102 protein-coding genes and 2 pseudogenes (2 of these 104 only partly in view) are annotated in these 113,713 nt (G+C 58.2%); 45 read left to right on the top strand and 59 right to left on the bottom strand.

Annotation, left to right across the window (positions count from 1 at the left end; all coding sequences use genetic code 11):
- From ACYZTS_RS08150 to ACYZTS_RS08135, 4 genes are all read left to right on the top strand, one after another.
- Positions 1-178: the 3' portion of an accessory factor UbiK family protein gene (locus tag ACYZTS_RS08150; protein WP_028621450.1), read on the top strand. 83 nt of this gene lie to the left of the window's left edge; only the last 178 of its 261 coding nucleotides appear in the window; the start codon falls outside the window, past its left edge; it ends in the stop codon at positions 176-178.
- Between the two features lie 681 nt (positions 179-859).
- Complete coding sequence (locus ACYZTS_RS08145; protein WP_461995234.1) at positions 860-1,015, top strand: hypothetical protein; 156 nt, start codon at positions 860-862, stop codon at positions 1,013-1,015.
- Positions 1,016-1,051: 36 nt separating this feature from the next.
- Complete coding sequence (locus tag ACYZTS_RS08140) at positions 1,052-1,219, top strand: hypothetical protein (protein ID WP_461995232.1); 168 nt, start codon at positions 1,052-1,054, stop codon at positions 1,217-1,219.
- Positions 1,220-1,396: 177 nt separating this feature from the next.
- Complete coding sequence (locus tag ACYZTS_RS08135) at positions 1,397-2,890, top strand: YifB family Mg chelatase-like AAA ATPase (protein WP_461995230.1); 1,494 nt, start codon at positions 1,397-1,399, stop codon at positions 2,888-2,890.
- 123 nt (positions 2,891-3,013) lie between these two features.
- On the opposite strand, the gene ACYZTS_RS08130 is transcribed toward ACYZTS_RS08135, so the two are convergent.
- Positions 3,014-4,990: a methyl-accepting chemotaxis protein gene (locus tag ACYZTS_RS08130; protein WP_028621462.1), complete on the bottom strand. Its 1,977-nt coding sequence runs from the start codon at positions 4,988-4,990 to the stop codon at positions 3,014-3,016.
- Between the two features lie 189 nt (positions 4,991-5,179).
- Entirely contained in the window at positions 5,180-6,100 is a 921-nt protein-coding gene (locus ACYZTS_RS08125) for a LysR substrate-binding domain-containing protein (protein WP_461995227.1), read from the bottom strand.
- A gap of 155 nt (positions 6,101-6,255) precedes the next feature.
- On the opposite strand from ACYZTS_RS08125, the gene ACYZTS_RS08120 reads away from it, so the two are divergent.
- Positions 6,256-7,650 (top strand): NorM family multidrug efflux MATE transporter, encoded by a 1,395-nt coding sequence (locus ACYZTS_RS08120; protein WP_461995225.1) that lies wholly within the window; start codon positions 6,256-6,258, stop codon positions 7,648-7,650.
- 140 nt (positions 7,651-7,790) lie between these two features.
- Here ACYZTS_RS08120 and ACYZTS_RS08115 read toward each other — a convergent pair whose 3' ends face one another.
- Entirely contained in the window at positions 7,791-9,464 is a 1,674-nt protein-coding gene (locus tag ACYZTS_RS08115; protein ID WP_028622373.1) for a putative bifunctional diguanylate cyclase/phosphodiesterase, read from the bottom strand.
- A gap of 261 nt (positions 9,465-9,725) precedes the next feature.
- On the opposite strand from ACYZTS_RS08115, the gene rep reads away from it, so the two are divergent.
- Positions 9,726-11,735, top strand: a complete 2,010-nt coding sequence (rep, locus tag ACYZTS_RS08110; protein WP_461995223.1) for a DNA helicase Rep — start codon at positions 9,726-9,728, stop codon at positions 11,733-11,735.
- A 68-nt stretch (positions 11,736-11,803) separates the two neighbouring features.
- Entirely contained in the window at positions 11,804-12,376 is a 573-nt protein-coding gene (locus ACYZTS_RS08105; protein ID WP_028622375.1) for a xanthine phosphoribosyltransferase, read from the top strand.
- A 128-nt stretch (positions 12,377-12,504) separates the two neighbouring features.
- Here ACYZTS_RS08105 and ACYZTS_RS08100 read toward each other — a convergent pair whose 3' ends face one another.
- The 6 genes from ACYZTS_RS08100 to dadA all read right to left on the bottom strand — a co-directional run bounded on the left by ACYZTS_RS08100 (position 12,505) and on the right by dadA (position 18,670).
- On the bottom strand, positions 12,505-14,427 hold the full coding sequence (locus ACYZTS_RS08100) for an acetyl-CoA hydrolase/transferase C-terminal domain-containing protein (protein WP_461995221.1): 1,923 nt from the start codon (positions 14,425-14,427) through the stop codon (positions 12,505-12,507).
- Positions 14,428-14,596: 169 nt separating this feature from the next.
- A complete protein-coding gene (locus tag ACYZTS_RS08095) occupies positions 14,597-15,010 on the bottom strand; it encodes a c-type cytochrome (protein ID WP_028622377.1) in 414 nt (137 codons plus the stop codon).
- 181 nt (positions 15,011-15,191) lie between these two features.
- Positions 15,192-15,740: a cupin domain-containing protein gene (locus ACYZTS_RS08090; protein ID WP_461995219.1), complete on the bottom strand. Its 549-nt coding sequence runs from the start codon at positions 15,738-15,740 to the stop codon at positions 15,192-15,194.
- A 128-nt stretch (positions 15,741-15,868) separates the two neighbouring features.
- The gene (gene alr, locus ACYZTS_RS08085) at positions 15,869-16,942 is read right to left on the bottom strand and encodes an alanine racemase (RefSeq protein ID WP_461995217.1); all 1,074 of its coding nucleotides are present in this window, start codon (positions 16,940-16,942) and stop codon (positions 15,869-15,871) included.
- A 98-nt stretch (positions 16,943-17,040) separates the two neighbouring features.
- Complete coding sequence (locus tag ACYZTS_RS08080; RefSeq protein ID WP_461995215.1) at positions 17,041-17,394, bottom strand: RidA family protein; 354 nt, start codon at positions 17,392-17,394, stop codon at positions 17,041-17,043.
- Positions 17,366-18,670 carry a D-amino acid dehydrogenase gene (dadA, locus tag ACYZTS_RS08075; RefSeq protein ID WP_461995213.1) on the bottom strand — a complete coding sequence of 435 codons (1,305 nt, stop codon included), beginning with the start codon at positions 18,668-18,670 and terminating at the stop codon, positions 17,366-17,368. Before dadA ends, ACYZTS_RS08080 begins: the two co-directional genes overlap by 29 nt.
- 155 nt (positions 18,671-18,825) lie before the next feature.
- Here dadA and ACYZTS_RS08070 point away from each other — a divergent pair, with 155 nt between their 5' ends.
- A complete protein-coding gene (locus tag ACYZTS_RS08070; RefSeq protein ID WP_003177284.1) occupies positions 18,826-19,314 on the top strand; it encodes an Lrp/AsnC ligand binding domain-containing protein in 489 nt (162 codons plus the stop codon).
- Positions 19,315-19,431: 117 nt separating this feature from the next.
- Here the strand turns inward: ACYZTS_RS08070 and ACYZTS_RS08065 are convergent, their stop codons facing one another.
- On the bottom strand, positions 19,432-19,785 hold the full coding sequence (locus ACYZTS_RS08065; protein WP_028622382.1) for a YkgJ family cysteine cluster protein: 354 nt from the start codon (positions 19,783-19,785) through the stop codon (positions 19,432-19,434).
- Positions 19,786-19,931: 146 nt separating this feature from the next.
- On the opposite strand from ACYZTS_RS08065, the gene ACYZTS_RS08060 reads away from it, so the two are divergent.
- Positions 19,932-21,224, top strand: a complete 1,293-nt coding sequence (locus ACYZTS_RS08060) for an NAD(P)/FAD-dependent oxidoreductase (protein ID WP_461995211.1) — start codon at positions 19,932-19,934, stop codon at positions 21,222-21,224.
- Between the two features lie 139 nt (positions 21,225-21,363).
- Here the strand turns inward: ACYZTS_RS08060 and ACYZTS_RS08055 are convergent, their stop codons facing one another.
- Positions 21,364-21,609, bottom strand: coding sequence for a DUF1127 domain-containing protein (locus tag ACYZTS_RS08055; protein WP_461995209.1), 246 nt, complete (start codon positions 21,607-21,609; stop codon positions 21,364-21,366).
- Between the two features lie 178 nt (positions 21,610-21,787).
- Between ACYZTS_RS08055 and ACYZTS_RS08050 the strand changes: the two genes are divergently transcribed.
- Together ACYZTS_RS08050 and ACYZTS_RS08045 are read left to right on the top strand one after the other, a co-directional pair.
- On the top strand, positions 21,788-23,221 hold the full coding sequence (locus ACYZTS_RS08050) for an aminotransferase-like domain-containing protein (RefSeq protein WP_461995207.1): 1,434 nt from the start codon (positions 21,788-21,790) through the stop codon (positions 23,219-23,221).
- A gap of 59 nt (positions 23,222-23,280) precedes the next feature.
- Positions 23,281-24,846: a phospholipase D family protein gene (locus ACYZTS_RS08045; protein WP_461995205.1), complete on the top strand. Its 1,566-nt coding sequence runs from the start codon at positions 23,281-23,283 to the stop codon at positions 24,844-24,846.
- An 85-nt stretch (positions 24,847-24,931) separates the two neighbouring features.
- Here ACYZTS_RS08045 and ACYZTS_RS08040 read toward each other — a convergent pair whose 3' ends face one another.
- Positions 24,932-26,074 (bottom strand): MFS transporter, encoded by a 1,143-nt coding sequence (locus ACYZTS_RS08040; protein ID WP_461995203.1) that lies wholly within the window; start codon positions 26,072-26,074, stop codon positions 24,932-24,934.
- Positions 26,075-26,234: 160 nt separating this feature from the next.
- Positions 26,235-27,728 carry an aldehyde dehydrogenase gene (locus ACYZTS_RS08035; RefSeq protein ID WP_028622388.1) on the bottom strand — a complete coding sequence of 498 codons (1,494 nt, stop codon included), beginning with the start codon at positions 27,726-27,728 and terminating at the stop codon, positions 26,235-26,237.
- 247 nt (positions 27,729-27,975) lie between these two features.
- On the opposite strand from ACYZTS_RS08035, the gene ACYZTS_RS08030 reads away from it, so the two are divergent.
- On the top strand, positions 27,976-28,338 hold the full coding sequence (locus tag ACYZTS_RS08030) for a cupin domain-containing protein (RefSeq protein WP_461995201.1): 363 nt from the start codon (positions 27,976-27,978) through the stop codon (positions 28,336-28,338).
- Between the two features lie 185 nt (positions 28,339-28,523).
- Here ACYZTS_RS08030 and rpmG read toward each other — a convergent pair whose 3' ends face one another.
- Positions 28,524-28,679 carry a 50S ribosomal protein L33 gene (gene rpmG / locus ACYZTS_RS08025; protein WP_007894709.1) on the bottom strand — a complete coding sequence of 52 codons (156 nt, stop codon included), beginning with the start codon at positions 28,677-28,679 and terminating at the stop codon, positions 28,524-28,526.
- A gap of 11 nt (positions 28,680-28,690) precedes the next feature.
- Entirely contained in the window at positions 28,691-28,924 is a 234-nt protein-coding gene (rpmB, locus tag ACYZTS_RS08020) for a 50S ribosomal protein L28 (RefSeq protein WP_007894701.1), read from the bottom strand.
- 446 nt (positions 28,925-29,370) lie between these two features.
- Here rpmB and ACYZTS_RS08015 point away from each other — a divergent pair, with 446 nt between their 5' ends.
- Positions 29,371-30,957, top strand: coding sequence for an ABC transporter substrate-binding protein (locus ACYZTS_RS08015; RefSeq protein ID WP_461995199.1), 1,587 nt, complete (start codon positions 29,371-29,373; stop codon positions 30,955-30,957).
- Positions 30,958-31,093: 136 nt separating this feature from the next.
- Here the strand turns inward: ACYZTS_RS08015 and radC are convergent, their stop codons facing one another.
- Positions 31,094-31,768 (bottom strand): RadC family protein, encoded by a 675-nt coding sequence (gene radC, locus ACYZTS_RS08010; protein ID WP_028622391.1) that lies wholly within the window; start codon positions 31,766-31,768, stop codon positions 31,094-31,096.
- Positions 31,769-31,904: 136 nt separating this feature from the next.
- Here radC and coaBC point away from each other — a divergent pair, with 136 nt between their 5' ends.
- The 7 genes and pseudogenes from coaBC (at position 31,905) to ACYZTS_RS07975 (ending at position 37,607) form a co-directional block, all read left to right on the top strand.
- Positions 31,905-33,113 carry a bifunctional phosphopantothenoylcysteine decarboxylase/phosphopantothenate--cysteine ligase CoaBC gene (coaBC, locus tag ACYZTS_RS08005; protein WP_461995197.1) on the top strand — a complete coding sequence of 403 codons (1,209 nt, stop codon included), beginning with the start codon at positions 31,905-31,907 and terminating at the stop codon, positions 33,111-33,113.
- A gap of 5 nt (positions 33,114-33,118) precedes the next feature.
- Positions 33,119-33,574: a dUTP diphosphatase gene (gene dut, locus ACYZTS_RS08000; RefSeq protein ID WP_028622393.1), complete on the top strand. Its 456-nt coding sequence runs from the start codon at positions 33,119-33,121 to the stop codon at positions 33,572-33,574.
- A 349-nt stretch (positions 33,575-33,923) separates the two neighbouring features.
- A pseudogene (locus ACYZTS_RS07995) lies at positions 33,924-35,297 on the top strand (phosphomannomutase/phosphoglucomutase); the annotation flags it as partial.
- Positions 35,298-35,336: 39 nt separating this feature from the next.
- Entirely contained in the window at positions 35,337-36,242 is a 906-nt protein-coding gene (gene argB / locus ACYZTS_RS07990) for an acetylglutamate kinase (protein ID WP_028622395.1), read from the top strand.
- Between the two features lie 192 nt (positions 36,243-36,434).
- Positions 36,435-36,647 carry a hypothetical protein gene (locus ACYZTS_RS07985; protein WP_028622396.1) on the top strand — a complete coding sequence of 71 codons (213 nt, stop codon included), beginning with the start codon at positions 36,435-36,437 and terminating at the stop codon, positions 36,645-36,647.
- Positions 36,648-36,664: 17 nt separating this feature from the next.
- Complete coding sequence (locus ACYZTS_RS07980; protein WP_461995194.1) at positions 36,665-37,237, top strand: hypothetical protein; 573 nt, start codon at positions 36,665-36,667, stop codon at positions 37,235-37,237.
- Entirely contained in the window at positions 37,224-37,607 is a 384-nt protein-coding gene (locus tag ACYZTS_RS07975; RefSeq protein ID WP_461995192.1) for a hypothetical protein, read from the top strand. Before ACYZTS_RS07980 ends, ACYZTS_RS07975 begins: the two co-directional genes overlap by 14 nt.
- 101 nt (positions 37,608-37,708) lie before the next feature.
- On the opposite strand, the gene pyrE is transcribed toward ACYZTS_RS07975, so the two are convergent.
- The gene (gene pyrE / locus ACYZTS_RS07970) at positions 37,709-38,353 is read right to left on the bottom strand and encodes an orotate phosphoribosyltransferase (RefSeq protein ID WP_461995190.1); all 645 of its coding nucleotides are present in this window, start codon (positions 38,351-38,353) and stop codon (positions 37,709-37,711) included.
- Positions 38,354-38,435: 82 nt separating this feature from the next.
- Here pyrE and ACYZTS_RS07965 point away from each other — a divergent pair, with 82 nt between their 5' ends.
- Complete coding sequence (locus ACYZTS_RS07965) at positions 38,436-39,215, top strand: exodeoxyribonuclease III (RefSeq protein WP_028622400.1); 780 nt, start codon at positions 38,436-38,438, stop codon at positions 39,213-39,215.
- Between the two features lie 85 nt (positions 39,216-39,300).
- On the opposite strand, the gene gltS is transcribed toward ACYZTS_RS07965, so the two are convergent.
- The 3 genes from gltS to rph form a co-directional block, all read right to left on the bottom strand.
- Entirely contained in the window at positions 39,301-40,506 is a 1,206-nt protein-coding gene (gltS, locus tag ACYZTS_RS07960) for a sodium/glutamate symporter (protein ID WP_461995188.1), read from the bottom strand.
- 370 nt (positions 40,507-40,876) lie between these two features.
- Positions 40,877-41,245 (bottom strand): DUF4870 domain-containing protein, encoded by a 369-nt coding sequence (locus ACYZTS_RS07955; protein ID WP_028622402.1) that lies wholly within the window; start codon positions 41,243-41,245, stop codon positions 40,877-40,879.
- Between the two features lie 28 nt (positions 41,246-41,273).
- Entirely contained in the window at positions 41,274-41,996 is a 723-nt protein-coding gene (gene rph / locus ACYZTS_RS07950; RefSeq protein WP_028622403.1) for a ribonuclease PH, read from the bottom strand.
- Between the two features lie 268 nt (positions 41,997-42,264).
- Between rph and ACYZTS_RS07945 the strand changes: the two genes are divergently transcribed.
- The 6 genes from ACYZTS_RS07945 (at position 42,265) to ACYZTS_RS07920 (ending at position 47,568) form a co-directional block, all read left to right on the top strand.
- Positions 42,265-43,128, top strand: coding sequence for a YicC/YloC family endoribonuclease (locus tag ACYZTS_RS07945; RefSeq protein WP_028622404.1), 864 nt, complete (start codon positions 42,265-42,267; stop codon positions 43,126-43,128).
- Positions 43,129-43,139: 11 nt separating this feature from the next.
- On the top strand, positions 43,140-43,760 hold the full coding sequence (gene gmk, locus ACYZTS_RS07940; protein ID WP_028622405.1) for a guanylate kinase: 621 nt from the start codon (positions 43,140-43,142) through the stop codon (positions 43,758-43,760).
- A 167-nt stretch (positions 43,761-43,927) separates the two neighbouring features.
- Complete coding sequence (rpoZ, locus tag ACYZTS_RS07935) at positions 43,928-44,191, top strand: DNA-directed RNA polymerase subunit omega (RefSeq protein ID WP_028622406.1); 264 nt, start codon at positions 43,928-43,930, stop codon at positions 44,189-44,191.
- A 57-nt stretch (positions 44,192-44,248) separates the two neighbouring features.
- On the top strand, positions 44,249-46,354 hold the full coding sequence (gene spoT, locus ACYZTS_RS07930) for a bifunctional GTP diphosphokinase/guanosine-3',5'-bis pyrophosphate 3'-pyrophosphohydrolase (protein ID WP_028622407.1): 2,106 nt from the start codon (positions 44,249-44,251) through the stop codon (positions 46,352-46,354).
- A gap of 24 nt (positions 46,355-46,378) precedes the next feature.
- Positions 46,379-46,759, top strand: coding sequence for a RidA family protein (locus ACYZTS_RS07925; RefSeq protein ID WP_028622408.1), 381 nt, complete (start codon positions 46,379-46,381; stop codon positions 46,757-46,759).
- A gap of 68 nt (positions 46,760-46,827) precedes the next feature.
- Entirely contained in the window at positions 46,828-47,568 is a 741-nt protein-coding gene (locus ACYZTS_RS07920; RefSeq protein WP_028622409.1) for a hypothetical protein, read from the top strand.
- A gap of 139 nt (positions 47,569-47,707) precedes the next feature.
- Here ACYZTS_RS07920 and ACYZTS_RS07915 read toward each other — a convergent pair whose 3' ends face one another.
- On the bottom strand, positions 47,708-48,568 hold the full coding sequence (locus ACYZTS_RS07915) for an SDR family oxidoreductase (protein WP_461995184.1): 861 nt from the start codon (positions 48,566-48,568) through the stop codon (positions 47,708-47,710).
- A 188-nt stretch (positions 48,569-48,756) separates the two neighbouring features.
- Between ACYZTS_RS07915 and exbB the strand changes: the two genes are divergently transcribed.
- From exbB to ACYZTS_RS07885, 6 genes are all read left to right on the top strand, one after another.
- Positions 48,757-49,737, top strand: coding sequence for a tonB-system energizer ExbB (gene exbB / locus ACYZTS_RS07910; protein WP_461995182.1), 981 nt, complete (start codon positions 48,757-48,759; stop codon positions 49,735-49,737).
- A 6-nt stretch (positions 49,738-49,743) separates the two neighbouring features.
- Positions 49,744-50,172, top strand: coding sequence for a TonB system transport protein ExbD (exbD, locus tag ACYZTS_RS07905; RefSeq protein WP_461995180.1), 429 nt, complete (start codon positions 49,744-49,746; stop codon positions 50,170-50,172).
- Entirely contained in the window at positions 50,169-50,921 is a 753-nt protein-coding gene (locus ACYZTS_RS07900; RefSeq protein WP_028622413.1) for an energy transducer TonB family protein, read from the top strand. The genes exbD and ACYZTS_RS07900 overlap by 4 nt, the downstream gene beginning before the upstream one ends.
- 269 nt (positions 50,922-51,190) lie before the next feature.
- The gene (locus ACYZTS_RS07895; protein WP_028622414.1) at positions 51,191-52,117 is read left to right on the top strand and encodes a hydrogen peroxide-inducible genes activator; all 927 of its coding nucleotides are present in this window, start codon (positions 51,191-51,193) and stop codon (positions 52,115-52,117) included.
- A 9-nt stretch (positions 52,118-52,126) separates the two neighbouring features.
- On the top strand, positions 52,127-54,202 hold the full coding sequence (gene recG, locus ACYZTS_RS07890; RefSeq protein WP_461995177.1) for an ATP-dependent DNA helicase RecG: 2,076 nt from the start codon (positions 52,127-52,129) through the stop codon (positions 54,200-54,202).
- 79 nt (positions 54,203-54,281) lie between these two features.
- Positions 54,282-55,682, top strand: a complete 1,401-nt coding sequence (locus tag ACYZTS_RS07885) for an aminoacyl-tRNA deacylase and HDOD domain-containing protein (protein ID WP_461995175.1) — start codon at positions 54,282-54,284, stop codon at positions 55,680-55,682.
- A gap of 244 nt (positions 55,683-55,926) precedes the next feature.
- Here ACYZTS_RS07885 and ACYZTS_RS07880 read toward each other — a convergent pair whose 3' ends face one another.
- The 3 genes from ACYZTS_RS07880 to ACYZTS_RS07870 form a co-directional block, all read right to left on the bottom strand.
- Positions 55,927-56,310: a helicase gene (locus ACYZTS_RS07880; protein WP_461995173.1), complete on the bottom strand. Its 384-nt coding sequence runs from the start codon at positions 56,308-56,310 to the stop codon at positions 55,927-55,929.
- Between the two features lie 178 nt (positions 56,311-56,488).
- Complete coding sequence (locus ACYZTS_RS07875) at positions 56,489-58,924, bottom strand: alpha/beta hydrolase (protein ID WP_461995172.1); 2,436 nt, start codon at positions 58,922-58,924, stop codon at positions 56,489-56,491.
- A 32-nt stretch (positions 58,925-58,956) separates the two neighbouring features.
- Positions 58,957-59,445, bottom strand: coding sequence for a cell division protein (locus tag ACYZTS_RS07870; RefSeq protein WP_461995170.1), 489 nt, complete (start codon positions 59,443-59,445; stop codon positions 58,957-58,959).
- Between the two features lie 452 nt (positions 59,446-59,897).
- Between ACYZTS_RS07870 and ACYZTS_RS07865 the strand changes: the two genes are divergently transcribed.
- Entirely contained in the window at positions 59,898-60,281 is a 384-nt protein-coding gene (locus ACYZTS_RS07865) for a DUF6124 family protein (RefSeq protein WP_461995168.1), read from the top strand.
- Positions 60,282-60,323: 42 nt separating this feature from the next.
- On the opposite strand, the gene ACYZTS_RS07860 is transcribed toward ACYZTS_RS07865, so the two are convergent.
- From ACYZTS_RS07860 to tssA, 27 genes and pseudogenes are all read right to left on the bottom strand, one after another.
- The gene (locus ACYZTS_RS07860) at positions 60,324-61,322 is read right to left on the bottom strand and encodes a hypothetical protein (RefSeq protein ID WP_461995166.1); all 999 of its coding nucleotides are present in this window, start codon (positions 61,320-61,322) and stop codon (positions 60,324-60,326) included.
- A 103-nt stretch (positions 61,323-61,425) separates the two neighbouring features.
- Positions 61,426-61,743 carry a lysozyme inhibitor LprI family protein gene (locus ACYZTS_RS07855; RefSeq protein WP_461995164.1) on the bottom strand — a complete coding sequence of 106 codons (318 nt, stop codon included), beginning with the start codon at positions 61,741-61,743 and terminating at the stop codon, positions 61,426-61,428.
- 258 nt (positions 61,744-62,001) lie between these two features.
- Positions 62,002-62,616 (bottom strand): hypothetical protein, encoded by a 615-nt coding sequence (locus ACYZTS_RS07850; protein WP_461995162.1) that lies wholly within the window; start codon positions 62,614-62,616, stop codon positions 62,002-62,004.
- A gap of 11 nt (positions 62,617-62,627) precedes the next feature.
- Positions 62,628-64,982 carry a hypothetical protein gene (locus tag ACYZTS_RS07845; RefSeq protein WP_461995160.1) on the bottom strand — a complete coding sequence of 785 codons (2,355 nt, stop codon included), beginning with the start codon at positions 64,980-64,982 and terminating at the stop codon, positions 62,628-62,630.
- Between the two features lie 40 nt (positions 64,983-65,022).
- A pseudogene (locus tag ACYZTS_RS07840) lies at positions 65,023-65,670 on the bottom strand (bacteriophage T4 gp5 trimerisation domain-containing protein); the annotation flags it as partial.
- Between the two features lie 534 nt (positions 65,671-66,204).
- Entirely contained in the window at positions 66,205-66,735 is a 531-nt protein-coding gene (locus ACYZTS_RS07835; protein WP_461995158.1) for a hypothetical protein, read from the bottom strand.
- A complete protein-coding gene (locus ACYZTS_RS07830; protein ID WP_461995156.1) occupies positions 66,732-69,182 on the bottom strand; it encodes a hypothetical protein in 2,451 nt (816 codons plus the stop codon). The genes ACYZTS_RS07835 and ACYZTS_RS07830 overlap by 4 nt, the downstream gene beginning before the upstream one ends.
- Before the next feature lie 40 nt (positions 69,183-69,222).
- Positions 69,223-71,259 carry a type VI secretion system Vgr family protein gene (locus ACYZTS_RS07825; RefSeq protein ID WP_461995154.1) on the bottom strand — a complete coding sequence of 679 codons (2,037 nt, stop codon included), beginning with the start codon at positions 71,257-71,259 and terminating at the stop codon, positions 69,223-69,225.
- 28 nt (positions 71,260-71,287) lie between these two features.
- The gene (locus ACYZTS_RS07820) at positions 71,288-72,289 is read right to left on the bottom strand and encodes a serine/threonine-protein kinase (RefSeq protein ID WP_461995152.1); all 1,002 of its coding nucleotides are present in this window, start codon (positions 72,287-72,289) and stop codon (positions 71,288-71,290) included.
- Entirely contained in the window at positions 72,286-73,014 is a 729-nt protein-coding gene (locus ACYZTS_RS07815) for a PP2C family protein-serine/threonine phosphatase (protein ID WP_461995150.1), read from the bottom strand. The genes ACYZTS_RS07820 and ACYZTS_RS07815 overlap by 4 nt, the downstream gene beginning before the upstream one ends.
- Positions 73,014-76,538 (bottom strand): type VI secretion system membrane subunit TssM, encoded by a 3,525-nt coding sequence (gene tssM / locus ACYZTS_RS07810; RefSeq protein ID WP_461995149.1) that lies wholly within the window; start codon positions 76,536-76,538, stop codon positions 73,014-73,016. The genes ACYZTS_RS07815 and tssM overlap by 1 nt, the downstream gene beginning before the upstream one ends.
- Positions 76,539-76,551: 13 nt before the next feature.
- Entirely contained in the window at positions 76,552-77,427 is an 876-nt protein-coding gene (gene icmH, locus ACYZTS_RS07805; RefSeq protein WP_461995147.1) for a type IVB secretion system protein IcmH/DotU, read from the bottom strand.
- Positions 77,428-77,432: 5 nt separating this feature from the next.
- Complete coding sequence (gene tssK, locus ACYZTS_RS07800; protein ID WP_461995145.1) at positions 77,433-78,764, bottom strand: type VI secretion system baseplate subunit TssK; 1,332 nt, start codon at positions 78,762-78,764, stop codon at positions 77,433-77,435.
- A 2-nt stretch (positions 78,765-78,766) separates the two neighbouring features.
- The gene (gene tssJ, locus ACYZTS_RS07795) at positions 78,767-79,267 is read right to left on the bottom strand and encodes a type VI secretion system lipoprotein TssJ (RefSeq protein WP_028620458.1); all 501 of its coding nucleotides are present in this window, start codon (positions 79,265-79,267) and stop codon (positions 78,767-78,769) included.
- Between the two features lie 5 nt (positions 79,268-79,272).
- Entirely contained in the window at positions 79,273-80,469 is a 1,197-nt protein-coding gene (tagH, locus tag ACYZTS_RS07790) for a type VI secretion system-associated FHA domain protein TagH (protein WP_028620457.1), read from the bottom strand.
- Positions 80,470-80,486: 17 nt separating this feature from the next.
- Positions 80,487-80,627 (bottom strand): hypothetical protein, encoded by a 141-nt coding sequence (locus tag ACYZTS_RS07785; protein ID WP_008030659.1) that lies wholly within the window; start codon positions 80,625-80,627, stop codon positions 80,487-80,489.
- A 93-nt stretch (positions 80,628-80,720) separates the two neighbouring features.
- On the bottom strand, positions 80,721-82,241 hold the full coding sequence (locus ACYZTS_RS07780) for a sigma-54 interaction domain-containing protein (RefSeq protein ID WP_461995142.1): 1,521 nt from the start codon (positions 82,239-82,241) through the stop codon (positions 80,721-80,723).
- A 10-nt stretch (positions 82,242-82,251) separates the two neighbouring features.
- Entirely contained in the window at positions 82,252-84,900 is a 2,649-nt protein-coding gene (tssH, locus tag ACYZTS_RS07775; RefSeq protein ID WP_461995140.1) for a type VI secretion system ATPase TssH, read from the bottom strand.
- A 14-nt stretch (positions 84,901-84,914) separates the two neighbouring features.
- Positions 84,915-85,922 carry a type VI secretion system baseplate subunit TssG gene (gene tssG / locus ACYZTS_RS07770; protein WP_028620454.1) on the bottom strand — a complete coding sequence of 336 codons (1,008 nt, stop codon included), beginning with the start codon at positions 85,920-85,922 and terminating at the stop codon, positions 84,915-84,917.
- A complete protein-coding gene (gene tssF / locus ACYZTS_RS07765) occupies positions 85,886-87,673 on the bottom strand; it encodes a type VI secretion system baseplate subunit TssF (protein WP_028620453.1) in 1,788 nt (595 codons plus the stop codon). Before tssF ends, tssG begins: the two co-directional genes overlap by 37 nt.
- 228 nt (positions 87,674-87,901) lie before the next feature.
- On the bottom strand, positions 87,902-88,315 hold the full coding sequence (locus ACYZTS_RS07760) for a hypothetical protein (protein ID WP_461995137.1): 414 nt from the start codon (positions 88,313-88,315) through the stop codon (positions 87,902-87,904).
- Positions 88,312-89,280, bottom strand: coding sequence for a DUF6402 family protein (locus ACYZTS_RS07755; protein ID WP_461995135.1), 969 nt, complete (start codon positions 89,278-89,280; stop codon positions 88,312-88,314). Before ACYZTS_RS07755 ends, ACYZTS_RS07760 begins: the two co-directional genes overlap by 4 nt.
- Before the next feature lie 62 nt (positions 89,281-89,342).
- A complete protein-coding gene (locus tag ACYZTS_RS07750) occupies positions 89,343-89,867 on the bottom strand; it encodes a PAAR domain-containing protein (RefSeq protein WP_028620450.1) in 525 nt (174 codons plus the stop codon).
- A gap of 10 nt (positions 89,868-89,877) precedes the next feature.
- Positions 89,878-90,285: a type VI secretion system baseplate subunit TssE gene (gene tssE / locus ACYZTS_RS07745; RefSeq protein WP_028620449.1), complete on the bottom strand. Its 408-nt coding sequence runs from the start codon at positions 90,283-90,285 to the stop codon at positions 89,878-89,880.
- A gap of 13 nt (positions 90,286-90,298) precedes the next feature.
- Positions 90,299-91,774: a type VI secretion system contractile sheath large subunit gene (gene tssC / locus ACYZTS_RS07740; protein ID WP_461995132.1), complete on the bottom strand. Its 1,476-nt coding sequence runs from the start codon at positions 91,772-91,774 to the stop codon at positions 90,299-90,301.
- 28 nt (positions 91,775-91,802) lie between these two features.
- Entirely contained in the window at positions 91,803-92,306 is a 504-nt protein-coding gene (gene tssB / locus ACYZTS_RS07735; protein WP_028620447.1) for a type VI secretion system contractile sheath small subunit, read from the bottom strand.
- 32 nt (positions 92,307-92,338) lie between these two features.
- On the bottom strand, positions 92,339-93,895 hold the full coding sequence (tssA, locus tag ACYZTS_RS07730) for a type VI secretion system protein TssA (RefSeq protein WP_461995129.1): 1,557 nt from the start codon (positions 93,893-93,895) through the stop codon (positions 92,339-92,341).
- 716 nt (positions 93,896-94,611) lie between these two features.
- Between tssA and tssI the strand changes: the two genes are divergently transcribed.
- The 6 genes from tssI to ACYZTS_RS07700 all read left to right on the top strand — a co-directional run bounded on the left by tssI (position 94,612) and on the right by ACYZTS_RS07700 (position 102,258).
- A complete protein-coding gene (tssI, locus tag ACYZTS_RS07725; RefSeq protein ID WP_461995127.1) occupies positions 94,612-96,639 on the top strand; it encodes a type VI secretion system tip protein TssI/VgrG in 2,028 nt (675 codons plus the stop codon).
- Positions 96,636-97,484 carry a DUF4123 domain-containing protein gene (locus ACYZTS_RS07720; RefSeq protein ID WP_461995125.1) on the top strand — a complete coding sequence of 283 codons (849 nt, stop codon included), beginning with the start codon at positions 96,636-96,638 and terminating at the stop codon, positions 97,482-97,484. The genes tssI and ACYZTS_RS07720 overlap by 4 nt, the downstream gene beginning before the upstream one ends.
- Positions 97,481-98,293, top strand: coding sequence for a hypothetical protein (locus tag ACYZTS_RS07715; RefSeq protein WP_461995123.1), 813 nt, complete (start codon positions 97,481-97,483; stop codon positions 98,291-98,293). The genes ACYZTS_RS07720 and ACYZTS_RS07715 overlap by 4 nt, the downstream gene beginning before the upstream one ends.
- A complete protein-coding gene (locus ACYZTS_RS07710) occupies positions 98,290-99,123 on the top strand; it encodes a hypothetical protein (RefSeq protein WP_461995121.1) in 834 nt (277 codons plus the stop codon). Before ACYZTS_RS07715 ends, ACYZTS_RS07710 begins: the two co-directional genes overlap by 4 nt.
- Positions 99,116-101,461 carry a lipase family protein gene (locus ACYZTS_RS07705; RefSeq protein WP_461995119.1) on the top strand — a complete coding sequence of 782 codons (2,346 nt, stop codon included), beginning with the start codon at positions 99,116-99,118 and terminating at the stop codon, positions 101,459-101,461. The genes ACYZTS_RS07710 and ACYZTS_RS07705 overlap by 8 nt, the downstream gene beginning before the upstream one ends.
- A gap of 401 nt (positions 101,462-101,862) precedes the next feature.
- Positions 101,863-102,258, top strand: coding sequence for a DUF6124 family protein (locus ACYZTS_RS07700; RefSeq protein ID WP_461995117.1), 396 nt, complete (start codon positions 101,863-101,865; stop codon positions 102,256-102,258).
- Positions 102,259-102,464: 206 nt separating this feature from the next.
- Here the strand turns inward: ACYZTS_RS07700 and ACYZTS_RS07695 are convergent, their stop codons facing one another.
- The 3 genes from ACYZTS_RS07695 to ACYZTS_RS07685 all read right to left on the bottom strand — a co-directional run bounded on the left by ACYZTS_RS07695 (position 102,465) and on the right by ACYZTS_RS07685 (position 104,270).
- Positions 102,465-102,740, bottom strand: coding sequence for an HU family DNA-binding protein (locus ACYZTS_RS07695; protein WP_003213368.1), 276 nt, complete (start codon positions 102,738-102,740; stop codon positions 102,465-102,467).
- A gap of 192 nt (positions 102,741-102,932) precedes the next feature.
- Positions 102,933-104,081 carry an NAD(P)/FAD-dependent oxidoreductase gene (locus ACYZTS_RS07690; RefSeq protein ID WP_028620439.1) on the bottom strand — a complete coding sequence of 383 codons (1,149 nt, stop codon included), beginning with the start codon at positions 104,079-104,081 and terminating at the stop codon, positions 102,933-102,935.
- Positions 104,082-104,102: 21 nt separating this feature from the next.
- Positions 104,103-104,270 (bottom strand): rubredoxin, encoded by a 168-nt coding sequence (locus ACYZTS_RS07685; protein ID WP_007954349.1) that lies wholly within the window; start codon positions 104,268-104,270, stop codon positions 104,103-104,105.
- Positions 104,271-104,470: 200 nt separating this feature from the next.
- Here ACYZTS_RS07685 and ACYZTS_RS07680 point away from each other — a divergent pair, with 200 nt between their 5' ends.
- Entirely contained in the window at positions 104,471-105,022 is a 552-nt protein-coding gene (locus tag ACYZTS_RS07680; protein ID WP_461995115.1) for a chorismate--pyruvate lyase family protein, read from the top strand.
- Positions 105,022-105,912, top strand: coding sequence for a 4-hydroxybenzoate octaprenyltransferase (ubiA, locus tag ACYZTS_RS07675; protein ID WP_028620437.1), 891 nt, complete (start codon positions 105,022-105,024; stop codon positions 105,910-105,912). The genes ACYZTS_RS07680 and ubiA overlap by 1 nt, the downstream gene beginning before the upstream one ends.
- A gap of 126 nt (positions 105,913-106,038) precedes the next feature.
- On the opposite strand, the gene ACYZTS_RS07670 is transcribed toward ubiA, so the two are convergent.
- Positions 106,039-106,431 (bottom strand): COG4315 family predicted lipoprotein, encoded by a 393-nt coding sequence (locus ACYZTS_RS07670; protein ID WP_461995113.1) that lies wholly within the window; start codon positions 106,429-106,431, stop codon positions 106,039-106,041.
- Between the two features lie 152 nt (positions 106,432-106,583).
- Here ACYZTS_RS07670 and phoB point away from each other — a divergent pair, with 152 nt between their 5' ends.
- The 3 genes from phoB (at position 106,584) to ACYZTS_RS07655 (ending at position 110,171) form a co-directional block, all read left to right on the top strand.
- Entirely contained in the window at positions 106,584-107,273 is a 690-nt protein-coding gene (phoB, locus tag ACYZTS_RS07665; RefSeq protein ID WP_007896474.1) for a phosphate regulon transcriptional regulator PhoB, read from the top strand.
- Between the two features lie 147 nt (positions 107,274-107,420).
- Positions 107,421-108,707, top strand: a complete 1,287-nt coding sequence (gene phoR, locus ACYZTS_RS07660; RefSeq protein ID WP_236645568.1) for a phosphate regulon sensor histidine kinase PhoR — start codon at positions 107,421-107,423, stop codon at positions 108,705-108,707.
- Between the two features lie 123 nt (positions 108,708-108,830).
- The gene (locus tag ACYZTS_RS07655) at positions 108,831-110,171 is read left to right on the top strand and encodes a hemolysin family protein (RefSeq protein WP_028620434.1); all 1,341 of its coding nucleotides are present in this window, start codon (positions 108,831-108,833) and stop codon (positions 110,169-110,171) included.
- Between the two features lie 169 nt (positions 110,172-110,340).
- Here the strand turns inward: ACYZTS_RS07655 and ACYZTS_RS07650 are convergent, their stop codons facing one another.
- The 4 genes from ACYZTS_RS07650 to pstB all read right to left on the bottom strand — a co-directional run.
- Positions 110,341-111,237 carry a peptidoglycan DD-metalloendopeptidase family protein gene (locus ACYZTS_RS07650; protein ID WP_461995111.1) on the bottom strand — a complete coding sequence of 299 codons (897 nt, stop codon included), beginning with the start codon at positions 111,235-111,237 and terminating at the stop codon, positions 110,341-110,343.
- Positions 111,238-111,457: 220 nt separating this feature from the next.
- The gene (locus ACYZTS_RS07645; RefSeq protein WP_028620432.1) at positions 111,458-112,414 is read right to left on the bottom strand and encodes a response regulator; all 957 of its coding nucleotides are present in this window, start codon (positions 112,412-112,414) and stop codon (positions 111,458-111,460) included.
- A 168-nt stretch (positions 112,415-112,582) separates the two neighbouring features.
- Positions 112,583-113,344, bottom strand: a complete 762-nt coding sequence (gene phoU, locus ACYZTS_RS07640) for a phosphate signaling complex protein PhoU (RefSeq protein ID WP_028620431.1) — start codon at positions 113,342-113,344, stop codon at positions 112,583-112,585.
- Positions 113,345-113,465: 121 nt separating this feature from the next.
- Positions 113,466-113,713 carry the final stretch of a phosphate ABC transporter ATP-binding protein PstB gene (gene pstB / locus ACYZTS_RS07635; protein ID WP_028620430.1) on the bottom strand. The gene runs 586 nt beyond the window's last position, so the window shows 248 of its 834 coding nt (coding positions 587-834); the start codon falls outside the window, past its right edge; its stop codon occupies positions 113,466-113,468.

Genomic DNA, 113,713 nt, shown 5'->3' with positions numbered 1-113,713 from the left:
CGAAATCGAAAGCCAGTTCAAGGCACTGCTGCAGAGCGGATTCAGCAAACTGGATCTGGTGAGCCGCGAAGAATTTGATAGTCAGATGGTTGTACTGGCGCGGACCCGGGCGCGGTTGGAGAGCCTGGAAGCGAAGGTGGCTGAACTGGAAGCGCGTTTGATTCCGCCGAGCGAGTAAGGCCGACATCCGGGGGGTGCAGGATCCGTTCAGTCCACTGGCCATTTCAGAAATTTCCGGTAGGAGCTGCCGCAGGCTGCGATCTTTTGATCTTCCGGCTCCACGCAAATTATTGGGCGAACATACGCTGGCAACGTTAGCGCACGCCTACAACTACGCCATTCCTACAGCCTGTTTCCTGCCTTCTGATGCCCTACAGTTTTCTAAGTACTGTCCTACAGACCGTGGTTCCAGTACCTGATTACGTAACAATGTCGCCATCTTTTATCGTCCACCGCCTGATCCCACCAGATAACAGCGATGAGACGAAAAGGAAAAGGTACGGAGCTTCGAGACCAAACTTACAAATCGAACGCGCGAAAGCTAGCGCATAAAACCTTCGCCAAAACTTGCGCAAATATTGGCCTCAACATTGATGCTTCGGTGGTCAGGTTCGATCCGATCACTTGCGCTGCCATCGAGGCCTGTCACAGGTGGACAGGAACAGTCTTCTACCCATGGGACAAAATCCCGGACTGGAAGTGCAAGGACTCCAAGGGTTTTGACCTGTCCGTCTGGCATGGAGATGTCTTATGCGGTTTGTGCTACGCAACGCCGAGAAGAAGCACAATTTGCATAAAGGTCATTCTCCTCCAAGGTCATCCGAACAGAGCGCATCCTTTGCGAGGGTGGATAGCCCCCATGGCACTATTAGCAACCGAATTTTATGCGCGGATGGTTGGCTGCAGTGAGATCGAGATACAGGATCCAGACCCTGACGTTGTCTCCTATTATCTGGAACTCGGGTTCGCCTTCGACGAAACCCAGCGTCTTGTCATTTATCTGGATGGCCAATAACATCAATTCACAGGTGGGCCCAACATGAGGCGTTCGATGAACCAAAAAAGAAAAGCGAAGCTGTTGTCTGCCTTCGAATTCCATACCGAGGCGCTACGTTTAGCTGGAACCGTGTCGGCAAATCAGCGACGCTTCCTAGAAGTTGCGGCAATCCGCGGCAAAGAACTGGAGCCTTCCGGCGTACTGGCTGGTGGAAGACTTTAAACTCTTGTCGCCGAAAACCGCCTGAATGGCGGTTTTTTTCTGCCCGCTGAATTGCGTCGACTGTATTTGCAACATCCTGCGAAAGTTTGGGCCTTACACTGACACGCCAAACCCTCAACCCCCGACTACCCTTGAAAAAACCGCAGGAAGCGGTGCTCTTCAGCTCAAGGAACGACCATGTCCCTCTCCATCGTCCACAGCCGCGCCCAGATTGGCGTGGATGCGCCTGCCGTTACTGTCGAGGTCCATCTGGCCAACGGCTTGCCTTCGCTGACGATGGTCGGTTTGCCGGAAGCGGCCGTGAAGGAAAGCAAGGACCGGGTGCGCAGTGCGATTATCAATTCCGGCCTGCAATTTCCGGCGCGACGGATCACGTTGAACCTGGCCCCTGCGGATTTACCCAAGGATGGCGGACGATTTGATCTGGCGATTGCCCTGGGCATCCTTTCCGCCAGCGTGCAGGTGCCGACGGTCACGCTTGATGACATCGAATGTCTCGGAGAACTGGCATTGTCCGGCGCGGTGCGTGCCGTGCGGGGAGTGCTGCCGGCTGCCTTGGCGGCGCGCAAAGCCGGGCGTTCGCTGATGGTGCCTCGGGCGAATGCCGAGGAGGCCTGCCTCGCGTCAGGCTTGAAGGTATTTGCAGTGGATCATTTGCTGGAAGCGGTCGCGCATTTCAATGGCCACAAGCCAGTCGAGCCCTACGTCTCCAACGGCCTGCTGTATGCCAGCAAACCCTACCCCGACCTGAATGAAGTGCAGGGACAAATCTCCGCCAAACGCGCATTGCTGATCGCAGCGGCAGGTGCTCACAACCTTTTGTTCAGTGGACCGCCAGGCACCGGGAAAACACTGTTGGCGAGTCGATTGCCAGGTTTGCTGCCGCCACTGGCTGAACATGAAGCGCTGGAAGTCGCTGCCATTCAATCGGTCACCAGTTGCGTGCCGCTGAGCCATTGGCCGCAGCGCCCTTTTCGACAACCTCATCACTCCGCCTCCGGCCCGGCGCTGGTGGGTGGCGGGTCAAGGCCACAGCCTGGCGAAATCACCCTCGCCCATCACGGCGTGCTGTTTCTCGACGAACTGCCAGAGTTTGATCGCAAGGTGCTGGAGGTGTTGAGAGAGCCGCTGGAATCCGGGCATATCGTGATTTCCCGCGCCAAGGACCGCGTGCGTTTTCCGGCACGTTTTCAGTTAGTCGCAGCGATGAATCCGTGCCCCTGTGGATATCTTGGCGAGCCCAGTGGCAAATGCAGTTGCACGCCGGACATGGTCCAGCGTTATCGCAACAAATTGTCGGGGCCGCTGCTGGACCGTATCGATCTGCACCTCACCGTCGCCCGGGAAGCCACGGCATTGAACCCCGCACTCAAACCGGGCGATGACACCGCAACGGCTGCGCTGCTAGTCGCCGACGCCAGGGAGCGGCAGCATAAACGCCAGGGCTGCGCGAATGCTTTCCTCGACCTGCCGGGACTGCGCCGACACTGCACGTTATCCACCGTCGATGAAACCTGGCTGGAAACGGCGTGTGAACGACTGACACTGTCGCTGCGCTCGGCGCATCGCCTGCTGAAGGTAGCGCGGACGCTGGCTGACCTTGAGCAGGTCGATGACATCACTCGGGAGCATTTGGCGGAGGCGTTGCAGTATAGGCCATCGACTCAGTAAGAGCGGATATCGAGTCGCCGCTTTCGCGAGCAAGCCCGCTCCCACAGGTTCAGCGTCGATCATGCAATTGCGGATCGACACCGTGGGAGCGAGCCTGCTCGCGAAAGCTAGTTCCAGGGCGCCTCAACGAAACCGGTCAACCTCAGCACGCAGCCCGGCCGCCAGGCTTTCCAGCTCTTTGGCAGTGATAGCCAGATTCGACACCACCTCACGCTGTTCGCTGTTGGCCAGCGCAATGCTCTGCAGATTGCTGCTGAGCAACGTCGCGGTGCTGCTTTGCTCTTGGGTCGCCGTCGTAATGGCGGCGAATTGTTGGCCGGCCGAGCGGCTCTGCTCATCAATCCGTGCCAGCGCCGAAGCCACGTTGGCGTTACGCGACAGGCCTTCCTGCATCAGCACATTGCCCTGCTCCATGGTGCTGATGGCATTGCCGGTTTCCTGTTGGATGCTTTGAATCATCCCGGAGATTTCGTCCGTCGCCTGACGCGTACGCGACGCCAGGTTGCGCACTTCGTCGGCAACAACCGCGAAACCGCGACCTTGCTCACCGGCACGGGCTGCTTCGATCGCGGCGTTCAGGGCTAGCAGGTTGGTTTGTTCGGCGATCGAAGTGATCACGCCAACGATGCCGCCGATTTCCTGAGAGCGCTGACCCAAGGTGTTGATCACAGTCGCGGTGCTGTTCAGTGCGCCGGCAATTTGCTCCAGCGACGAAGACGCCTCGTCCATCGATGTACGACCGATCTGGGTTTGTTGGGCGTTTTCCTGCGCCAGGCGCTGAGTGCTGCCCATGTTGTCGGCAATGTTCAGCGAGGTCGCGCTGAATTCTTCCACTGCGCCAGCCATGCTGGTGATTTCGCCGGACTGCTGCTCCATGCCTTCATAAGCACCGCCGGACAAACCGGACAACGCCTGGGCGCGGCTGTTGACCTCGTGCGATGCCTTGCGAATATGCTCGACCATGGTCGACAGCGCCTGGCTCATCTGGTTGAAGGCTCGCGCCAACTGCCCGATTTCATCGTTGCTCGACACGTTCAGGCGCACGCTCAGATCACCGGCGCCCAAGGCCTCGGCCTGACGCACCAGATCCCCCAGCGGCGCCAGTTTGCTGCGCAGCAACCACACGGCCGAGCCGACGGCGATCAACATCGCCAACAGGCTGCCAATCGCCAACTGAATGCCAACGCTCCAGGTCACCGCGCTGATCTCAGCCTTCGGCATGCTGGCCACGACCGACCAAGGACCGCCTTCGAACGGCATAGCGACGCTGTAGAAATCTTCGGACTTATCGCTCCAGAACTCGCCCTTGCCAGGCGTTTTGGACAACCCGACGATGGCCGGGACTGCTTGATCCAGCGCCTGCACACCCGCAATCGGCACCAGCCATTTGTTTTGCTCATCCAGCAACGCCAGGGAACCGGTCTGGCCGATACGGAAGCGCTTCAGGTTGGCAAATTGCGCGTTCTGCGCGTCGGTGTAATCGAATCCTACGTACAACACGGCAATTACCTTACCGGCGCTGTCGCGTACCGGGGTGTATTGCGACATGTACAGGCGTTCGAAAAGCAGCGATCGACCGACAAAGCTCTGGCCCGACATCAGGCGTGCGTAAGCCGGGTTCGCGTGATCAAGCACAGTGCCGATCGCGCGGGTGCCGTCCTGCTTGGTGACGTTTGTGCTGACCCGAATGAACTCTTCACCGCTGCGCACAAACACCGTGGCAACACCGGCAGTCATCTTCTTGAACTCGTCAACTTCCTTGAAGTTGTTATTAAGCACTTCGCTGCCCAGGTGCAGGCCCGGCGTCTGCGCGCCTGCCACAGTCACCGGCTGATCCGGGTGCACGGTCAAACCTTCGGTGAATCGTGTCTCGAACAGCCCGGCCAGGCGCTGGGTGCTTTCGCGCAACGTGCCGTGGAAGGTGCTCAGCTGATCGGCAAGCAAACGGGCCTCACTGGCCAGATGCTCTTCGCGGGTGGTGAGGTTGGCAGTATCCAGCGAACGCAGGGCGAATACGGTACTGCCGGTGATGACAATCGCCAATATTACGGCGAGCGCAAGACCAAGCTGGGAGGCGATCCGGGCACGAGGTTGAGACATGACAGCTCCTGGCTGAGCGAGCGGATCGTCCTGATCGCAGCACACACTCAGCAAAAATTTTTTCCAGTTATGGGAATTGCATCGAACCTGCACGAAGGTTCCACCTGCAGATTTTCGGCGGCATTGCTGAATACTTGAGTAAATAACCGGGATATGGCGCAAAGCCTCTATCCAGGCACCTCTACCGATTCAGCTCAAATGCTCGACGTCGGGCAATTCCATGGCGTCCACCTCGGCTTGCAGGAAGACACTGAGACGACGCATTCGCTCACCACCGGGGCGGGTTTTCGGCCATACGAGGTAATATTTCTCACCACTGGCGACGGCGGTCGGCCACGGCAAACTCAGACGCCCTTGCGCCACATCCTCGGCGACCATCAGCAAATCCCCCATGGACACGCCATAGCCACGGGCGGCAGCGATCATGCCCAGCTCCAGGGTGTCGAACACTTGCCCGCCCTTGAGCGAGACCTGATCGGCCAGGCCCATGCGCTCCAGCCAATTGCGCCAGTCACGTCGGTCCGGTGCCGGATGCAGCAATTCAGTGCTGGCCAGCCGTGCCACGTCCCAAGGCTGATCATCCAGCAGATTGGCCGCACCGACCGGGATCAACTCTTCGGGGAACAGCAGCGTTGCCTCCCAGTCCAGCGGGAAATTTCCGTTGCTGAGAATCACCGCGCAGTCGAACGGCTCGTGATTGAAGTCCACCCTGTCGATGTCCATCCAGGCGCTGGTCAATTGCACTTCATTGCCGGGCTGCAGATGCCGAAAGCGACTGAGCCGCGCCAGCAGCCAGCGCATGGTCAGGGTGGAAGGGGCTTTCATGCGCAGGATGTCATCTTCGGCGCGCAACGTATTGCAGGCGCGCTCGAGGGCCGTGAACCCTTCCCGAACACCCGGCAGAATCAATCGCGCCGACTCGGTCAACTGCAGATGGCGCCCGCTGCGGTGAAACAGCCGACAGGCGAAATGCTCTTCGAGGGTACGAATGTGCCGACTCACCGCGCTTTGCGTAATCGACAATTCTTCGGCTGCACGGGTAAACGAGCTGTGGCGCGCCGCCGCTTCAAATGCGCGCAGGGCATACAAGGGAGGAAGACGACGAGACATTGGGAAAGCTCCTACAGCGGACCCGGTGACGTTAGCAGAAACTCTCGCATGAGTCTGACTCATGCAACCCATCCTTTTTATCCCTTTGTGCTAACCCCGCAGAGCGCCGAGAATCAGCGCTTGCCTGTCCCTCCCATTTATCGAGCGTGATGACCATGCAGCATCCAGCGCGTACTGAACTCTGGGCCATTTTGCGGCTTTCGGGGCCGTTGATTGCCTCGCAGTTGGCGCACATGTTGATGGTTCTCACCGACACGTTGATGATGGCACGCCTGAGCCCCGAAGCATTGGCCGGTGGCGGACTGGGCGCAGCCACCTACTCCTTCGTTTCCATTTTCTGCATCGGGGTGATTGCGGCGGTCGGCACGTTGGTGGCGATCCGTCAGGGCGCCGGCGACATCGTCGGCGCCGCGCGGCTGACCCAGGCCGGTCTGTGGCTGGCGTGGTTGATGGCACTGGTCGCGGGATTGCTGCTGTGGAATCTCAAACCGGTGCTGTTGCTGTTTGGCCAGACTGAAACCAACGTTCAAGCCGCGGGCCAGTTTTTGCTGATCCTGCCATTCGCCCTGCCCGGCTACCTGAGCTTCATGGCCCTGCGCGGGTTTACCAGCGCCATCGGCCGGGCAACCCCGGTGATGGTTATTAGCCTCGCCGGCACGGTGGCGAATTTCCTGCTCAACTATGCGTTGATCACCGGCATGTTCGGCCTGCCGAAAATGGGCCTGGTGGGCATCGGTCTGGTCACCGCGATTGTCGCCAATCTCATGGCCGTTGCGCTGGCTTTGCACATTCGCCGGCACCCGGCGTACGACGCTTATCCGCTGCTCCCAGGGCTGTCGCGGCCCAATCGGCGATACCTGAAAGAGCTTTGGCGCCTGGGTCTGCCGATTGGTGGTACCTATGCGGTTGAGGTCGGGCTGTTTGCGTTCGCAGCGCTGTGCATGGGCACCATGGGCAGTACGCAACTGGCGGCGCATCAGATCGCCCTGCAGATCGTTTCGGTCGCGTTCATGGTTCCGGCAGGCATGTCCTACGCGATCACCATGCGCATCGGCCAGCATTATGGCGCGGGGCAACTGCTGAAGGCGCGCCTGGCTGGGCGGGTGGGGATTGCGTTCGGTGCTGCGGCGATGCTCGGGTTTGCGCTGGTGTTCTGGTTCTTGCCGAACCAGTTGATCGGCTTGTTTCTCGACCACAACGACCCGGCATTCCGTGAAGTCATCAACCTGGCGGTGAGCCTGCTGGCGGTAGCGGCGTGGTTCGAGCTGTTCGACGGCACGCAAACCATCGCGATGGGCTGCATACGCGGGCTCAAGGACGCAAAGACTACCTTCCTGGTTGGCCTCGGTTGCTATTGGCTGATCGGTGCACCCGCCGCGTGGTGGATGGCCTTCAACATGGACGGAGGCCCGACGGGCGTGTGGTGGGGGTTGGCATTGGGACTGGCATGCGCGGCGGTGAGTTTGACGCTGGCGTTTGAGTGGAAGATGAAGCGGATGATTCGGCGGGAGCCGTCATCACAGGGTTTCCAGATCGCCCAGCCGGACTGAGATTCCCTGATGGGACCCCCTGTGGCGAGGGAGCTTGCTCCCGCTGGGCTGCGGAGCGGCCCTAGAATGCTTGGGGTTGCTTCGCAACCCAGCGGGAGCAAGCTCCCTCGCCACAAAAAACTGCTACATCGGAGCGGTAGTTAAACCACCCCGTCCAGGGTGGCCTGCTGACTGCTGCCAAAGCTCAAATACTCGACCAATTCCGCCAACGGCAAAGGCTTGCTGATCAGAAACCCCTGCACCTGATCGCAACCAAACCCACGCAGCAGATCCAGTTGCTCCGGCGTTTCCACGCCCTCTGCGACCACTTCCAGGTTGAGGTTGTGCGCCAGATTGATCATCGCGTGAACCAGTTTTCGATTTTCTTCACGCCCTTCCATGCCGCCGACAAAGCTCTTGTCGACCTTCAACAAGGCGATCGGCAGGCTGTTGAGGTGCACGAACGATGAAAACCCGGTGCCAAAATCGTCCAGGGAAAAACGCACGCCCAGACGTCCGAGGGCGTCCATCGTCTGTTTCACCAGATCACTGCGGCGCATGACCGCTGTTTCGGTCAGTTCAAACTCCAGCCACTGCGCTTCGACACCACGTTCGGCAATCAACCGGCTCAACGTCGACAGCAACTGACTGTCCTGAAATTGCCGGAACGATAGATTGATCGCCATGTGCAACGCCGGCAGCCCGTGCTCGCGCAAGGCCTGCATGTCGCGCAGGGCACGGGATATAACCCAGTAACCGAGGGGCACAATCAGGCCGCTCTGCTCGGCCAGCGGCACGAACTCACTGGGCGGCAACAAACCGCGCTCGGCATGCCGCCAACGCACCAGCGCTTCAAGGCCGACGATCTGGCCGGTCTTCAGATTCAGGCGGGGCTGGTAATGCAGCTCCAGTTCGTCGCGACGCAAAGCCCGGCGCAGTTCGCTCTCGAGATCGGCCATGCTGCGAGCGTTGCGATTGATCCGTTCATTGAAGATATGGAAGGTGCAGCCCTGAGTGCTTTTTGCCTGCTGCATGGCGATGTGCGCATGCCACATCAGCGGGTCGGCGCCAGCCTGCGCGCGCGCATGAGCGATGCCCAGACTGGAACCGATCAACAGACTTTCGCCATCGACCCAATAGGGTTCGGCCAAGGCTTCGGTGATTCTTTCGGCCATCCACTCGGCGCGTTGCGGCGCGCGGCGGGTGTCGATCAGCAAAGCAAATTCATCACTGCCCAGCCGTGCCAGTTGGTCACCCACCTCAAGCTGGCTTTTCAGGCGCGCAACCACTTGCAGAATCAACCGGTCGCCGGCCTGGTGACCGAGGGCGTCGTTGGCGTGGCGGAAGTTGTCGAGGTCGAGGTGACCAAGCGCCAGACCGCGGCCGTCGTTTTCCGCCAGCCGCGCGGCAAGCAAGGTCTGAAAACCCTGACGATTGGCAATGCCGGTCAAGGGATCCTGCTCGGCCAGACGTTGCAGGGTGTGTTCCAGCAATCCGCGTTCACGCACATGGCGCAGGCAACGGCGCAACATGCCCGGATCCAGGTGATCGCGCACCAGCCAGTCACTGACGCCAACGGGCGGCGCTGGCGGCTCGTGTTCCAGCAGCAATACCGTCGGCAGACTGCAGCGGCCGGGAGCCGGCTGAAGTTCGGGTAACGTCAACAACACCGCGTTGCGGTTGTCATCGAACAGAGTGCTGACCGACTCCCAGCTCGGCGCGCTGATAAGCACGGCCGAGCTCCCCATCGGAGCCAGACACTCGCGCAACAACGCTGCCCACGCTGGCTCTTCGGCCAGTAGCAGCAAACGCAAGGGTTCGACAGGCGTAGACAAGCTAGCTCCCTAGACTCTGCAGTGAGGTGGGTAGCGGAATATGCCGCTACACCTACCTACGACCAAACGACATCAGTGATCAAACAAGGCCTTTGTATCTCGAATCGCGAACATTAGCCGCAAATTCGTGCGTATCCTGCGTGAAAGTAGCAAAACCGGCAAATATAGATCGCAAGTTGCGTCACAAGTCGGAGAGAGGAGCACAATTCGCTGAGCCTGTTAAAATGCCCGCCCATTTCGCAAACGACTCCCTGATTCCGTATGTCCCGACTCAATCCCCGGCAGCAAGAAGCCGTGAGCTACGTCGGCGGCCCTCTTTTGGTGCTCGCCGGTGCGGGCTCCGGCAAGACCAGCGTGATCACGCGTAAAATCGCGCACCTGATCCAGAACTGCGGCATCCGCGCCCAGTACATCGTCGCCATGACCTTCACCAACAAGGCCGCGCGCGAGATGAAGGAACGGGTCGGCACGCTGCTCAAGGGCGGTGAAGGCCGCGGCCTGACGGTGTGCACGTTCCACAATCTGGGCCTGAACATCATCCGCAAGGAACACGTGCGGCTGGGCTACAAACCCGGTTTCTCGATCTTCGACGAAGCCGACGTCAAAGCCCTGATGACCGACATCATGCAGAAGGAATACTCGGGCGACGACGGCGTCGACGAGATCAAGAACATGATCGGCTCCTGGAAAAACGATCTGATCCTGCCGCCCGAAGCTCTGGAAAACGCGCGCAACCCCAAGGAACAGACTGCTGCCATCGTTTACACCCACTACCAGCGCACGCTCAAGGCGTTCAACGCAGTGGATTTCGATGACCTGATCCTGCTGCCGGTAAAGCTGTTCCAGGAACACGCCGACATCCTCGAAAAATGGCAGAACAAAGTCCGCTACCTGCTGGTGGACGAATACCAGGACACCAACGCCAGTCAGTATCTGCTGGTGAAGCTGCTGATCGGCAAACGCAACCAGTTCACCGTGGTCGGCGACGACGACCAGTCGATTTATGCCTGGCGTGGTGCGCGCCCGGAAAACCTGATGCTGCTCAAGGACGATTACCCGTCACTGAAAGTTGTCATGCTCGAGCAGAACTACCGCTCCACCAGCCGCATTCTGCGCTGCGCCAACGTGCTGATCTCAAACAACCCGCACGAATTCGAAAAGCAGTTGTGGAGTGAAATGGGCCACGGCGATGAAATTCGCGTCATCCGCTGCCGTAACGAAGACGCCGAAGCCGAGCGCGTGGCCGTTGAGCTGTTGACCCTGCACCTTCGCACGGACCGTCCCTACAGTGATTTCGCGATTCTTTATCGCGGTAACTACCAGGCCAAGCTGATCGAGCTGAAGCTGCAGCACCACCAGATTCCGTATCGCCTGTCGGGTGGCAACAGCTTCTTCGGACGTCAGGAAGTAAAAGACCTGATGGCCTACTTCCGCCTGATCGTGAACCCGGACGACGACAACGCCTTCCTGCGTGTGATCAACGTTCCGCGCCGCGAGATCGGTTCGACCACGCTGGAGAAACTCGGCAACTACGCCACCGAACGCAAGATCTCGATGTACGCCGCCACCGACGAAATCGGTCTGGGCGAGCATCTGGACACGCGTTTCACCGATCGCCTGTCGCGCTTCAAGCGCTTCATGGACAAGGTCCGCGAGCAATGCTCCGGCGAAGACCCGATCTCGGCACTGCGCAGCATGGTGATGGACATCGACTACGAGAACTGGCTGCGCACCAACAGCTCCAGCGACAAGGCCGCCGACTACCGCATGGGCAATGTCTGGTTTCTGATCGAGGCGTTGAAAAACACCCTGGAGAAAGACGAAGACGGCGAGATGACGGTTGAAGACGCCATCGGCAAACTGGTCCTGCGTGACATGCTGGAACGTCAGCAGGAAGAGGAAGACGGCGCCGAAGGCGTGCAGATGATGACGCTGCATGCCTCCAAGGGTCTGGAATTTCCCTACGTGTTCATCATGGGCATGGAAGAGGAAATTCTCCCACACCGTTCCAGCATCGAAGCCGACACCATCGAAGAAGAACGGCGCCTGGCCTACGTCGGAATTACCCGCGCACGTCAAACCCTGGCGTTCACCTTCGCTGCCAAGCGCAAGCAATACGGCGAAATCATCGACTGCGCGCCAAGCCGCTTCCTGGATGAGTTGCCACCGGACGACCTGGCGTGGGAAGGCACCGACGACATTCCGGTTGAAGTCAAAGCCGTTCGCGGCAATACCGCATTGGCCGATATACGGGCGATGTTAAAGCGCTAGAATTGCGCTTTTTTAACCACGCATTTTTACGATCTCAGGCGCACACGGCGTCATTAGAGGAACGCTTCATGGAAGCACTGCACAAGAAAATTCGCGAAGAAGGCATCGTGCTTTCCGATCAGGTCCTGAAGGTCGACGCCTTTCTGAACCACCAGATCGACCCTGCCCTGATGAAGCTGATTGGCGACGAATTCGCCACGCTGTTCAAGGATTCGGGCATTACCAAGATCGTCACCATCGAAGCCTCGGGCATCGCGCCGGCGATCATGACCGGCCTGAACCTCGGCGTACCGGTGATTTTCGCGCGCAAGCACCAGTCGCTGACGCTGACCGAAAACCTGCTGTCGGCGACCGTTTATTCGTTCACCAAGCAGACCGAGAGCACCGTGGCGATCTCCCCGCGCCACCTGACCAGCAGCGACCGCGTGCTGATCATTGATGACTTTCTGGCCAACGGTAAGGCATCACAGGCGCTGATCTCGATCATTAAGCAGGCTGGCGCGACTGTCGCGGGGCTGGGGATCGTGATCGAAAAATCGTTCCAGGGTGGTCGTGCCGAGCTGGATTCGCAGGGTTATCGTGTTGAGTCGCTGGCTCGCGTTCAGTCGCTGGCGGGCGGTGTCGTGACCTTCATCGAATAAAGCCACACCGCATAACCCTTGTAGGAGTGAGCCTGCTCGCGATTGCGGTGTATTAGTCACCGAAGATGTCGACTGATACACCGCAATCGCGAGCAGGCTCACTCCTACATTTGCTTTTGGGTGGCCAATTATTGCGCGGTGGCTTTGAGGCCGGTCAGCAACAATCGCTGAAACAGGTCTTCCTTCAGGCCATCGGGGCTGGAGAGCTGCATCCGCTCAAGGTGCGCAGGAAACTCCGAGGGCTCCGGTGCATCCAGCGCCGCTTTGCCCAATTCCAGAATCTCCGTGAGCTTGAATTTGCTCTTCAGCCAGTTCAGCGCGCGCAGCAGATCCCGTTCTTCCACTGTGAAATCACAACCAAGCGGGTACTCAGGAAACAGGTTCGGATGTTGCGCCTGAATGCTCTGCAACCGCTCCGGATGGTTATCCGCGAAGCGCGGATCGAGGCGGAAGTTTTTCGGCAATTTGCCGACGGCTTGCGCCTGCTCGATCAAACCCGACTGGAACCGTGAATCGCTGATGTTCAGCAACGCTTCGATCACGGCTGCATCGGTTTTGCCGCGCAGATCGGCGATGCCGTATTCGGTGACCACGACGTCGCGCAAGTGCCGTGGAATCGTGCAGTGGCCGTATTCCCAAACGATATTGGAACTGACTTCGCCGCCCGCCTCGCGCCAGCTGCGCAACAGCAGGATCGAGCGTGCACCTTCCAGCGCGTGGCCTTGGGCGACGAAGTTGTATTGCCCGCCGACACCGCTGAGCACCCGCCCGTCTTCCAACTGATCGGCGACCCCGGCGCCCAGCAGTGTCATGGTGAACACTGTGTTGATGAACCGCGCATCCAGACGCTGCAGACGCTTGAGCTCTTCCTGCCCGTATAGCTCATTGATGTAGCTGATGCGGGTCATGTTGAATTCGAGGCGTTTGCTTTGTGGCAATTCGCGCAGGCGTTCGTAGAAAGTCCGCGGCCCGAGGAAGAATCCACCGTGCACCGAGATGCCATCGGTTTGCGCCGCCTCGTCGAGGGTACCGGCGTTCGCCTGTTGCTGGGTCGGCACGTCCGGGTAGACCTTGCGCCGGATGATCCCGGCATCGGCCAGCACCAGCAAACCGTTGACAAACATTTCGCTGCAGCCATACAGGCCTTTGGCGAACGGTTCGACGCCACCTTCGCGATCGATCAATTGCGCCCATTGGCTGAGATTGATGTCCGCCAGCAACGCTTTGTACCCGGCGTTATCGGCCTGCCGCGCGAGCAATGCTGCGGTCAGCGCGTCGCCCATGGAGCCAATGCCGATCTGCAGTGTGCCACCGTCGCGCACCAGCGTACTGGCGTGCAGCCCGATGAAATGATCCTGAAAACCCACCGGCATGTTCGGCGTGGAAAACAGCGTGCTGCTGTCCTTTTCATCGATCAGCAGGTCGAAGCCGTCGATGCCGATTTCGGCGTCGCCCGGCATGTAGGGCAAGTCGTTATGGACTTGGCCGACCACCAGAATCTTCTCCCCTGCCGCCCGACGTTTTTCGATCATCGGCAACAGATCAAGGGTGATGTCCGGGTTGCAACTCAGGCTGAAGCGATCAGGGTGTTCGCTGTGGCTGGCGACCAATTGCGCTACCAGGTTCAACCCTGCCGCGTTGATGTCTCGGGCGGCGTGGCTGTAATTGCTGCTTACGTAATCCTGTTGAGCGGATGCGCTGTTGAGCAGGCTGCCAGGCAACATGAAAAACTGCTGAACCTGAATGTTCGGCGGCAAGTTGTCTTTGTGCAGTCCGGAAAGAAACTCCAGCTCCGGGTAGTCGCCATAGACACGTTCGATAAACGGCTCGATGAAGCGCTTCTGCAGACCGTCGCCTAAAGAAGGACGTCCGAGGCACAGCGCTGTGTAGATCGTCAGCTGCCGCTCGGGCAGTTGCGCAATGCGACGATAAAGCGCGTTGACGAAGTGATTGGGTTTGCCCAACCCGAGAGGCAGGCCCATGTGGATATGCGCCGGCAGCCGCTCCAGCACATCATCGACCGCCTGTTCGATAGAACACAGCTGCACCATCTGATCCTCCCTTGCATTCCGTGAATTGGGGTTGGACCGAGCTTGCCGCGTCTTTGCTGCATTGAACAGTCTCGGGCACTCAATTGCACAAAAACATTGCAGGAGCGGCGTGTCGATACAGCTGGCGCAAAAAAGCCGCTCGAGAGCGGCCTTTGTTGAGCATGAAGGCTTATTTCAAGCCGGACATTTTCTCGATGGCCGCTTTCAGATCGGCGTCGGTGCAATCGGCACAGGTACCTTTTGGCGGCATGGCATTGATACCGGAGATCGCTTTGGCGAGCAGACCGTCAATACCACCTTCCTTTTTGGAGCGCTCGCCCCAGGCGGCGGCATCACCCACTTTCGGCGCGCCCAACAGGCCGGTGCCGTGGCAAGCGTTGCAGTGTTTTGCAATCACGGAATCAGGAGTTTTGGCATCACCGCCGCCTACCGACGCAACGACTTCCATGCCTTTGCACTCTTGACCCGTCACGCAAACCTGGCCGACGGGCGCAAGGCGTTTGGCAATATCGTCATTAGTCGCAGCTTGAGCGCTGACAGCCCAAAGGGCCAGTACGGTTGCTGGTGCAGCCAGCATTTTCATAATTAGGTTCACGCGTTCACCCTCAATGGTGGCTAGTCACGCCTACGGCCACGGTTCGCAGGCGGGCGCAAGTATAGCGGTAAGCCCGCCGCACTGAAACAACCCCAAAGTCGAAGGGGTCTTGTTGCCCGGCGGTAAATCGGTTCGGGCGCCTTGATGATGCTGCAGGACGCCTCTTCTGTCAGAAATTCGCCGGTGTGGCTGCGCTGATTAGCCGCGCGGGTACGTCGAACGGATTGCGGAAACGGTGCGGCTTGGTACTTTCAAAGTAGTAGCTGTCACCGGCTTCGAGCACAAAAGTTTCCAGCCCGACCACCAGTTCAAGACGTCCTTCGACCAGAATCCCGGTTTCCTCGCCCTCATGCGTGAGCATCTCGTCACCGGTGTCTGCGCCCGGCGGGTAGATTTCATTGAGGAACGCGATGGCCCGGCTCGGATGCGCCCGGCCGACCAGTTTCATGGTCACGGCACCATCGGAAATGTCGATCAGCTCGTTGGCTTTATAGACGATCTGAGTTGGCGTTTCCTGCAGGATTTCTTCGGAAAAGAACTCGACCATGGACATGGGAATCCCGCCCAACACTTTGCGCAGCGAGCTGATCGAGGGGCTGACGCTGTTTTTCTCGATCATCGAAATGGTGCTGTTGGTGACGCCCGCACGCTTGGCGAGTTCACGCTGCGAAAGGCCTTTGAGCTTACGGATGGATTGCAGTCGTTCACCGACGTCCAATGCTTGCGCCTCCAGGGATTCAGGTTGTTGGAATATTGAGCGTTATCATGGCGACAGCGTTCAGTATTTACAACACTTGGGCCTGAATCCTGTTCAGTAAGGCGACTGTCAGTCGGCGCGGCCTGCCGTCAGCCCTCGGAATAGAGCATTGGCACCCGGCGCAGGTTACAGAAAATCTGATAAGGAATAGTGTCGGCCGCAGCGGCTACGTCACTGGCGAGGATGTTTTTGCCCCACAACTCGACGGTCGAACCCAGACCCGCTTGCGGCACATCGGTTAAATCGATACAGAGCATGTCCATCGACACGCGACCGATCAGTTGGCTGCGCTGGCCGGCGACCAGCACCGGCGTACCGGTCGGCGCCTGACGCGGGTAGCCATCGGCATACCCCATCGCCACTACACCTACGCGCATTGGCTTGGGCGTGATGAACTTGGCGCCGTAACCAATCGGCTCTCCGGCCGGCAGTTCACGGACGCAAATCACTTTCGATTCCAGCGTCATCACCGGCTGCAGCCGGGAAGCCACATCGTTGGTCTCTTCAAACGGCGTGGCACCGTAAAGCATGATGCCGGGGCGCACCCAATCGCTGTGAATCTGCGGCCAACCGAGCACGGCGGGCGAGTTGCGCAAACTGACCTCGGCCGTCAAACCCTGACGTGCTGCTTCAAACACGGCGACTTGCTCGGCACTCGACTGGCAATGCAGCTCATCGGCACGGGCAAAGTGGCTCATCAGCACCACCTTCGCAACCTTGCCGCTGGTCAGCAGCCGTTGATAGGCGGCCTGATAGTCCTTGGGGTGCAGACCCACGCGATGCATGCCCGAATCGAGCTTGAGCCAGACGGTGATCGGCGCCCTCAGCGCCGACTTCTCGATGGCTTCGAGTTGCCACAGCGAATGCACAACGCACCACAAATCATGCTCGACGATCAGCGCCAGCTCATCGGCTTCGAAGAACCCTTCAAGCAACAGCAGCGGTGCGCGAATACCGGCAGCGCGCAGTTCAAGGGCCTCTTCGATACAGGCGACAGCGAAACCATCTGCCTCGGGCTCCAGCGCTTGGGCACAACGCACCGCACCATGGCCGTAAGCGTCTGCCTTGATCACCGCGAGCGCTTTGGCCCCGGTGATTTCACGGGCGATTCGGTAGTTGTGACGCAGGGCTTGGAGGTCGATCAGGGCACGGGCTGGACGCATGGCGGCAGGCTTCTAGACGGTCGATGAAATAGAAAACCGGCGCTGGCTGACGGCATCAACCACCAACAGCGCCGGGAGAGGGATCTTTGCGACAGGTTTTATGGCAGAGCGGCTACAACCGACAGCTCGACCAGAATCTGCGGTTCGCACAGCTTTGACTCCACCGTTGCACGGGCCGGGGCTACGCCTTTAGGCAGCCATTTGTCCCAGACCGCGTTCATGCCGGCGAAGTGCGCGTCGATGTCTTTCAGATAAATCGTCACCGACAACAAACGGCTCTTGTCAGTACCGGCCAGGTCGAGCAAACGCTCGATATTGGCAAGGGTTTCACGGGTCTGCTGTTCAATCCCGGCGCTCATGTCATCGCCGACTTGACCCGCCAGGTACACGGTGCCGCTGTGGATAACGATCTGGCTCATGCGCTCATTGGTGAGCTGGCGCTGGATTGACATGTTTTGCGGACTCCTGAATTTTGCTGCCGTAACGGGAAATATCGAGACCTTCTGCGCTGATCTGCGGCGATTTTTTCGCCATCAGATCGGCCAGCAAACGGCCGGAACCGCAAGCCATGGTCCAGCCGAGCGTGCCATGACCGGTGTTCAGGAACAGGTTGCTGAATGGCGTCGCGCCAACGATGGGCGTGCCGTCTGGCGTAGTCGGCCGCAGACCGGTCCAGAAACTCGCCTGAGCCAGATCGCCGCCCTGAGGATAGAGATCGTTGACGATCATCTCCAGGGTTTCACGTCGACGCGGGTTCAGCGACAGGTCAAACCCGGCGATCTCAGCCATGCCGCCGACGCGGATACGGTTGTCGAAACGGGTGATCGCGACCTTGTAGGTTTCGTCGAGAATGGTCGAGGTCGGCGCCATCGCCGGGTTGGTGATCGGCACGGTTAGCGAGTAACCCTTGAGCGGATACACCGGCGCCTTGATGCCCAGCGGCTTGAGCAACTGCGGCGAGTAGCTGCCGAGCGCCAGCACGTAGCGGTCGGCGGTTTCCAGTTTGCCGTCGATCCAGACGCCGTTGATGCGATCACCAGCGAAGTCGAGGCGCTGAATGTCCTGGCCATATCGGAACTGCACGCCGAGTTTGACGGCCATTTCGGCCAGGCGCGTGGTGAACATCTGGCAGTCGCCGGTCTGATCGTTCGGCAGACGCAAAGCTCCTGCGAGGATATCGGTAACGCTGGCCAGCGCCGGTTCAACGCGGGCAATACCGGCGCGGTCGAGCAGTTCGAAGGGCACACCGGACTCTTTCAATACGGCGATGTCTTTCGCGGCGCCATCGAGCTGCGCCTGGGTGCGGAACAGTTGCGTAGTGCCGAGACTGCGGCCTTCGTAGGCAATGCCGGTTTCAGCACGCAGTTCGTCGAGGCAGTCGCGGCTGTACTCGGACAGGCGGACCATGCGCTCCTTGTTTACCGCATAACGGCTGGCAGTACAGTTGCGCAGCATCTGCGCCATCCACAGGTACTGGTCAATGTCGGCCGTGGCCTTGATCGCCAGCGGTGCATGACGCTGCAGCAGCCACTTGATGGCCTTGAGCGGCACGCCCGGCGCGGCCCACGGTGAGGCATACCCCGGCGACACCTGCCCGGCGTTGGCGAAACTGGTCTCCATGCCGGCGGCGGGCTGCCGGTCCACTACCACGACTTCAAACCCGGCACGCGCCAGATAATAAGCACTGGTGGTGCCGATGACGCCGCTACCCAAGACCATAACGCGCATTTTGTATCCCTCATCGCGGCTCGCCGCTGACGTTTGTTGTTCAGACCGTAGATGTGGGCAGTGTAAAAAAGATTAGCCAGTGCTTTTCACTATATAAGCACCTATATTTGGCGACAATTCTCGGCAAAAACGCTTTTCACGGAGGCGCATCCCCTATGCGGACCAACACTCAGACCAAACGTGAGCTGGACAAGATCGACCGCAATATCCTGCGCATTCTGCAAGCGGACGGACGCATTTCCTTCACCGAGCTGGGAGAAAAGGTCGGTCTCTCGACCACGCCTTGCACCGAGCGGGTACGCCGCCTCGAGCGTGAAGGGATCATCATGGGCTATAACGCCCGGCTGAACCCGCAGCACCTCAAGGGTAGTCTGCTGGTGTTCGTCGAGATCAGCCTCGACTACAAATCCGGTGATACCTTTGAAGAATTTCGACGCGCGGTGCTGAAACTGCCGCATGTTCTGGAATGCCACTTGGTATCAGGGGATTTCGATTATCTGGTGAAAGCGCGTATTTCCGAGATGGCTTCGTACCGCAAGCTCTTGGGCGATATCTTGCTCAAGCTGCCCCATGTGCGCGAATCCAAGAGCTATATCGTGATGGAAGAAGTGAAAGAGAGCTTGAGTCTGCCGATTCCGGATTGAGACAGTTGTCGACTCTGAGGGCCTATTAGCGAGCAAGCCCGCTCCCACAGTTGCAATGCATTTCAATGTGGGAGCGGGCTTGCTCGCGAAGGCAGCCGACCCGGTCTAACTGAAGAATCAAACGAGGACCTGGCGAGTCGCCGCCATGTACTCATGAATCTGCTTCTCGACCCGCGGATGAATAAGCTCCACCGGCCCGCGGCCATTGGGGCATGGCAAGGTTTTGGTGGTGCCGAACAGTCGACAGATCAGCGGGCGCTCGTCATACACCGTGCAGCCATTCGGCCCCAGATGCACGCAGTTGAGTTCATCCATTGCCGCATCCTGCTCGGCGCGGGTCTTGCGCGGCAGGCGCGACATCTCCTCGGGCGAGGTGGTCACCGGCCCACAACAGTCATGACAGCCGGGCACGCACTCGAACGAGGGAATCTGCTGCCGCAGTGTGTGGATTTTCTGACGGTTGCAACTCATCGAAGCGGTGACCCAAAGCGAAATAGAGCGTGATTCTGCAGCAAATGGCCCGAGCCATACAGCCACAACCGACCGGTGTTGCCCGGGCCGGAAGGTACGGCTTATCCTCCGTCAATTTTTCAGACCGCCCAATCAGGATGACGTGCATGAACGCCCGTGCCCAGCACATCGCTTCTTACTACGCTGCCAGCAGCATGCCGCAACCCGATCTGCCAATGCTCGAAGGCGAAGTGGTGGCCGATGTCTGCGTGGTCGGCGGCGGTTTCTCGGGGCTGAACACAGCACTGGAAATGAGTGAGCGCGGGCTCAGCGTGGTGCTGCTTGAGGCGCACAAGATCGGCTGGGGCGCCAGCGGGCGTAACGGCGGGCAGTTGATTCGCGGGGTCGGCCATGGTCTTGATCAGTTCGCCAACGTGATCGGTGCGGACGGCGTGCGTCAGATGAAACTGATGGGACTGGAAGCGGTGGAAATCGTCCGGCAACGGGTCGAGCGTTTCCAGATCGCCTGCGACCTGACGTGGGGTTATTGCGATCTCGCCAACAAGCCTCGCGATCTGGAGGGTTTTGCCGAAGACGCCGATGAATTGCGCGACCTCGGTTACCGGTACGAAACCCGATTGCTGCAAGCGCATGAGGTGCGCACGGTGGTGGGCTCCGACCGCTACGTTGGCGGCCTGATCGATATGGGCTCGGGGCATTTGCATCCGCTGAACCTGGCCTTGGGCGAAGCCGCTGCCGCGCAGCAACTCGGTGCAAAGCTGTTCGAGGGATCCGCCGTGACCCGCATCGACTACGGCCCGCAGGTCAAGGTGCACACCGCTCGCGGCTCGGTTCGCGCCAAAACGCTGGTGCTGGGCTGTAATGCCTACCTCAACCAGCTCAACCCGGAACTCAGCGGCAAAGTATTACCCGCCGGCAGCTACATCATCGCCACCGAGCCTTTGAGTGAAGAACGGGCTCACTCATTGCTGCCGCAGAACATGGCGGTCTGCGATCAACGAGTAGCGCTGGACTATTACCGGCTTTCGGCGGACCGGCGCTTGCTGTTCGGCGGTGCCTGTCATTACTCAGGGCGTGATCCGAAAGACATCGCCGCGTACATGCGACCGAAGATGCTGGAAGTCTTCCCGCAACTCGCCGACGTGAAGATTGATTATCAGTGGGGCGGGATGATCGGGATCGGTGCCAACCGTCTCCCGCAGATCGGCCGGCTCAAGGACCAGCCGAATGTGTATTACGCGCAGGCTTATTCCGGCCACGGCGTGAATGCCACGCATCTGGCCGGCAAGCTGTTGGCCGAAGCCATCAGCGGGCAGCACAATGGCGGGTTTGATCTGTTTGCAAAGGTGCCGCACATGACCTTCCCGGGCGGCAAGCATTTGCGCTCTCCGCTATTGGCGTTGGGAATGTTGTGGCATCGGATGAAGGAATTGGTCTGACAGATCTCAGCGCCTGGTCATACGTATTCGCGGAGCAGGCTCGCTCCCACAAGGGTTGCTGTAATTCACAAACATTGTGTTCGACCCAATGCCTGTGGGAGCGAGCCTGCTCGCGATTCGCTAAACGACACAGCGCTCATCAGATCCGCCAGAAAGGCTTCAACCCCTCCTCCCGCGCTTGTTGCGGGCTCAATCCGACATCATTCAACTGCTCCGCCGTCAGGTGCAGCAACGCCTTGCGTGTGTGCAGACGATGCCAGAACAGGCCCCAGCGACTCAGGCCCGCCGGCGCGTTGCGCATGATTGCCTCGCACGCGGCGTTTTTCTGCCCTGTCGCCAGTTCCTGACTGTGTAATGTCAGCCGCACATCGCTCAAGCCGTTCATTTTGATTGCTCCTGTTTACATGGGTAGCCAGAGCTTTCATGATGCGTTCACGGCGAAAAGCATTACAGATTCAAACAGAATGTATTAATTCCATACAGATTCGCCGATTAAGCCTCTGAATCGAGATTATTCAGCTCATCTGTATTGGTTTTGCCACTCAACCAACCGAGGCTGCACCATGACCCTCTACGTCAACCTTGCCGAATTGCTCGGCACCCGGATCGAACAAGGCTTCTACCGCCCGGGCGACCGGTTGCCCTCGGTGCGGGCGTTGAGCGTGGAACACGGCGTTAGCCTGAGCACGGTGCAGCAAGCCTATCGCGTGCTGGAAGACAGCGGACTGGCGATGCCGAAACCGAAGTCCGGTTACTTCGTCCCGGTCAGCCGGGACTTGCCCGAGCTGCCCGCGATCGGCCGCCCGGCGCAACGGCCGGTGGACATTTCCCAGTGGGACCAGGTGCTGGAGTTGATCCGCGCGGTACCGCGCAAAGATGTGGTGCAACTGGGCCGCGGCATGCCGGACATAACGACGCCAACCATGAAGCCACTGCTGCGCAACCTGGCGCGCATCAGCCGTCGACAGGACATGCCCGGTCTGTATTACGACAACATTCACGGCACCCTCGAACTGCGCGAGCAGATTGCCCGGCTGATGCTCGATTCCGGTTGCCAATTGACGTCAAACGACCTGGTGATCACCACCGGCTGCCACGAAGCGTTATCCACCAGCGTGCGCGCGATTTGCGAACCGGGCGACATCGTCGCCGTCGATTCACCGAGCTTTCACGGCGCCATGCAAACACTCAAGGGCCTCAACATGAAGGCCCTGGAAATCCCCACCGACCCGCTCACCGGCATCAGCCTGGATGCGCTGGAACTGGCCCTCGAACAGTGGCCGATCAAAGTCATACAGTTGACGCCCAACTGCAACAACCCATTGGGCTACATCATGCCGGAGTTGCGCAAACGCGCGCTGTTGACGCTCGCCCAGCGTTTCGACGTGGCAATTATCGAGGACGATGTGTATGGCGAACTGGCCTACACCTACCCACGCCCGCGCACGATCAAATCCTTCGACGAAGACGGCCGTGTCCTGCTGTGCAGTTCATTTTCCAAGACCCTGGCGCCGGGTTTGCGGATCGGCTGGGTCGCACCGGGCCGGTACCTGGAGCGGGTGCTGCACATGAAATACATCAGCACCGGCTCCACCGCGCCCCAACCACAGATCGCGATTGCCGAATTCCTCAAGTCGGGGCATTTCGAGCCGCATCTGCGACGGATGCGTACGCAGTACCAGCGCAGTCGCGACGTGATGATCGACTGGGTGACTCGTTATTTCCCGGTCGGCACCCGGGCCAGTCGCCCGCAGGGAAGTTTCATGCTGTGGGTGGAGTTACCGGAGGGTTTCGACACCCTGAAACTCAATCGCGCCTTGCACGATCAGGGTGTGCAGATCGCCGTCGGCAGCATCTTTTCTGCCTCGGGCAAATACCGCAATTGCCTGCGGATGAACTACGCTGCCAAACCAACGCCACAGATCGAAGAAGCAGTACGCAAGGTTGGCGCAGCAGCTATCAGATTGCTCGCAGAAACTGACAGCTTCACGGACTGACCTTTATCGGGAAATCAGCGTCCTATGTCGACACCTGCCGCCAATCGGAACGATCCTACGTGAGATTCAGACAGCCCCTGCTTGCTCTCCTCCTTCTCGCATCGGTCCTTGGCGGTTGCGCCAGTTTCGACGTTCAACGTGAACCCAGTCAGGCCCTGCCTGCCAGCGATTCTGCATTCGGGCGATCGATTCAGGCTCAGGCCGCGCCGCACGAGGGCAAATCGGGATTCCGCCTGCTGTCCAACAGCAGTGAAGCCTTCACTGCCCGCGCCGAGCTGATTCGCAACGCGCAAAGCAGCCTCGACTTGCAGTACTACATCGTGCACGACGGCATCAGCACGCGAATGCTGGTGGAGGAGCTGCTCAAGGCGGCGGACCGTGGCGTGCGCGTGCGCATCCTCCTCGACGACACCACCAGCGATGGCCTGGACTGGATCATCGGCACGCTGGCGGCGCATCCGCAAATCCAGATTCGCCTGTTCAATCCGCTGCATCTCGGTCGCGCCACGGGTGTCACACGGGCGATGGGCCGCCTGTTAAACCTGTCGCTGCAACACCGGCGCATGCACAACAAGCTGTGGCTGGCGGACAACAGCGCGGCCATCGTTGGCGGGCGTAACCTGGGCGACGAATATTTTGATGCCGAGCCCAATCTGAATTTCACTGACATCGACATGCTCGGTATCGGCCCGGTCGCCGAGCAACTCGGCCACAGTTTCGACCAGTACTGGAACAGCGCGCTGAGCAAACCGATCGATGAATTCCTGTCGAGCAAGCCCACTCAAAAGGATCTGCAGAACAGCCGCGCTCGCCTGGAAGAATCGCTGGAAGAAACGCGCAAACAGAATCACGCGCTGTACCAGCAGTTGATGACCTTCACCACCAATCCGCGCATGGACATCTGGCGCCGCGAGCTGATCTGGGCCTGGAACCAGGCATTGTGGGATGCACCGAGCAAGGTCTTGTCGAAGGGTGAACCCGACCCGCACCTGCTGCTCACCACTCAACTGGCGCCGGAGCTGAAAGGCGTCAGCAAGGATCTGGTTCTGATCTCGGCCTACTTCGTGCCCGGCGAGCCAGGGCTGGTGTACCTCACCGGCCGCGCAGATGCCGGGGTTGCGGTAAGCCTGTTGACCAATTCGCTGGAGGCCACCGACGTTCCGGCCGTGCACGGCGGTTACGCCCCCTATCGCAAGGCATTGCTGGAACATGGTGTGAAACTGTACGAGCTGCGTCGTCAGCCAGGTGAAGGCGGCGGCAGCGGACCGATCTTCTACGGTAAATCCTTCAAGGGCTCCGATTCCAGCCTGCACAGCAAAGCGATCATTTTCGACCAGCAGAAATCCTTCATCGGCTCGTTCAACTTCGATCCGCGCTCAGTGCTGTGGAACACCGAAGTCGGCGTCCTGGTGGACAGCCCGGAACTGGCCGCACATGTGCACAGAGCCGCGATGGAAGGTATGGCGCCGGCGCTGAGTTATCACGTCAAACTGGAGAACGACAAGGTTGTGTGGGTAACTGAAGACGACGGCAAAATGCACACATTGACCAGGGAGCCGGGAAGCATGTGGCGCCGGTTCAATGCCTGGTTCAGCACGGCGGTCGGGCTGGAGCGGATGCTGTAACGCCCGAACGCGCCCCTTTGTAGCAGCTGGCGAAGCCTGCGTCTGGCTGCGCTACAAAACGCAGGCTTCGCCAGTTGCTACAAGGTTATGCGGGTTGTACGGCACCAAACGCGCCCTGACGCGTGAGCAGAATGACCAGCCCCAACGCGCCGGCCGCCATCAACAACGGCAGCGCATGCCCGCTGATCCACTGGCTGCCGGCACCGGCGGCCAGCGGACCGATCAGACAACCGATCCCCCACAACTGCGCAATGTGCGCATTGGCGCGCACCAGGGCGTCATCGCGATAGCGTTCGCCGATCAGAATCAGCGACAGGGTGAACAGTCCACCGGCACTCGCGCCGAACAACACCCACAGCGGCCAGATCATCAGCGTGTCGATCAGCAACGGGATGGCCAGGCTCGACACCAGCAGGATCACCGCACAACCGGTGAACAGCGTGCGCCGCGAAAGTCGATCCGCCAGCGCCCCTATCGGTAATTGCAGCAAGGCATCGCCGACCACCACCGTGCTGACCATCGCCAAGGCGATGTCGGTGCTAAAGCCCTGGCGCAGGCAGTACACCGGCAGCAGAGTCAGGATCATCGCCTCGAACGCGGCAAACAACGACACCGCCCATGCAATCGCCGGCAGGCCCCGGCAGAATCCCAACAGATCGCTGAACGTCACGCTGCAGGCTTCACTGCTCGGCGCACCGCTGCGACCCAGCAATAGCAGTGGCGCTGTCAGCAACAACACGACGCCCACCCAGAATCCGTAATCGTGGTCGGTGCCCACCACGCCCAACAGCAGAGGCCCGGCCAACTGACTCAGCGCATAACTGCTGCCATACAACGCCACCAGTCGGCCGCGCCATTGCTCGACCACCAGTTGGTTGATCCAGCTTTCGCCGAGAATGAACACGAGCGTCAGGATCACCCCGATCATCAGGCGCAGCAGCAGCCATACCGGATAACTGGGCAGCAACGCGAGCAACCCGATAGACAACGCGCCGGCCCACAAACACAGACGCATCAGGTTGGCAGTGCCGAACTTCGCAGCAAGATGACTGGAGATCTTTGCGCCCACCAGCACGCCAATTGCCGGCATTGCGGCCATTACGCCGATCGCGAACGAACCGTAACCCCAGCCTTCCAGACGAAACGACACCAGCGGCATGCTGACGCCCAATGCCAGGCCCACGCTCAAGACAGCTGCCAACACGGCGAAATAGGTCGCCCAACGCATGTTCCACGCTCCTGTGGATTGTTATTTTTCAGTCACGCCACAAAACAAATGTGGGAGCGGGCTTGCTCGCGAAAAGGCCGTCACATCCAACACCATCGTTGACTGTTACAGCGCCTTCGCGAGCAAGCCCGCTCCCACAGGGGATCTCTGGCTGTATGACTTACAGCTTGATCCAGGTCGCCTTCAGCTCGGTGTACTTGTCGAACGCGTGCAGCGATTTGTCGCGACCGTTGCCGGACTGTTTGAAACCACCAAACGGCGCCGTCATGTCGCCGCCGTCGTATTGATTAACCCACACGCTACCGGCGCGCAGAGCCCGAGCGGTCAGGTGAGCCTTGGAAATGTCCTTGGTCCACACCGCTGCTGCCAGGCCGTAAGGCGTGTCATTGGCGATCTGGATGGCTTCCTCGGCAGTATCGAAGGCAATCACTGACAGTACAGGGCCAAAGATTTCTTCCTGAGCGATCTTCATTGCGTTGTTCACGCCGTCGAAAATGGTTGGCTCCACGTAGGTGCCGCCGGTGTCCTGCAGTGTGCGCTTGCCACCGGCGACCAGTTTGGCGCCGTCGGCGTGACCGGACTCGATGTAGGACAGCACGGTGTTCATCTGCTGAGTGTCCACCAGCGCGCCAACATTGGTTTGCGGATCCAGCGGATTGCCCGGCTTCCAGGTTTTCAACGCTTCGATCACCAGCGGCAGGAACGTGTCTTTGATCGAACGCTCGACCAGCAGACGCGAACCGGCGGTGCAGACTTCGCCCTGGTTGAAAGCGATGGCGCCGGCAGCCGCTTCGGCAGCCGCTTGCAGGTCCGGAGCGTCGGCGAAAACGATGTTCGGGCTCTTGCCGCCGGCTTCAAGCCAGACGCGTTTCATGTTCGATTCGCCAGAGTAGATCAGCAGTTGCTTGGCGATCTTGGTCGAGCCGGTAAACACCAGCGTATCGACATCGTTGTGCAGCGCCAGCGCCTTGCCGACCGTGTGACCGTAGCCCGGCAACACGTTCAATACGCCTTTCGGGATCCCGGCTTCGACGGCCAGCGCAGCGATGCGGATGGCGGTCAACGGGGATTTTTCCGACGGCTTGAGGATCACCGAGTTACCGGTGGACAGCGCCGGCCCAAGTTTCCAGCAGGCCATCATCAGCGGGAAGTTCCACGGCACAATCGCGCCCACGACGCCTACCGGCTCACGAGTGACCAGACCCAATTGATCGTGCGGAGTGGCGGCCACTTCGTCATAAATCTTGTCGATCGCTTCACCGCTCCAGCTCAGGGCTTGCGCCGCACCGGGAATGTCGATGTGCAAGGAATCGCTGATCGGCTTGCCCATGTCGAGTGTTTCAAGCAGCGCGAGCTCTTCGGCGTGCTGCTTCAGCAGGCCGGCAAAACGAATCATGGTAGCTTTGCGTTTGCTCGGCGCCAGGCGCGACCAGGCACCGGAATTGAACGTAGCACGAGCGTTTTCAACAGCACGCTGAGCGTCGGCGGCGTCACAGCTGGCAATCTTGCCGAGCAGACGGCCATCGACCGGGCTGATGCACTCGAAGGTCTCGCTGGAGACGGCATCGGTGTATTCGCCATTGATATAGGCGCGGCCTTCGATCTTCAGATCGCGAGCCCGTTGCTCCCAATCGGCACGAGTCAGGGTGGTCATACGAGTGTCCTCCTCTTGTTGAATACGAGCGCTACGCGTCATTCGCGAACGTCCCCGGCAATTCTGCCCGGCCAGCCTAATATCGGCGCAAGGCAACCGCCACCCTAAACCACAGGCTGGGGTTGTATCAATATATTTGACATAAGGTCGGTAAACGGCCTTGCGGTGTTCATTTTAATAAACATAGACTTCGGACAATTCAAGACCATTTCAGCCACTCGCGCCGCAATCACGGGGGATTACAACAATGAGCATCCACAACATCGTCGACTTCAGCCAAGCCACTACCGAGCCCGAGCGCTACAGACCGGATCAGGCGAAAATCCTGAAGGGCGACCCAGAGCAGGTGGTTTACAACCACTACAACAGCCCATGCGGCCAGTTGAATGCCGGCGTATGGGAAGGCGCCGTCGGCCAGTGGCACGTGAATTTCACCGAGCATGAATACTGCGAGATCGTTCAGGGCGTTTCAGTGCTGCGCGATAACGACGGCAACAGCCAAACCGTGCGCGCGGGCGATCGCTTTGTGATCCCGGCGGGATTCCGGGGGACGTGGGAAGTGCTGGAGCCGTGCCGCAAGATTTACGTGGCGTTTGAACAGAAGGCTTGAGGATTTGTGTTGTTGCGTCTGACGCCATCGCGAGCAGGCTCGCTCCCACAGGGTTTGTGAGCGACCCATACCTGTGGGAGCGAACCTGCTCGCGATGAGGTCCAGGAAAACGCCTCAAAAACCAGGGCACAAAAAAGGCCCGTATCTCGCGATACGGGCCTTTTTCGTAAGAAGAGAAAAATCAATTACTTGATTTTGCCTTCCTTGTAGATCACGTGCTTGCGAACAACCGGATCAAATTTCTTGATCTCGATTTTGTCCGGGGTAGTACGCTTGTTCTTGTCGGTAGTGTAGAAGTGACCAGTACCGGCGCTCGAAATCAAACGAATCAATTCACGCATGATTAGCTCCCTTAGATCTTGCCAGCTTTGCGGATTTCGGCCAGCACGACAGTGATGCCACGCTTGTCGATGATACGCATGCCTTTGGCAGATACGCGCAGACGCACGAAACGTTTCTCTTCTTCAACCCAGAAGCGGTGATGCTGCAGGTTCGGCAGGAAACGACGACGGGTTTTGTTGTTTGCGTGGGAAATGTTATTCCCAGTCACCGGACCCTTACCGGTAACTTGACATACTCTCGACATGCCTCAGCCCTCTAAAACCACATGCCCAACCCGGCATGGGTTGGCCGCTTAATCTCTCAGTCATTTGGCGCCAGGCGCCGCGTTTCTTTAGAGGTCTTACCGGCTACACCTACAGTGAAGGAACCGGGCCCCTAGAAAAGAGCGCTGCTTTATACCAGAAAGACTTGAGTGCAACAACAATCGATGTGAACAGAATCGATGAAAACCCTGATTTACAGGCTCCAGGCGCCTTGAACAAAGGCTGTCGTGGATGCCGACCGCTCGTCGCAGAGTATCGGCCAGCAGCCCGAATTGTAGTTTCCATCGGCATGCACACACCGAAAACAATCGCACATACTCCCCTTTAAATGAAAAAGGGGATAGTCATTTGCAAAAGAGCCCACTAGGGTAAGCCTTTTCCAGACTGCACTTGCAGATGGGCCTTCGATCTGTAAAGGAACCCGACCATGCGCCTCGCTGCCCTACCGCTGTTGCTCGCCCCTCTTCTGCTGAGCCCGTTGGCGCAGGCCGCCGCACTGAGTGTTTGTACCGAGGCCAGCCCTGAAGGGTTCGACGTGGTGCAGTACAACTCGCTGACCACCACCAATGCCTCGGCCGACGTGCTGATGAATCGCCTGGTGGACTTCGACACCGCCAGTGGCAAAGTCGTCGCCGGGCTTGCGGACAGCTGGGAAGTGTCCGCTGATGGCCTGACCTATGTCTTCAAATTGCATCCGCAGGTGAAATTCCACCGCACGGACTATTTCAGCCCGTCCCGCGAGCTGACGGCAGAGGACGTGAAGTTCAGTTTCGACCGCATGCTCGACCCGGCGAACCCGTGGCACAAAATAGCCCAGAGCGGTTTCCCCCACGCGCAATCGATGCAATTACCCGCGCTTATCAAGAAAATCGACGCGCTGGACCCGTTGACCGTGCGCTTCACCCTCAATCACCCGGACTCAACGTTCCTGCCAACACTCAGCATGGGCTTCGCCTCGATCTACTCCGCCGAGTACGCTGACAAACTGTTGAAGGCCGGCACACCGCAAAAGCTAAACAGCCACCCAATCGGCAGTGGTCCTTTCATCTTCACGCGCTTTCAGAAAGATGCCTCCATTCGTTACAAAGCCAACCCGGACTACTTCCGCGGCAAACCTGCAGTGGACCCGCTGATCTTCGCGATCACGCCGGACGCCAACGTGCGCTTGCAGAAACTGCGCCGCAACGAGTGCCAGATCGCGCTGTCGCCCAAGCCTCTGGATGTCCAGGCCGCGCAGAAGGAACCGAGCCTGAAAGTGGAAAAGACTGACGCCTTCATGACCGCGTTCGTCGCCATCAACAGCCAGCATCCGCCGCTGGACAAGCTGGAAGTGCGCCAGGCCATCAACCTGGCGTTCGACAAAGCCAACTACGTCAAAGCCGTGTTCGAAGATACCGCAGAGCCCGCAAGCGGCCCTTACCCGCCCAATACCTGGAGCTACGCCAAAGGCTTGCCGGGTTACGCCCATGACGTGGAAAAAGCCAAGGCGCTGATGGCGAAAGCCGGTTTGAAGGATGGTTTCCAGACCACCATCTGGACCCGACCGTCGGGCAGCCTGTTGAATCCCAACCCAAGCCTCGGCGCGCAGATGCTGCAATCCGACCTGGCGAAAATCGGCATTCAGGCCGAGATTCGCGTGATCGAATGGGGCGAGGTGATCCGGCGCGCCAAGGCCGGTGAGCACGACTTGCTGTTCATGGGCTGGGCGGGCGACAACGGCGACCCGGACAACTTCCTCACACCGCAGTTTTCCTGCGCTGCGGTCAAGTCCGGCACCAACTTCGCCCGGTACTGCAACCAGGACCTGGACAAGCTGATCAGTGCCGGCAAGACCACTTCCGAGCAAGGTGTGCGCACCAAGCTATACGAACAGGCTCAGGCGCAGATCCAGCAGCAAGCACTGTGGTTGCCGCTGGCCCACCCGACCGCCTTCGCGCTGATGCGCAAGGGTGTCGAGGGTTATTCCGTCAGCCCGTTTGGGCGGCAGGATTATTCGAAGGTCAGCCTCAAATAATATCCACTACAACCCCCTGTAGGAGCGAGCCTGCTCGCGAAAAAAGCACAGACAACGCGAGCTACCAGACACGCTGCGTCATCGTTAACGTGCTTCGCGAGCGGGCTCGCTCCTACAGTAGATTTGCAGCCCGCGCTCACATCCATCCATGCTCGGCCATGGACAACGGCTCACCATCACCGATGATGAAATGGTCGAGCACCCGCACATCGATCAGGTCCAGCGCGTCTTGCAGGCGCTTGGTCAGCGTGCGATCGGCTTCACTGGGATTGGAGTTGCCCGAAGGGTGGTTGTGACAGAGGATCACGGCGGCGGCGTTGTGCGCCAGAGCGCGCTTGACCACCTGACGGGGATGCACGCTCGTACAGTCAATCGAGCCACGAAATAATGCCTCGAAGGTCAGTACCTGGTGCTTGGAGTCCAGAAAAAGGCAGCCGAAAACCTCATGCGGCTCGTGGCGCAGCATTGCCTTGAGGTAGTCACGCACGGCCTGTGGATTTTCCAGCGCAGATTTATGCCGCGCACGCTCAGCCAGATGGCGCCGGCCCATTTCCAGAACGGCCTGCAACTGGGCAAATTTCGCAGGGCCGAGCCCTAGCTGCTCGCTGAACGCCTGTTGATCGGCCTCCATCAGCGAGCGCAGACCGCCAAACTGACTCAACAAATGGCGTGCCAGATCGACGGCGCTTTTGCCGGACACACCCGTTCTCAAAAAGATCGCCAGCAGTTCAGCGTCCGAAAGGCTCGCCGAGCCCAACTCCAATAACCTTTCCCGCGGCCGCTCGGCTAACGGCCAGTCACGAATACTCATAGCACCTCCCTGTCTGTGGGCGCCGCTGTTCCGTAGCGGTCGCTGTGATATCTTAGCCCATCTTTTTTGCGAGCGATTTTCACTCCTGGGGAGGGGGTATCGCCACGCAGTCATCAACGAATTGAAAGGCAGACCTATGCAGCGGCTGTATCGGAAACGCATCGTTCTGGGCGTCGGCGGCGGCATTGCTGCCTACAAGAGCGCCGACCTGGTTCGCCGTTTGATCGATCAAGGCGCCGAAGTGCGGGTGGTCATGACCCGAGGCGGCAGCGAGTTCATCACCCCGCTGACCATGCAGGCATTGTCCGGCCACCCGGTGCATCTGGACCTGCTGGACCCGGCCGCCGAAGCCGCCATGGGACACATCGAACTGGCCAAGTGGGCGGACATGGTGTTGATCGCCCCGGCAACGGCGGACCTGATCGCGCGTCTGGCCCAAGGCATTGCCGACGATCTGCTGACCACGCTGGTGCTGGCCACCGACGCCATCGTCGCCATAGCTCCGGCGATGAATCAGGCGATGTGGCGCGACCCGGCGACCCAGGCCAACCTGCAAACCCTCGAAAGCCGCGCCCTCAAGGTGTTCGGCCCGGCCTCCGGTAGCCAGGCCTGTGGCGATGTCGGCTTCGGTCGCATGCTCGAAGCCGTCGAACTCGCCCAGTGCGCGGCAGACAGCTTCCAGCGCCAGGCACTGACCGGCAGACACGTGCTGATCACCGCCGGCCCGACCCAGGAAAACATCGACCCGGTGCGCTACATCACCAACCACAGCTCCGGCAAAATGGGCTTTGCCTTGGCCGAGGCCGCAGTGGAAGCCGGCGCCCGCGTCACGCTGATCACCGGCCCGGTGCACCTGCCAACACCGGATCGCGTCACCCGTATCGACGTGGTCAGCGCCCGCGACATGCTCGCGGCTTGCGAGGCGGCGATCCCTTGCGACGTATTCATTGCCTCGGCTGCGGTCGCGGACTATCGCCCCGAAGTCGTCGCCCCGCAAAAACTCAAGAAAGATCCTACGAGCGGCGACGGCTTGTTGCTACAAATGGTCCGCAACCCGGACATCCTGGCCACCATCGCCACTCGTGCCGACCGTCCGTTCAGCGTCGGCTTCGCTGCCGAAACCGAACACTTGCTCGATTACGCCGCCCGAAAGTTGAAGGACAAGAATCTCGATCTGATCGTCGCCAACGACGTCGCCAATCCGAGTATTGGCTTCAACAGCGAAGAGAACGCTTTCAGCGTGATCGACCGCCAGCTGCACGCCACACTTTTCGCCCAGACCAGCAAGAGCAAAATTGCTCGCCAGCTGATCACTTTTATCGCCGACCGTCTGAACCAGGTTTAATTTACATGCACGCTTTGCAAGCCAAGATCCTCGATCCACGCATCGGCAGCGAATTTCCGCTGCCGCAGTACGCCACTCCTGGCTCCGCAGGCCTCGATCTGCGCGCCATGCTGGAAAAAGACACCGTCATCAAGCCAGGTGAAACCTTGCTGATTCCCACCGGCCTGTCCGTCTACATTGGTGATCCGGGCCTGGCCGCGCTGATCCTGCCGCGTTCCGGCCTTGGCCATAAACACGGCATTGTGCTGGGTAACCTGGTTGGCCTGATCGACTCTGATTATCAGGGCCCGCTGATGGTGTCGTGCTGGAACCGCGGCCAGACCGATTTCAATATGGTCGTCGGCGAACGCCTGGCCCAACTTGTTCTGGTGCCAGTGGTTCAGGCGCATTTCGAAATGGTTGAAGAGTTCGTTGAAACCGAACGCGGCGCGGGCGGTTTCGGGCATTCCGGCAGTCACTGAGCCGACTGGATGCACCCTGGTGCGAGCGAGCTTGCTCGCGCTGGGCCGGGCAGGGGTCTCGTAATTGCGTGAGTGCCACGCCTTGGAGCGCTGCCCAATCAAGCGGGCGCACGCTCCCTCGCCACACATTGCACAGATGTCATCTGGAAGGTTTAACACTGATCTCAAGGCATTGGCCCGCCATATGCTTGCTGAAACCGATGTCATGGCCTTTCCGCACCGCGAACTCTCTGTGGAAAATGCCGTCATACCCTTCAGTTTAAGACCGCTCACGAGCTTTTTCGCGCGCACGCCCAGCCACATCCGAGATGGAGCATTCCCACAGATGAACACCCCCGCCCAAGCCGTACCCTCATTCCCGGACAGCATTTTCCGCGCTTACGACATTCGCGGCACGGTGCCGGAATTCCTGAATGCCGAAACCGCCTACTGGCTCGGACGCGCAATCGGTGCACAGAGCTTGTCCCAAGGTGAACCGAACGTTTGCGTAGGCCGCGATGGCCGTCTGTCCGGTCCTGAGCTGGTCGAGCAATTGATCAAAGGCCTGGCCGAAGCCGGTTGCCACGTCAGCGATGTCGGCCTGGTGCCAACACCTGCGCTGTACTACGCCGCCAACGTACTGGCCGGTAAATCCGGGGTGATGCTCACCGGCAGCCACAACCCGTCGAACTACAACGGTTTCAAAATCGTCATTGCCGGCGACACTTTGGCCAACGAACAGATTCAAGCCCTGCACGACCGCCTCAAGACCAACAACCTGAGCAGCGGCGAAGGTAGCATCACCCAGGTCGACATCCTTGATCGCTACAACACTGAAATCGTTCAGGACATTAAACTGGCCCGTCGCCTCAAAGTCGTTGTCGACTGCGGTAACGGTGCGGCCGGTGTCATCGCCCCGCAGCTGATCGAAGCGCTGAACTGCGAAGTTATCCCGCTGTTCTGCGACGTCGACGGTAATTTCCCGAACCATCACCCGGATCCGGGCAAACCTGAAAACCTTGTCGACCTGATCGCCAAGGTCAAGGAAACCAACGCCGACATCGGCCTGGCTTTCGACGGCGATGGCGACCGCGTCGGCGTGGTGACCAACACCGGCAGCATTGTTTACCCGGATCGTTTGTTGATGCTGTTCGCCCGTGACGTGGTAGCACGCAACCCGGACGCGGAAATTATCTTCGACGTCAAATGCACCCGTCGCCTGACGCCGCTGATCAAGGAATATGGCGGTCGTCCGTTAATGTGGAAGACCGGTCACTCGTTGATCAAAAAGAAAATGAAGCAAACGGGCGCTCTGTTGGCCGGTGAAATGAGCGGGCACATCTTCTTCAAGGAACGCTGGTTCGGTTTCGACGACGGCATTTACAGCGCTGCGCGTCTGCTGGAGATCCTCAGCAAAGAGAAATCCACCGCCGAAGAGCTGTTCGCCACATTCCCGAACGATATTTCGACGCCTGAAATCAATATCAATGTGACCGAAGAGAGCAAATTCAGCATCATTGATGCATTGCACGACGCGAAGTGGGGCGAAGGCGCCGACCTGACCACCATCGACGGCGTGCGAGTCGACTACGCCAAAGGCTGGGGCCTGGTGCGCGCATCCAACACCACGCCGGTGCTGGTGCTGCGTTTCGAGGCCGATGACGAAGCGGAACTGCAGCGCATCAAGGACGTATTCACGGTCCAGCTGAAGCGTGTTGCACCTGATCTCCAATTACCGTTTTGATTTATTGAAGCGCCTTTTATCGAAGTGCCGGAGCCCTGAATGACCCTCGAACGCGAAGCCGCCGCCAACACCGCCAAGGTCCTGTCCGAAGCGTTGCCTTACATCCGACGCTACGTCGGCAAGACGCTGGTGATCAAATACGGCGGCAACGCGATGGAAAGCGAGGAGCTGAAAACCGGTTTCGCCCGCGACATCGTGCTGATGAAGGCCGTGGGCATCAACCCGGTAGTCGTTCACGGTGGCGGCCCGCAAATCGGCGACCTGCTCAAGCGTCTGTCGATCGAAAGCCATTTCATCGATGGCATGCGCGTGACTGACGCGCAGACCATGGACGTGGTGGAGATGGTTCTCGGCGGTCAGGTCAACAAAGACATCGTTAACCTGATCAACCGTCATGGCGGTAGCGCCATCGGCCTGACCGGCAAGGACGCCGAGCTGATTCGTGCGAAAAAACTCACCGTGACTCGCCAGACGCCGGAGATGACCCAACCGGAAATCATCGATATCGGGCAAGTGGGTGAAGTGGTCGGGATCAATACCGATCTGCTGAACCTGCTGGTCAAAGGCGATTTCATCCCGGTGATCGCACCGATTGGCGTCGGCGCCAACGGCGAGTCGTACAACATCAACGCCGACCTGGTGGCCGGTAAAGTGGCCGAAGCGCTGAAAGCTGAGAAGCTGATGCTGCTGACCAACATTGCCGGCCTGATGGACAAGCAAGGCACGGTCCTGACTGGACTGACCACCCAGCAGGTTGATGAGCTGATCGCCGACGGCACGATCTACGGTGGCATGCTGCCGAAGATCCGTTGCGCGCTGGAAGCGGTTCAGGGCGGCGTGGGGAGCTCGCTGATCATTGATGGTCGGGTGCCGAATGCGATTCTGCTGGAGATCTTCACTGATACCGGTGTGGGTACCTTGATCAGCAACCGCAAGCGTCACTGATTCAAGCGCTTCAAAATAGATCGCAGCTTCGGCAGCACCTTACGGACGTACGAATATTCCGTAAGACCTGATGAAGTCTGCGATCTTTTTTATGCGCGTCGGAAACGTCCGACTTGATTCAGGGAAGCGTCCGACATCAAGGCAGCATCAGTCCGCATAGGATCTTCCGTGAATCCACAGGAGATCTACCTCATGAAAAAAGATTACGTTCCGAATGGCAGCGACGTTGCAGCAGGCACTTACCAGTGCGCCGACTGCGGTCATGAATACTCCAACCAATCCAAAAAATCCTTGCCCCCCTGCCCTAAACGCCTGGAATCCATGCACCTGCTAAACGGTTGGAAGATTCTCTCGGGGCAGGGAGATGCACAGGAAGATCCTTACCCGCAACAATCCGACAAATGATCGTGGGGGACTGATCCATGCAGATCTCGTTCACGATCGACGCCCAGGCTTTCGAGCAAGAGCAGAAAGAGCCGGTTAAAAAGACCCTGAAGATTTCTGACGACGAGATCGCTCATGCTTTGCAACGCATTGCCAAGGCCAGCCTTTCCGAGTATCTGAAGATGCTGGTCGAAGGCGGCATGCCGAGCCGGGCCGATGAAGCGAAGCAGGATCGCTTGTTGTATCTGATTCAAAGCTACTTCGGGCAGACCTTGCCGACTGAATCGCAGATCTCGACGATTTTCCAGCTGACCCAAAGCCAAAGCAAAACCTTGCTGAAAAACACGGTTTCACGTTTTCGCAATCAGCTGGACGAGATCTTGCAACACAGTATGCGCACGGTGATCGAATCTGCGGACCATGCCCAAACGGTGTACCTGGTGGTGATCAGTTCGGATGTCATCCGTGACGAGCTGAACATGTTGATCACGCAAAACCAACCCACCTTCAAACCCATCACCAAGCGCAAAGGCAGCGCCGGGCAGTTTGAGATCAGCGAGGACTCTCACGACTTGCTCTGCGCAACGCTGGGGATCAATGTCATTCAGTGACATCGTGGCGGTCAGCGGTTTGCTGCTGACCCTCACCACGTTCATGTTCAACCTTGCGTGGCCAAAACTGAATACGGCGCTGGCGCTGGATGAACGCCAGCCAGGCGTACAGGCCAGAAAACGCAGCCGGGCCCAGTTGATCAGTGTCTTGCTGAGCTGCGCATTACCCATGACCTGCGGTTTTGGGGCGTTGTTTTACGTCAATCTTCCAGCAGCTGTTCGCGTGATGCGCACCAGCACACTGGACCTGTGGGATTTCGACGTTGATCGCACGTTGTATGTCCTGGTTGTCGTGGCACTGCTGGTGTTCGCCGTGTTCAATCTGGTTTTGACCATCAGGCTGATCGGAAAATGGCGGCGATTGAACTGAAAACCTAAACAAAAGACCCCGATCAGCCTGACTGAACGGGGTCTTTTTATTTGGCGCGGCCACCGCGCGACTCAATCGCCGGCAAGCCGGCTACCACGGGGTCAGACGCCGAACTGGGCGCGGTAGGCTTCCACGGCCGGCAGATGCTGCTTGAGCTGCGGATCGTTCGCGAGGAATTCCAGCACCTGGTTCAGCGAAACAATGCTGATCACCGGAATGCCGAAGTCGCGCTCCACTTCCTGGATAGCCGACAACTCACCGTTGCCCCGCTCCTGACGGTTCAGGGCAATCAGCACGCCCGCCGCTTTCGCGCCATCCTGAGAGGCGATGATCTGCATGACTTCGCGAATCGCGGTGCCGGCGGTGATCACGTCGTCGATGATCAGTACATCGCCGGTCAACGGTGCGCCTACGAGGCTGCCACCTTCACCATGGGCCTTGGCTTCCTTGCGGTTGAAGCACCATGGCAAGTCACGGTCGTGATGTTCAGCCAGCGCCACCGCAGTGGTCGCCGCCAAAGGGATGCCTTTGTATGCCGGGCCGAACAACACGTCGAACGAGATACCGCTCTCGACGATCGCCGCTGCATAGAAACGACCCAGCTGCGCCAGTGCAGAACCGCTGTTGAACAGGCCGGCGTTGAAGAAGTATGGACTGGTGCGCCCGGACTTCAGGGTGAACTCACCGAAGCGCAAAACGCCGCGATCGATGGCAAAACGAATGAAATCGCGCTGATACGCTTGCATGAAAAAAACCCCAAATACCACGGATTTAGCTAATTAGCTTGACGCCGTGTATCATACACGCACGCGATTTTTGGGGCCATTTATGCGGATCATCAGTGTGAACGTCAATGGTATTCAGGCTGCAGTGGAGCGAGGGTTGCTCAGTTGGCTGCAAGCACAGAATGCCGACGTCATCTGCCTGCAGGACACTCGCGCCTCCGCCTTTGAACTGGACGATCCAGCTTTTCAGCTGGATGGCTACTTCCTTTATGCCTGCGAAGCCGAAGTTCCCGCCCAAGGTGGCGTGGCTTTGTATTCGCGGTTGCAACCGAAGGCAGTCATCAGCGGTCTCGGTTTCGAGACGGCCGACCGTTACGGGCGCTACCTGCAAGCCGATTTCGACAAGGTCAGCATCGCGACCTTGCTGCTTCCTTCCGGGCAGAACGGCGATGAAGACTTGAACCAGAAGTTCAAGCTAATGGACGATTTCGGCCGTTATCTGGATAAACAGCGGCGCAAGCGGCGCGAGTACATTTATTGTGGCTCGCTGTACGTGGCGCAACAGAAGCTGGATATCAAGAACTGGCGTGACAGCCAGCAATCTCCGGGCTTCCTGGCACCTGAGCGTGCCTGGCTGGACGAGATTGTCGGCAATATGGGTTATGTCGATGCCCTGCGTGAAGTCAGCCGCGAAGGCGACCAGTACAGCTGGTGGCCGGACAATGAGCAGGCGGAAATGCTCAACCTCGGCTGGCGTTTCGATTACCAGTTGCTGACCCCGGGCCTGCGCCGTTTTGTACGCAGCGCGCGCCTGCCACGTCAGCCAAGGTTCTCGCAACATGCACCGCTGATCGTTGACTACGACTGGACGCTGACCATTTAAGCGTTTTGCCATTTGCAAAAAAAATGCCCGTATCGCGAGATACGGGCATTTTTTCTTGTGCGCTATTGCGGCCTCGCCACCGATTTCAAACAACAGCAAAAAATGGCAGCGCCAAGTACAACTTGATCACGATCACGTTGACGATATCAATGAAAAAAGCGCCCACCATTGGCACTACTAAAAATGCAGTCTGCGAAGGTCCGTAGCGTTGAGTCACTGCTTGCATGTTTGCAATCGCAGTGGGCGTTGCTCCCAGTCCGAAACCGCAGTGCCCTGCAGCCAATACTGCCGCATCGTAATTACTGCCCATGACTCTGAATGTAACGAAAATCGCGAACAACGCCATGACCAACGCCTGAACAGCCAGAATGGTGAAAATTGGCAAAGCCAGCGCAGCCAGATCCCACAACTTTAGGGACATGAGAGCGATTGCCAGGAACAGCGACAGACTGACATTCCCCAGCACCGATACTTCACGCTCGAAGACTTGATACAAACCAAACGCCGAGAGGCCGTTCCTTAAAAGCACGCCTACAAACAAGACGCAAACAAACGTCGGCAATTCAAAAGCGGTTCCGCGAAGCAGGTCATTCAAGAGGGTGCCAGCCAGTAAGCTGACGGAGATCAGCGCGAGCGTCTCGATAAACGAAAAAGGGGTAATCGAGCGCTCTTTGTTGGGCTGCTCGAAGCCTTTGGGCAACCGCGGTTTTTTGTGCTCGATGCCCGGTGTCTGGACACGCTTGATGAGCAGACGCGCCACCGGGCCGCCGATCAAGCCGCCCAGTACCAGACCGAACGTCGCGGAGGCCAACGCAAGTTCGGATGCAGAGGCCAGGCCGTATTTCTCGCTGAACGTTGCTCCCCACGCAGCGCCGGTGCCATGACCGCCTGACAACGTGATCGAGCCGGTCAGCAAACCCATGAGCGGGTCGAGGCCCAAGACCGTTGCAAGGCCGATGCCCATGGCGTTCTGGACAAGCAGAAGCCCGATGACCGCCAGCAGGAAAACGCCGACTGTTCGCCCGCCTTTCTTCAGGCTGGCGAAGTCTGCACTCAAGCCAATCGTGGCGAAGAATGCCAGCATCAATGGCGCCTGCAATGAGGTATCAAATCGAACTTCGACCTCAAAGGCCCGCAGAGCCAAGAGAATAACGGCAACCACCAAGCCGCCCGCTACGGGCTCGGGAATATTGTAAGCCCGCAGAAAACCGATTCGAGCGACCAGACCACGTCCCAGTAGCAGAACCAAAGAAGCCGCTACCAACGTTCCATAGAAATCGAGCTGCAACATTGAATACTCTTGGAGTTATATGTTCGGAGACGAACTTTTTATCCGGGCACGCCTCGCAAACAGGTCGAGATTTCTCAACTCTGGTTAGAAATTTATTCAAGGACCTTCAATGGTCTGAATGTATCGCGATATTTCGCTAAAAATAAGACCCGGCGCAACTCTATCAATCACCAAATCTGATTGCCAAGTATTCAAGCGGTATATTTAGATATAGTTGTGACCAGAGATGTATTTAAAAATTAGTGCGATCAGTTTGATACTAAAGATGACACAAAGAATGTGGAACAATTGATAACTTAAGCAGAATAAATTTGGCAAAAAAATGCCCCGACACGTCGGGGCATTTGTTCATCAAGAATCGCGTTGACCGTTATCTGATCAACCTCCAGGTGAATGGATACCGATACGGCACCCCTTCATTTGCCTTGAGCCCGGCAATAATGGACAACACCATTGCCCCGATCAGGACAAGCGGGAGCAGCGCAAACCCTATGAGCACCAGCATGAGCAGGTAACAAATGCCCGACACCAGTGCCACAGTGATCTGGAAGTTCAACGCTTCCTTGCCCTGGGCATCGATAAACGGATCGCTATCACGCTTCCACTGCCAGAGTATCAGCGGCCCGATGAGGTGCCCGAACGGCAGCCAGACTCCGAGAAACGCCGACAGGTGACAAAACATTGCCCATTGCCGAACCTCTTTGGTCGGGACGGGAAGCAGCTCTTGTTCTTCACTCATGGCGTTCTCCTTGCCAGAAACGGTCAGATCAGTCAGCAAGTGCGGCTTTCTGCAGTTCGAAGATTTCAGTCATGCCTTTCTTCGCCAGTTCCAGCATGGCATTGAGGTCTTCCGGCTGGAACGGAGCGCCTTCGGCAGTGCCCTGAACCTCGATGAAGCCACCTGCACTGGTCATCACCACGTTCAGGTCGGTTTCGGCAGCCGAGTCTTCCAGATAATCGAGGTCGAGCACCGGCTCCCCCTGATACATGCCGACAGAAACGGCAGCGATCATCTGCTTGAGCGGGTCGCCCCCTTTGAGGCCGCCACGCTTCTTGATCACCTTCAAGGCATCAACCAGGGCAACCATGGCACCGGTGATGGAAGCGGTGCGCGTGCCGCCATCGGCTTGAATCACGTCGCAATCAACGTACAGGGTCACGTCGCCGAGCTTGGACATGTCCAGCGCAGCACGCAGGGACCGACCGATCAGACGCTGGATTTCCAGGGTGCGCCCGCCTTGCTTGCCACGGCTGGCCTCACGCTGGTTACGCTCACCGGTCGCGCGCGGCAACATGCCGTATTCAGCGGTCAACCAGCCCTGGCCCTGGCCTTTGAGGAAACGCGGCACGCCGTTCTCGACACTGACCGTGCAGATGACTTTGGTATCACCGAACTCGACCAGTACAGACCCCTCGGCGTGTTTGGTGTAGTTGCGGGTAATGCGGATCGAGCGGAGCTGATCGGCAGCGCGACCACTTGGACGTTTCATAGGGAACACCTGTACGGAGGACGGAAAACTGCCGAGCATTATAGAGCCGTGCGCCACAACTGGGCACTTCTAAAAAATCCGCCCGACGACTGAAAGCCCTGAATAGAGCATAGCCGACGGCTTGCATGCGTTTGTCACAGCGTGTGTTTGGGGGCATCCGCCCCACTGCGCTACAATCCTGCGCCTTTGCTGCCTGTCGGCTTTCATTCACAGAAAGCAGGTCCGCGATCCCTTGGGTCAGCGTCGACCTGCATTGCGAGGTACCTCCATGGTGCACAGCATGACCGCCTTCGCCCGCGTCGAAAAAGCGGGCACTCAAGGCACGCTGAGCTGGGAACTGCGCTCGGTCAATAGCCGTTACCTGGAGCCGCACCTGCGCCTGCCGGAGTCGTTCCGCGACCTCGAAGGCGCAGTTCGCGAAGCGCTGCGCCAAGGCATTTCCCGGGGCAAGCTCGAATGCACCCTGCGCTTCACTGAAGAAAACACCGACAAACCATTGCAAGTGGACCAGGCGCGCGCCGCGCAATTGGTGGCGGCGGCAGAAACCATCGCCGGTTTGATCAAAAACCCGGCCGCGCTGAACCCGCTGGAAGTCCTGGCCTGGCCCGGCGTACTGGTCGGTGACGCCACCGATCCGCAAGCGTTGAATGCCCAGGCGCTGGGCTTGTTCAACGAAGGCCTGAAAGAACTCAAGGCCGGCCGAGAACGTGAAGGCGCGGAGCTGGCGCGATTGATCAACGATCGCCTGACCTCGATCGAAGAAGACGTGGTGACGTTGCGTACGCTCGTCCCGCAGATGCTTGCCACCCAACGCCAGAAAGTCCTCGACCGCTTTGCCGATATGAAAGCCGAGATGGACCCGCAGCGTCTGGAACAGGAAATGGTCATGCTCGCTCAAAAGAGCGACGTCGCCGAAGAACTGGACCGCCTGAGCACCCACATCATCGAAGTCCGCCGAGTACTCAAATCCGGCGGCGCGGCCGGTCGGCGCCTCGACTTCCTGATGCAGGAGCTCAACCGCGAAGCCAACACACTGGGCTCCAAAGCCTTCGACCCGCGCAGCACCCAAGCGGCGGTCAACCTCAAAGTGTTGATCGAGCAGATGCGCGAACAAGTACAGAATATTGAGTAAGGCAACCCGACATGACCCACAGCACCGGCACCCTGTACATCATTTCCGCCCCTTCAGGCGCGGGCAAGAGCAGCCTGGTCAAGGCCCTGACCGACGCTGATCAGGAGATCCGCGTCTCGGTCTCCCACACCACCCGCGCCATGCGTCCGGGTGAAGTGAACGGCGTGAACTATCACTTCGTCGAACGCGGCGAGTTCGTGAAGATGATGGAACACGGGGATTTCCTCGAGCGCGCCGAAGTCTTCGGCAATCTCTATGGCACCTCGCAAAGTCACCTGCAGCAAACACTGGATGAAGGTCACGACCTGATTCTGGAGATCGACTGGCAAGGCGCCGAGCAAGTGCGCAAGCTGATGCCGCAAGCCCGTTCGATCTTCATTCTGCCGCCGTCCCTGCAGGCCTTGCACCAGCGCCTGACCAACCGCGGTCAGGACAGCGACGAAATCATTGACGGACGGATGCGTGAAGCCGTCAGCGAAATGAGCCATTACGTCGACTATGACTACCTGATCATCAACGATGATTTCGCACACGCATTGCGTGATTTGCAGGCGATTTTCCGTGCCAATCAATTGCATCAGAAGCGCCAGCAACAGCGTAACGGCAAACTTTTGGCTGAATTGCTCGGCTGACCGGGGCTTCCCAAAACCGCTGCAAGGGCTTTACATTGGCGCTTGCAGCGCGTTGAAGGGTCTGGTCAAAAAATCAGCGCTTCCCTAATCGCTGGTGATTTTTTAAACTGTTCAGTCCGCTCGCCCAACCGGGCAGCGCGCATATTGCATTCGCTCCGAGGAATACCATGGCCCGCGTAACCGTTGAAGACTGCCTAGAACACGTGGAAAACCGCTTTGAGCTGGTCATGCTCTCTACCAAGCGTGCCCGTCAACTGGCCACCGGCGGCAAAGAGCCATTGGTCCCAGTAGAAAACGACAAGCCTACCGTTGTCGCCCTGCGCGAAATCGCCGAAGGCCTGATGAGCTACGAGTTCATCGCCAATGCTGAAATCGTCGAAGACGAACCGCTGTTCGCAGCGTTCGAGGACGAGTCCAACGAGGCCGTCTAAGCCTATGCCTGGTCGACGTAGCACGGCGCGGGGTCACAATGAACGGCAGGAGTCATCATGCCGAGCATAGACGCCCTCGCCGATCGCTTATCGACCTACCTCGGCAACGACCAGGTCAACCTGGTCCGCCGAGCGTACTTTTACGCCGAACAAGCCCACGACGGCCAACGCCGCCGTAGCGGTGAGGCGTACGTCACGCATCCTCTTGCCGTGGCGAATATTCTTGCCGACATGCACATGGACCATCAGAGCCTGATGGCTGCGATGCTGCATGACGTGATCGAAGACACCGGTATCGCCAAGGAAGCGCTGCAAGCGCAGTTCGGCGAAACCGTGGCCGAACTGGTCGACGGGGTCAGCAAACTGACCCAGATGAACTTCGAGACCAAAGCCGAAGCCCAAGCGGAAAACTTCCAGAAAATGGCCATGGCCATGGCGCGCGACATTCGCGTGATCCTGGTCAAGCTTGCCGACCGCCTGCACAACATGCGCACGCTGGAAGTCCTGTCCGGCGAAAAGCGCCGGCGAATCGCCAAGGAAACCCTGGAAATCTATGCGCCCATCGCCAATCGGCTGGGCATGCACGCCATTCGCATAGAATTCGAAGACCTCGGCTTCAAGGCCATGCACCCGATGCGTTCCGCGCGCATCAACCAGGCGGTCAAACGCGCCCGGGGCAATCGCAAGGAAATCGTCAACAAGATCGAAGAATCCCTCAGCCACTGCCTCGCCATCGACGGCATCCAGGGCGAGGTCAGCGGTCGTCAGAAACACCTCTACGGCATCTACAAGAAAATGCGCGGCAAGCGTCGGGCCTTCAACGAGATCATGGACGTCTACGCGTTCCGGATCATCGTCGACAAGGTCGATACCTGCTACCGCGTGCTGGGTGCTGTGCATAATTTGTACAAACCGTTGCCGGGGCGCTTCAAGGATTACATCGCCATTCCCAAGGCCAACGGCTACCAGTCGCTGCACACCACGTTGTTCGGCATGCACGGTGTTCCGATCGAAATTCAGATCCGTACCCGTGAAATGGAAGAGATGGCCAATAACGGCATCGCCGCCCATTGGCTGTACAAATCCAGCGGTGACGAACAGCCTAAAGGCACGCATGCCCGCGCCCGTCAGTGGGTCAAAGGCGTACTGGAAATGCAGCAGCGCGCCGGCAACTCGCTGGAATTCATCGAAAGCGTGAAGATCGACCTGTTCCCGGACGAGGTCTACGTGTTCACGCCCAAAGGCCGGATCATGGAGCTGCCCAAAGGCTCAACAGCAGTCGACTTCGCTTACGCGGTGCACACCGATGTCGGCAATAGCTGCATTGCCTGCCGGATCAATCGACGTCTCGCGCCGCTGTCCGAACCGCTGCAAAGCGGCTCCACGGTCGAGATCGTCAGCGCACCCGGCGCGCGACCTAATCCGGCGTGGCTCAATTTTGTGGTCACCGGCAAGGCGCGAACGCACATCCGCCATGCCTTGAAGCTGCAGCGCCGCTCTGAATCCATCAGCCTCGGCGAACGCCTGCTGAACAAGGTGCTCAACGGCTTCGACAGCGCCCTGGACAAAATCCCGGCCGAGCGCGTCAAGGCGATGCTCGCCGAGTACCGTCTGGAGCTCATTGAAGACCTGCTCGAAGACATCGGCCTGGGCAATCGCATGGCTTATGTCGTTGCCCGCCGCCTGCTCGGCGAAGGCGAACAGTTGCCCGGCGCCGAAGGCCCGCTGGCCATTCGCGGCACCGAGGGCCTGGTGCTCAGCTACGCCAAATGTTGTACGCCGATCCCGGGCGATCCGATTGTCGGTCACTTGTCGGCGGGCAAAGGCATGGTTGTGCACCTGGACAATTGCCGCAACATCAGTGAAATCCGTCATAACCCGGAGAAATGCATCCAGCTTTCGTGGGCCAAGGACGTCACTGGCGAATTCAATGTCGAGCTGCGTGTCGAGCTGGAGCACCAGCGCGGCCTGATCGCCTTGCTGGCCAGCAGTGTCAACGCCGCCGACGGCAACATCGAGAAGATCAGCATGGACGAACGCGATGGCCGCATCAGCGTGGTCCAACTGGTCGTCAGCGTGCATGATCGCGTGCACCTGGCCCGCGTGATCAAGAAACTGCGCGCACTGACCGGGGTGATTCGCATCACCCGCATGCGCGCCTAAGCCACCATTTTTAAGGAGTCATTCATGACCAAGACCGTTATCACCAGCGACAAGGCCCCGGCCGCCATCGGCACTTATTCCCAGGCGATCAAGGCTGGCAACACCGTGTACATGTCGGGCCAGATCCCGCTGGACCCGAAAACCATGGAACTGGTTGAGGGCTTCGAAGCCCAGGTCGTCCAGGTGTTCGAGAACCTCAAGTCCGTGGCTGAAGCTGCTGGCGGTTCGTTCAAGGACATCGTCAAACTGAACATCTTCCTGATCGATCTGAGCCACTTCGCCAAGGTCAACGAGATCATGGGCAAGTACTTCGAGCAGCCATACCCTGCCCGCGCCGCCATCGGTGTCGCTGCCCTGCCAAAGGGTTCGCAGGTTGAAATGGATGCCATTCTGGTCATCGAGTAATGCGTCCGGCGCAGTCCCAGGGCTGCGCCGTCGATGTAGGCAAAGAAGCGTTCTGAAAGGATTCCACCATGCGCCAAGCGCTAGTTCTCTCACTGGTCGCCCTGTTTCTGGGCGGTTGTGCCAGCGATCCTGCCGATCGTGATATCAGCGGCACCTGGATCAATCAGGTGGCGATCGATGCAGCATCCAAAGGCGCCCCCTTGCGCGAAGCGCTTCAGGCTTATGGCCCGAACTTGGAATGGGACGTCAACACCAAGGCCGCCCAGGCCCGCTACACCAATGGTTTTGAAAACGTCGACGGCAAGCTGCTGGGCGAAGAGTCCGGCGCCTGGAAAGTCGATTTTTATGGCAGCTCTGGCAGTGAGCTCAAGCGTGACGGCAAGCAACTGACCCAGGCCGCCAGCGAGAATGAGCCCGAGCAGGTTTTCGACCGCGCGCAAATTCCGGCACCCGACGGTGCGCCTCTGGGGGCGACCTTCGAACGAGCGCTGTATACCGCGTACATGGGCGGCAGCTGGAAAGTCATCAGCGGCCCGGGCATCGGCAATACCGTGCAGTTTCAACCCGACGGCCAGGTCGCCGGTTTGCCAGGGGCAGATCGCTACGCACTTTGCCTGGCCGGCGATTGCGCATCGATGAGCAGCGGCAATGACAACCTGTGGCTGCAATTGAACGGTCAGGGCAATGCCTGGATCTTCAATCGCAAGGGCAAAGAGCTGGAGATTCTGCAAGCGGTGAACACTGCGCAGGCGGACGAGATGCCATCGTTCACGCCGGGCGAGCGCAAGTGGTTGCTGGAGAAGCAGTAACCCGGGCTAAAGGTTGACGCAAGACCAATGTAGGAGCCGGCTTGCTGGCGATAGCGGCGCATCCGGCAACAATCATGTTGGATGTCACGCCGTAATCGCCAGCAAGCCGGCTCCTACAGTTGTATAGCGTGTTCGGGAGTCAGCAGCGCCCTTCAAGTATCGCGGCATACCCTTCGCGATAACTTGGATACGTCGGTTTCCAGCCCAAGGCCTTTGCCCGCGCGTTACTGCAGCGCTTGCTCCCGGCCCGACGTACGCTCGCATCGTCAGCCCAGTCAGTCACACCCAGATATTCGCGCAACCAGCCCACCACTTCCGCCAGCGGTGCAGGCGCATCGTCGACACCGATATAAACGTCGTCGAGCACCTCGCCACGGCGATCCGCTTCAAGCAGATACGCCATCAAACCCGCCGCGTCGTCGGCGTGAATGCGATTGCCATACAGCGGCGGATCGGTCGCCACGCGATAACCGTGACGAACTTGCGTCAGTAGCCATTCGCGGCCCGGACCATAGATACCGGTCAAACGCACGATACTTGCGGGAATACCGCTGTCGAGCGCTACTTGCTCCGCCTCAAGCATCAGTCGGCCTGAATAACCGCTGCCCGGCAGCGCCGGCGAGGTTTCGTCGACCCAATCGCCGTCTTGCTGACCGTACACACTGCTGCTGGAAACGAACAGCAGGCGAGTGGGCACCTGGCCGTAGTCGTCCAGCCAACTCAGCACATGCTGCAAACCTTGCACATAAGCAGCGCGATAGCCTGCTTCGTCGTGATCGGTGGCGGCTGCGCAATACACCAGGTAATCCACTGCGCCCACCGGCCAGGTGGCGGGGCAGTCTTCGTTGAACAAGTCGCCGGCGACACCGATGACGCCTGCCGGCAAACGTGAAACGTCCCGGCGCAAGCCATGAACTTCCCATCCCAAAGCCAGCAATTGCGTGGCCAGACGGCTGCCGACATCACCGCAGCCGGCGATCAAAACAGAAGGCGCAGACATCCAGAAACTCCTATCGGAAAGCGACAGACTAGCGCCGGCAATGGACGAGCGGCTAGCAAAGAAGTAAAAAAAGTTACTGTATTACTTTTGTTAACAAGAATTACTTGCAATAATGCCCGCCACTTTTGTTCTCGGCCTTCGAGGCCTGGAAGAACATTTACCCTCTTTTTCTCTCAGGTCCGGCCAGCATGACACGCAATCAATTCCTCGCTTCGCCAACCAAACGACCTCGCGCATGGCGCGCTGTGGCCGCCCTGCTACTCGGCCTGATGCTGGCGCCCACCGCCGCATTCGCCGATGCCCAGGCGCCAGCCACTCCCGCGACCCAAGCCGCTCCATCGCCTGCACCCGCTGATCAAGCCGCTCCGGTCGTGACTCCGGTGGCCGCCGACCCGGCACAAGCCGTGGACGCCCCTGCTGAAGACGCACCCGAAGTACTCGAAGCCGACAACACCCTGGGCATGGCCCACGACCTGTCACCTTGGGGCATGTACCAGAACGCCGACATCATCGTGAAGATCGTGATGATCGGTCTGGCCATCGCCTCGATCATCACCTGGACGATCTGGATCGCCAAAGGCTTCGAGCTGATGGGCGCCAAGCGTCGTCTGCGCAATGAAATCGTCCACCTGAAAAAAGCCACCACGCTCAAGGAAGCCAGCGCTTCGGCAACCAAGCCGGGGACTCTGGCCAACCTGTTGGTACACGACGCGCTCGAAGAAATGCGCCTGTCGGCCAACAGCCGCGAAAAAGAAGGCATCAAGGAACGCGTCAGCTTCCGCCTGGAGCGACTGGTTGCTGCCTGCGGCCGCAACATGAGCAGCGGCACCGGCGTGCTGGCAACCATCGGATCCACTGCGCCGTTTGTGGGCCTGTTCGGTACCGTGTGGGGCATCATGAACAGCTTTATCGGCATCGCCAAAACCCAGACCACCAACCTCGCCGTCGTAGCACCGGGCATCGCCGAAGCCTTGCTGGCCACTGCGTTGGGTCTGGTCGCTGCGATTCCAGCGGTGGTGATCTACAACGTGTTTGCCCGCTCCATTGCCGGTTACAAGGCTCAGGTGTCGGATGCGTCGGCGGAAGTCCTGCTGCTGGTCAGCCGTGATCTCGATCACCTGCCGACTGCCGAGCGTTCCTCGCAACCGCATGTGGCCAAAGTAGGGTAATCAGCCATGGGCTTGCATCTCAAAGAAGGCGCAGACGACGATCTGGCCGAGAACCACGAAATCAACGTCACGCCGTTCATTGACGTGATGCTGGTGCTGTTGATCATTTTCATGGTCGCCGCGCCATTGGCCACTGTGGACATCAAGGTCGACCTGCCCGCCTCCACCGCCAAACCGGCGCCACGGCCAGAGAATCCGGTGTTCCTCAGCGTCAAGGCCGATCAACGCCTGTTCCTCGGCGAAGACGAAGTGAAGGCCGAAACACTCGGCGCCACGCTGGACGCCCGCACCAAAGGCAAGAAAGACACGACGATCTTCTTCCAGGCCGATAAGGGCGTGGACTACGGCGACCTGATGAGCGTGATGGATGCCTTGCGCGCCGCCGGCTACCTGAAAGTCGGCCTGGTCGGACTCGAGACGGCAGCCAAGAAATGATCACGACGCGCCAAAAGCTGACGCGTTACAGCGGGAGCCTGGCCGTGGTGCTGGGCGTCCATGCGCTGGCCATTGCGTTGGCGTTGAACTGGTCGTCGCAGCCGCCCATCGAACTGCCTCCGCAGGCGATGATGGTTGAGCTGGCGCCGGTTCCTGCCCCGCCACCGCCTGCACCGCCCAAGGTGATCACGCCGCCACAGCCGCCGACGCCGGTGGAAGAGCTGCCGATGCCCAAGCTTGCTGAAGCGCCGAAGGCCGAGATTGCCGTGCCCAAGCCTAAACCCAAGCCGAAGCCAAAGCCGCAACCGCCCAAGCCCGTGGAGAAAAAACCCGAGCCGCCGAAGGAAAAGCCCACCGAGGAAAAACCGAGCGACGCGCAACCGACCCAGGCACCGACAGATAAATCCGCACAACCGGCACCCGGCCCGTCGCCAGCGCAGCAAGCAGCCAAGGCCAGTTGGCAAGGCACCCTGCTCGCTCACTTGGCCAAGTACAAAAAGTACCCGGCGAGTGCTCAGTCGCGCGGCAAGGAAGGGCTGAACCGTCTGCGCTTTGTGGTGGACGCTGAGGGCAACGTGTTGTCGTTCGAACTGGTGGGCCGCTCCGGCAACGCCGATCTGGACCGGGCGACCCTGGAAATGATCAAGCGTGCACAACCGCTGCCCAAGCCTCCGGCCGACATGCTGAACAATGGCTCGATCGAAATCGTGGCACCGTTTGTGTATTCCCTGGAAAAACGCCGACGCTAATCCATCGCCGAGCAAATGTGGGAGCGGGCTTGCTCGCGAAAACGGTGTATCAGTCGACAAGGATGCTGGATGTAACGCCCCCTTCGCGAGCAAGCCGCTCTCACAGGAATACCAAGCGCAATACCCTAAAAGGCACCGAAAGGTGCCTTTTGCATTTCCACCCCTGGCAAACACGCATTGCCCGGTGTCACTCACCTCTCTCAGTCTGATAACGTGCGTCTATCGATTGCAGCCGTTATGCTTGGCTCGCATCTTCACGGACGTTCGCCATGACCCTTACAGAATTACGCTACATCGTTACCCTCGCCCAAGAGCAGCATTTCGGCCATGCGGCCGAGCGTTGCCACGTCAGTCAGCCGACCCTGTCGGTGGGCGTGAAAAAGCTTGAAGACGAACTCGGTGTGCTGATTTTCGAGCGCAGCAAGAGCGCCGTACGCCTGACGCCGGTTGGCGAAGGCATCGTGGCTCAGGCGCAAAAAGTCCTGGAGCAAGCCCAAGGGATCCGCGAACTGGCGCAGGCTGGCAAAAACCAGCTGACGGCCCCGCTGAAAGTCGGCGCGATCTACACGGTCGGCCCGTATTTGTTTCCGCATCTGATCCCGCAGCTGCACCGCGTGGCTCCGCAGATGCCGCTGTACATCGAAGAAAACTTCACCCACGTGCTGCGCGACAAGCTGCGCAACGGCGAGCTGGACGCGATCATCATCGCCCTGCCGTTCAACGAAGCCGACGTGTTGACCCTGCAGCTCTACGACGAGCCGTTCTACGTGCTGATGCCGGCTCAACACCCGTGGACGCAAAAAAAATCAATCGACGCCAGCCTGCTCAACGACAAAAGCCTGTTGCTGCTGGGCGAAGGCCACTGCTTCCGCGATCAGGTGTTGGAAGCCTGCCCGACGCTGACCAAAGGCAACGACGGCGCCAAACACACCACGGTGGAATCCAGCTCGCTGGAAACCATTCGCCACATGGTCGCCTCCGGCCTGGGCATCTCGATCCTGCCGCTCTCGGCCGTCGACAGCCACCATTACGCCCCCGGCGTGATCGAAGTGCGTCCGCTGACGCCGCCGGTGCCGTTTCGCACAGTGGCCATCGCCTGGCGCGCGAGCTTCCCGCGCCCCAAAGCCATTGAAATCCTCGCTGACTCGATACGCCTGTGCTCGGTGGCCAAGCCGCCAGCGCCGGTGGCCGGTTAAGCAACAGCCATGACCGAGTTGTCGCAAGTGTCGGTGACGGCGCTCAAGGGTGTCGGTGAAGCCATGGCCGAGAAACTGGCCAAGGTCGGCCTGGAGAATCTTCAGGACGTACTGTTCCATCTGCCCTTGCGTTATCAGGACCGCACGCGTGTGGTCCCGATCGGTCATCTGCGCCCAGGTCAGGATGCCGTGATCGAAGGCACCGTCAGCGGCGCCGATGTAGTCATGGGCCGCCGCCGCAGCCTGGTCGTGCGATTGCAGGACGGCACCGGCGGGCTCAGCCTGCGCTTCTACCATTTCAGCAACGCGCAGAAGGAAGGCCTCAAGCGCGGCACGCGGATTCGCTGTTACGGCGAAGCGCGGCCCGGTGCGTCGGGGCTGGAAATCTATCACCCGGAATACCGCGCCATCACCGGTGACGAACCACCGCCGGTGGACGAAACGCTGACGCCGGTCTATCCGCTGACAGAGGGCCTGACCCAGCAACGCTTGCGCCAGCTGTGCACGCAGACGCTGACGATGCTCGGCCCGACCAGCCTTCCCGACTGGCTGCCGATCGAGCTGGCACGGGACTATCAACTGGCGCCGCTGGCCGACGCGATCCGCTATTTGCATCATCCGCCAGCGGATGCCGATGTCGACGAACTCGCGCTCGGTCATCATTGGGCGCAGCACCGGTTGGCTTTCGAAGAGCTGCTGACGCATCAGCTGTCCCAGCAACGCTTGCGCGAAAGCATGCGCTCGCTGCGCGCGCCGGCGATGCCCCACGCCACCCGGCTGCCGCCCAAATACCTGGCTAACCTGGGCTTCGCACCGACCGGCGCTCAACAGCGCGTCGGCAACGAAATCGCCTATGACCTGAGCCAGCACGAGCCGATGCTGCGGTTGATTCAGGGCGACGTTGGCGCCGGTAAAACCGTGGTCGCCGCCCTTGCCGCGTTGCAGGCGCTGGAAGCGGGTTATCAGGTAGCCTTGATGGCGCCTACCGAGATTCTTGCCGAACAGCACTTCATCACCTTCAAGCGCTGGCTCGAACCGCTGGGTATCGAAGTCGCATGGCTGGCCGGCAAGCTCAAGGGCAAGAACCGCGTCGCCGCTCTGGAGCAGATTGCCAGCGGCACACCGATGGTGGTCGGCACGCATGCGTTGTTTCAGGACGAAGTGAAATTCAAGAACCTCGCGCTGGTGATCATCGACGAGCAGCACCGCTTTGGCGTGCAACAGCGCCTGGCGCTGCGGCAGAAAGGCGTCGGCGGACGGATGTGTCCGCATCAATTGATCATGACCGCCACGCCGATTCCGCGCACGCTGGCCATGAGCGCCTATGCCGATCTCGACACCTCGATTCTCGATGAGCTGCCCCCTGGGCGTACGCCCGTCAACACCGTGCTGGTCACCGATACACGTCGCGTTGAAGTCATCGAACGTGTGCGTGGCGCCTGTGCCGAGGGGCGTCAGGCCTACTGGGTCTGCACGCTGATCGAAGAGTCGGAAGAGCTGACCTGCCAAGCCGCCGAAACCACTTATGAAGACCTTACCGCTGCACTCGGCGAGTTGAAGGTTGGCTTGATCCACGGTCGCATGAAGCCGGTGGAAAAAGCCGCCGTCATGGCCGAATTCAAGGCCGGCAACCTGCAGTTGCTGGTGGCTACCACGGTGATTGAAGTCGGTGTCGACGTGCCTAACGCCAGCTTGATGATCATCGAAAACCCCGAACGTCTCGGTTTGGCGCAACTGCACCAGTTGCGTGGACGGGTCGGTCGAGGCAGCGCTGCCAGCCATTGCGTGCTGCTTTATCATCCGCCGCTGTCGCAGATCGGTCGTCAGCGTTTGGGCATCATGCGCGAAACCAACGACGGCTTTGTCATCGCCGAGAAAGACCTCGAGCTGCGCGGCCCCGGCGAAATGCTCGGCACGCGTCAGACCGGTCTGCTTCAATTCAAGGTCGCCGACCTGATGCGTGACGCCGATCTGCTTCCCGCGGTGCGCGACGCTGCCCAGGCGTTACTCGAGCGCTGGCCTGACCACGTCAGCCCATTGCTCGACCGCTGGCTGCGTCATGGGCAGCAATACGGACAAGTGTGAGCACGGTCGCAGTTTCTGGACCATGCCGTTAAACAAGCTGGTTATACTCCGACAACTGTTTGAATACGGACACAGACTAATGACTGACGCTGCCCTCGCCCCCGAAACCCCGCATGCTCCGTCTGTTATTCGGATGCTGCTCGACAAGCTGGGCATCGTTTATGAAGAAGTCCTCGACCACCACGGTCTGAACGCCTCGCGCAAAGTGCAGGCAGTCTTGCTCGACGACGCCGTGGGATCACTGATGATCCTGTTCCCGCAAAGCCAGTTGCTCGACCTCAATCGCCTCACTGAACTGACTGGTCGGCGCCTCACGGCAGTGTCCACCGAGCGACTGGAAAAAATGCTCGGCAAACACAACCTGAGCTTGCTGCCGGGCCTGCCAGCACTGACCAGTTCGCCGTGTCTCTATGAAGAAAGCCTGCTGCGCGAGCCGAAGTTGCTGATCAACTCGGGCGAGCCGGGCGTGTTGCTGGAAATCTCCAGCGAAGCGTTCAAGTCGATGCTGACCAAAGCCAGCGCCGCCAACTTCGGCGAGAATCTGACCAGCATCCGCCCGAACCTCGATCGCCCCGACGATGATGGCAAGGAAATTACCCAGGCCGTTCAAGCGTTCACCGCGCGACGCATTCAGCAACGCCTCGAAGCGACGATCGAAATTCCGCCACTGGCCGAGACGGCGCAGAAGATCATCAAGCTGCGCGTCGACCCTAACGCGACCATCGACGACATCACCGGCGTGGTGGAAACCGACCCGGCCTTGGCCGCACAAGTGGTCAGTTGGGCCGCGTCACCGTATTACGCTTCGCCAGGCAAGATTCGTTCGGTAGAAGATGCGATCGTGCGGGTGCTGGGCTTCGACCTGGTGATCAACCTTGCGTTGGGCCTGGCCCTGGGTAAAACCATGAGCCTGCCCAAAGATCACCCGCAACACGCCACACCGTACTGGCATCAGTCGATCTACACCGCCGCCGTCATCGAAGGGCTGACCCGCGCCATGCCCCGCGCGCAACGTCCGGAAGCCGGTCTGACTTACCTCGCCGGCCTGCTGCATAACTTCGGTTACTTGCTGCTGGCCCACGTGTTCCCGCCGCACTTCTCGCTGATCTGCCGTCACCTGGAGGTCAACCCGCATCTGTGCCACAGCTACGTCGAGCAACACTTGCTGGGCATTAGCCGCGAACAGATCGGCTCATGGTTGATGCGCTACTGGGACATGCCCGAAGAACTGGCCACCGCGCTGCGCTTCCAGCACGACCCAAGCTACGATGGAGCATTCGCCGAATATCCGAATCTGGTGTGCCTGGCAGTACGCCTGCTGCGCAGCCGCAACGTCGGCTCCGGCCCGGATGAAGACATTCCCGACGCCCTACTGGAGCGCCTGGGCCTGACGCGGGACAAGGCCAATGACGTCGTCAACAAGGTGCTTGAGGCTGAAGTCTTGCTGCGCGAATTGGCTTCGCAGTTCACCCAGCCCTGAAGCATTCGCGGGCAAGCCTCTCCGGTGGGAGCAAGGCTTGCCCGCGAAAAACCCACTTCGGTCTGCCTGATTACTACGAACCCTGTGGCGAGGGTACTTGTCGGACGCCGCATCGCACCGCTGGGCTGCGAAGCGGCCCTGAAGTCGAAGACGGTGTTGGTTTTGGCGTACAGTGTTTGCTGGTTGCGTCTGCTCCGCAGTCGAACGGGAACAAGTCCCCTCGCCACAGGGTTAACCATTGACCTCAGGCCTTAGGTTTGGCCTTGCGCGGCTTCAAATACTTGGTCAACCCCTGAAACCAGATCACCAGCGCCGGGTTGCCCTTGATCTGAATCGACGTGTCCTGAATCCCCGTCATGAACGCCAGCTGCTTGTTCTTCGCCTGCATCGTGGCGAAGCCATACGCCGCATCCTTGAATGCGATCGCGAACGCTGGCTCGGGGAACACGCCCGATTTGCTGGTGATGCGCTGACTCTTCACAAAGAAATGCCGCGCGACTTTCCCGTCCAGGGTTTGAAGCTGGAAGACTAATTCCTTATCACCCAACTGCTGCTGAAATGCAGGATTAGTCCGACTGGCCTTACCCATCAGCAAACCCAGCATCCACAGAAGAAAACGAAATTTCATGCGTGCAGCCTCAAGAAGAAATGAACGGCGGGCGGCAGTGTAGCGGCTTAAATGAGTGGCGGCACTATCGACTCGTATTTGAAGAAGATCGAATGGTTTTTGCTGTCAATGACTGCCAAGTCAGTTTGCAACTGATGATTGCCAGTCTCTGTCGGCGATCATTAAGTAGCTCCAGAAACTATCGCACCAACGTCAACTCACCATCGCGATACAGCACCTCACATCCCAGCCACGCGACATCGACGTGAGGCAGTACCGCCGAAGGTTTGCGCAACTCGCGCAGCAATGTCGAACCGTGGGACAAGCGCCCGCCCATGCGCGCAATCACCGCCCGCGCATTTTGGTAATGCGCGTGGCGTCCTGGGTCGAGCGTGTCTTCGAGCAAAATGTCGTCGCCGAGAATGCCTTGCACCTGGCCCGGATAAATCATGAAACCGGTGGCCTGCTCGGTGCCCTCACGGCCGTCCTGCCAGAAGCTACCGGCGCGGGTTCGAATGTCTGGATGCGGCGCAAACCAATGCGCCCGGTCGGCCATCGGCATCGCGTGGTGTAGACGGAAGAACACCCGCATCAGGTTGTCGCGGTACCACTCGCGCACTTGCAGGTAATAACCGCGCAGGCCCGGCAGCCCGGTCGAATGGGCCAAACGGACAAGGCCCGACCACTGGGGAAATGCCTGTAATGTCAGATCCGTCAGGGCCGGGCGCGGCGTGGCGGGATCGGTTTCCCAAGGCAGTCGATGCGGGCTGTTTTCGAGGTCGTCGTAAGCCGTAGGTGGTCGGCCGAGAAAGTCGCCGCCACTGCTAGCCAACGCGGTGGCGATGCACAGGTTGCCTTGCACGACGAAGACATAGAACCGCGTGAACCAATCCGCCAGCTTTTGGCCATTGGCACCTTGAGCGATCAGCCCGGCCAGTTCTTCGTCAAAGCGGCGCAACTGCTTTTCCAGCGTGAGCAAATGCCCTCGCGCGATGCGTTGCATGCGTAGGAACAGTGGCAAAGAACGCATCAGACGTAGCGGTCGCCAAGGCAGCGGCGGCGTCGCTCCGCCCACCTCACCGGCGTAACTGCTAGCGGAGACACCCCAGTCGGCCAGCCGCGCAAGAAACAGATCATTGTTGATGTACGACGCGCCGCCGAACACTGCGGTGAACGGCTCGTTATCCTGCAATACACGCGAATCCCAACGCGCCATGATCGCCGGAATACTGGCCGCCGCACGCCGTTGTGCGTATTCGACAAAAGCGCTTGGCTGCGGCGGCAGGATCTCGGCGATGTTGGCGGCCGTCAGGTGACGACGCCAGCCGTAGTCGCTGATCGGCCGGTATTGCAACAGCCACAATTGTTTACCGTCCCAGGCCCATTCAACGTCGCCGGCCACGTAGTGAAAAACCCGCAGAACGTTTTGCAGAAAGCGCCACAGTACGTCAGCGGTCAAACCGTTAGAAGGCTTGAAAGTGTCGCTGCTCCACGCGCCGCCAAGTCGGGAAATAACCGCCCGCTCAGGACTCACCTGACCATCGGCCAGAGACTCGAGATGCCCTTCCACCCATTCCAGTTCCACCGACAGGTGACGCACAAAAGCGATGCCGGACAGCTGAGGCGTGATGAAGCGCTGCACGACCACCTCTTCAACGCCCGCCGCGCACAATTGGGCAATGCGCGCCGGCACGTTGTGAGTGGGTTCACGCAGGAACGTCGTGCTCAGACCGGCATTCGCCGCATCGGCCTGATCCTCGCCGTAACTCGAGGAACGCACCGCCCATGTAGCGTTCGGTTGGCTCACAAGGAACGCCGGCAAACGTGAATCATCACACTCATTGAGTGACAGCGCTGGCGGCACCGCGACCCCAGCCAAGGTAGCCAGACGCAACCGACCACCTTTGGTATGAGCGACGAACCCGCGCTCGCCCGACTCCAGCCACTCGGCAAATTCCGCTGGCGAGTCGATCCACGGGTAATGCCCCCAACCGGTTTTCAGGCTGACGCTCAGATCAGCGCGGGCCAGAATGGCCGACCATGCCGCGGCCTGTTCGATGCCCAGCACATTGTCCTGATCACCCCATACCAGCTCTATGGGATCGGTGATCCACTCCAGCAATGGCAACGCGGTTTCAGCGCGCACCAAGTCCCAGTACGGCACAAACGCGCGACAACGTGCGTACCCGGCGCCCATGCGCTGATACTGCGCAGGCGTCCAGGTCTGGTTGGAAAACTTGTGCGCAAACAGCGCGGGTTTGTTCGACAGCAGCCAGTGAATGGTCTTGCGAATCGGCAGCGGCGACATCAACGCCGGCAGACGCCTCTGCCACAGGAAAGCCCCCACCGGCGCCAACAGAACACTGCGGCAAAAGTGTCCGGGCTGGCGTTGCAGTGCATGCAACACCAGCAACGCGTTGACCCCGACCGCAATAATCGCGCTGCCTTTGACCGTCGCCGTCAGCAACGCCTGGGCGTAAGCGCTGAGGTCTTCGCACGGGGCTTGCGGATTGTTGCCGAAACCTGGCAGCTCGAGTGGCACCACCTGACAGCGCTGAAAATGCGGCAACGCATCATCCCACCACTCGGCGGTGCCACCGTTGCCGGCCAGCAGGTACATCAGAGGCTTGCTCATGGGTGGTCCTCAGGCAGGATCGCGAAGGTGCTTCAAGGCGTTGCCGACTCGCTCGGCGTGTTGTTAGGCAAGAGTGCGCGACGGTCATGGCAGTAGAGCCAGATCAGCGGCGGCAGCAGGGTGAGCAGCGCCAGGCTGTCGACCCACAGGTGCGACCAGACGCGAGCCTGAGCGGAGATCCACATGTCTTGCGGAGCCCACAGCACGATGCCGGCAATCAACCAGCCCCACGCCATGGGACTTCTCAGTCGATGGCCGATGCGCACGAGGGCGAGCATGTAGAGGGAGAAGCTCTGCAGCGTGGCGCCAAAAATCGCGACCCACCAGACCTGTTGGGCACGGGCGGTGACGGGTGCGGCGTCGGTTGCCCAGAAGGCTTGTTCGATGGTCAGCAAGTAGCCATCGAGCAATCCCGAATGGCCCGCCCAGGTCAACACAAGGCCGACGAGCAGATGCACCATGGCGGCGGCATACAGCCAAACCACGAGCGCGGAGCGAAGGGTGTTCGAGGGGACTGGCATTCCGTGTCCTGAGGTCTTCCTGGGAGGGGGCAAGTCTAAAGGAAAATGGGGGGTTGGGTGATTAATCGCGGGGGTGGGTTTGCTGATGATCTTTCGACCGGCAGCTGTCGCGTTTAAAACGCTGGCTCATCTGCTGAAAGTGGCTGCGATGGCCTCGGACGTTTCCTTCAAGACGCGGCGCTGTTCGTGAACTAGGCAACGCCTGGCTTCACCGATAGTCTTTGTTCGTCATCGCAAAATCGGTGACACGGACGTGCAAGTCCGTCTCGGGATTCAAACGGTTATGGCTATTCATCGAGCGTTTTCTTATGCTCGCGGATCGTTATGGCAGCTGTGTGTGGGAGACCTCCGGGTCTGCCGGTTACCGAGTCGGTCTTGCACACCTATGCACAGCTGCCACCTCTTTCGAAGCAAGCGAAAGGTGTTAGCTCCTTAATCTCGGTATTACATCCATGATCAAGCCAACACCCAACCCTCCAGAAAACGAAGCCACCTCCCCCTACGAATCCTTCGATTCAAACAAACTCCACGAAGCCGCCGAACGCGCCCTCGATCTTCACCTCGGCACAGCCCTGGACAAAACGCCTAAACGCCATAACGGCGCGCTCTTCATAGTCGCCCCCGACCTCCACACCGAAACTCTCCTGGCCAACGCCTCGGAAGACCTGTTGTCCATCAGCGCCATCGCTGCGGGCTTGGCTGATGATATCGACGGCACCCGTCGCTCAGTCGCCCTGGCACTCAGCAGAATGGCGGACGGTGTGCATTTGTTAGTAGAGCGAGCACTGGACCACATCGATTCGCCGAATCCGGCAGAGCATCGGGCGAAAGTGTAGCGGAACCGCGAATAGAAAAAGGGGACGTTAAGACCCCTTTTTCTAGAGCGAATAATCCATCACTTCTTCAAGCCGCCAGCATTGCCCACGCACAAACCGATACTCGAAGACATAATCGGTATCTGGTTTCTGCAGGATGGCGACGGCGTGATCGCCCTGCTCTTCCTTGACGGTCAACGTCAGGCCTTGGGCATCTCGCTTCGCCAGATCCGGGATGATTGGAAACTTGAGTTCATCACCGCTGAGGCTGCGCTTTTCCCTCTCAGGCTCGGGATCACCCGCCACGGTCGTGACCATTTTCAGCGGCTGTTGGACGAAGGTTTTTTGCACGTCTGCGTGTTCGGAGAAAGCTGAGAGGAACGTTGAAAAGTCGGTCGAGGCGCAAAAATCACTGGCCGCATCACCATCGGCTTGTAGCGTCTTCTGACGGTAGCCCTGACCCAGTTTTGAATCCGCAATCATCTTTGCATCCAAGTCTGCCAAGCGCTTCTTAATGCTCGTCGCATCCTTGTAAGCACACTCGACTTCTACGTCATCTTCAAGATTCAGGCCGTCGCGGCAGTTCTGCAACTCGGGGTCTGGCGGGTCACCGCGAAAAAACTGCAAGGACAAGTGATCGCCGTCCTTGAAGAGCGGCAGTTCCAGCACCGAATAGGAATCACCTACGAAATGGCTGTGCGAGACGTTGTGTTTTGTTAGAACAAACATGGACCTCCCCGCTCGCTCAGGGAATTTGCGCTCAAAGAAAAACACTGAGGTAATTTGTTCGCCTTCGACCCTCCCCACATAATTCAGCGAAGGCTTCACCGCATTCATGGGTGCGTAGAAAATTTCAGCATCAGGCACATGCACGCCCCCAACCTGACCTTTAAGGTTGTTCTTCAAAAAGAACACCGTGATCTTTTGATCACCCAACGAAGCAACCACCGGCGGATGCCGCTCGCCGATGGTTTGTAGGTCACTTGCCGATGCCGGTTGAGCCGACAAACCGACCATGAATCCGAGCCCAGCAATAAAACTTAAGAGCCTGGCCAATTCCACCCCCTTCCCTATTGCTCAATCTTCAAATGTTTACGCTGATGGTTTCACGCTGCCTCAGGTGCGTCGCGTCCCAGCTCTTTGATTTGTTCGTTCTGAATTGGAATCACGGCTCATCAGCGACGATAGTGTCCAGATAAGCCGCACGTTCCAGGCTCATTCTGGCCATGCAGCTGTTGATAGCCGCGACATGCGCTGCCACACCGGGCTCAATTTCCGTGGCTTCAAGTGGGCACGTGATGTCGCGCAACTTGATCCAGGCGCGCTGGGCTTTTCTGACCATCGCGATCAGCGCTTTGCCCTCCTCAGGGTCGCGCCGTTGCTGAGACTCGAAGCGCGCCAGCAGTTTATTGTAGCTAGCATTGAGCTGTGCGTCGGCCTCCTTTCGGGCCGCCTCCGCGCACAGATCGACCTGCCAGCTCACGGTGATTTTTTTTGCAGTCGTCCTCGGCCATCGCGATGGAGGAGAAAAGGCATCCAAAGGACAACGCGATGAAGCGCACATATATGTTCAATTTTTCATTCCCTGAATTACAGATCGCTCAACTACACGTTGCGGAATTTTCTGCGCCTTGCCGTCGGCGCTGGAAGAGTTGATGGCGACAAGGCAGGAAGCGAAAACGTAAGAGATGTGAGGGGGACAATTAAGCTAAAAGCAAATTCGCCCCCTTTTCCCAACGCTTTAAAGGTTCTCGCTCATATCCGCACATTCATTCGCGTCGGCAAGAACTTTACGTTCACCGTAGTTAAAAACACACACAGGGTGTTTAAAGCTACCCCGCATTTTCTGACAAGCACTACTGCTTCTTTCTTTATAGACACATTGCTCATCGGAAATGATCAATTCCTTGCTTGGCGTCAAAGTCAAGACTTTAGCACCATCAATACGATAAATACTTTCGTATATTGAGCCACCAGATTGCTGAATATCTTTGTAGCTCCCGTCCTGCAACTCAGAGGCGCTAGCAGGAATAGATCCAATATAGTTAGCTTCACCGCCTTTAGCTGAAGCAGAAAAAATCATGACTTGAGCATTAAGCCCCATATCATCACTGGTTGGATAAGAAAATATGACGGAATCGCTAGGTTCATCTGACGCCTCTCTATAGACATAATCAGACCGACACCCGCGATCAGGATTTTCAAGGGAAAAAGTCCCCCCTTCAAAAGAGAGAACCAAACCAACTGCTGAGTCGGAATCTTGGTTAGCATCTTTGCACAATAGCTTATGTTCTACTGGGTTAGACCAAGCCGCACCGCTGTAGATAAAAAACGATAGTATGATCAGTCGAATCATTCGGGCACACCTCAAAAAAAATTTAATAATTTATTTGTCATTGCTTCTCGATCCGTGAAATGAGCTCCAGGCGGCCAGGGATGTGCCGAATCCGTTCCAACTAAATTACCATCCCCTCTAATACGCCTGGTCATTTTCGGTATGTCGTTAGAGTCGGCGACCCCCAGCAGTTTATTTTTCGCCCAGAACCAACCAGCAGTGTCAATACAAGTGAAGGGTTCATCTTTTACGCGATCTGGATTTATTATGACAGGTGGCCTAATTTGCGCATCCAACTGTGCGATTGTCGCAGCATTTTGAATTGGCAAAGTAGCCTTCTGCGCCCCTGTAACAGTAGGCCCAGAAATGGTAATGCCCCACCATGATGTATGCTTCCACCAGTTATCTGAAAATGAACTAGCTTGCAACCACCCTCGGTAGACCCAATAGTTAGCATAGTTAGCCCTACCTGTAAGCTGTTTTAAACCCCGCCCCCTAAAATCTCCACCGTCGTTGTACTTTATGTTACCTAGCCAACCATTGTAATTCGAGGCATTGGCATATCGCCTAAAATAATCATGCGGGGTACCGTTGTACAATTCAGACATAGAAACAAGTTGATTCGATTCGACGCCTGCCTGCCCAAAAAAATGCGAGCGTCTCAACCCGCCAACTATTAAATACTTTGCAAGGGTTTTATTTATATGAACGATGTATTTATTTATATTCGTATCTGATGCGGCCGGGTAAACCCCCCTCATGTCACTCTTACTCAGCCAACCACACTGACTGAAGGTGCGAATGAACTCTTTCGGCGGAAAATGCCAATGCATATGATCGATTCCTGCCAATGCTGCCTCTTCCCAAAATCCCAAGGCTTGCTGGTGATATTTCAACTTAGAATATTGATCTTCCGGCAGGGGACCACCCTCCGCAACTTTCTTCAACCAATCATAGCGAGTGTCAAAGTCATTTTTACACCATTCACTTGGGAACTTGCATACAAATCTTTTTACGCGATCTTGAACTTCCGTCTTTTCAAGCAATGATTGAGTCAACTGTCGTTCAGTGACGTACCTACTTGAGAGATTCCGTTGTTCATCTTCCGAAAGCATTGAGTATGCCGGGGACTTAGCGATACTAACTGCATCGGTGTTATCAGATACGACCTTACCGGCATCCAAGTTTAATAACGCTCGAATGAAAGAAGATTGACAATGACTATCAGAATCCGAATCGTCGTCCACTAATTGCCATCCTTGCCAATGTGGAAAGTCCGCATCACTAAACTTAGTTACAGAAAAAGAGTTTAGATCGACCCAACCTGCTTTACTTTCCTCTCCGACTTTTCTGGGGATTTTTATTTTGCGCCAGTGGGCTGCGTCAGCAGGTATAAGCTGATCCCCGCTCAATACTCTTCCGAACCTAAGTAGTTCGAATCCTGCACTAGGTGACTTAGGAAATGTATCTGTTGCAGTCATGTATAGATTATATTCATAGTCGCCTCTCTCAGCTTGTGAGCCAAGCTCAAAGCCAGAATGGGTATATGTAGTAAGCTTGCACTGTCCTTTAGCAAAACTCATCCTAACAAACATGCCGTTTTGCAGCTCTGAAGCTAACGACCAATCATATCCCTGAACTGAATCGGTAGCATTTGATGGGGTCGCCCCGACCTCTTGAATTGGGGCTGGCCCTGAAGGCATGGCTGGGCATCTATATGCCACGGGCGATTCATTCTGCGCTGAAAGAATATTCTGAGGTGCTCTCTCGTAGACAAGCACTTCTGGAGGAATAAAGAAGTACGTGTCACCCCAAACGCAATCTGATCTTCCATGACCTGTCTGAAACTTCAGATCCCTTTCTTTACGGCCAACTAAATTCTCAATTTGGCTTTGATCGGCGACTACCTCGAAATGAATTCGCCCACTTTCTCCGTATATATTACCAGCCTCGCCAATTTTATCTTTACGGGAAATCACCTTACCCTTCTGCGGTGCTGTAATTAATATTTTCGAAAGGTGCATGTAAATAGAAAAAAATACGACCTTCGCCTTTTCACCTTCACCTATCTCCGTCTCATGTCGAATAACCACACATCCGTCATCAGTCCACTTGTTCCGATAGCGTAATGCATGATCCGGAGGCGCAGCGCTTTCCAGGGTAGGCTGTCGGAAATAAGCCAGAGTGCCATCTGAGATAGCTCTTACAGGCAATGAACTTCCCCCCTCTTGGGGAGCAGTCAAATGAATGCCGCCATGCCAGTTGAGGTCAAAGCTCAACGGAAATCCACCATCACCAGGAATGCCACCAACCATGGCACGTGCCAGATAAGCATCGTCGGTTTCTCCCGCTACCGGAGCAGGAACAAAAGGAGGGCTAATGATCATTCAAAAAATTCCTTGTTCATATTGAAGCTTGTCAGTCCGTTCATAGCGAAAAAGGGTAATCGACAGTTGGCTTAACCTTCTCAGGCACCGCATTCCCCAACGCCTGCTCCATCAAACTCGCCGCCTTATCCTTATCCGCAGCCCCCGGCAGCACCGGAGGCTTAATCCCAATCCCCGTCCCATTCCCCGCCGACCCACCCGCATTGATCTTCACCACCGGCCCAACCACGGTAACCCCACCCGCATCCAGCTTGATGAAGCTCCCGCCCGCTTTTACCTTCGGTTCCATCCCCGCTTCGATGACGATTTTGTCCCCAGCCTTGAGGTGAATCTCCTTCCCGGCACTGGTCAGCTGCGCAGTCCCAAGTTTGATGTGCTGGTTCTGCCCAATCGTCAGGTGATCATCCATCCGCGCTTCAGTCTTGCGATCAGCAATCGTGGTGCGGTGTTCTTCGGCCTTCAGCTCGGTGTAGGTGTTCTTCACCACCGTGTCGTGGCGTTCATTCCCCACACGAATCTTCTGGTCGTGCTCGATGCTTTCATCCCAGTCACGCTGGGCATGGATGTAGATCTGTTCCGCGCCTTTCTTGTCTTCGATGCGCAGTTCGTTGTACCCGCCGCCGCCCGGTGAGCTGAGGGTTTTGAAGACGCTGCGGGTTTTGTTTGCCGGTAAATCGTAGGGGACGGGGTAGTCGTAATCTTCGAGGTCTGGCTCTTCGCTCTGCACATCAGACTAGTGAGAGAAAAGAAGAGACAAGGGGACGGATTTATTTATTGGCGACCGCATCATCATAATTAAATCCGTCCCCTTTTCACTTCCTGACCAGTCAATCATAAACACCCTATTTTCTACTCTGACTCCCCTTCGTACTTCTGGGATTCGACATTAAACTTCCAAATGTGCGGAGTGGTTAAAGGCTTGCCACCTATGTGCTGAATACTGCCCACGCGATGATCCGCTAACGACGTGAGCGGGGCGATAAACGTGCCAGCGAAGCAATATGGCGACTGCTTTTCTGAAGAGAACACAGCGCCTAGCGTGCTGACGACCTCATGCCCAGCAGCTCTAAACTTTTGAGAGATAAAGTGCCTCGCCCCCCTGACGCATCACAAACATCTACAGTGACGGCGCTAACCATAGGGCAAACGCTAGAAAAGCAAAATGTATTTTATAGTTAAACTCCCAATAACAAATACCTAGAATACAGCCGCCCCCCTTTTTTCACGAACCTTCGGCAGAGCACTTACCATCCGTTAAATCGGGCTTGATAGTTTTATTGCCAGTTTGATACCAACTGGACAGCGATTGACTCTCACAATAAGAATTTTTTTCAACGTCAAAATAAAATACAATCACCTCATCTGCCATTGCCCCTTGATTTGGAGAAAATAGCTTAACTCTATACAAAACGTCCGGCCGTTCTGTGCTCCTTAAAAATTTTAACTCCGGAGCACCTCTAAACTCACAAGGCGCACCATTGAATAGAGCAGACAGAGTGTCCTGAGCGCTGACATAAATCGTACAATTATTTATAGAATCTTCGAAAATTATCGCAGTTATATAACTATCATCGATTTTCAATGTTCCTTCTGGGAAAACATAAACATCCTGCACCTTAAGTTCATTCTCAGTAGCTATTCGCTCTAAAAGAGTCTCTGGAAGTACTGACTCGGAATCTACCCAACTAGTGCTTGCGCAGGAACTACACATATAAGCAGCCAACGCCAACAATGCTAACGATATTTTTTTCATGTAGGCTTACTCATAGAAAAGTTTACTACAATAGGTAGTTTAGGAGTAGTTATCGTTTGATTAATAAAAATATCTACAGAATCGCTTAAATACCTAAAGACATACTGAGCATATGCTTGCCTCTCGTGATACCCATTACCACCGCCATTCACCAACACTGACACGCTGCCTACGGAAGTAGCACTAAATGGCATATCGCACTTACGATTAATATTTACGCTGTTTTGTCTATCGATAACTTTCGACACCCAATAGAAGCCGCCGCTATCACATGCGTTATAAGAGCTCGATTTTATAAGAGTCGGATCATACCGAGGCGCCCATCGTTTAGGAATCCCTGTAACACCGATGATTTGCCCACTCGAATTTCTCTGCGTCGGATCAGCCCAATAATGCGTCGATGTTTCCGTTATTCTAGCCTCAACGTACTGCCCATTTGCTGCCGACAGTCCTGCAGCCCTGTAATTTCCATAATTTTCATAGTTACTCGCCCATGTCAGCTGCATTATGCCTCGCCCATAGAAAGCCGCATAATATTGCGCCATCGGGATATTCGGATTGGTATTTCCCGAACCATATTCGGAGAGCGTACGCCAACGATCAGTTTCCAGAATTGTCTGAGCTAGGAAGTGGGTTCTACGCTCAGGACTTACAAGTCCATACTTGAGCATAATTTTATTCATATTCACGTAATGTTTGTCAAAGCGCGCCTTAGCTACAGAGTGAGATATCTGATAAGTTAATGAGGCGCCTGAGGTATGAGCGACCCAGCTAGCTCCAACCTTTTCATAAAAGTGGTATTTAGGCAGGGTACAAGCAAACTCATCCAAGCTAAGCCATGTACACTTCCTAAATATCTGAACAAAAGCTCTTGGTGGAAAATGCCAATGCTTGCTTTCGATACCTTCAATAGCAGCCTCTTCCCAAAAACCTAGTGCTTGCTGATGAGCTTTCAGTTTGTCATATTTATCTTTCGGTAATGGTCCGCCATCGCTCACTTTAAGCAGCCACCCATATCGAATATCGAAGTCGTCTTTACACCACTCACTTGGAAATTTACAAATCAATCTCTTGATTCTATTTTGCACATTTGGATTTTCAAGCTTTACCTTATTTAAATTCCTCTCTCTAACATAACGCTCCGACAAACTCTGTCGTTCATCTGGAGAAAGACTCGCATAAGAAAGCGATGATGCGAGAGTTACTGCGTCAACGTTATCGGACACCACTTTACTAGCATCAAGATTTAAAATTTCCCGAATAAAAGGTGACTGACAGTGACTATCAGCATCTGCATCGTCACAAACAAGCTGCCATCCCTTCCATTGAGGGAAATCTGCTTCGCTAAATTGAGTGACAGTCGGGGAATTCAAGTTAACCCAGCCGACTTGGCTTTCTCCTCCTGCTTTGCCAGGGAACTTAATCTGGCGCCAATGCGCGGCCTCCGCGGGCTGAATTTGATCGGTATTAAGAATTCTTCCGAAACGCAATAGTTCATAACCTGCACTAGGAGATCCCGGATAAATAGTTTTAGCCGTCCTAAATAAATTATATTCATAGTCAACTTCCTCATCCTGCGCCCCGATCTCAACCCCTGAAATAGTATATGATGTTAATTTGCATTGACCTTGAGAATAGGCCATTTGTACAAATATCCCCTTCTGAAGCTCTGTGGCCATTGCCCAATCGTAACCGTCAACTAAACCCTGGACTGGTGAAGAAGCGCCGGCAGAACCGCCCTCTTGAATCGGTACAGTATCCGATATTGCAGGACACCTATACGCGACCGCCGAGTTGTTTTGTGCTTGGCGCCGGTCGGCTGGTGCGTTCTCATATATTTGAACTTCTGGCGGGACAAAGAAACACATATCGCCCCAACAACTATCAGTTCTGCCATTCCGAGCCTGATAGCTAAGGTCTCTTTCGCTTCTGCCAACTAAACGGGCAATCTGGCGCTGATCGGCAATTATCTCGAAATGAATTCTATCTTTATCGCCGTAAATACTCCCCGCCACTCCAAGTACATCCTTACGATACAGCCGCATACCTTTATGTGGTTGAGCCAATGAAATCGCTGATAGATGCATATAGATCGAATAAAACACTACCTTTGCGTTTTCGCCCTCACCAATCTCAGTTTCATGCTGAATAACAACACACCCATCATCAGTCCATTTATCACGGTAGCGCAGCGGATGATTCGCATCCGTGCTCTCAGGGGTAGGATTGCGAAAATACGCCAATGTCCCGTCAGAAATGGCGCGCACCGGCAAAGCGGTCTGACCGTCCTTCGGTGCGGTAAGGTGCATGCCACCATGCCAATTCAGATCAAAGCTCAACGGATAACCACCATCACCAGGAACACCACCAACCATGGCACGAGCCAGAAATGCCTCGTCGGTCTCTCCCGCAACTGGAGCTGGGATAAAAGGAGGGCTAATGATCATTTTGAAAAATCCTTGTTCATATTGATGCTTATACGTCCATTCATAACGAGAACGGGTAATCGACAGTTGGTTTAACCTTCTCAGGCACCGCATTCCCCAACGCCTGCTCCATCAAACTCCCCGCCTTATCCGTATCCGCCGCCCCCGGCAGCACCGGCGGCTTAATCCCAATCCCCGTCCCATTCCCCGCCGACCCACCGGCATTAATCTTCACCACCGGCCCAACAACCGTAATCCCACCCGCATCCAACTTGATAAAACTGCCACCGCCCTTGATCGTCAGCTCGGCCCCAGCCTCAATCACGATCTTCGCCCCAGCCTTCAGGTGAATCTCTCGCCCGACGCTGGTCAGCTGTGCGGTGCCCAGCTTCACATGCTGGTTCTGCCCAATCGTCAGGTGGTCATCCAGGCGCACTTCAACTTTTCGATCTGCAATCGTGGTGCGGTGTTCTTCGGCTTTCAGCTCGGTATAGGTATTTTTTTCCACGGTGTCGTGGCGTTCATTCCCCACACGAATCTTCTGATCGTGCTCAATGTTTTCATCCCAATCCCGCTGGGCATGAATAAAGATCTGTTCCGCCCCTTTCTTGTCTTCAATCCGCAGTTCGTTGTACCCGCCGCCACCCGGTGAGCTGAGGGTTTTGAAGACGCTGCGGGTTTTGTTTGCCGGTAAATCGTAGGGGACGGGGTTTTCCTTGTGGTACAGGCAACCGGTCACCAACGGCTGGTCGGGATCGCCTTCGAGGAAGGTGACGAGGACTTCCATGCCGATGCGCGGGATGACGATGGCGCCATAGCGATCCCCCGCCCAACTTGACGAAACACGCATCCAGCAGCTGGTTTTGTCGTCGGCCTGGCCTTCGCGGTCCCAGTGGAACTGCACCTTGATGCGGCCGTACTGGTCGCAGTGGATTTCTTCGCCTTTGGGGCCGGTGACCAGGGCGGTCTGGCTGCCGAGCACACGCGGTTTCGGGTGCTCCAGCGCCGGGCGATAGAACACCGCCCACGGGGTGGCGAGGAAACGGTTGCGGTAGCCCTGGTGGAAGTCGTCTTTGTTAGCGGTGGTGTCGCTGGTCACTGACTCTTCGAGGACTTGCGGTTGCTTGCCTTCATGGACGATTTCGGTGAGCAACCAGAGGTCGTTCCACTCGGTGCGGGGGTGGTCGGACATCTCCAGAAAATGGCCGCTGATCAGACGCGTCTGGTCGCCGTTGCCCTCGGCTTGCTGGTAGTCGGCGCGATGGCGTTCGAGGGCGCGCTGGCTGAGGAATTTACCGCGCGCACGGTCGAGGAAGCGGCCGGGGTAGTCGTAATCTTCGAGGTCTGGCTCTTCGCTCTGCACATCAGGTTTGTAAGCGGCTTCGAGTTGCAGTCGTGGTTTTTCGAAATCGTAGTCGCGGCGCGTAGTACGACTGGTGCGGGTTTCCAGGCGCAGCTTGAAACCTTTGATCACCGGTTCGTCGGCCACCATGCCGCTGCCCTGTACGTAGGCGGTGGGTTGGCCGAGTTTGCGAAACACGGTCTGGTCATCGCCGAACACCAGCAAATGACCGTCGGTGCTGTGCTGGAAGTGGTAGTGAATGCCCTCCTCTTCGCACAGGCGCTGGACGAAGTGCAGGTCGGTTTCGTCGTACTGCACGCAGTAGTCGCGGTCCGGACACGGTTGGCTGAGCTGGAAGCTGTACGCGTTGCCTTTGATGCCGTGTTCTTCAAGAATCAGCGCGATGATTTTCGGCGCTGACATCTGCTGGTAAATGCGCTGGTTGGTGCGGTGATGCAGGTATTGCAGTTGCGGTACCAGGGAGATTTTGTAGCGGGTCAGGCGCTTGCCGGCATCGCCTTGGGCGACGCGGTAGATCTGGCCGTGGATACCGGAGCCTTGCGGATCGAGTGCCAGAAATGCCTGTTTGTGCAGGAGCTTTTCCAGGTCCAGGTCGGGGTTTTCGCTGACCAGTTCAATGTCGAAGCGATACGGCTGGCTGATGCCTTCGGTGCCGGTGAACGACAGCACCTGCAGGTCACCGTCGTAATCTTTCACGGTCAGGCTGAAATGCGTTTCGTTAGCTGAGTTGAACATTGTGTGCTCCCTGTTCGGTAGTCATCCGTTACGCCCGAAGTCGCAGACGTTGCAGCAAAGACGAAGTGGCGCCCATGGCGTCACGCAGTTGTGCGGCAGTGATCGTGCGATCAGCCTTATCGAAGGCCAACGCCGTGCGCAGCGCTGGCCAGCAGCGTTTGGGCAGATTGCGCGGGGCGTGCAGTTCGCGCTCGAGTTGGCCATCACGGGCCTCGGTCGACGACATGCGCCGAAACGGGTGTTTGCCGCCGGCCAATTCGTAGATCACGCAGGCCACGCCGTAGACGTCGGCGCTGGCCGCTAACGGTTGCCCTTCGAGCAGTTCCGGAGCGGCGTAGCCCGGGGTCCAGGCGTTGAAGCGGTTGCGGCTCAGGTGAGGCAGGCCGGGCAAGATGCCCTCCTCGGCCTGGCCCAGACCGAAATCGAACAGGCGCACGCCTTCTTCGCTGAGCATCACGTTGCTCGGTTTCATGTCGCCGTGCAGCACGCCGCGAGCGTGGGCATGGGCCAGCGCGTCGAGCAGCGGCAGCGCGATGTCACGCAGTTCTTTCCACGGCAGGCCCAGCGGCCGTTCGCAGAGCAGTTTGTCCAGGGTCAGCCCACGCATGAGTTCCATGGTGATGAAGGCGCGCTGGCAATCGGTGTCCACTTCAAAGCTGTGCAAACGCAGCACGTTGTCGTGGCGCAAGCGCCGGATCAGGGCGAACTCGCTGTAAAGCAAGGCGCTCGCATCCGGCGATTCTGCAAATTCTTCGCTGAGGATTTTCAGCGCAATGTAAGGGTCGGGATCGCCGAACTGTTCGCTCAGCAAGTCCCGTGCGCGGTAGACCGCGCCCATGCCACCGGCGCCGAGCAGACGCTCGATGCGGTAACGGCCTGCCAGCACGTCAGGCAGTTCACCGACGCTGGCCTTGGTCGGCGCCAGCGCAGGTTCTGCGTTATGGGCTTTGGCAAACGCAAAGTAAGTCAGGTTACTGGCTTGCTCTTCGCTCACCAGCAGGTCGTCGAGCGGGGGCATGAGTTGAGTCATTTGCGGATCACCACAGCGGTCAGGTTGTCCCGTGCCGAGCCACGCAAGGCGCCGTCGAACAGACGCTCCAGCGCGATGTGCGGCGCGGTCAGGCTCAGGGCATTGCCCAAAGCGTCGCTGCTCAGCCCGTTGTATAAACCGTCGCTGCACAATAGAAACGCATCGCCGGGATACACCTCGAGTTCGAGCACATCCAGGGTCAGTTGCTCGGCGGCCCCGACCGCGCGGGTCAGGGCATGGGCCGAAGGATGCGCACGCGCGTCCTCCAGGCTCATCTGCTGCTCGTCGATGAGTTGCTGCTGCAGCGAATGATCTTTGGACAGCTGATACAAACTCTGCCCGCGCCACAGGTAGCAGCGGCTATCGCCGGCCCAGATGCAGGCCGCGCGATTGCCTTCCACCAGCAGCGCCACGACGGTACTGCCCATGATGCTGTCGTGACGTCCGGCGGTGACGGTCAACTCCTGACCCAAACGACGATTCAGCCAGTGCAGACACTGGCGAATGCCTTTGAGTCGTTCGTCGAAATCGTCCTGCTCCGGCAACTCCGCCAGGCTGGCGACGATCAGCTGGCTGGCGATATCGCCGCCCTGATGACCGCCCATGCCATCCGCGACCACCCACAGCCCCTGCTGCGGAGCGTCGAGAAAAGCATCCTCGTTGCGCGCCCGAACCTTGCCGGCGTCGGTACGCGCAGCGCTGCGCCAGGGACTGGCAACCCGCATCAGAGCTGCACCGGCATACGGAAAGTACGCAGCACGCCCATGTCGAACGGGTTCGGCGTGCGCTGGCTGCTGAGCAGGTAATTGGCGCGCAGGCCACCCACGTCAGCTTTCAGCACCAGCACGTCGCGACCGCTCAGGTACTCGGTTTGCATCAGGTCGAACAAACGGAACAGCGACCAGGGACCGGTGTTTTTCTCGATGCCGATCGGGCGCCCCGCCATGCGATCCATGACCAGACTGGTGCGCCCGTCTTCCGCATCGGTCGGCCATTTGAACGACACCGGCACGATCGGGCCATGACGGTATTCGATGGTCTTGTCGCCAAACTTGAACTCGGACCGGCTGACCGCCGGATCGAGGGTGTACGGCTCCAGTTTGAACTGCACCTGCGGCTCGGCCGGGTTGATCGAGAAGAAGCTCTGGCGGATGACTTGTGCCGCGGCCATCTGGTCGAGGTAGACCTTGGAAATCGGCATGCTGTGGCCGTCGATGCTGCGCAGACGGTAGTTGCCTGGATCGCCGCTGACGAAAGGGCGCATGTAGTTATCGAAGAACCGGTCGGCGATGCCTTGAGCCTTGAAGAACTCACGGAAGTCGCTGATCGCTACGTCACTGGTGCTGTGGGCGCTGAACGGGTAGCGCTTGTTGATCGCTTTGCCATAGAAGCTGTACAGCTCGCTCTGATAACGCTGGTTCAGGTACTGGTAGGAATCGTTCAGCACCAGGCGCCAGGTATCTTCGGCCAGCACGTTGAACCACACGCTGACCGGACGCGGCAGACGGTTCGAGGCGTTGCGCAGATTGCTCAGCGCATCGCGTTGGCCGCTCATGCGGGTCTTGGCCATTTCAAACGCGGCCTGCTCCGGCGCACTGGCACGCGCGAGGCTCGCCAGTTGCAGTTGCAGGTCATTGAGCGCAGTCAGGGCCGGGGTCAAATCAGCGGCCGGGCCGTTGTTGTCGTCCAGCAAACGGTGCAGTGGCTCGAAGCGACGTTGCAGGGATTTCTTCGCGGTGTCGGGCAGGTTCATGGCCACGTCAGACGCTTTATCAGCGGCCGCCGCAGCCAGTTTGCCCAGCTTGCCGCCCTTCTCGCCCAGCTTTTCAGCCGCGCCCGCAGCCTCATCCATGCTGTCCGCGATCACCGGGAAACGGGTGTTTTCACGCACTTCCACCAGCAATTGCAGAACTGGCGAATTAGCCGACGTCAGGCCCGCCAGTTGCTCGGCGCCCTCGCCCGCATCATTGATTGGTGGTAGCGCCACCTGACCGACTGCTTCGCTCCAGAAGTTGGCGTAGTCGCGGAAATACAACTGCTCCAGCTCGACCATCAGGCGACGCAAGTCCATACCGCTGATGCCCGAACCTTCACCCAGCACCCAGTTGTCACGCAGGATATCGGTGACCAGCGCAGAGCCCTGGATCGAGAAATACTGCTCATAACCCTGCTGCGTATAGAAGCCCGGGATCACGTAATCGGTGCCGACAAACAACGCGCCTTGCGGGCCCAGGTGTTGGCTGAAACGGTACTCCGGCAGATTGCGGGCCTGCTCGCGCAGCATCCGGTAAACCACGTTCGCCAGCGACTCGCTGCGCAACACCTGACGCGCCTGAGCCACCAGTTCATCGTTCAGCGGGTAGATAAACGGCTGCTTCAGCAAACGCTCGAAGTGCGTGTTCAAACCGTTCTGCACTGCCGTGTTGCCGGCGTAACGCAAGGACCAGTCGGTGGCGACCCAGTCCTTGAGCCACGCGGCATCGCGGCGGTCTTTCATGTTCAGCATCAGGTACGCGCGCAAGCTGTTGAGCAGGCGTTCGCGGTCCTTCATGTTGGCGCGAATCTGCCCTTCGAGCAGCGATGCGACTTTGGGCAGCAGCTGGGTTTCCAGCTCTCGCTCGTACGCCGATTTGACCACAGGATCGACGTCTTCACCCTGATACAGGCCACCGCGTTCGTGGTACGACACGTCAGCCTTGTTCGGGAAAACCTGGGTCGCTGCGTAGCTGCTGTCGAGGGGCTTGAGCACCGCCATTGAGTCATCACGCGCGGTCAGCGCCGAGCGCTGTTGCGTCCAGTTTTGCGCCAGGTCGCGCAGGTGCTCCAGTCGCTCGTAGTTGGCCGAGAAACCACTTGCCCACAGCAAACCGAACAGACCCAGCGCCGCCAATGCGCCCACATACAACGCACGCTGGCCCCAATGGATGCGGCTGCGTTCACGCTGATCCAGACCCGCCAGGTCGGCCTCGGGGAAAATCACCCGGCTGAGCAAGTGGTGAATGAACCGCGAACGGCCACTGCGCAAGGTCGGCAACACACCGGAATCGATCCCCAGATTCGCGCCGATGCCGGCGGTGGTCTGGTCCATTTCCTCGGTCAGGTGCGGTGCGCTGGTCAGGTAGAACCCGCGCAACTGGCTGACACGCTGGTAGCGGTTGCCGGTGAACGCCATGTCGACAAACAGGCACAGGCGCTCGCCGATCTGCCCCAATTGATGCGGGAAGTCGAGGATGCGGCCACGGCGCTGTGTATCGCGCTCCTGGTGCATGCGCATGATCACTTGGCTGTTCAGGCGACGCAGCAACTCTTCGAACTCGGCGCGCAATACCGTAACGTCGGTGCCGCTCTGATCTTTGCGAAAACTGGTGCCCAGCACCTGATCGCTTTCCTCGCGGGTCAACTGATCGAAAAATTCATCAAACCCGAGCAGCTTGTCGGCCTTGCTCAGGACCAGGTAAACCGGCACGTCGACGTGCAGCTTCTGATGTACCTCTTGCAGACGCGAACGCACCTGCCGCGCCAATATGTCCAGCTCACGTTCGCTGCTGCCCAGCAGGGTTTCCACGGGGATGGTCACCAGCACACCGTTCAACGGACGATTGCGACGACGCTTGCGCAGCAGGTCGAGCAAGGTGTTCCAGGCGCTGCCATCGACTTCGCCATCCGGCTGCGTCAGGTAGCGCCCGGCGGTGTCGATCAGCACGCCGTGATCGGCGAAATACCAATCGCAATGGCGGGTGCCGAGGGTGTCGCGAGTGAGCTTGCGGTCGATCTTGTTGATCGGGAATTCCAGGCCTGAAAAATCCAGCAGACTGGTCTTGCCACTGCCGTGCGGGCCAATCAGCAAGTACCACGGCAAATCACTGCGCCAGCGTTCGCTGCGACCGCGATAGAGGCTGGAAGACTTCAGGGTTTTCAACGCATCCTTGAAGCGCACGCGGAGCTCTTTCTGCTCATCGTCCATCCGCTCTTCACGGCGAATTCGTTCCTGGCCGTCTTCGGTGCCTTCGACGGCTTTCTTGCGCACACCGGCACGCCAGCTGACGAAGACCATGGTCAGGCCCCAGATCAGGAACAGCACACTGATGGTCAACAGCCGGGAGGTGGAGCCTTCCCAGAACTTGTAGTCATCCACTGCCAGCAGCGGCCCGACGAACCACACCAGCAGCGCAAGGAACAGCACGACCAGCAAGGTCCAGACCCAGGTCTTGCGCAAGAATGCGCCGACTTTCTTGAAAAACTTTTTCATCACACGTCCCTGTTTACGGCTGCGACTGCGGCTGGACCGCGGCCGGATCTAGCGGCTGATAAGGTTGCAGAACGGTTTCGCGTTGTTCGCCCAAGACCCAGGCAAAACCCGAGTACATCACCACCAGGCAGACCACGGTGAACAGCACTACCATCCACGCCGGCACGATACGCACCAGGCTGCGGCGCTGATCATTCAAGCCTTCCCAGTGCGGCGACAGCTCACGCGGCACGTCGCCACGCAGTTGACGGATCTGCCGATACAACGCGTCGCGGATGCCTTCGAGCTCAAGCATGCCGCGCGCCTGCACGCGGTACTTGCCCTCGAAACCGAGGGACAGGCACAGGTACATCAGCTCCAGCATTGGCAGGTGCTTGACCGGGTTTTTCGACAGGCGATCGAGCAGCTGGAAAAACTTCTCGCCACCGAAAGTCTCGTTGTGAAAGCTGCTGAGCAGGCTCATCTGCGACCACTCGCTTTCATTGCCCCACGGCGTGGTGACAACGGCTTCATCGACCACGGTGCAGAGCACGTAACGCGCGGCCATCACCTGGCTGCTTTCGGCACCGTCGTGCAGCGCGCGCACCTCAAACAGTTTCAGCCCGGCGGTGAGACGCTGATTGAGCGCGTGCATGTCTTCTCGAGAATCGCTGTGCTTGAGTCGCACCACTTCCGAGAGCAAGTCGGAGCCGGCGGCCACCAGCGAATTGAGGCTGATGTTGAACGATTCCGCCGGGCGCAAACGCGCGGCGTAGATCATCCGCTCTTCGAGCTGTTCAAAGCGTGGCGGCGCAGCGAAATCGGTCAGCGGACTTTGCGCCGGGCCGTGCCCCTGACGGTCGAGCAAGACGGTTTTATCGTCCTGATGGTGTTCCATGTCCTTGATCATGTCGGTCAGTTCCTGATGGCCCAGAATTTCAGTTCAAGCTCGGCAAATTCGCCGGACACGTGGAACGCGAAGCCGCCGGAGCGCTCCAGTTGTGCCAGGTCTTCGGAACTGAGTTCGAGAATGAAATAGGTTTTGTTGGAGTGAAACGCGATCTGCCGCGGGGCCACCGGCAACGGTTTGACCTTGATGCCCGGCAGGTGCAGGTTGACCAGTTGGCGAATGCGCTCCACCGGGCCGACCTTGAGGTGCGCCGGCAAGCGGTGACGCAGTTCTTCGGAATCGCAGTTGGCACTGGCGGCGAGCACGAACGAGGCCGAGCCCAGCAGTTTGTGGTCGTGCAGCGGCGAGACGATGATCCCGTACTGACGCGCTTGCAGGACCAGTTCGATGGCGTGCTGTTCCAGCACCATCGACAGCACCTGACGAATCGCTTCCATCAGTTTGCGGAAGCTTGCACCCTGATCGCTGTGTTGATAACGGCTGTCCAGACGCGGCCGTTTGCTGTCGCTGGAGAAGGTCGCCAGATCGCCGAGCATGGTCAGCAGCGCGCGGTATAGCTCTTCCGGATGAACCTGCTCCAGGCCGAGGTAATGACGCAGCAGCAGTTCGGTGCGATTGATCAGTTGCAGCATCATGAAGTCGCCGACTTCCGCGCCACCGACTTTGCCGTTGGAACGGATACGCTCGGCAATGGTGTCGCCACGATGGCCGAGCATGCTGATGACTTCTTTCAGGCACGACAGCAGGTAGCTGGAGGCATGCGCCTGAATGTAGGTCGGCACGAAGTCCGGATCGAGGCTGATCACGCCATCGGGCGTGGTGTCGAGCACGTCGCAGATTTTCAGTTTTACGTAGGCCTGATCACTCTGCTGCTCGCCCAGCAACAGTTTGAAGTCCGGGCGACCGCAGCTGACCTGGCTGGCGGAATCGTCGCCGGCGTTGGAGTCCGCCACTTCGGCTTCGTACGCGGTGTAGCGCGCCAGCACGTCGGATTGCTCCGGGCGACGCGCTTCGATGTGATTACCGGTGACCAGCGGCAACGCCAGATAAATCGGCGTGTTGCCGGTGTTCGGCGGCACGTCCAGCGCCAGCGGCTCGGTGTTGCCGCCGAGTTCGAACAGGCTGCCGTCCGGCAGAATCCCCGAGGCCTGGCTGATCACCAGTTTGCCCATGTTGAGGAACTGCAGATCGATGTCCAGATTGAGAAAACCCCAGGTGTAGCTGCCCAGTAACTGCGTGCGGGTTTTCATCTGGTGATCGTAATAGCGATCGTTGTGCTGGAAGTGCTGCGGACGCAGCAGCATGCCTTCCTGCCAGATGACTTTATGGGAATTCATGTTTAGTCATCCGCCTTGGCGAGCGTTTCATGGGTGTTGCGAATACCGGCCTGATCAAGCGTCAAGTCTGCCTCGGTGAGTTCCACCGGGGTGATTTGCACGGTATAGCGCCACTTGGTTTCCGGCAGGTCGCGGTAGGCCGCGAGGATGCCGACGTAGCGGCTACCCTCTTCCACGCTAAGCTTGAGCTCGACGGTTTCACCCGGACGCAGTTCGAGTTCTTCGCTGGCCACCAGGTCCGGGGCGAGGGATTCCTTGGCACGCTCGTAGAGGCTGAAAAAGTCGGCGTTCTCGAAAGTCACCGGGTGCTTGAGCTCGAACAGGCGAACGACAATCGGCGACGGCCGCCCGTTGAGGTCCGGGTTCAGCTGATCGCTGGCCGTGAGCTTGAGGTTGACTTTGGTCACGTGAGAATACGGCGACAGCGACGAGCAAGCGCTCAGCAGCACCAGCGCCGCACATGCCGTCAGCATCTTGAAAAAAGCGGTCGAGCAGCGAGACATGCGCATCATCCTTGGTGGTCGGTGTGAAGGGTGGAAATCAGGCGGATCTGTTCTTCGTAGGCCTGAGCGAAGTCGCGGGCCAGCAGTCGTTCGCTCCAGTCATCGTCCTGACGCAACGCCTGGTGATAACGGCCATAGGCGCGCCAGCGGCTGCCGGAAGTGGCCAGCAACGGCTTGGTGTCGCGCTCGAAACGCAGGGTCAGTTGCTCGGGCGAAAAATGCTCCAGCGTGCCGCGAACGGCGGCGCGGCTGGCGGTCAGCAGGGCCACCTGATGCGCCTGTAAATCGCGGAACGCACGGGAAATCGATTGCTCCGCCGGCATTTGCCCGGGCTTGTTCGACTGCAACAAAATGCCCAGCGCTTCACTGGCATCGACGGCGAACTTCAACGGGTTTTTCTGCGAGCCCTGGACGGTGGTCTGCGCCAGGCGCAGTTCGTTTTTCAGCTCGCTGCGCGTACGCAGGCTCTGCTGCAAACCGCCAACGCTCTGCTTGAGCAGGCGCGCCGCGTTCAGCGCCAGAGCTTCGCGGCCATCGTGGTCGAGACCTTTGAGGTCGACGCCCAACGCCGCACCGAAGTGCTCCCAAAAACCTTCGCTTTGCCGCTCGACAGCCTTCGGGGCCGGAGCCGGCGCAGGCTCAGCCGGCGCGTCGATCAGCTCGGGGACCATCAGGCTTTCCATGTCGATGCGCGCATAGTCGGCGCGCTGACGGGTGTCTTCGATGTGGGTGCTCGGGGAAATCAGTTCGTCGATTTCCGAGTACACACGCTCTTGCTGGTCGAGCGCGTTCAGCGGATCGAGGTCCAGAAACGCATCGTCTGGAATGATGCTGCCAGCGGCTTGCGGACGGCCGACTTCAACGTCAAAAGTCGCCGGGTCGCGCACCAGTCGCGCACGGATCTCGAAGTCTCCCAGCACGTACACGTTGCCGTGTTCGATGCGCATGGCTTCGCCCTTGCGCAGGCGCGCGCCGCTTTCGCTGTCGGAGATACCGTTGCTGCTGGTATCGGTCAGGAAAAACGAGCCGTCGCGGTAGCTGATCATCGCGTGGTGATTGGACAGGTGACGCTTGCGGTCGGGGATGATCCAGTCGCAATCCTCGCCCCGACCGATCACGCCGCCGGCCTGCTTGAACGTCTTCTGGCACAACTCCGTAGGCACGAACTGCTTGGTGTTGAGCATTTCGAAAACCAGTTCCATGGTGATACTCCTTGCGGTCACTTGCCGCGATTGACCGCCTGCGGATCACCCAATGGGCGATAGGTGTTGTCGTTGAATTTGTAGTTGCCGCTACAGCCGCCGAGGCCGCATAGAACGACGAGGGTCAGCAGAACGGCTTGCCAGTGACGAACAGACATCAGAGGGTCTCCAGGAATGAACAATGCACAAAGCGCCGGCCCGTTTGGGCGGCGCTATAAAAAGCGGATCGGGCAAAATCAAGGGAATGCGGCCTAGCCATCGAAGTCACCGAGATTGATATTCAGGCGGCCGAGGCGGTACAGCAGCGTGCGGCGTGGCAGGCCGAGTTCGCGGGCGGCGAGGGTCTGGTTGCCGTCATTTTTGCGCAGGCAATCGAGCAGCAGGCTGCGTTCGACTTGCTCCAGGCGCTCGCGCAAATTCAGGCTGCTGTCTTCCGGCATGGCTTCCACGCGCAGGGAGAAGTGCTCGGCCAGCAACTCGCCGCCCTCGCACAGCAGCACGGCGCGCTCGACCAGGCCTTTGAGCTCTCGCACGTTGCCGGGGAAGGTATATCCGCTCAAGTGATCGAGGGCCGCGTCGGACCAGCGCACCGCGTCGCGTTGCAGGAACGAGCAAGCCTTGTCGGCGAAATGGCGGGCCAGATCGAGGATGTCGCCTTCACGTTGACGCAGCGCCGGCAACTCGATCGGAAACTGCGCGAGGCGGTAGTACAAGTCCTCGCGAAACTTGCCCTCGCTCACCAGCACCGACAAATCGCGGTGAGTCGCGGCAATGATGCGCACATCGATCTTGTGAGTGTCGTTGGAGCCCAGCGGTCGAATCTCGCCTTCCTGCAGCACGCGCAGCAGTTTGGCTTGCAGCGATAACGGCATGTCACCGATTTCATCCAGCAACAAGGTGCCGCCATTGGCTGCGTCGAACAGCCCGGCGCGGTCGCGATCAGCGCCGGTGAAGGCTCCTTTGCGATAGCCAAACAGCTCGCTTTCGAGCAGGTTCTCAGGGAAGGCCGCGCAGTTCTGCACGATGAACGCCTGGGAGCGGCGTGGCCCGCAATCATGGATTGCCCGGGCGACCACTTCCTTGCCGGTGCCGGTTTCACCGCGCAACAACACGGTATAGGGACTATGCAGAACTCTGCTGATCAGCGAATAGGTCGCACGCATGGCTTTACTTTTACCGATCAAGCCATAGCCACTGGCACTGGGCGTGCTGCTCACCGGCGCGGTTTTCAGATTATCCACCGGACGGCGCAAACGGTGCAGCAAACGCAGCTGACCGAGCACGAACGAGCCGAGCTGGGAGAGTGATTCGGCAAACCCTTGAAGGTCGATGTGCCGCTGCGTGGCGCACACCAGCAAGCCCTCAACCTGCTTTTGCTGATTGACCAGAGGCACGCACAGCAACGACTGCCACGGCATGGCCTGAGACGGCAGGAAACTGGTTTCGTGCAAGCTGCCACTGAGCTCACCCAGGCTCACCACGCGGTTCTGGCACAGCGCAAATTGCAGCAGTTGTTCACCGTTGTAGTCCGCCGGCAGGCTCGTGGCTTCTCGGGGTTGCACAAGGCCGTTGAGGCACTCGGCGTTCAGCCCCAGGCACGTGTGAGTTGCGTCCAGCAGGTACAACTGCGTCAACTCACAACCACTGAGCTCGGCGACCCCACGCACAAAGTCACCCAGCAGCGCAGCGCCGTCCGCCGCGCGCGACAGACCGGCGAATTGCGCCAGCAGCGCTTCGGCATACACCAGCGGCTGCGGCACTTGAGTGAACATCACTCCCACCTCAGGCGAACTCGCAGGTCACGCTGGCACTGCCGTCGAGCGTCGCATGGACACGCTTGAGGCTTTCACCGCAGGCCATTGCGTCGAGCAAACGGTCAGCCACCAACGGCAGCACATGCAAGTCGAGCAAGTGATCGATCAACCGCGCGCCGCTGTCGCTTTGCGTGCAGCGCTCGGCCAGATGATCGACGAGGTCTTGCGAGTAGGTGAAATCCAGTTGGCGACGGTTGAGGCGCTCGCCCAAACGACCCAGTTTGATTTCGATCAGCTCGCGCAACACCGGCCCCCCAACCGGGTAATACGGCACCACACGCATGCGCGCCAGCAGCGCCGGTTTGAAGTGTTTGCTGAGCACCGGGCGGATGGTTTCTTCGAGCACTTCGGCGCTTGGCCGCGCGCCGTTTTCGCACAATTCGCTGATGCGGTCGCTGCCCAGGTTCGAGGTCATCAGGATCAGCGTGTTGCGGAAATCGATCTCGCGCCCTTCGCCATCGTTGGCCACGCCCTTGTCGAAGATTTGGTAGAACAGATTCAGCACGTCCGGATCGGCTTTTTCGACCTCATCGAGCAGTACGACGGAATACGGTTTCTGCCGCACGGCTTCGGTGAGCATGCCGCCCTCGCCGTAACCGACGTAGCCTGGCGGCGCACCGATCAGTCGCGAGACGGTGTGCTTCTCCTGGAATTCGGACATGTTGATGGTGGTGATGAAACGATCACCGCCGTACAGCAGATCCGCGAGCGCCAGGGCGGTTTCGGTCTTGCCCACACCGCTCGGGCCGACCAGCAGAAACACGCCCACAGGCGCATCCGGCTTGTTCAAACCGGCAGCGGTGGCACGCATCGAACGGTCGAGGGCGTGCACGGCTTGCTCCTGTCCGCGAATACGCGTGCGCAGGTCGGTGGCGAAACTCGCGACCTTGGCGTTGTGCTCGCGGGCCAGTTGCGCCAGCGGCACGCCGGTCCAGGCGCTGATTACTTCGGCCACCAGACGCGGGCACACTTCGAAGCTCACCAGGCGCTCTTTGACTTGAAGCGCGGTCAAAGCGGTGTGCGTTTCGTGGAGTGCGGCTTCAAGTGTTTCGACGCTTTGCGCTTCATCCACGTCGAAGGTTTCGATCACGCTGCCTTCGGCGTCTTCTTCAACCGTGACGATAGGTTCAACGGCAGCCGCTTCGCGGGCCTTGGCCAATTGCTGACGCAAATCCAGCAGGCGCTCAGCGAGTTCCTTCTGCTCGTTCCACAAGGTTTCAAGCGTGAGCATTTCCTCTTCAGCAGCGGCCAGTCGATCTTCCAGCGTCTGTAGCGCTTCGTGATCGATCAGCAAACCGGCATCGGCATCGCGGCGCAGTGCCTGGCGTTGACGGCCACCTTCAGCCAGCTCACCGCGCAGGCGCTCAAGGCTTTCCGGGGCAGCAGCAAGGCTGATGCGCACGCGGGCGCAGGCGGTGTCGAGCACGTCGACGGCTTTGTCCGGCAGCTGGCGACCCGCGAGGTAGCGTGCAGACAACTCGGCCGCTGCGACCACGGCGTCATCGCGCAGATAAATGCCGTGGCTCTTCTCGTAAACCTGGGCCAGCCCACGAAGGATGGTCACCGCTTCGCTAACGGTCGGTTCGTGCAGTTGCACCGGCTGGAATCGACGGGCCAGCGCCGGGTCTTTCTCGAAATATTTTTTGTACTCCGCCCACGTAGTTGCAGCGATGGTGCGCAGCTCGCCACGGGCCAGCGCCGGCTTGAGCAGATTGGCTGCATCGGAACCACCGGCATTGCCGCCCGCGCCGATAAGCGTATGCGCTTCGTCGATGAAGATGATGATCGGTTTCGGCGAGGCTTTGACTTCGTCGATCACGCCTTTAAGGCGCCGCTCGAATTCACCTTTGACGCTGGCACCGGCCTGCAACAGGCCCATGTCCAGGGACAGCAACTCGACGCCTTTGAGCACTTGTGGCACTTCACCGGCCGCGATGCGCGAGGCCAGCCCTTCGACGATTGCGGTTTTACCGACACCGGCTTCACCGACCACGATGGGGTTGTTCTTGCGACGACGGGCGAGGATGTCGACCATCTGCCGGATCGCACCATCGCGGCACAACACCGGGTCGAGTTTGCCGTCACGGGCCTGTTGGGTCAGGTTGTGGGTAAAGCGCTCCAGCAGGGATTCTCCGGGCACGGCAGGTTTGCCGGTGGCCGGTTGTTCCTTCTGCGACAGGGCGAATTCTTTCAGGCGCTCGATGTTCAGTTTGGCCAGCAACGACTGATAGCGGCTGCCGGCATAGCGCATCGGGTTGCGCAGCAGTGCGAGGATCAGCGCTGCCTGCTCGACCTGGCTCTGGCCCAGTTCGAGGTTGGCCACCAGCAAAGCATCTTGCAGCCATTGCACCAGTTCCGGGGCAAATACCGGATTGCGCGAAGCGCTGTGCTCGACCCGCGATTGCAACGCGGCGCTCAGTTCGCCGGCATCCACTTCGGCGTCTTGCAGCGCGCGTGCGAGCAAGCCTTGCGGGCGCTCCAGCAGGCCAAGCAGCAAGTCTTCGACGAGGATCTTGCTGCCGCCACGGGCGACGCAGCGCTCGGCCGAACTCTCCAGATCGCGACGGGTTTCGGCGTCCAGCGCCTGAATCAGTTGTTGCAGGTCTACGTTGATCATTTTTTCATCTGTCCTTAATGAGTTTTGCTGCCCAGGGTCACCACGCCGTCCGCTTTTTCGCGGCCCAGCCAACTGGTCCATCCCAGGCGACAAGCGTTCTGCTCACCGATGCGCAGTTCGCGGATTTCTTCCTGGCGCAACACCAGGCGAATGTCGTAATCGAGCGGGTCACGCAGGGTGAACCGCACCAGCGCGCACAGCGGCTGGTAACCGAAGCCGATCGGCAGGAATTCGTGAAAGCGCTGCCAGTCGAGTTCGCGGATGTGAATGCGGAATTTGCCGCTGCGGTCACGCACGTGTTCGCCCAGCACCAGGTCTTCGCCGAGCAGGCTGTTGGCGCGGCCCAAACGATTGCGCTGTTCGTCGAGAATTTCCACGCGGCGCTCGATGCACTGCTCGATGGTCAATTCGGCGTGCTTGAAGTAGTAACGCAGCACCGCTTCGATCAGCGCCGCCGAGTGCGCCCGCAGGCTGAGCAGGCCGAGGTACGGCAGCAAGCGTTTCCAGTTCAGTTCCTGGGCCTTGCGAATCTCTTCACCACCGAGGCCAATAAGTGCAAACAGCTGCGCCGAGAACGGATCGAGTGCACCGCTCTGGAAACTTGCGCGGTAGCGGTATTTGCGCCAGATCGGCAGCATCAGCCGTTGCAGGCGATGGTGGAACAGGTCGAGAAAATTGCGCGTCGGGTTGCCGTCTTCGCTGTCGCCCAAGGCCTGCTCGCCGTAAAACGCCGGCAGTGGCGAACCGGACCCAACCAGGCCGATCAGGTTGAAACGCAGACGCGCGCGCATCTGCCCGTGCTCGTGGAAAAACTCCACGCGATCGACGTCGCTGCCGGGAAATCCCAGGCTCGGGTTGGCCTGGAATTCCAGCTGGTCGTACAGATCGTCTTCGCTCAGGTGCGGGTGTGCATCGCGCAGCCGGTCAACCACCAGCAGCACGGCCTGAAACAGCGAGTACTCGCGTATTACCCGGGTCAGCCCGCTTAAAGCAGGGGCTGCAGGCCCATACGTGGTGTCCATTGGTACACCTCTCCCTGTGTGCTTTTTACGCGCAGCTCGTGGTACGAATTGAGGCTGGCGTAAAGCGCGAAAAACTCGTTAAGAACCGAAGCGAAAACGAACAGATCGCCCTCGCCGATATAGCCTTCCGGGTCGATGGTCAGCTCGGTGCGCAACCCGCGCACCGGCAACCCTCGGTGCAGCCGGTCGACGTGTTGATGTTTGATCGACTTGAGCCCGCCCAGCAGGCGTTTGCTGACTTTCTCTGCGTGCTGGTCGTAGTAGCGCGGCAGGTCGTAGGTTTCCAGAATCACCTTCAACGCATTGACGTCGGCCAGCGACAAATAGTTAAGCGACATGTTGCTGATCAGCTTCCAGAGGAAGTCTCGGTTCAGCGGCGGCGCATAACTGGGGGTGGCCGGGGTGATGTTGCGGAAGGTGAGAAATTCAGGCGTGTCTTCGCAGGCGACGCAAATGTCGCCGAGCTTGAGCTTGCGCGGCAGGTTCTGGTTGGTGCACATCAGCTCGATCGACAGCGTTTCGTGAGCTTCGGTGTGGCGGATGCCGAAGCTCAGGTGCGTGTCGAGGCCGTCATGCAGTGAAGAAGAACGCTGGCGGATGCTGTAATGCGGACGGCTGTTGGGCACGTCGAAACTCGGGTCGTGCTCGAAGGATTCGAACGGCACGTATTCCTGATAACCGAGGCCGCCGGGCTTCCACCCAGTCACGGTTTCGACCGAAAACACGCCACAGTTTTCCAGGTCGTATTCGGCGGGCAGCAACAGGTATTCATCCTGCTTGCCGTCGAGGCGAATCGGCAGCGCGTCGTGCTTGAACAGGTTGACGATGGGCGTGCAGTAGAGCTTCACGTTTTCCAGCGTCGGGCGCAGGCGCTGGATGCCGCTCTTGCGGATATCGAAACGCAACTCGAGACCGCGCACTTGCTTGAGCGTGTCTTCCGGCAAGGCCTGGAGCAAGTCCAGACCGTTGATGTCGACGAACAGGAACTTGTCCTGAAAGGCGAAATATTCCTGCAGATAGCGATAGCCGCGGAAGGTGTTCAGCGGGTACGGGATCAACGCTTCTTCTTCGGCAAAACCCACCGGCTGCACACGGTCGCCGGGCATCTTGAACGCCATGGGTGTGCCGTTGACGCCGTTGATGGGTTTGCCGGCGCCATCGAGCGGGATCAGCTCGATGCCGCCGAGATTGCGCAACAGGCTCAGGTACAGCATCTGACTGATGTAGCGCTCGCCGGCAAAGTGCAGGCGCAGGCGACTCAGTTCCAGTTCGCCGAGGTGACCGTCAGCCGTCATTGCCAGGCGCAGACTCAGCAGCGATCCATCGCCCTTCACCGAGTAGTTCAGCGCAGCCAGATCCAGCGGCAACACTTCGGTGGGGTAGCAAGTGCGGAAACGGCAATGCACCTCGTTGAGCGGCAGGCTCTCGACCGGCGTATCGCGCTCGACCATCAACGCCGGGCCTGAGCGCTTCAACGGATCAAACTGCAGAATGCTGAACGCCGGCAGCGGCCGCATGTAGTTGGGCCACAGCAGGTGCATCAGCGAATGGCTGAGTTCTGGCAGTTCGTCATCGAGCTTCTGACGCAGACGACCGGTCAGGAATGCAAAACCTTCCAGCAACCGCTCCACGTCCGGATCCCGCCCGGCCTGGCCAAGAAAAGGCGCCAACGCCGGGCTACGCTCGGCGAATCGACGACCTAACTGGCGAAGTGCGGTGAGTTCGCTTTGGTAGTAATGGTTAAAGGACACGGGGTACCTGCCTGGTAGTGGAACTCATGAAAAAACCGTTCTGCAGAGCGCGACTGTCAGGCCGGCACACACGTAACCGCCGATCAGGAGATAAGGCACAAGCATGATCAAGCCGAACGCCAGGTAAGCGTCCTGAGACTGCCCGGCGATCAAACAACACACGCCATAAATTACCCATGGCACGATGATCGTCAGTACAGCAAGCAATGGCCACCACAAACCCCAGCATCAATTTTCCAGAATCCTGTAAGGCGTATTGCTGATAAAAAAATTCAACCAGTGCTTTTTCGGGCTGGAAAGCCCCAACGTAAAAGCCTTGCTCGACTTATCAAATTCTATAAATACAACCCCCACTGTTTTTTCATCTTCATCGGCGCGCATATCCAACTCCAACTCGGAAAAAAGAGGTGTACGGTAAACCTGACCGGGGTTGTTTAAATCGGTGAATCGCAGATAGACAAAGTCTCGCGGGGTCAAAAGCGAACTTGCAGGAACAGACTCGATAAGATACTGCCCAGACGGACTTTTTTTCGAAACGTCTGGCGCACGATCTAAAACTTCAACCACAATGATTGCAACAGCGATCAACAAGCCACACAACAAGACAGCCAAACTTATGGAGTACTTATGTCCGATCTTCATTTAGCCGATATCTCAATAGGTGCAGCCGTTACGGGCTTGTACATAATGTCCGAATACACGCGAAAATCGCCGCCCTTCTTCTTCAGATCACGATAGTCTCGAAAGTCACTGTTTTGAACGAGCATGTAGTGTTTACCTTCGAGCTCTCGATATCGACGTACGGCCACATCTTTTTGCTGTGTGCTTTGCTGTCCTCTCATACCCTCATATTGTGACTCCGCCATAACGGCAGTCATTTGGGCAGCCAGTTTCGCGTTAGCTTTTGCTCCCTCAACGGGGTCCGTAACTAACTTATCGAAATTCCAGTAGCCAAGAATTTGACTGAAAAGAGCGACTCCATCGTTGAAATCGTAGGAATCCTCGATATAAAAGCCCAGTTGCGAAGGGGTGAACACGATACTCTTATCCGTTACAACGACTACACCTTCAGCAATAGCTCGCATGTTGAAGTTAGCCAGTGCCGCTCGAAGCTCATTCACCTCATCAGAGCCTGCCTGCTCAAACTCGACTACTTTGTTATTGGAATAACCAAATTCCTCAGCAACACTGGCAACACCATTAAACGCAACCGGATAACACCCAGAAGCTTTACCGGAAAACGATCGACGGAGCCTGCTTTTGATCAGAGTGACACCAGCTGGACTATTCCACCCTCCCCTCAAATGCTTTATCGCAGAATTTGCACGTTCAAAACCGGAAACCCAGCTCATTTTAACAATGGATTCTTCTATGTATTCCTTGGGCGCAAAAACATCATGCTTCTTAACTTTATCATCCATGCCGCCGTCATCAGTTGGCCATGGCTTACCACTGAACCAATGGTTCATAAGGTCTGCGGCAACTGGCCATTTCATTTTTTTCATCGTATCTGGAATATCAGTGATCTTGAACTGACGCGCAGTCGCAGACTGTCCGACTTTATTACTTGCCGGAGTCATGGTCGTTGCCACTGTTGTTGCTGCCATTTCCATATCCCTCTAACAGTTACTCCAGGATCCGATTGTCACTGGCGGTGAAAAGCAAATAACTAAGCGAGTACAACTCTGGTTTGGGGCTCAATGACCAACTCAACCGCCTCCGCAGTAGCCGAGAACACTCTTTGTGTTTTGCCGTCCGCTCCCGTCACACCGTTAATGATCTTCCCCGAGGCCGTTTTAAGCGTGTACTCCACCCCGGCGAGCGGCTTTCCGCTCTCTTGGCAATTGATCACAAAGTGCTCGTTAAACGGCCACTGAATCTCCACCGGTAGCGGCGGAACAAACGGCGCCGGCGAATGCGAGTTACCAATAATCACCGTCGATGACCCAGCCGTAACCTTGTTGCCATGCGTACCTTCAGAATCGACGGTAACAGCAGACTTGCCGTTGATTTTTACGGTCGAGGCCAGGCCGCCGACCATCGCACCACCACACGCGGAGGCATCGCCTTCGCGGGCGGCCGCGAGGCCGTCGAAGAACACGTCGCCGGAACCGGCGGCGATCGGGTTGGTGCCGTGGCCGGGGAGCGGGCAAGCGGTGGGGTCGGTGACGCGGGCTGCGGGTTTGCCGGACATGCGAATCTCCTTAGTTGACCTTGACCTGACCGCTGCCATCCAGGCGCGCGGCGAAACTGACCTGACGCCTGAAACCATCAACTTCCAGCAAGCCTTCGATGCTGAAGGACAGACGAAGCTGATCGTGTTCACGCGGCAGGGAAATGACACGCACATTGCTCAGGCGTGGCTCGTAGGCTTCGATGAATGTTTCGATAGCCAGACGGGCCTGACTCAGGGAGTCGTGCAGGCTCAGACGCATGTCATTGAGATCGGGTAGCCCGTAATCGGACAGCGTTTGCACGCTGCCCGCACGGGTGCTGAGCATCTTGGCCAGATGGGCAGCCACGGACGCCATGGCAGAAACCTCGCGGCTCCAGCCGACGCGTTTTTGCGCGTCGCCACCCAGGCGTTCGAAAAGGCTGCCGTATCCAGTCATGAGTTGGCTCCGCTTACTCTTTGTCCAGCTTGCCAACCAGCGACAGGGTGAAATCGGCACCCATGTACTTGAAGTGCGGGCGCACGTTCAGGCTGACGCGGTACCAGCCAGGCTCGCCTTCAACATCGCTGACGATGATCTGGGCAGCGCGCAGCGGGCGACGGCCACGCACTTCGGCGCTCGGGTTTTCCTGGTCAGCCACGTACTGACGGATCCACTTGTTGAGTTCCAGCTCGAGGTCGGTGCGTTCTTTCCACGACCCGAGTTGCTCGCGCTGCAGCACTTTTAAGTAGTGAGCCAAGCGGTTGACGATCATCATGTATGGCAGTTGGGTGCCGAGCTTGTAGTTCAGCTCTGCAGCCTTGCCTTCTGCGCTGATGCCGAAGAACTTCGGCTTCTGCACCGAGCTTGCGGAGAAGAACGCCGCGTTGTCGGAGCCTTTGCGCATGGTCAGGGAGATGAAGCCTTCCTCGGCCAGTTCGTATTCACGACGGTCGCTCACCAGGACTTCTGTAGGAATCTTGGTTTCGATTTCGCCCATGCTTTCGAAGTGGTGCAACGGCAGGTCTTCAACTGCGCCACCGCTTTGCGGGCCGATGATGTTCGGGCACCAGCGGAATTTGGCGAAGCTGTCGGTCAGCTTGGTGCCGAACGCGTAAGCCGTGTTGCCCCACAGGTAATGCTCGTGGCTGTTGGCAACGGTCTCTTTGTACACGAACGATTTGACCGGGTTTTCTTCCGGGTCGTACGGGTTGCGCAGCAGGAAACGCGGAACGGTCAGGCCAACGTAACGGGAGTCTTCCGACTCACGGAAGCTCTGCCATTTGGCGAACTGCGGGCCATCGAAGTGATCTTTCAGATCCTTCAGGTCCGGCAAACCGGTGAAGCTTTCCAGACCGAAGAATCTCGGGCCGGCCGCAGCAATGAACGGCGCGTGTGACATGCAGGCAACGCTGGACACGTACTGCATCAGTTTCACGTCCGGCGAGCTTGGGGACATGTAGTAGTTGGCGATGATTGCGCCGACTGGCTGACCACCGAACTGACCGTATTCAGCGGTGTAGATGTGCTTGTACAGGCCAGCCTGCATCACTTCCGGCGAATCTTCGAAATCGTCCAGCAGGTCTTCTTTGGAGACGTTGAGGATTTCAATCTTGATGTTTTCGCGGAAATTGGTGCGATCGACCAGCAACTGCAGGCCACGCCACGACGACTCCAGGGACTGGAAATCCGGGTGGTGGAGGATCTCATCCATCTGACGGCTGAGCTTGGCATCGATCTCGGCGATCATGCGGTCAACCATGGCTTTCTTGACCGGCTCACCGCTGTTCTGCGGCTTGAGCAGCTCTTCGATGAAGGCCGACACACCGCGCTTGGCGATGTCGTAGGCTTCGTCATCCGGCGTCAGGCGGGTCTCGGCGATGATGCTGTCGAGAATGCTGTATTCGCCGTTCTCGGTACTTTTTTGCTGCGCTGCACTCTTGCTCATAGCGTTGGCTTCCTTGGCTGATGGGGACTCAGGCGTCTTTGGCTGCGGCGTTCAGGCCCAGCTCACCCAGTACGCGACCGCGGGATTCGTCGTCGGCGAGCACGCCTTCGATGGCTTTGCGGAACGCAGGGGCATTACCGAGCGGGCCTTTGAGGGCCACCAGCGCATCGCGCAGTTCCATCAGTTTTTTCAGCTCGGGCACTTGATCGACCAGCGAAGCCGGGTTGAAGTCTTTCATCGAGTTGACGCGCAACTGAACGCCCAGCTCTTCAGTGCTGCCCTCTTCCTGCAGACGGTTCGGTACGCTCAGGGTCAGGCTCAGCTCTTGCTTTGCCAGCACTTCGTCGAAGGTGGTCTTGTCGATGCTGATCGGCTTGCGATCTTCGACTTTGCGCTCGTCCTTGCGATGGGTGTAGTCACCGATTGCCAGTAGTTTCAACGGCAGTTCGATCTCTTCCTGGGCACCACCGGTGGCAGGTTTGAACGTGACGTTGATGCGTTCCTTGGGGGCTACCGAGCCTTCTTTGGCCATGGCTTTTCTCCTTGCGGTTGTGGCCCGGGGGCCTATTCGAGTACCACTTCGAGGTCGAGGTGGCACAGCCTGCGATAAATCTCTTCCTTGCGTTCACGGACGGCATGGTTCTGCGGCAACAACTCGCAGCAGCTATGCAGTAAATGCAGCACTTCCAGCGCAAGATCGGGCTCCCAGGCGCTCAGGCCTGAGTCCTGTAATGTTTGGTCAAGAGTTTCCAGTTGAGTCCTGGCCAGTTCGTATTTCTTGGCCATGAAGCACAGCCGCGCGAGGGCGAACTGCCAGAAGAAGCGCACGCGCCCGCCTTGAGCACTTTGCAGGCCTTGCTTGAGAATCTGCACGGCGGCCTTAAGGCCCTCCTTGCGCAGAATCGGCAAGACCTCTTCGAGGGCGAGTTCCCAGGCCGGCTGGGTATCGGCGACTTCGGTTTTGCGCGGTGCGCTGGCCGTCTGCAGATGCGGCATGACGCTGCCACTGATCCAGGCGCGGGTGGCCGGATCAGCAAACGGCGCACCGTCGTGAAAGCGCAATTCGATGATGCCAGGCAGGCGCTGAATCAAAAGCGCGAAGTGGATTTCCACTTCGCGCATTGCCAGCTCGGCGTTGAGCCCCTGCAGGCACTCCCAGACCATTCGTTGGCCATCGAACCAGAACGGCGCCTTCGCCAGGCTCGCCTCCAGTTCCACCAACAGGTCTGCATATTTGCCCTGATCGTATCGTTCCTGATAGGCCTTGAGCTTGTCGATGGGCAAGCCGCGCAGCACGGTGATGTGCTCCGCGTTGCGCTCGGGGACGGCGTCGATGGGCAACCATAGCAGCGTGCGATTGAGGCGCAGGGCGCGCAGGTCAGTGGCTTTCTGCTTGAGCCACCAGGCGCACAATGGGCGCGCGTTTTCCTGCTGAGCGCGCAGTGCCTTGTGAGCTTCTTTTTCGTTGTCGATCGGTGCGCCGGGGGTGAACAGTTGCGTGGCGGCTTGCTTGACCTGAGCCACCGCTGCGCCAACCACACCAGGCTCCGGCTGGTTGTCGGCAGCGCGCTGAACCATACTTTTGAGACGGCGGGAAAGCGGCAGCAGCAAGGGCGCATCGTCGCCCAAATGCTCGGTACACGCCGCGTCCAGACCTTCCAGATGTTCCACCAGGCGGCGGAACAACGGCAGTTGCTCTTTGATCGCGATATTTTCGGTCAGCACCTGCTCGAGACGCGGCACCAGCCAACTGACCGAGGCGGCGCGGGTTCTGGCTTTGGCTGGATGAAGCTCGGGCCAATGGTGTTCGCACAGGTAGTGCAGCAACCCGAGGCCAGCGAGTAAACCCTGGAAGGATTCACGCTGATACAACGCCCAGGTCAGCCAGGCGCCAACCCGCAAATCCTTGGACTGGGTGCGCAACAGGTTTTCGCTGTTTTCACGGATTTTCAGCCAGTCGATCTGGCCGCTCTCGTGCATCGACGAGGCCTTGCTCAGTTCGCTTTCCAACCCCTCGTATTCGCTCGAAAAGCGAACGTCTTCGCCCGCGAAATTCTCTTTGGAAACAGAGGCTTTAGCGAGTTCGAGGTAATGAGCGGAAAGTTTGCTTGAGTAGGACATCCCTGGCCTTTGGTTTGGATTACAGTCTTACGCCAATTGGAATACAGCGGGCGTGGAAACCGTATCAAGAGCTGCGATGAGTCTCATCCAATTGAGATCGTGCTCTTACAAGTGCGCGCATCGTACTCACGATGATGGCCACTAGCAAGCATCCGATTACATAACAAGACGAAACGCACTTATGTTTGTAAGGGATTCCCTTATATGCCGCAGGGGAATCCCTGAGTGCTACTCCCGATCCGTCAGCCTGACCGAATCCCCCTCTGAAACCCTTGCTCCAGAGCGGTGTAGTGCGCCAACACAGATGATTTGGATTTTCAGGCACCTGAAAACGTGGGAGAGCATGACAAACTCGAAACAAAAAAGAAGTAGGACCGTTCCGAAAATGGCGTATCCCGGGAATAAATTTTAAGTGACACCTGGCAGACGCCAAATGCCATTAGTTCGATATCACTCAGCCAATCATCACGCTTGATCCCAAAGTCCGTTGCAGACGTCGTTAGTTGCCATCCGGAAAGTTTCTGGATCAACTCCTACAGCACTTTCCTACTTCCAGTTAGAAACTTCCAGTATCAGAAGACTCCGACATAAGTAGGTGATTTTTCTCACATCAATATATTTCAGACATTGATAACTTCCGTCGAAATTCAGCACGCGTGGCTGATCAGGGACGGTCGACATCACGCTTAAATCCACGCTGCTTAAGGACAAGCGTAATGTTCAACCCTGTAGCCCCCGCGCTTTTCACTCTGCACATTCCTGGTATTCGACACGACTTCAAAGTGCTGGCTTTCGAAGGCTGCGAAGCCATCAGCACGCTCTATTCCATTCGCGTAGAAGTGGTGAGCGAACACCCGGATTTCGATCTGGAATGCCTGCTCGGTCAGCCGGCATTTCTGCAGTTCGGTCCTGATCAGACAGGTATTCACGGTCGCATCGAAGACGTGTTGGCGGGAGAGCCGGGCAAGCGTCTGACCCGGTACTACCTCTCCCTTGTTCCAGCGCTGCACTACTTGCAGTTCAGTCACGATCAACGGATTTTTCAGAATCTGAGCGTGCCGCAGATCGTGACCCAGGTGCTGCACAAACATGGCATTCATTCGGATGTATTCACTTTCCATGTCAGCACCAGCGCCAAGCGCGAATATTGCACTCAATATGGGGAAAGCGATTTCGAGTTCATTCAGCGTCTGTGCGCTGAAGACGGGATCGCGTGGCACCATCAGCATTCTCCTGAAATGCATTTGCTGGTGTTCACCGACGACCAGGTATTTTTCCCCACGCTGGCGCCGACGCCTTATCTGCAAGAGGCTGGCATGGTCCCGGACCATCCTGTCATCAACCGCTTCGCCGTGGCGTTCAGCACTCGCACCAGTACAACCACACGCCGCCACTATGACTTCAAACGACCGAGTGCGTTGCTGGAGAGCAGCTTCACCGCCGAGTTCACCCCTGCGCTGGAAGACTATCGTTATCCGCTCTGGATGGAGACCGAAAAGCACGGCAAGCACCTCGCGCGGCTCGCGCTGGAACGCCACCGACGCGACTATCAATTGGTCCACGGTGAAGGCGATCAGCCGACACTGCGCAGCGGTTACCTGTTCGACCTGATCGAACACCCGCGCGCTGCCTGCAATGACCAGTGGTTGCTGATCAGCGTTCAGCATGAAGGCAAGCAGCCGCAATCGCTGGAAGAAGCCCTGATCAGCGACGAATCCTCCGCCAATAGCTTCACCCAAGGCTACCGCAACAGCTTCAGCGCAATAGGGGCGTACGTGCCCTATCGCCCACCGTTTCCTGAGAGCAAACCCAAACTGGTCTGCCAGACCGCGCGCGTCACCGGACCACCCGGCGAAGAAATTTTTTGCGATGAATTCGGCAGGGTCCGCGTTGAATTCCCATGGGATCGCGCAGAACTCAACAGTGAAAAAAGCAGTTGCTGGTTAAGGGTCGGGACCAGTTTGGCAGGCGAAGGGTTTGGTTCGGTGAGCACCCCGCGCGTCGGCATGGAAGTGATCGTTACATTTGATGAAGGCGACCCGGACAAACCGCTGATTACTGGCTGTGTGCCCAACAAGGTCAACTCCGTCGCGCATCCGCTACCGGAAAACAAAACCAGGACGGTGTTCCGCAGCCAGAGCTCGCCGCGCAACGGCGGCTACAACGAGCTCTCGATCGAGGACCGCGCCGGGCAGGAAAAAATCTATCTGCGCGCGCAACGTGACATCGAGCAACTGATCCTCAACGACAGCCACAGCCTGATCAACAACGACCGCTTCGAGCAGGTCGATCGCAACAGCTCGAGCCTGATCAAGGGCGACGAATTCCACACCACTCAAGGTGCGCGCAGCACGGTAATCGGCGCTGATGAGCTGCTCACTGTCAGCGGCAACAGCAGCATGACGTCTGCCGGTACGCTGGTGATTCAGGCTGGGCAGCAAGTTCATGTCAGCGCCAGCAACGTGGTGATCAATGCGGGCACAAGCCTGACGCTCTCTGCAGGTGGGCATCACATCGTGATCAATGCGGCAGGGATTTTCAGCAGCGTAGCTTTGGTCGAGGGGGGCTCGCCGATGATCGGCGTGCCGCCACTGCAAGCGCGGCAGGCAGAGGCCAGCGAGCCTGCGCCTGTCATCGCCAGCCCTATGTCCATCCTAAACAGCGCCCGACAGCGGGCGGCAGATTATTGCCCGCTGTGCGAGGCGTGTCTGACGGGTCAATGCAGCATTGGAGAAGTCGCATGAACACACTCGAACAGTGGCTGCATGAACAATCCCGCAGCGCGCGGGATCTCTATCTGATGCTCGACAGTGACGGCCAGCTTGACGAGCGCGTGGCATTGGCGAGGGCGTTGGGAGCTGATCAGTACCGCAGTGTTTACTCCGGAACCGTGGCTGGTGCCCTGGCGCCATCCGGACCTTTTCTGTTTCGAGTGGGCAGCGTCAAACATCCCGTCATTCAGGCCCTGCTCGCCACGCCCGAGCGTCACTGGGGCTGGCTGGCCAGTGCCAGCCACGTAGACCTGGACATCCTGACCGGTCATTGGCGCAATCGATTGATAACCGGCGCGCGGCCGAGCCTGGCGGTGTATCGCGTGCACGATAACCGCGTGTTGGGCCGCGCCCTCGCCCACCTGCAACCGGAACAGCGCCCGGGCTTTCTCGGCCCTCTCGCCAGCGTCTGTTACTGGCACGCTGAACAATGGACGGTAGCGGACAACCCTGACCCCGGGGAGCATCCGCTGCCGGACGAGCCGGCGTGGTTACACACGCCAACCCCGGACATGGTTTACGCCAATGTGCAGTTTGATAACACCCGCCGCTACCTGGTTGGCCAACATACCGAAGCCCTGGCAGCCGTTGCCGCCGTCCTGAATGTGGATGACTGGCTATGGGGTTTGCTTGAACTGGGCCATTTATGGGGTTGGCAGCAGCCGGAGCAGGTCCATTTTATGTTGACCGGATGCCTGCATACACCGGGCTTTCTACCGCCCAAATTCTGGGAGCCGAAACCGGAAGAGGATCCGGCGGCACATTTTGAAAGGGTGAGTCAGCAGGTGCTGTATATGCAAAGGGATGCACCGGTATGAAGCGCATCGTTATGAGCCTTATCGCTGGCAGTTGTTTGAGCCTCACTGTGGGCTGCTCCTCTACCGGTAATTCAGCGTCTGGTAATTCAGCCTCCTTCACTTTGACTGCTGATTTACCTCCAGACTTTTTCTACAAAGCAACGGCGGTATACGTTCCCGCTTCAGGAGAGACATGCAGGGTGCCTGGCGGAAAGGGTACATACGTCGTGTTCAATCGGAAGTGGCGTAAGAACTACCAACAAAACTCTGAAGTTGAGCTGTACAGGACGGTTAGTGGATGTCCGTTGATGCTGTACAGCGTGAACCTGGATGTTTATGCGATCTATGGAGAAAGCGTTGCTGATTTCGGGACGGACGTCGGCAAAATAGCGGTGCGGCCCACGTTGTCTGAGCATCTTAAGGACACTTTTAACGCGATGGGTGAAAGCGAACTGTACGGCCAGTGTCAGTGGTTGTTTCGCACTTCGGGCAGTTTACGCCGCATCGTAAAAATCCTCGACTGCAAGGACACCGATGCTCAGGGCCAGTTGACTCGAGGTCATCCGTTTGCCGCGTATACCTTGGATCAGCTGCCGGGTAAGACTGTGCGCTTGAGGATCAAACATGTTTCTGAGGAACGACCGGCCGTTGGAGATACTTGGGTAAAGGTGCCGGGAGGCTGGAAGCGCTGCATGGGCAAAGGCTTTGAAGACCAGCGCGCTTTTTGTTACGGCAACGATAAGGACTTCAGTACCTTCCGCATGCCAGATGGACGGGACACTTGCACCATTTACCCCGGCTGCACCGAAGAGAAGGATGAAGCCCTATGAGACATCAGAAAACGCATTGGCGCGGAGCCGGGTTGCACGTTATACGAATTATTCAAAGCCTAACTCTCACGGCTATTCTCGTCCTAACTTTGGGTTGCGCTGCTGGCAAGCGAGAGACATTTACTTTCATCCCGGATTTTCCGCCAGACTTCAAGTACGAATTAACCGCCTATTACGTACCCTCTGAAGGGCAGACTTGCACCGTGCCGGGGGAAAAGGGTACTCAGCTCGGCTTCAATAAAATTTTTATGGAATACAAAACTACTTCCGAGATCCCGATTTACAGAACAGTGAGCAATTGCCCGCTGGCGTTGAATCTCGTTGAGGTCAAGGTCACGGGCATATTCGGTCCTGGCCGCAGTGACAAAAGCTCTGCTTACGCCGCAATCGTTGTCCGCCCAGTGCTGTTGGAGCGAGAGATGGGCACGTTCAACGACGCCGACATAGGCGAGTTCTTTGGCGAATGCCAGTGGGCATTTCGCACAGTCGGCCCTGAGCGCTATCTGATAAAACTGCTCAGTTGTAGAAAAATGGATTCGGAGGGAATTGTTGCCCGAAGCCGTCCATCTACGGCTTATACGCTGACTCAACTACATGGAAAGACCGTGAAGTTGAAAATCCAGCTGGCGCCTGAAGAAAAACCAGCGTGGGGTGACACATGGGTCCAAGTCTCTGGTGGCTGGAAACGCTGTTTAGGCGAAGGCTTGGCAGATCAGCGCGGGTACTGCAACGGTAACTATAAAGATTTCAGCACTTTCAAAATGGTGGATGAACGGGTCTGCACGATTTATCCCGGTTGCACTGAAAATAAGGATGTAAACCATGAGTAATGAAATTTTAGCCGCAAGTGACGCTAAGTTCATGGTTGGTAATATCCACGCATGCCCGTTACGTGGACATTGGACCAGTTTTCAGTTGGTAGACGAATTCGGCAGCGGCAAGCCGTATGCCGGTCTGACTTATGAGATCACCGATTACGAAGACGTTGTCTATACCGGTAAATTGGATGCCAGTGGTGTTGCACGGGTAGATCACCATTACTTCGGCCCCGTAGTACTAAAACTCACTGAGCTTTTTCAGGGCGCGGAAGCACCTTACAAGGATCTACGGAGCAGGGCTAACTACCCCATCCCTGTCACTGAACTCCAAGTACGGGCCGAAAAAACCCGATTTTTTTCCCAAGAGTCTGGCGCCCGCACTCTGGTAAATCCCGCCAAAGAACTCGCTGATCCAGAAGCCTATTATCAAGTCGAAGTAAGTGAACTGGTCAAGCATGTGGCACACCTGCCGCCATTGGCATTACGCAACTTCCCGCCCAACATGGCAGTGCATGCACTTTTTTGCCAGCCCCCCATAACCAGAACGCTTTCTGCCAGGAACACCATTTCACCGGATGGTGACACAAGTTCGGTTCTTGGCCAGAAGGCGATGGCCGAGGTAGAACTGGGGTTTTCCCCGCCCCAACCTCCACACACTTTAAAAGGCATTGCTCTGATGCCGAACAAACATCACGTGCTTGAAGTGCGCCCCATGAGAGCGCTGCGACCGGTATTGTCGACCAACGACGACTTTTGCGCACTCAACCTCTATCAACTAGCGTTGATGTCAACGCTGAGTTACACCGACTTTGGTCAGGAGCCAAATACGCAACCAGTCAAAACGGGCAGTGTGAGCTTCCCCTTGCGTCCATCCAGCGGTTACTGGTTTGGCCATGCGTTGCCGCAGTCTGAAGAGTTGTGGAAGGTTAAGGCCGACCAGACGAAGCAATATTACCCGCTGTATGAAGAGGTGCCTTACTCGAAACGGCTCGAAATCGTACCTTTTGACCCACTGCTCTACCCCGAGGTAAACGATCCAGCGCTGGGAGATGAGCAGGAGCACCCCGCCAAACTCCACTTTCTCGATGACCGCAAACAAGTCGAAAGCACGGACACCCAAGCATTCATCACCCATCACGAAGAAGTGATATTGGTTTGCGTACGGGGAACCAGCGAATTGTTAGCCGACGCCTCACTGGATGGAGATGCTTACCAGGTTCCCTTTGAGGAAGGCGAAGGGAAAGTGCACAGAGGGTTTTACGAAGCCGCCAAGATGGCATATTCGTTTGTTACGGACTATATGGAAAAATTCTACAGCGGGCAGAAACTGTTGATTACTGGGCACAGCCTGGGCGGAGCGGTGGCGCTGCTCCTGTCAGAAATGTTGCGACGCAACACAAGATTTGCGCCGGATATCGTGCTTTACACATACGGGGCTCCCCGTGCCAGCGACACAACGTTTATCGAAAGTGCTGAGCTCCTGATCCATCACCGCATCGTCAACCACAACGACCCCGTGCCCAGTGTTCCCGCAACCTGGATGAACACACTGTCCCATCCCAAGCCAATGCTGCTCGCACACGGAACTGTTATTGCTATGAACCCGGCCGCTGGTTTGGGGCTTCTGATCGTGGGGATTACTAACTTCTGGGGCGACGCTTACGGGCACCACGGCAAATTGCGCCACTTCATGCCAGTGGACTTTGGCGAAGGACACCGGTCGTCCATTCTATGGGAGCCGGGTTGCAGTACTGTCAATGATCATGGGTGCGCGAAGGCGCTGAAACAGGTTAATGGCTTGCCCAATCGAGGTTCATGGGTGCGTCAGCTATTTGAAGTCAGCGATCACTTTATGGTCAGCAGCTACATCCCCGGTTGTTGGGCAAGCCTGCGACGCTGGAAAGAAGCGCACGAACAGAAGCGCTCACTGGTGACCCCGCATGAATTGAAGCGAGTCAGCGATGCTTTGGCAAAAATCGAAAAACAATTGAATGAAATCTTGCGGGATATCGAGCGGATCCCCAGCGCTTATGAAAGACACAAGGAAAGGAGTCACAGAACGGCGGTAGTAAGAAATGAAATCAAAAAAATAGAAGAAACCCAAACTCGGCTGATGTCGCTGCAAGCTCACATCGTTACCGAGGCGGACGTTTATGGAAGCTACGCCGAACGACACGAGTTGGTACTAGAAAGTCTGATTCGCTGGAACGCTCATGCGGAAAACACTACTTCAGAACAACTGGCGATCAGTCCGCCGGTCCCCATAGACCATGAAACTGCTATCGCAGCCATCACGGGCGGGCATGCAGTAGGAGCGCCCTTTCATTTGGATATTGATTCGATTGTGTAGCTCGCACCGGCACATAAAAATGTCAGGACACCGCTGCTTAAACACCGCCCCATCATGCTTGTTTAAAAAGCCTCCCGGGTTACTTCCGGAGAGCTACAACACCTTGCGTCGTTGCCTACAGCTACGCCAGAATCCGCCGGCTTGTGCGCTTTGGGGCTGGTCGGTAACTTGGTTCCTGTCACTGATCCTCAGTGATCGGGTTTAGTCGCCCGCTGGAATTGAAGTTGTACGAGCGACCGTCAAGCAGGCAGTTTCACTCCTGCATTTGATGGTGGCTGTGCACAGGGCACCTTCGGGTGCGCCGGCTTCTTCAATTCCCCGGTCCGACTAACCTGCGCACAGCCGCCACCCTTCGTTTAGTCGGCGAAGTGTTGGCAGCATCACTTCAGGAATTGAAGAGCATGTTCAAAGTAACCCCAAACCCACCAGAGCCCGACCCAGTCTCCCCCTACGAAAGCACCGACCCCACCAAACTCAACGCCGCCGCCGAGCGCGCCCTCGACCATCACTTCCCGCCCGCCGAAGCAAAATCGCCAAAAACTGACGGCCAGCTCTTCAGCGTGTGCCCGAACATCAACACCGAAACCCTGCTCGCCAATGCCTCGGAAGACCTGTTATCCATCAGCGCCATCGCCGCCGGCCTTGCCGACGATGTGGACGGCTCTCGCCGCTCCGTAGCCCTGGCGCTCAGCCGCATGGCCGACGGCGTTCGGTTGTTGGTAGAGCGAGCGCTGGATCATTTGAATGAGCCGGAGATGGCGGCCATTTTCGCCAGGCAACAAAGCCGGGACGGGTGACGGGCGGGACCCAGCTTGCTGACGATGCGGCGTAAGCATCCAGGTTCATGTGCCCGACAGACCGCATCGCCGGCAAGCCGGCTCCTACAGATTCGTGCGTTACACCGATCAGCATCATTTTCGCCAGCCACAAAAAATGGGCACCCAACCCGGTTGGCGTGCCCATTTTTTATTCCGCTCCCGCGCAAGGCGGGCCGGAGTCTCGATTACGGATTAACACTGTCCTTCAACGACTTGCCTGGCTTGAACGCGACGGTGTTGCTGGCCTTGATTTTAACTGGCTCACCGGTCTGTGGGTTTTTGCCGGTACGGGCGCCGCGGTGGCGTTGCAGGAAGGTGCCGAAGCCGACCAGTGTCACGCTGTCCTTGCGGTGCAGGGCGCCGGTGATTTCTTCGAGGACGGCGTTGAGAACGCGGTTGGCTTGTTCTTTGGTGAGATCTGCTTTTTCAGCAATGGCGGCGGCGAGTTCTGGTTTACGCATATATGAAGCCCCTTTGACGGTTTTTTGTTGTTATGTCCGTGCTGTCCTCGTTGGGACAGCGACCAAAGCGCCGCAGGTGCTCTACTCTGCGGCAGACGGGAATGAGGATGGCATGCAGCGAGGTGCCGCGCCAGTCTCGGCGCGACCTTTGTGAGGGCAAAAGAGGGGTGATTCCGACAGAACGACCTGTATTTACGCCAGCAAGGCTGGAAGCTGTTTATTCAGGGCCAATTTTTCCATTACAGCCGTGCCAGTCAGGGCATAACCCAGTAATTGGCCCGTGGCATCGCGGCATAAAACCTTGATGTCAACGCCCTGCCCTTCAACGCTCCAGACACCTTCCACGCCCCGTGGCGGCGGAGACACCACCAGTGGGCAGACCGGGGTTTTCACTGTGATCGGCATCGGGCCGTAGCTGACCGCCGTTGGATTGCCGGCGAGGGTTTGCGCCAGTGCTCTCGCACAACTCATCAGGGGCATTACGTACAAAAGATTCAGCCCATCGACCTCGGCACAATCGCCCAAGGCATAGATATTGGCGTGCGAGGTTTGCAAGTGACGGTCGACCATTACGCCGCGATTGATCTGCAAACCGGCGGCCGCCGCCAGATCGATGCGCGGACGCAGGCCGATCGCGGAAACCACCACGTCGCAGGGGATCACCTGCCCATCGGACAGATGCGCTTCCAGGCCATCAGCAACACGTTGCAATCGATTGAGTACCGGGCCGAGATGGAACCGCGCACCCAGGCTTTCCAGCCCGGCCTGAACAGCAGCGGCCGCCGCCGGGTGCAGCAAGGTCGGCATCACCTGTTCACACGGCGCAACCAGTTGCACCTCGTAGCCACCGAGGATCAGGTCGTTGGCAAACTCACAGCCAATCAGCCCCGCGCCCAGCACCAGCACCCGACGCTTGCCCGCCGCTGCCGCACGGAAGCGTGCGTAATCTTCGAGGTCATTGATCGGGAACACTGCGTCGGCCGCATCGCCTTCGATCGGCACGCGCACGGTTTCGGCACCCCACGCCAGGATCAGGTCGCGATAAATCACCGACTCTTCGCCGATCCACAAGCGCTTATGGCCCGGGTCGATGCCGCTGATGCGCGTGTGGGTGCGCACTTCGGCTTTCAATTGCTCGGCCATCGCGCCGGGTTCGGCCATGCTCAAGCCGTCGGCGTCCTTGTTTTTGCCGAACCCGGTGGAGAGCATCGGTTTGGAGTAAGAACGCCCGTCATCGGCGGTAATCAGCAGCAGCGGGGTTTCGCCATCAAGTTTGCGAAACTCCCGGGCCAGGTTGTAACCCGCCAGGCCAGTGCCGATGATCACGACAGGTGCGTTCATGCCTTACTCCCTTTTAAAGTCTTAGTTGATTTCGATCATTTCGAAATCCATCTTGCCGACGCCGCAGTCCGGGCACAGCCAGTCTTCCGGTACGTCCTGCCACAGGGTGCCCGGCGCAATGCCGTCATCCGGCCAGCCGTCAGCTTCGTTATAGATGAGGCCGCAGACTACACATTGCCACTTTTTCATTCAGGTACATCCTCAGGATTCAGACTATTACCGGCGCGAACGGTCGATGGGTGCAGCGTTGCCGTCCGGCTCAGGGCGTTTTGTACTGATCGGACCCGGCAGATGCAAGCCTGTTCAACGCAATGGCCCGCCGGATCAATCAAAATCGCCGACTGACATGGTAAGCTCGCCGCCTCATTTGCTGCCAATAATGACTCATTGTGCAACACTCAAACGCCCCACTCTGGCTGCCTCAAAGCCAACTGACACCCCTCCCCGATGCCCCGACGCTGGACTGGCTGTTCGACGAAGGTTCGCTGACGCGTCGGCTGACCCGCCTGTCCAATGACGCGTTCAGCGTCACGCCCCTGTTCGAAGGCTGGCAACCGCTGCGCACCGACGAATGCGCGGCGCTGGGCCTGGCCGAAGGCAGTGAAGGCTGGGTGCGCGAGGTGTATTTGCGCGGCCACGATGAGCCTTGGGTCTTCGCCCGCAGCGTGGCGTCGCGCAGCGCATTGCAGGGCGATGGTTTGCACATGGATGAACTGGGCAGCCGTTCGCTGGGTGAGTTGCTGTTTTGCGACCGGGCGTTTCAGCGTCGGGCCATCGAGGTGTGTCACTACCCTGAGCAATGGCTGCCGAGCGAATGCCGAGCCGCTGATCTGTGGGGCCGACGCTCGCGCTTCGACCGCGGCGCGTTGAGCGTTCTGGTAGCCGAGATTTTCCTGCCGGCCCTGTGGCTCGCCGCTCGCGCGCATCCGGAGAATTGCTGATGTACCAAAGCCTGCTCAAGTCCCTCAATCGCCTGAATCCACGCGCCTGGGATTTTATTCAGTTGACGCGCATGGACAAGCCGATCGGCATTTACCTACTGCTGTGGCCGACCTTATGGGCGTTGTGGATTGCCGGTGAAGGCTCGCCGTCGATGGCCAACATCGTGATTTTCGTGCTCGGCGTTGTGCTGACCCGTGCCGGTGGGTGCGTGATCAATGACTGGGCGGATCGCAAGGTCGATGGCCATGTGAAGCGTACGGAACAGCGGCCATTGGTGAGCGGCCGGATCAGTTCCAAAGAAGCCTTGGTGTTTTTCGCGCTGCTGATGGGCGTGAGTTTCGTGCTAGTGCTGTGCACCAACGCCACGACGATCTGGCTGTCGCTGGGCGGCTTGGCGCTGGCCTTCAGTTACCCGTTCATGAAGCGCTACACCTATTACCCGCAAGTGGTATTGGGTGCAGCGTTTTCCTGGGGGATGCCGATGGCGTTCACCGCCGAAACCGGGGAACTGCCGGCGGCAGCGTGGTTGCTGTACATCGCCAACCTGTTGTGGACGGTGGGCTACGACACCTATTACGCAATGACCGACCGCGATGACGACTTGAAGATCGGCGTGAAATCCACGGCGATTCTGTTTGGCGAGGCGGACCGGGTGATCATTCTGACCTTGCAAGGGCTGGCGCTGGGTTGTCTGCTGCTGGCGGGGTCGCAGTTCGAACTGGGCGGCTGGTTCCACCTGGGTTTGCTGGCAGCGGCAGGCTGCTTTGCCTGGGAGTTCTGGTACACCCGCGGCAAAGACCGGATGCGTTGCTTCAAGGCGTTTTTGCACAACCACTGGGCGGGGCTGGCGATTTTCGTCGGGATTGTGCTGGATTACGCGTTGCGCTGAGGCCGCCGTAACACCTTGTAGGAGCCGGCTTGCTGGCGATCGGTTTAGAAGGCAACGCGTTTTCCAGACAGATGCGCGTCATCGTTCACGTCCATCGCCAGCAAGCCGGCTCCTACAAATTGGCACTTACATTTTTGGTCCGGTGTTGGTGATGATGTGCCACTTGTCCATTTTCTTGTCGCCTGTCTTGTCGCCCGGCTTCTTGTCTTGAACGAAGTAGTACAGCGGCTTGCCGTCGTATGCCCACTGCATCTTGCCGTCGTCACGCGTGATAGTCGTCCACTTGCCTTCGGGCTTGTCTGATTCAGTCGCCATCAGGGGCGGCCAGTTTTCTGCACATTTGCCGGTACACGCCGATTTGCCGCCCGTGTCGTTGTCGAAGGTGTACAGCGCCATGCCCTTATGGTCCACCAACATGCCGTCTTTAACCATGCCCGGTTCTTCAGCAAAGGCCATCGTCGGCAGCGTTAGCGCAGCCGCCAGCATTAAAGCCTTGCAGGATTGAGCGATGTGCTTCATGGAAACCTTCCTTTTGTGGTTGTCAGGATTCGGACTTAGAGCTTAGTTCAGGATCCCTGCAAACGCTGGGCGACTAAAATACTGTCACACGACTGCAATAATTCCGTTATCTAATGCGGCGCAAGACAGTTAAATGACAAGAGGATTAACGCATGGTTGGCAGGAGCATTCTGATCGTCGACGACGAGGCGCCCATTCGCGAAATGATCGCCGTTGCGTTGGAAATGGCTGGCTATGACTGCCTGGAAGCCGAGAACTCGCAACAGGCACACGCGATCATCGTCGACCGCAAGCCAGACCTGATTCTGCTCGACTGGATGCTGCCTGGCACGTCCGGCATCGAACTGGCGCGCCGCCTCAAACGTGATGAGCTGACCGGGGACATCCCGATCATCATGCTCACGGCCAAGGGCGAAGAGGACAACAAGATTCAGGGCCTTGAAGTCGGCGCCGACGATTACATCACCAAACCGTTTTCCCCTCGCGAACTGGTCGCGCGCCTCAAAGCCGTGCTGCGCCGTGCTGGCCCGACCGATGGCGAAGCGCCGATTGAAGTGGGCGGCCTGCTGCTGGACCCGATCAGCCACCGCGTGACCATCGACGGCAAACCTGCCGAGATGGGCCCGACCGAATATCGCCTGCTGCAGTTTTTCATGACCCACCAGGAGCGCGCCTACACCCGCGGGCAGTTGCTGGACCAGGTCTGGGGCGGCAATGTATATGTCGAGGAGCGCACCGTCGACGTGCACATCCGTCGTCTGCGCAAAGCCCTCGGCGATGCTTACGAAAATCTGGTACAAACCGTTCGCGGCACCGGTTATCGGTTTTCCACCAAAGCATGACGGCAGCTACAAGTTGCAAGCTTCAAGCGGCAAGCTAAAGCCAGACCGCTTCAAACTTGCCGCTTGAGGCTTGAAGCTGGAAGCTGTTTTTCTTCAAGGACGCGCGTACACGTGAACCAAAACTGGCATGGCATCCTGATTCGCCACATGCTGTTGCTGGTCACCGTCTGCCTGGTGATCGGCCTGTTGACGGGCTATTACGGCTGGAGTCTCGCTGCGGGGCTGGGCCTTTATCTGGCCTGGACCCTCAAGCAATTGTTGCGGCTGCACGAATGGCTGCGCCTGCACAAACCCGATGAAGCACCGCCAGATGGCTACGGCCTGTGGGGCGAGGTGTTCGACAGCATCTATCATCTGCAACGCCGCGACCAACGCGTGCGCGGGCGTCTGCAAGCGGTGATCGATCGGGTCCAGGAATCGACCGCTGCGCTCAAAGACGCAGTGATCATGCTCGACAGCGATGGCAACCTGGAATGGTGGAACCGCGCGGCAGAAACCTTGCTCGGGCTCAAAACCCCACAGGACAGCGGCCAACCGGTGACCAATCTGGTACGCCACCCGCGCTTCAAGGAATATTTCGAGCAGGACAACTACGCCGAGCCGCTGGAAATCCCCTCGCCGACCAACGATCGCGTGCGCATTCAGCTGTACATCACCCGCTACGGCAACAACGAGCATTTGATGCTGGTGCGCGACGTGACGCGCATCCATCAGCTGGAGCAGATGCGCAAGGACTTCATTGCCAACGTCTCCCACGAATTGCGAACGCCGCTGACGGTGATCTGCGGCTATCTGGAAACCCTGCTCGACAACGTCGAGGAAGTGAACCCGCGCTGGACCCGCGCCCTGCAGCAGATGCAGCAGCAAGGCGGGCGCATGCAGACGCTGCTCAACGACCTGTTGCTGCTGGCCAAACTGGAAGCCACCGATTACCCGTCGGACAACCAGCCGATCGCCATCGACGGCTTGCTGCAGTCGATCAAAAGCGACGCTCAGCAGTTGTCCGGTCAGAAGAACCAGCACATCACACTGGAAGCCAATCCGACGATTCTGCTCAAGGGCAGCGAAGCGGAATTGCGCAGCGCATTTTCCAACCTGGTGTTCAACGCTGTGAAGTACACGCCGGCTGAAGGCAATATCCGCATCCGCTGGTGGGGCGACGAGCAAGGGGCGCACTTGAGCGTGCAGGACTCGGGCATCGGCATCGACAGCAAACACCTGCCGCGCCTGACCGAGCGTTTCTACCGCGTTGACTCCAGCCGCAATTCCAACACTGGCGGCACGGGCCTTGGCCTGGCGATCGTCAAACACGTGCTGTTACGCCACCGAGCACGCATGGAAATCAGCAGCGTGCCGGGCCACGGCAGTACGTTCACCTGCCATTTCGCGCCGGCCCAAGTGAGTAAATCCCTGGTGATCAGCCCGATCGATTGATACCGGCGAGCACTCGCCACTAGGCAATCGCCGAGTCAGCCGCTACATTGGCTGACTTGTGCCTGCCTTTCAGGCACCGCATCAATCCCCTTTTCGAATACACGGAACCCGCAAAACTCCATCATGGACCCTTCCCCTGGCTTGACCCTCGCGACACTTTTCGCCGATTTCGGCATGATTCTTTTTGCTCTGATCCTGGTTTTGCTCAACGGCTTTTTCGTTGCGGCGGAATTCGCCATGGTCAAATTGCGCTCGACCCGGGTCGAGGCCATCGCTGAGAAAAACGGCTGGCGCGGGCACATCCTGCGCACCGTGCACAGTCAGCTCGATGCCTACCTGTCGGCGTGCCAATTGGGCATCACCCTCGCCTCGCTGGGCCTGGGCTGGGTCGGTGAGCCGGCGTTCGCGCACATTCTCGAGCCGGTCCTGAGCGCGGCGGGCGTGGAGTCTGCCGAAGTGGTCAAGGGCGTTTCGTTCTTCACCGCATTTTTCATCATTTCGTACCTGCACATCGTCATCGGCGAGCTCGCGCCAAAGTCCTGGGCCATCCGCAAACCCGAGCTGCTGTCGCTCTGGACCGCCGTACCGCTGTACCTGTTCTACTGGGCGATGTACCCGGCCATTTATCTGCTCAACGCCAGCGCCAACGCGATTCTGCGGATCGCCGGCCAGGGTGAACCCGGCCCGCATCACGAGCACCATTACAGCCGTGAAGAACTGAAACTGATCCTGCACTCCAGCCGTGGCCAGGACCCCAGCGACCAAGGCATGCGTGTGCTGGCGTCAGCGGTGGAGATGGGCGAACTGGAGGTGGTCGACTGGGCCAATTCCCGCGAAGACTTGGTGATGCTCGAATTCAACGCACCGCTCAAGGAAATCCTGGCGATGTTCCGTCGCCACAAGTTCAGCCGCTATCCGGTCTACGACAGCGACACGCAAGAGTTCGTCGGCCTGTTGCACATCAAGGATCTGCTGCTGGAACTGGCTGCGCTGGATCACATTCCCGAGTCCTTCAACCTTGCCGAATTGACCCGGCCGCTGGAGCGGGTATCGCGACACATGCCTTTGTCCCAACTGCTCGAGCAGTTCCGCAAGGGCGGCTCGCACTTCGCGCTGGTTGAAGAGGCCGATGGCAATATCATCGGCTACCTGACCATGGAAGATGTGCTGGAAGTGCTGGTTGGCGACATTCAGGACGAACACCGCAAGGCCGAGCGCGGGATCCTCGCTTATCAGCCGGGCAAATTGCTGGTTCGCGGTGATACGCCGCTGTTCAAGGTCGAGCGCCTGCTGGGCATTGACCTGGACCATGTGGAAGCCGAAACCCTGGCGGGGCTTGTCTACGACAGCCTCAAGCGCGTACCGGAAGAAGAGGAAGTGCTGGAAGTCGAAGGTTTGCGCATCATCATCAAGAAGATGAAAGGGCCGAAGATTGTATTGGCCAAGGTGTTGATGCTGGATTGATCAAAGGCTGAGGGGCTTTTGTGGTGAGGGAGCTTGCTCCCGCCGGGTCGCGAAGCGGCCCCAAATCCTGCAACCGCACGCAGTCAGGCACCCCGCGTTCAACGGTTTTACGACTGCTGCGCAGCCGAGCGGGAGCAAGCTCCCTCGCCACACTGAATCCGCTTAGCCTTTATTGTTTGCCCAACGCAAAGTTGGGCAGGCTGCCCATCGGTTGAGCGAACTGATACGGGATCGATACCAGCCCCAGCCCGGTATTGCGCTGCACCACGAAATGCAGGTGCGGCCCGCTACTGTTGCCGGTGTTGCCTGACAGCGCCAAGGCACTGCCCACCGACACCCGCTGGCCCTCCCGAACGCTGACCGAACCCCGTTGCAGGTGCAGATAGACGCCCATCGTGCCGTCATCGTGCAGCACTCGCACGAAATTGCCCGACGGATCAGTGCCGCGACCGGTCTGTTTATTCTCGGTTTTCACGACGATGCCGCCGCGCGCCGCGATAATCGGCGTGCCCTCGGGCATGGCGATGTCCATGGCGTAGCGGTTTTTCGGGCCGTAGTGGCTGTATTGGCCGTTGGCGCCCTGGCTCAGGCGAAAGGGGCCACCGCGCCATGGCAGCGGGTATCGATAGGCCATGACGGCGCCTGAGGGGTCGCCCAGGGAATATTCGAACTTCGGCACATACACGAGCGGCCGACCGGTCTGTTTGGGCGTCAGCAGCGCCAGGCGGATCCTGCTGCGCGCCGGCATCACCCGCCGGATCGGCCGGCTCGGGGCGCCGCTGACGTTCCTCAGAGCGGAGAAACTCAATTCGATCTCGACCGGCGCGTACAGGTCGTTGCGCACGAAAACGCTGTCCGCACCCTTCTGCTTCTGGATGTCGAGGTAAACCTGCCGTTCCAGGTTTTCGTCCATACGATCACGGAAGACGAACACTTTGGAGCCTTTCGTGGGGCGGTCGCTGTAGGAGACCACGCCATTGGCATCTTTGGACTTGTAGATGGTCATGGCCAGGGCCGACGTGCAGGCCATGTACAGACCACAGAACAACAACAGGCGCGCGAGCATGGGCAGGTATCTGTCGAGTAAGACTTGGGTTGGAGCCTAGCAGGTGCGAAGGACCTGAGTAGTGGGTAGATGTTTCAAATGGCCAGACCGGGAGATGAGCGGTGAAGTGACGGCCGCTTCGCGGGCAAGTCGGATTGCGGCCTCACTCGCTCCCACAGTGGATGTCATTGCCCTGTGGGAGCACGGCTTGCCCGAGAAGCGCTCTGGCAGGCGACGAAGATTACGCGCCCGGAATGAAATGCTTCTGCGCAGTACCGCGTGCGATCAGGCGCGAGATGTAATCGAGCTTCTGCGCATCCTGATCGACGAAGCGGAACGTCAGCTGCAGCCAGTCGCTGTCCGGCTTCTGCTCGAACGCAACAATGGCGTGCAGGTAGCCATTTAAACGCGCGACCTCGGCATTGTCGCCCTGCTCCATATCGAGCACGGCGCTGTCGAGGATTTGCGGCAGCGCCTCGGTGCGTTTCACCACCAACAAGGCCTCCTTTAGGCTGAGGGCCTTGATCACGCATTGCTGAATGCCGTTTGGCAAACGCAGCTGGCCTTGGCCACGGCCGCTGGAGGGCGCCGAAGAGGCAGCGGGTGCCTTCACCGGTTGGCTGTTGAGCAAGCCTCGGGACGCCACGCTGGCCGCTGCGGCAGGGGCAGCAGCGGCAGGTCTGGCGGCAGCTACGGGCGCAGGCGTTGCAGGTGCGCCGGCCACGGCAGGCTTGCCACCGGTCAGTGCACTGAGGGAGTCGTTGCCGAACGCCGAGTTCATCTTGGTCGGAGCGCTGTTCATCAAGGTGTCGAGTTTGCCGACCTTGTTCAGCGCCTGCTTGACCTTGGTCAGCAGTTGTTCGTTGGTGAAGGGCTTGCTGACATAGCCGGAAACGCCGGCCTGAATCGCCTGGACGACGTTCTCTTTATCGCCACGACTGGTCACCATCACGAACGGCATGGTCTTGAGGTTGTCCTGCTCGCGACACCAGGTCAGCAGTTCCAGGCCGGACATTTCCGGCATTTCCCAGTCGCACAGGACCAGGTCGAACGCTTCTCGCGCCAGAATTGACTGAGCTTTCTTGCCGTTGACCGCGTCTTCTATGTGAATGCCCGGAAAATAATTGCGCAGGCATTTTTTTACCAGGTCACGAATGAACGACGCATCGTCCACGACCAACACACTGACCTTACTCATCCATCACCCCTTTAAAAAATCCCGGCAAGGATACCGCCTTATCTGATGGCACATTGCCAAAAAGCTTCAGTCACGCCGGGACTTTCGTTCGCGGGCGCTGCATTCGAATTCGTAAACCCGTAAATGAAAACGCCCGGCCAAAAGGCCGGGCGCTTTAGTTGGGCAATCTTACTTATCGTCCGCTACGCCCGGAACATTAGCGTTTTCGCCACTTGTGCCTTCAACTTCTTCCTTCATGCGCTTGAGGCCCAGGTGACGTACGTCAGTGCCGCGCACCAGGTAAATCACCAGTTCGGAGATATTACGGGCGTGGTCACCGATGCGCTCCAGCGAACGCAACACCCAGATAATGCTCAGAACCCGCGAGATAGAGCGCGGATCTTCCATCATGTAGGTGGCGAGCTCACGCAGCGCGGTTTTGTATTCGCGGTCGATGATCTTGTCGTATTGCGCGACCGACAGGGCCAGATCAGCATCGAAGCGGGCAAAAGCGTCCAGCGCATCACGCACCATGTTGCGCACCTGGTCGCCGATGTGACGCACCTCGACGTAACCGCGCGGCGCTTCGCCTTCTTCACACAACTGAATGGCGCGGCGAGCGATCTTGGTGGCTTCATCACCGATGCGCTCCAGGTCGATGACCGACTTGGAGATGCTGATGATCAGCCGCAAGTCAGAGGCCGCAGGCTGACGACGGGCCAGAATGCGCAGGCATTCTTCGTCGATGTTGCGTTCCATCTGGTTGATCTGGTCGTCGATTTCGCGAACCTGCTGAGCCAGGCCGGAGTCGGCCTCGATCAGCGCGGTGACCGCGTCATTGACTTGCTTTTCCACCAGCCCGCCCATGGCCAGGAGGTGGCTGCGCACTTCCTCAAGTTCGGCGTTGAACTGCGCGGAAATGTGGTGGGTAAGGCCTTCTTTACTAATCATCTGTTTCGCTCCGCGAAAGTTGCAAGCTTCAAGCTGCAAGCTTCAAGCAGTTATGTACAAGTCCTGATATCGCACCGCTGCTCTCTTGCCGCTTGAAACTTGCGGCTTGAAGCTGCCTCAACTAGCCATAGCGACCGGTAATGTAGTCTTCGGTCTGCTTCTTCGCCGGATTGGTGAACAGGGTGTCGGTATCGCCGAATTCCACCAGTTTGCCCATGTACATGAACGCCGTGTAGTCGGAAACCCGCGCGGCCTGCTGCATGTTGTGGGTCACGATGACGATGGTGAACTTAGATTTCAGTTCGTAGATCAGCTCTTCGACTTTCAGTGTCGAGATCGGGTCGAGTGCCGAGCAAGGTTCGTCGAGCA

Source organism: Pseudomonas sp. TMB3-21 (assembly GCF_054898145.1).
Note: the sequence above shows the minus strand (reverse complement) of the source record. Positions and strands in the feature narration are given on the sequence as shown.

What these genes read in the sequence shown, in the direction of transcription:
- ACYZTS_RS07965 (WP_028622400.1), top strand. Translation starts at nt 38,436, where the DNA reads ATGCGGATCATCAGTGTGAACGTCAATGGTATTCAGGCTGCAGTGGAG.
- ACYZTS_RS07900 (WP_028622413.1), top strand. Translation starts at nt 50,169, where the DNA reads ATGATCACGACGCGCCAAAAGCTGACGCGTTACAGCGGGAGCCTGGCC.
- tssK (WP_461995145.1), bottom strand. Translation starts at nt 78,764, where the DNA reads ATGAATTCCCATAAAGTCATCTGGCAGGAAGGCATGCTGCTGCGTCCG.
- ACYZTS_RS08100 (WP_461995221.1), bottom strand. Translation starts at nt 14,427, where the DNA reads ATGGTGCAGCTGTGTTCTATCGAACAGGCGGTCGATGATGTGCTGGAG.
- phoU (WP_028620431.1), bottom strand. Translation starts at nt 113,344, where the DNA reads ATGATTAGTAAAGAAGGCCTTACCCACCACATTTCCGCGCAGTTCAAC.
- recG (WP_461995177.1), top strand. Translation starts at nt 52,127, where the DNA reads ATGACCGAGTTGTCGCAAGTGTCGGTGACGGCGCTCAAGGGTGTCGGT.
- tssM (WP_461995149.1), bottom strand. Translation starts at nt 76,538, where the DNA reads ATGAAAAAGTTTTTCAAGAAAGTCGGCGCATTCTTGCGCAAGACCTGG.
- ACYZTS_RS08125 (WP_461995227.1), bottom strand. Translation starts at nt 6,100, where the DNA reads ATGTCTCGTCGTCTTCCTCCCTTGTATGCCCTGCGCGCATTTGAAGCG.
- ACYZTS_RS07895 (WP_028622414.1), top strand. Translation starts at nt 51,191, where the DNA reads ATGACCCTTACAGAATTACGCTACATCGTTACCCTCGCCCAAGAGCAG.
- ACYZTS_RS07720 (WP_461995125.1), top strand. Translation starts at nt 96,636, where the DNA reads ATGAACACACTCGAACAGTGGCTGCATGAACAATCCCGCAGCGCGCGG.
- tagH (WP_028620457.1), bottom strand. Translation starts at nt 80,469, where the DNA reads ATGGAACTGGTTTTCGAAATGCTCAACACCAAGCAGTTCGTGCCTACG.
- ACYZTS_RS08145 (WP_461995234.1), top strand. Translation starts at nt 860, where the DNA reads ATGGCACTATTAGCAACCGAATTTTATGCGCGGATGGTTGGCTGCAGT.
- ACYZTS_RS07815 (WP_461995150.1), bottom strand. Translation starts at nt 73,014, where the DNA reads ATGCGGGTTGCCAGTCCCTGGCGCAGCGCTGCGCGTACCGACGCCGGC.
- tssB (WP_028620447.1), bottom strand. Translation starts at nt 92,306, where the DNA reads ATGGCCAAAGAAGGCTCGGTAGCCCCCAAGGAACGCATCAACGTCACG.
- ACYZTS_RS07955 (WP_028622402.1), bottom strand. Translation starts at nt 41,245, where the DNA reads ATGAGTGAAGAACAAGAGCTGCTTCCCGTCCCGACCAAAGAGGTTCGG.
- ACYZTS_RS07785 (WP_008030659.1), bottom strand. Translation starts at nt 80,627, where the DNA reads ATGTCTGTTCGTCACTGGCAAGCCGTTCTGCTGACCCTCGTCGTTCTA.
- ACYZTS_RS07700 (WP_461995117.1), top strand. Translation starts at nt 101,863, where the DNA reads ATGTTCAAAGTAACCCCAAACCCACCAGAGCCCGACCCAGTCTCCCCC.
- ACYZTS_RS07830 (WP_461995156.1), bottom strand. Translation starts at nt 69,182, where the DNA reads ATGATCATTAGCCCTCCTTTTATCCCAGCTCCAGTTGCGGGAGAGACC.
- ACYZTS_RS07875 (WP_461995172.1), bottom strand. Translation starts at nt 58,924, where the DNA reads ATGAGCAAGCCTCTGATGTACCTGCTGGCCGGCAACGGTGGCACCGCC.
- ACYZTS_RS07685 (WP_007954349.1), bottom strand. Translation starts at nt 104,270, where the DNA reads ATGAAAAAGTGGCAATGTGTAGTCTGCGGCCTCATCTATAACGAAGCT.
- spoT (WP_028622407.1), top strand. Translation starts at nt 44,249, where the DNA reads ATGCCGAGCATAGACGCCCTCGCCGATCGCTTATCGACCTACCTCGGC.
- ACYZTS_RS07985 (WP_028622396.1), top strand. Translation starts at nt 36,435, where the DNA reads ATGAAAAAAGATTACGTTCCGAATGGCAGCGACGTTGCAGCAGGCACT.
- argB (WP_028622395.1), top strand. Translation starts at nt 35,337, where the DNA reads ATGACCCTCGAACGCGAAGCCGCCGCCAACACCGCCAAGGTCCTGTCC.
- alr (WP_461995217.1), bottom strand. Translation starts at nt 16,942, where the DNA reads ATGCGTCCAGCCCGTGCCCTGATCGACCTCCAAGCCCTGCGTCACAAC.
- ACYZTS_RS07865 (WP_461995168.1), top strand. Translation starts at nt 59,898, where the DNA reads ATGATCAAGCCAACACCCAACCCTCCAGAAAACGAAGCCACCTCCCCC.
- ACYZTS_RS07780 (WP_461995142.1), bottom strand. Translation starts at nt 82,241, where the DNA reads ATGTTCACTCAAGTGCCGCAGCCGCTGGTGTATGCCGAAGCGCTGCTG.
- ACYZTS_RS08055 (WP_461995209.1), bottom strand. Translation starts at nt 21,609, where the DNA reads ATGAACGGCTTGAGCGATGTGCGGCTGACATTACACAGTCAGGAACTG.
- ACYZTS_RS07850 (WP_461995162.1), bottom strand. Translation starts at nt 62,616, where the DNA reads ATGATTCGACTGATCATACTATCGTTTTTTATCTACAGCGGTGCGGCT.
- radC (WP_028622391.1), bottom strand. Translation starts at nt 31,768, where the DNA reads ATGAGTATTCGTGACTGGCCGTTAGCCGAGCGGCCGCGGGAAAGGTTA.
- ACYZTS_RS07845 (WP_461995160.1), bottom strand. Translation starts at nt 64,982, where the DNA reads ATGATCATTAGCCCTCCTTTTGTTCCTGCTCCGGTAGCGGGAGAAACC.
- ACYZTS_RS08015 (WP_461995199.1), top strand. Translation starts at nt 29,371, where the DNA reads ATGCGCCTCGCTGCCCTACCGCTGTTGCTCGCCCCTCTTCTGCTGAGC.
- ACYZTS_RS08135 (WP_461995230.1), top strand. Translation starts at nt 1,397, where the DNA reads ATGTCCCTCTCCATCGTCCACAGCCGCGCCCAGATTGGCGTGGATGCG.
- ACYZTS_RS07835 (WP_461995158.1), bottom strand. Translation starts at nt 66,735, where the DNA reads ATGAAAAAAATATCGTTAGCATTGTTGGCGTTGGCTGCTTATATGTGT.
- ACYZTS_RS07920 (WP_028622409.1), top strand. Translation starts at nt 46,828, where the DNA reads ATGCGCCAAGCGCTAGTTCTCTCACTGGTCGCCCTGTTTCTGGGCGGT.
- rpoZ (WP_028622406.1), top strand. Translation starts at nt 43,928, where the DNA reads ATGGCCCGCGTAACCGTTGAAGACTGCCTAGAACACGTGGAAAACCGC.
- tssG (WP_028620454.1), bottom strand. Translation starts at nt 85,922, where the DNA reads ATGGACACCACGTATGGGCCTGCAGCCCCTGCTTTAAGCGGGCTGACC.
- dut (WP_028622393.1), top strand. Translation starts at nt 33,119, where the DNA reads ATGCACGCTTTGCAAGCCAAGATCCTCGATCCACGCATCGGCAGCGAA.
- tssJ (WP_028620458.1), bottom strand. Translation starts at nt 79,267, where the DNA reads ATGTCTCGCTGCTCGACCGCTTTTTTCAAGATGCTGACGGCATGTGCG.
- gltS (WP_461995188.1), bottom strand. Translation starts at nt 40,506, where the DNA reads ATGTTGCAGCTCGATTTCTATGGAACGTTGGTAGCGGCTTCTTTGGTT.
- ACYZTS_RS08095 (WP_028622377.1), bottom strand. Translation starts at nt 15,010, where the DNA reads ATGAAAATGCTGGCTGCACCAGCAACCGTACTGGCCCTTTGGGCTGTC.
- ACYZTS_RS08105 (WP_028622375.1), top strand. Translation starts at nt 11,804, where the DNA reads ATGGAAGCACTGCACAAGAAAATTCGCGAAGAAGGCATCGTGCTTTCC.
- ACYZTS_RS07820 (WP_461995152.1), bottom strand. Translation starts at nt 72,289, where the DNA reads ATGACTCAACTCATGCCCCCGCTCGACGACCTGCTGGTGAGCGAAGAG.
- ACYZTS_RS08120 (WP_461995225.1), top strand. Translation starts at nt 6,256, where the DNA reads ATGCAGCATCCAGCGCGTACTGAACTCTGGGCCATTTTGCGGCTTTCG.
- ACYZTS_RS08070 (WP_003177284.1), top strand. Translation starts at nt 18,826, where the DNA reads ATGCGGACCAACACTCAGACCAAACGTGAGCTGGACAAGATCGACCGC.
- ACYZTS_RS08040 (WP_461995203.1), bottom strand. Translation starts at nt 26,074, where the DNA reads ATGCGTTGGGCGACCTATTTCGCCGTGTTGGCAGCTGTCTTGAGCGTG.
- phoB (WP_007896474.1), top strand. Translation starts at nt 106,584, where the DNA reads ATGGTTGGCAGGAGCATTCTGATCGTCGACGACGAGGCGCCCATTCGC.
- dadA (WP_461995213.1), bottom strand. Translation starts at nt 18,670, where the DNA reads ATGCGCGTTATGGTCTTGGGTAGCGGCGTCATCGGCACCACCAGTGCT.
- ACYZTS_RS07975 (WP_461995192.1), top strand. Translation starts at nt 37,224, where the DNA reads ATGTCATTCAGTGACATCGTGGCGGTCAGCGGTTTGCTGCTGACCCTC.
- ACYZTS_RS07880 (WP_461995173.1), bottom strand. Translation starts at nt 56,310, where the DNA reads ATGAAATTTCGTTTTCTTCTGTGGATGCTGGGTTTGCTGATGGGTAAG.
- ACYZTS_RS08080 (WP_461995215.1), bottom strand. Translation starts at nt 17,394, where the DNA reads ATGTCAATCCAGCGCCAGCTCACCAATGAGCGCATGAGCCAGATCGTT.
- ACYZTS_RS07655 (WP_028620434.1), top strand. Translation starts at nt 108,831, where the DNA reads ATGGACCCTTCCCCTGGCTTGACCCTCGCGACACTTTTCGCCGATTTC.
- ubiA (WP_028620437.1), top strand. Translation starts at nt 105,022, where the DNA reads ATGTACCAAAGCCTGCTCAAGTCCCTCAATCGCCTGAATCCACGCGCC.
- tssC (WP_461995132.1), bottom strand. Translation starts at nt 91,774, where the DNA reads ATGAGCAAGAGTGCAGCGCAGCAAAAAAGTACCGAGAACGGCGAATAC.
- ACYZTS_RS08130 (WP_028621462.1), bottom strand. Translation starts at nt 4,990, where the DNA reads ATGTCTCAACCTCGTGCCCGGATCGCCTCCCAGCTTGGTCTTGCGCTC.
- ACYZTS_RS07750 (WP_028620450.1), bottom strand. Translation starts at nt 89,867, where the DNA reads ATGTCCGGCAAACCCGCAGCCCGCGTCACCGACCCCACCGCTTGCCCG.
- ACYZTS_RS07915 (WP_461995184.1), bottom strand. Translation starts at nt 48,568, where the DNA reads ATGTCTGCGCCTTCTGTTTTGATCGCCGGCTGCGGTGATGTCGGCAGC.
- tssH (WP_461995140.1), bottom strand. Translation starts at nt 84,900, where the DNA reads ATGATCAACGTAGACCTGCAACAACTGATTCAGGCGCTGGACGCCGAA.
- ACYZTS_RS08060 (WP_461995211.1), top strand. Translation starts at nt 19,932, where the DNA reads ATGAACGCCCGTGCCCAGCACATCGCTTCTTACTACGCTGCCAGCAGC.
- ACYZTS_RS08140 (WP_461995232.1), top strand. Translation starts at nt 1,052, where the DNA reads ATGAACCAAAAAAGAAAAGCGAAGCTGTTGTCTGCCTTCGAATTCCAT.
- gmk (WP_028622405.1), top strand. Translation starts at nt 43,140, where the DNA reads ATGACCCACAGCACCGGCACCCTGTACATCATTTCCGCCCCTTCAGGC.
- ACYZTS_RS07825 (WP_461995154.1), bottom strand. Translation starts at nt 71,259, where the DNA reads ATGTTCAACTCAGCTAACGAAACGCATTTCAGCCTGACCGTGAAAGAT.
- exbB (WP_461995182.1), top strand. Translation starts at nt 48,757, where the DNA reads ATGACACGCAATCAATTCCTCGCTTCGCCAACCAAACGACCTCGCGCA.
- tssA (WP_461995129.1), bottom strand. Translation starts at nt 93,895, where the DNA reads ATGTCCTACTCAAGCAAACTTTCCGCTCATTACCTCGAACTCGCTAAA.
- ACYZTS_RS07980 (WP_461995194.1), top strand. Translation starts at nt 36,665, where the DNA reads ATGCAGATCTCGTTCACGATCGACGCCCAGGCTTTCGAGCAAGAGCAG.
- rph (WP_028622403.1), bottom strand. Translation starts at nt 41,996, where the DNA reads ATGAAACGTCCAAGTGGTCGCGCTGCCGATCAGCTCCGCTCGATCCGC.
- tssI (WP_461995127.1), top strand. Translation starts at nt 94,612, where the DNA reads ATGTTCAACCCTGTAGCCCCCGCGCTTTTCACTCTGCACATTCCTGGT.
- icmH (WP_461995147.1), bottom strand. Translation starts at nt 77,427, where the DNA reads ATGATCAAGGACATGGAACACCATCAGGACGATAAAACCGTCTTGCTC.
- coaBC (WP_461995197.1), top strand. Translation starts at nt 31,905, where the DNA reads ATGCAGCGGCTGTATCGGAAACGCATCGTTCTGGGCGTCGGCGGCGGC.
- ACYZTS_RS07695 (WP_003213368.1), bottom strand. Translation starts at nt 102,740, where the DNA reads ATGCGTAAACCAGAACTCGCCGCCGCCATTGCTGAAAAAGCAGATCTC.
- tssE (WP_028620449.1), bottom strand. Translation starts at nt 90,285, where the DNA reads ATGACTGGATACGGCAGCCTTTTCGAACGCCTGGGTGGCGACGCGCAA.
- ACYZTS_RS08030 (WP_461995201.1), top strand. Translation starts at nt 27,976, where the DNA reads ATGAGCATCCACAACATCGTCGACTTCAGCCAAGCCACTACCGAGCCC.
- ACYZTS_RS07645 (WP_028620432.1), bottom strand. Translation starts at nt 112,414, where the DNA reads ATGAGTAAGGTCAGTGTGTTGGTCGTGGACGATGCGTCGTTCATTCGT.
- rpmG (WP_007894709.1), bottom strand. Translation starts at nt 28,679, where the DNA reads ATGCGTGAATTGATTCGTTTGATTTCGAGCGCCGGTACTGGTCACTTC.
- ACYZTS_RS07925 (WP_028622408.1), top strand. Translation starts at nt 46,379, where the DNA reads ATGACCAAGACCGTTATCACCAGCGACAAGGCCCCGGCCGCCATCGGC.
- ACYZTS_RS08065 (WP_028622382.1), bottom strand. Translation starts at nt 19,785, where the DNA reads ATGAGTTGCAACCGTCAGAAAATCCACACACTGCGGCAGCAGATTCCC.
- ACYZTS_RS07690 (WP_028620439.1), bottom strand. Translation starts at nt 104,081, where the DNA reads ATGAACGCACCTGTCGTGATCATCGGCACTGGCCTGGCGGGTTACAAC.
- ACYZTS_RS07705 (WP_461995119.1), top strand. Translation starts at nt 99,116, where the DNA reads ATGAGTAATGAAATTTTAGCCGCAAGTGACGCTAAGTTCATGGTTGGT.
- ACYZTS_RS07755 (WP_461995135.1), bottom strand. Translation starts at nt 89,280, where the DNA reads ATGGCAGCAACAACAGTGGCAACGACCATGACTCCGGCAAGTAATAAA.
- ACYZTS_RS08050 (WP_461995207.1), top strand. Translation starts at nt 21,788, where the DNA reads ATGACCCTCTACGTCAACCTTGCCGAATTGCTCGGCACCCGGATCGAA.
- ACYZTS_RS07870 (WP_461995170.1), bottom strand. Translation starts at nt 59,445, where the DNA reads ATGCCAGTCCCCTCGAACACCCTTCGCTCCGCGCTCGTGGTTTGGCTG.
- ACYZTS_RS08035 (WP_028622388.1), bottom strand. Translation starts at nt 27,728, where the DNA reads ATGACCACCCTGACTCGTGCCGATTGGGAGCAACGGGCTCGCGATCTG.
- ACYZTS_RS07945 (WP_028622404.1), top strand. Translation starts at nt 42,265, where the DNA reads ATGGTGCACAGCATGACCGCCTTCGCCCGCGTCGAAAAAGCGGGCACT.
- ACYZTS_RS07650 (WP_461995111.1), bottom strand. Translation starts at nt 111,237, where the DNA reads ATGCTCGCGCGCCTGTTGTTGTTCTGTGGTCTGTACATGGCCTGCACG.
- pyrE (WP_461995190.1), bottom strand. Translation starts at nt 38,353, where the DNA reads ATGCAAGCGTATCAGCGCGATTTCATTCGTTTTGCCATCGATCGCGGC.
- ACYZTS_RS07885 (WP_461995175.1), top strand. Translation starts at nt 54,282, where the DNA reads ATGACTGACGCTGCCCTCGCCCCCGAAACCCCGCATGCTCCGTCTGTT.
- phoR (WP_236645568.1), top strand. Translation starts at nt 107,421, where the DNA reads ATGCTGTTGCTGGTCACCGTCTGCCTGGTGATCGGCCTGTTGACGGGC.
- ACYZTS_RS07670 (WP_461995113.1), bottom strand. Translation starts at nt 106,431, where the DNA reads ATGAAGCACATCGCTCAATCCTGCAAGGCTTTAATGCTGGCGGCTGCG.
- ACYZTS_RS07710 (WP_461995121.1), top strand. Translation starts at nt 98,290, where the DNA reads ATGAGACATCAGAAAACGCATTGGCGCGGAGCCGGGTTGCACGTTATA.
- ACYZTS_RS07760 (WP_461995137.1), bottom strand. Translation starts at nt 88,315, where the DNA reads ATGAAGATCGGACATAAGTACTCCATAAGTTTGGCTGTCTTGTTGTGT.
- ACYZTS_RS07715 (WP_461995123.1), top strand. Translation starts at nt 97,481, where the DNA reads ATGAAGCGCATCGTTATGAGCCTTATCGCTGGCAGTTGTTTGAGCCTC.
- rpmB (WP_007894701.1), bottom strand. Translation starts at nt 28,924, where the DNA reads ATGTCGAGAGTATGTCAAGTTACCGGTAAGGGTCCGGTGACTGGGAAT.
- rep (WP_461995223.1), top strand. Translation starts at nt 9,726, where the DNA reads ATGTCCCGACTCAATCCCCGGCAGCAAGAAGCCGTGAGCTACGTCGGC.
- exbD (WP_461995180.1), top strand. Translation starts at nt 49,744, where the DNA reads ATGGGCTTGCATCTCAAAGAAGGCGCAGACGACGATCTGGCCGAGAAC.